Origin of the sequence: Chitinophaga nivalis (assembly GCF_025989125.1) — a bacterium.
GTDB lineage: Bacteria > Bacteroidota > Bacteroidia > Chitinophagales > Chitinophagaceae > Chitinophaga > Chitinophaga nivalis.
Genome location: NZ_JAPDNR010000001.1, coordinates 1147315 through 1262657, shown reverse-complemented (window position 1 = coordinate 1262657; position 115343 = coordinate 1147315). Strand labels below are relative to the sequence as shown.

The following is a 115343-nucleotide window of genomic DNA, read 5'->3' as shown; positions in this document are numbered from 1 at the left end:
ACCTGCCCAACGCCATTATGATCCCTTCACAGGCAGTCATTCCCGGCACCCGCGACAAAAAAGTAATTGTGGCAGACAGCGGCCGGGCAAAATTTGTAGTGGTGGAAACAGGTATCCGCACCGAAAGCAACGTACAAATCACCAGTGGCATCCAGCCCGGCGATACCATTATTACAACCGGTATCCTCCAGCTGAAACCAGGAATGATATTAAAGTATAATAAGATCCAATAGTATTTGACCTTCCGTTACGGATGGCGTATCAGACAGCATAACAGGATACACACCATATATAATATAGTAACCGGTACCTCCTGCTGCCCGATACAAGGTGCGTAATGCTATAAACAGACAAGATGAGTTTACCTTCCATTTCACTTAAGCGGCCGGTTCTGGCAATTGTGATGAATATCATTATTGTGATATTCGGCCTTGTGGGCTTCACTTTTCTGGGGGTAAGAGATTTCCCTGCCATCGACCCGCCTATTGTAAACGTGCGTACGTCTTATGCCGGGGCCAACTCAGACATCATTGAAACACAGATCACCGAACCATTGGAGAAACAAATCAATGGTATTGCCGGTATCAAAAATATTTCTTCCAGCAGCAGTCAGGGGAGCAGCAACATCACAGTAGAGTTTGAACTGGGTCAGGACCTCGAAGGGGCTACCAACGATGTGCGGGATAAAGTATCACAAGCCCTCCGCAGCCTGCCACCCGATATTGATGCGCCCCCGGTGGTATCCAAACAGGACGCCAACTCTGACGCTATCATCTCCATGACGGTACAAAGCAATACCCGGAATCAGCTGGAAGTCACGGAATATGGCACCAACGTATTGCTGGAAAAACTGCAAACCATCCCAGGCGTAAGCTCCATTCAGATATGGGGCGAAAAACGCTACGCCATGCGTATCTGGATGGACCCGGCCCGGTTATCTTCCTATAGCCTCACCCCATCCGATGTACAGGCTGCATTGGTACGCGAAAACGTGGAACTGCCCTCCGGTAAAATTGCCGGTAATGCCACCGACTTCACCGTACGTACCTTCGGTAGGCTGGTATCAGAAGAAGACTTCAATAACCTGATCATCAAAAATGTCAACGGCAGCGAAATCCGTATCCGCGATATTGGTCAGGCAGTACTGGGTCCGGAAAATGAAGAAACCGTATTGAAAGAATCCGGTATTCCTATGATTGCGCTGGCACTGATTCCGCAACCCGGCTCCAATTACGTAGCTATTGCAGATGAATTCTATAAAAGATTTGAACAGCTGAAAAAAGATATTCCGGAAGATTATTCCGTGAATATTGCCATGGACAATACCCGCTTCATCAAACAATCTATTGATGAGGTGGAAGAAACCCTGATCGTAGCCCTGATACTGGTTATCTTAATTGTGTATCTCTTCTTCCGCGACTGGCTCATGGCTTTCCGCCCATTGATAGATATTCCGGTATCCCTCATCGGTGCATTCTTCATTATGTATGCCTGCGGCTTTACCATCAACATCCTTACCCTGCTGGCCATTGTACTGGCTACCGGACTGGTGGTGGATGACGGTATTGTGGTAACAGAAAACATTTATAAGAAGATAGAAGCCGGTATGCCGCGCATGCGCGCCGCCCGGGAAGGATCGGAAGAAATATTTTTCGCTGTTATTGCCACTTCCATTACCCTCGCATTCGTATTCCTGCCCATCATATTCCTCCAGGGATTTGTAGGACAGCTGTTCCGCGAATTTGGTATTGTGGTAGCCGGCGCCGTGATTATCTCTGCCTTCGTATCGCTGACACTCACCCCGGTACTGAACGTAAAACTGGGACGTAAAACACATACCCATTCCTGGTTCTATACCAAAACAGAACCTTTCTTCCGCTGGATGGAAGATGGCTATAAGAACTCATTACAAGCGTTTATGCGTTTCCGTTGGGTAGCAGGATTGATTATTGCCGGTTGTCTGGTGATGATTTATTTCCTGTTCAAAACCCTGCAGGCGGAACTGGCGCCACTGGAAGACCGTAGCACTTTCCGTTTATCCATTACCACACCGGAAGGTACCTCTTTCGATTACATGGATAACTATGTAGACAAGCTGACGAAGTTCATGGCAGACTCCATACCGGAAAAGAAAATTGTACTCAGCGTTACCTCTCCTGGATTCAGTGGGGCTGGTGCAGTAAACACCGCTTTTGCCAACGTAATGCTCACCGAGCCACACGATCGCCAACGTTCGCAGAAAGAAATTGTGGCCATGGTGAACCGTAACATGAGCAACTATCCACAGGGAAAAGTATTTGCCATCGAATCACAAACCATCCAGGTAGGACGCCGGAGCGGCTTGCCGGTTTCTTTTGTACTGGAACATATCAACTTCGATTCCCTCACGGCAGTATTGCCGAAATTCATGGAAGAAGTAGGCAACAGTCCGGTGTTCCAGGGTACCGACGTAGACCTGAAATTCAACAAACCGGAACTCCGGATACATATTAACCGCGATAAAGCAACGCAGCTGGGCGTATCTGTACAGGATATTTCCCAGACCTTACAGCTGGCACTCAGCAACCTGCGTTATGGCTATTTTATCCGGAATGGAAAACAATACCAGGTAATGGGACAGGTATTCCGTGCCGACCGCGATGATCCGATGGATCTGCAGAACCTTTATGTGCGCAATGCACGCGGAGAAGCGATTCAGCTGGATAACGTAGTATCGATAGAAGAAGAAACCAGTCCGCCTATCATCTATCACTTTAACCGGTATAAGTCCGCGACTATTTCTGCCGGCCTGGCACCTGGTAAAACCATTGGTGACGGGATTGGTGAAATGTACCGGATCTATAATAAGCTGCAACAGGAAAAAGTACTCGACGACTCCTTTAACACAGCGTTGTCCGGTTCTTCCCGCGACTATGCAGAAAGCGCTTCCAATACGATGTTTGCGTTGGGCCTTGCACTGGTACTGATATACCTGGTACTGGCTGCGCAGTTTGAAAGCTGGGTAGATCCGCTTATCATTATGCTCACCGTACCATTGGCATTTGCAGGTGCGTTGTTATCGTTATGGCTGTTTAACCAAACCTGGAATATCTTTTCCCAGATTGGTGTAATTATGCTGATTGGATTGGTGACCAAGAATGGTATCCTGATTGTGGAATTTGCCAACCATCACCGCGATGCCGGTACAGAAAAAGCAGCGGCAGTAATCAATGCTTCTTCCCAGCGTTTACGTCCTATTCTCATGACCAGTCTGGCCATGGCACTGGGCGCCTTGCCGATTGCCATGTCGCTGGGAGCAGCGGCTACCAGCCGTATTCCACTGGGTATCGTTATTGTGGGCGGTATTATCTTTTCACTCGTACTGACGTTGTTCGTTATTCCTGCCATGTATACGTTCCTTTCCAGAAGAAGTAGAAATACCGGAGAAGAGGAAGAAGAACGCATAGAAGGACAGGAAGAAGATGTGGCAGCTGCACATGCTTAGGATTACTGATTAAAAAGAACTGCCTCATAGCAGGCAGGCAATAACTGAGAATAATGTTTATGAAAAGATATCTGCTAAAATATTGTTTATACAGCCTCCTGCTGATGGGAAGCGCCACCGGCCTGCAGGCCCAGCAACAGGTGCTTACATTGGAACAGGCAATAGACCTTACGCTGAAAAACAATTTTGATATCCGCCTGGCGAGAAATACAGCAGAAGTATCTGCTAACGATTACGCCTATGCGAATTTTGCTTTTGCTCCGCGGCTTAATGCAACGGCTGGTACAACCTGGAATAACACAGCTACCAAACAGGAGTTTGCCAATGGCAGCAAACGCGACACCAGCGGCATCAAAGGCAACAACATCAGTGCCAACGTAACCCTTAGCTGGACGCTGTTTGATGGGTTAAAGATGTTTGCTACCCGCCACAAACTGGAGTCGATCCGTGGTCTGGGAGAGCTGGCCATCAAGAACCAGGTACAGAATTCCATCGCTACTGTTATTGGTGGTTATTACAACATCGTACAGCAGAAACAACAACTGAAAGCACTGGCAGAACAAATGTCGATTTCAGCAGAAAGGGTAAAATTATCCGACGGTAAATTCACCACCGGACTTGGCCCTAAAACAGATCTGCTGCAATCCAAAGTAGACCTGAATGCACAAAAGGCATTATACATCCGGCAGCTTACGTTAATTGAGCAAAGTAAATCCTTGCTGAATCAGCTGATGGCCGTTCCTGCCGGCGCTACCGGATATGAGGTAACCGATTCCATTCCGTTCAATGCAGGTTTATCTTTTGCGGCGCTGCAACAAACCATTGCCAATAACAATACGGCGATAAAAGTACAACAGCAGAATGTAGCGGTATCGGCACTCACCATCAAAGAGCGGCAGGCTGATTATTTCCCGGTCATCTCTTTTAACTCGGGCTACAATTACAACCGGAATACATCCAATGCAGCTTCCAATAATTTTAGTCCGCGTTTCAACCGGAATGGTGTATTCAATTACGGATTAACAGCTAATATTCCCCTGTTCAATGGCTTCAATGTAAAAAGACAAGTACAGAATGCGCGGCTCGATTTTGATTACCAGAACATAGCACTTGATAACATCCGGTCTCAGGTAGATCTTTCGCTGAACAATGCTTTTAAGGATTACGAATACTATAAAAAAGCCCTGGAACTGGAAGAAGAAACCAACGAACTGGCGAAAGAAAATATGATGGTAGCACTCGAACGTTTCAAGCAGGGCGTATCTACAACACTGGAGGTGAAAGAAGCCCAGCAAAGCCTGGAACAGTCCTACTACCGCCTGATACAGGCCCGGTATAATACCAAACTGGCGGAAACAGAACTGGGCCGGCTAAACGGCTCATTGGTACAATAGTTTTATCCAGAAAAAAAGGAAGCCCGGTTGCTGCAAAGCCCGGGCTTTTTTTTATGCTTCATTATCATATACTTATCGTATATCCCATTATATTTCACGTCGCCTTAACATTCCTGTAACATAGGTTCTCTATATTTATATTCGGAAAATGCTATAACTGCGAACTATGTCAGATTGCTCTCCAAAAGCACTTTTTGAAAAATTATTCGAGGCCAACAATGCAAAGATTTACCGGTTTGCGTTCAAGCTCACGGAAGATGCCGCGAGAGCACAGGAAATCACACAGCAATGTTTTATACGCCTTTGGGAGAACATGCACCTGGTAAAAGAAGGGCAGGATGTTTTTCCATTGTTGTTTGTATATGTAAAGCACCTCGTCATAGACGAAAGCAGAAAACTGTACCGGGAAAAAAAAGCACTGTCCAAAGCGGCCGCGCAGCAAAACACAACAGACAGCAGTAGTGAGCGGATGTTTATCCATAAAGAATTTCAGACTCACCTGCACAAGGTTGTAGAAAAGATGCCGGAACAACGCCGCAATGTATATACCCTAAGCCGCGATCATGGCTTCACCCATAAAGAAATTGGTCAGCAGCTTTCTATCTCCCCCGCTACCGTAAAGAATCATCTGACAGCAGCCCTGCAGTATATTCGCAGAGAACTGCTCACCCACTACGATACTGATACTCAATAATCCCGTTATAACTCATGCGAAATTATCTTCTGGGCGTAACCCTTTTATTATGCGCCTGCAGCAAAAAAGATCAGCCGGCGCCACCCCCTCCAAGACCCAGTGGGCCCGCTACACAGCAAGACATCAATAAATGGATCCTGGACAGCATGCGTCATTACTATTTATGGAATGATCAATTGCCCACCACCGTCGACGCTACTTTGTCTGCACCAGATTATTTTCAAAGCATCAAAAATGCCAACGATCCTTTTTCACTCCTCTATAATCCTGGCAACTGGAATACCTATCCACGGTACATGTTCTATAACTATGGCATGAATTACAATGTCATTCCCTGGCCGTCCGCACCCGGTGGCGCCATCGGCGTAATAGAACTGGTGATTCCCGGTTCCAACGCTGCCGCCGCAGGTTTCAGCAGGGGGCACTACTTTACCCGGATCAACGGTACGCCGCTCACTGCTGCCAATGCACCGGCATTAACCGCCCAGGTATTAAAAACAGGAGAGGGGGCCTTTACACCTGCCACCATTAACAACGGCATGGTAACAGAAGGGCAACCCCGCACAGTATTATTGGGTATCGCAACAGAAAATCCCCTGTATGCCAACAGCGTCATGACAGTGGAGAATAAAAAGATTGCCTATCTCTTTTACAATGCTTTTAATGATATTTATAACCAGGAGCTGATTACTGCCTTCCGTAACTTTAAAAGTCAGGGAGCCACAGAACTGATTTTGGATATGCGTTACAATACCGGTGGTAGCCTGGCTGCTGCTGCTACGCTGTCTACCCTCATTGCACCTGGCATTGCGGCCAATACTCCTTTTGTACAATACACCGGCAACAGCCGGCTGCCATTCCGGCAACTGGATTTCAGCACAACAATGTCTTATCCGGAATCCGGCAATGCCATTCCGTTTAATCAGGTACAACCTGCCAGCTTATCCTTACAACGGGTTTATATTCTTACTGGTCATGAAACCATTTCAGCGGCGGAATTAACGATTAATAACCTTAAGCCCTATACGAAAGTAATCCAGATAGGACAAACCACTTTCGGTAAGGATAAAGGCGCTATTACCATTAAAGAAAATAGTGGCTGGATTACCTGGATATTACAGCCCATTACCTACCGGCTTGCCAATGCCCGCGGAGAGGGTAACTATACAAAAGGTATCGCACCGGATCATACAATTGATGAGATGAATACGCAGCCATTGCTGGCCCTCGGCGACTCCAAAGATCCGCTCATTGCCAAAGCACTGGCGTTAATCACAGGTCATAGCCGGAAAGCGGCGGTACCGGAGAGCATCACATCGGTACCTTCTTATTTCCATACACAGCAAAAAGTGCAAGAAGTCATCCTGCCACGATAAAATATACTTTTAAAAACGCATCCGGCGGAGAAGATGTCAGCGAAAAAATTCACTGGTATCTTTCCGCCGGATGTCTTTTTTAAAGGAGTGGTATCCTGTCTGTAGGGGTTAACAAATCAATGGATGAAATATCATATTAAGTCTCTAAAAACGCACGTTGTAAGAAACAACACGCAAGGTATATACTCTTTAATAGGGCTTTCAATATAATAATGTTCTAAGGCAAGTGTGCATGCTGTAACTCACTATTAGTCCTGTGTTGAATAACATGTTGAATCCTGGTACGGGTACCGGTGCCCAGCAATAGTAAAGGAGGTACTGTTTGTTTTCCCGGATAATCAATCTGCACATGTTTCATCATACCCGAGCTGTCTTCCTTTACGGTTCCTCCATAGGAGAGGCCGCTGAGTAACCCGTTCTCCGGATTATCCAGTACGGCCATTTTCCTGGCAGCTGGCGCCTTTCCCAAAACCACCACATTCCCGGCTTCTTTTACAATAAAACGGATCGGTAATTTCTCTGTTCCTGCAGCATGAATATAAGCGCCGCGGGTAACCACCAGGCCACCGTTTTTATACCGCTCGCCTGGTAAAATATGTATAATCGCGCCCGGTTCAATACGCAATGACGCTTCATTGCCTACATACACCCACCCCTTGATATACCAGGGATGTGTGGCAGTAAGCAGGGTATTGGAAGTAACCATGCTGGTCAGCGTATCAGAAACGGGAATTGTTTCCATGTTGATAGCTGCTCCGTAGAGCCGCTGGTCCTCTTTTTTACAGGCATGAAAAATAAACAGCAACAGTACACCACTGCGGGTGAAAGCTGTTCTCCATATTTTCCAGGCTGTTTTCATAGAATGAATGAATGGGGCTGTTAGAAAGTAGTTAACTCTGCACTTATATAATTCTCATCCAAGGTCTCTCCTTCTCTGTCCGTGATTGATACAATACTATAATGTCCACGAAACTGCTCTGTACCAGTATTGAGGAAAGGATAGGCTCCATTCCGTATTTTATTGGTAGGTAATACAACAAACTCTCCTGTTTTCAGGTCTTTTATTTTAAAATAATAAGAGATGTTAGATCCATCTTCCGTAAAACAAGGAAGCATTAATGTTTGAGCATCCAACACTCCATTCTTTACGTTTTTAAGAATAGTTACATCCGTTAAGGTCAATGGTCTTCCCTTGCCTGTATAAATGTGAAGATCTACTACCGGATAATCATTGAATGTTTTTTTCAAATTCAACATAAACTGCACCTTACTGGAATCAGGAGCTACCTTCGCACCGGAAATAAAACCATGTAACCCCAACGACTCAGTACTGATTACCCTAAAACTCTTTGTGTTATTTTTTTCTATTTTAACAAGCGTATCTGCCACCAACACAGTTGTATTGGCTTTAAAAACACTTAATTTAGCTGAATTGGTCGCGGCTGGAAGTGTAAAAACAAAATCCTGATCACTCACTATTTTACCTAGTTTTTTACCATCATAAAAAACATCCAGCTCTGGAGCGTCGGAAAATGGTAATTGAAAAATAGCAATTTTACCATAATACAATTCAGTAGGTAAATCTCCTTTTTTGCAGGCATTCAGCAACATTACCAGGGCAGCTAAAAAAAGTAAAGCTCGTTTTTGCATGTTCATTTCTGATTGAAAAATTAATTAGTGATGATAACAACGTGCAGGATAATCCTGCACGTTGTTATTGAAGAAAAAGGATTATTTAAATCTGGTCCAGGAAGAACTTCCACCTACGATAGTCCAGTCAAGACCACCTGGGAAAGCACCAGCATTAGCTACATCAGCAGTAGTACCTACTCCAGTGATATAGTTAGCAGCAGCAGAAGTATTATTACGTGCGAACGGATTAGTCAGGCCAATCGCAGCAACGTTTGCTGTAGCACCACTGTAACCGAAGTTACCGGTAGGAGTAGTAATAGCAGTAGCAGTACCACTCACTTCTGTAGCCCATGGAGTAGCATAAGCGTGTACAAATACGTTGTTGGCAGTAGAAGTACCTGCAGTGAATTTAGCATAGGTAGTACCAGCAGTATTGTCGAAGATAACACCTTTGTTGAAACCAATGAAGATAGCATTTTTGATTTCGAATTCAGTATTTCTTCTCAGGTGAGCAGCACGGCCATAAGTACCACCGGTTACAGTTGCAGTAGCTTTAGCAGCGTTAGGCAGACCAACGATAGTGATATAGTTGTACTTAGCGTGAGTGAGAGGAGAAGTAGAAGAACCACTTGCATCGTTATCACTTTCAAAACCGTTAGATTGGCTGATATCCGCACGGGTAGTATCAGACAGACCTAAAGCGTAAGAGATAGTACCACTGTAGCCATTGTCGGTATCAAAAATATCATCCAATGCATCTACAGCGATCAGGTGAGAAGCATTTACAGTACCACCGAAAAATTCAAAAGCATCATCATTAGCTTTGTAAACTTCTACGTAGTCGATAGTTGTACCGCTACCAACACCAGCTAAAGTCAGACCATTCAGCTCGTTGTTAGGTGTTAAGGCAAAACCAGCATACTCAATACGTACAAATTTCAGGCTACCGGAGTTGTCATTGGAAACAGTACCACCGTAAGTAGCATCAGCAGGAGATACGTCAGGAACACCTTCTACTCTTTTGGTAGTAGGCGTGTTGGTTGGTGCTTTACCTAATAAAACCACACCAGCCCAGTCACCTGAAACTGGGTTTGAATCCCAACGCTCAGAAGTGAAGATGATAGGATTGCTGGCAGTACCATTAGCAATGATCTGTGCACCTTTGGTGATGATCAGACCACCACCGGCAACACCTGTAGTAGGGCTAACATTACCTTCGATGCGGGTACCTGCCTGGATGATTAATACGTCAGCGGAGTCAACATAAACAAGACCGCTCAGGTGCCATTCGATACCGCTGGTTAACAGGATGGTATCTTTAGTAGTGTGGTTAGTACCCAGTACGCCAGATAAAACCGGAGAAGCTGGAACTACCTGTGTGGCAGAAACGGCACGGCCGTCGTTGATTTGGTTTTCCTTTTTGCAGGAAGACATGAGTGCGGCACCAACAATAGCTGTTGATAAAAGGGCTACTCCAAAGGATTTGTTTTTCATGTTTTGTTTTTTTGCGGTTTAAAACGGGATTTCCTGATCAGGGTTTATAATTATAAAAGCGCGCGCTCATTAGAACCGGTAACTTGCCGTGATGCTCACTGTCCGACCTGGGGTTGCCTTGTAATCAATAGCGTCTTTACCGGATTGATATAACAATTGTTTGATGGTAGGAGCTTTCTCTCCTTTATTGATATCTTCTTCATTCGCATCCCAACGGTTGGCATATACCAGACTGAAACTATTCAACAGGTTAGAGACATTTACTCTCAGTTCTGCTTTATTTTTCAGGAGGTGTAAAGCCAGCTGGGCATCCAGTGATTCCAGGGGTCTTTCAAAATATCCCTGGGAATATATTTCGTGTGCCCGGTACATTCTGTTGGAAACATAATTGTAAACCAGGTTGAGGGAAAACAATTTATTGTCATAGTACGCACCTGCATTCACCATATAGTTGCTGGCGCCTGCCTGCGGACGTTTTTCTTCCGGAGATAAGTTTTCGGTTACTACAATTTTATATGGATTCGTAGGGTCTACACCGTTATATCCCAAACGCATCGGCGTTACACGGGAATCGAGATAAGTAAAGTTACCGGATAAGGTAATGTCGCGGATAACAGGTACTTTGGTAAAGGCGAGTGATTTCCGTACTTCCAGTTCTACACCAAAATTCTTGGCAGCTTTATTATTCTTTAACCGAAACTCGTTATTAGCCTCTTTGTATATTTCCATGGGCCGGTCCATGTTCTTGTAAAAGAGGGAGAATGATAACAGTTCACCAGGAGCAGGATACCACTCATACCTGAAATCATAATGTTTGATCGTGGTAGAAGTCACATAACTACCAAAGTATACGCCACCCAGTTCAAAATCGTATTCTTTAAATCCGCTCAGCTCTCTCAGATCAGGACGGATAATACTTTCTGAATAAGCTACCCGGAGATTCATCGTAGGGGTAAGGCTATAAGTCAGGTTAGCAGAAGGGAACAACCGGAAATTAGGCTCCCTGTTTTTCAGGTCAGAATAATCATATTTATCCTGTTCTCCACGGCCGCCATTAATCAGGCTAAAAAGAGAATCCAACGCCACATTGATGTTGTTCAGGTTATAATACTCCCCACGTAATCCCCATACAAATCTGAATTTATCTCCAATCTTATGATCCAGCATACCATAAAAAGCATGTAAGGTGGCGCCTTTCTTATAGTCATCTCCAAACGGGTCGAGTTTAGTTGTCAGACCGTTTTCAGGTGTAAAGATGTTGGATACCGGCAGGTAATCTCCTTTAGACTGATCTATATCATGAAAGGTATTCAACACAAAAAAACTACGGTCTTTGCTCCAGCCGGCATATCCTGCCTTTGCCGTATTTTCAATAGGCAGGTTACCGATATTAAACTTAAAAGGAGCGGAAAGAGAAACATCCCAGCTGTAGTTATTTTCCAGTGCACGATTCCAGTTACGCAATGATCCGGAAGTGGTAGCAATGGCATACAACCGGTTAATGTTGTAGTTATTCAGTGAGCCTTCTTCCGGCTGCATGTATTGTCCGGCAAATATGTGGTTGTCTGGTCGTTGACGATCCAGCTTCAAATAGCTCCCGAGCCATTTCAGTTTAAGGCCACGGTTGCCAAGTGCATGTTCTCCCTTTAATTGATTCTGCCAAAGCGACGTCACGGAAGTAATATCAAAGTAGGCATAGGTATTGGGGCTATAGGTACTGGAAACGGCTGTACCGGAAATCAGGTGCTGATCCAGTGTCCGCTGATAAATAGTTTGGAAACCAATACGGTGACGCTCATTCCGGTATCCTGCACCCAGCATACCACCCAGATTGGTGGTAAAACCATAACGCTGACCCTTAAACGAAGCGTAGTCATTGGACGGATCGCCTTCAAATCCTGACCGCGACATAATAACATCCTGTGTAGCCAGGGTATTGCGATAGTTAGCAGAAGCCACCACACCAAACTGGCTCTTATTGGTTAAAGGTAATACCCGTCCCAATGCAAACTGATAGTTCTGTGATGGCTGTGCCTTGAAGCTGGTCACACCCCAATTATTATTAAAAGATTTACCATTTTTTGCATTTTCCGCAAAGGCATGTCCCATATCGCTTTTATTCTTCCAGTCAAACGAACCCAGAAACTTACGATGGTTGGAAGCTTTTGCCCAGTACTCCTTTCCTTCCAGGGGCATCGACAAAAAAGTTTTCCCCGTAGTTTTATCATTGTATCCAACACCGGCATTTACAGTCAGAAAGTTGGCCGTAGGAATTTCCAGGGTATTTACTTCTACCAGGCCACCACCAAATTCCGCACTGCGATCTGCCGTTAATGTTTTAATCACCGTCACATTTTCAATAATGTTGGAAGGGATAATATCAAAGCTGAAATTCTTTCTGTTCAGCTCTGTACTAGGCATGATCTGTCCATTCAACACTGCTGCGTTATAACGTTCACTCAAGCCGCGTACGACTACGTATTTATTATCCAGTGTAGACAAGCCTGTTACTCTTTTCAATACTTCTCCCACATTCTTATCCGGCGTGCGGGCAATCAGATCGGCGCTGATACCGTCTGTAATAGCTGCATTGTTTTTCTGCAACGCATACAGTCCTTCTATAGAAGCTTTTCTGTAGTTACCGGTGATGGTTACTTCTTTCAGGCTGCTACCACTGCTTTTCATGATGATATTGAGCGGCGTAATATTGGTAGAAGCCACTTCCACATCGGTTACCTTCCGGCTCTCAAAAGAGATATAGGAAAAAGTAAGGGTATATTTTCCGGGCTCCAGTTGTAATTCATAAGTACCGTCTACATTCGTCACTACACCTTGTCCTCCTTGTACCTGAATGGTCACACCAGGTAATGGTTCATTCTTATTATTCACCACTTTACCGGTTACTTTTCCATTTGTTCTGGCAGCAGGTTTTTCTGCGTTTCCTTTCCGTACAGCAATGGTATTTTTATTGGTCAGCTCTACATCCAAAGGCGCATTATTATCCAGGTATTGCAGCACGGTACCCAGTGGTACACTTTCAAATTTCACGGTTGTGAAAGCGCATTGCTGTAAATATTCCGGATCATAGATAAAGGTATAAGACGTTTGTTGTTGTAATGCTTTTACAACGGCAGCGGCATTGGTTTTACCAGCCTGTAACTGGATTTTGTCGGCAAGCGTTTTATAAGACTGCGCCTGCAGTATGAAAGGCGAAGTCCCCATCATAAAAACAAACAGGGCGATTATTCGACATGACACACGTATCCCTGTACAAAATCTTTGTGTAGATTTTTGCATACTTCTTTTGCTTAATTAAGTTGATAGTTTAGTTAATGAGTTAGTTATGCTTTGTGCTTACCCGATAAGTATATTCATTTACACGAACGCTTTTCAGGTTGTGTACATACTCCAGGGTTGATAATATTTTATCAATGGATAAATCTGTTCTGAACTCTCCGGAAATCTTTTTATCAGCTAATGAAGCGTCGTCCAGTATGATACTACAGCCGTATCTTTGTTGCAACTTTGTTAGCGCATCTGCTAAAGTAGTACGATCGAAATATATTTTTCCCTGTTTCCAGTCCAGCACTTCTTCGTTGGAAAACTGCTGTAATACAGGCATTTCACCATTTTTATACTGTAACATCTGACCCGGTAATAATACTTTGGTAAAAGTATCCCGCATACTTACTGATACCTTTCCCTGAATCAGACTTACTTGTATACTGCCATCTGCCTTGTTGGCGGTAGCAATGTTAAACTCTGTTCCCAGTACCGTAGTCACCAGCTGACCGGTATGTACCCGGAAGGGGCGCTGGTCATCTTTTACTACTTTAAAATATCCTTCTCCGCTCAACCACAGCTCCCGGTTGGTTTGGTTGTAATTATAATTGTAAGACACCGCAGCATGTGCATTGAGCCATACCTCAGAGCCGTCAGGCATCGTAAACAGCTGCACTTTATTACTATGGTTGGTGAGTGTATCCCACTTAACGGCAATCTGCTGTTGTACCTGTTGTTTCGCCTGCCACAGGAAAGACAATAAACCAATAGCGCCTAATATGGCGGCAGCTACCCGGTACCATAAACGATGTATTTTAGGTTTAGGTGTTGCTTCTTCGCCGTTGGCGGCTTCCCACGTTTCCATCATCCACTCGTCCATTGCAGGGGTTTCCGGCAGGGAGAGATAGGCTTCCACCTCTGCTACTTCCTGTTCGGAACAATGACCTTTGAAATATTTATCGAGTAACTGTTTATTCATATCCCTGCTTTGGGTATTTACACAAGAAGTACGTTTCAAAGTAAAGGGATTCCTAGTCCGTTTTTGGAGTTAACAATTTGGTAATAATGCAGGGGAGATACTTTTTATGGTCCGGAGAGCAGGGGCAAAAGCAAAACGCCTGATGCCCCTTTCCGGACATCAGGCGTTTTGCTTTATCTGTCAGCACTGCAACAGTAGTGGGTAATTCCTTTACTCCTGTCTGGTAGCTTTCTTTTTCTTGTATTCGTTAAATGATTCCTTGATATACAACATCAGATCGTACTCACTGGCGTTGTTGAGGAACTGATAACCGGGCCGGTATTTATACATGAATGAATCCAGCTCCGGACTTTGCAGCTGTGTCATTTTCTGCACCAGCTCCGGTGAATAACGATAGTCTATGAATTTTTCTTTTTCCCAATACAATAGCTGTTCATGAAATTGTTCTTTCCGCTTCCGCGCTTTGCTGGGAACCAGATAAGACAATGCCGTAATAGGATTGGCAGGCAGTGTTTTCAACACGTCCATCGCACCAGGTTTTTTGTAATTAAAATAACGGCCGTATTCATCCCGCAAGGCCAGTGAATCTTTCTTGTAGTTTTTACCTTTGATGTTGACCCCTTGTAGTTCAAAAAGGCGCTTCTGCAGATAAATATCCTGGGAAGTAGACATCCCGGGAGCAATTAACTGCCTGGTAGAATAACTCAACATAGAAAAATCCAGGGTATCACCGGGCATCGCTTCAATAAAGTAGCGTCCGTTCTCATTACTGAGGGAACCGGTCAATGTCCTTCTGTTAACGATAGAAACAAAAGGTAACCCCGTTTTAGTTTCCTGATCCACGACCATACCTGATACACGTACCTGTGCAACAGTGTTCTGCAGGTTTAAGAAAAAGAACAAAAAAAGTACTCCGATATATGCTATAAAACGAATCATGAATGTAGTAATCCTTCAAATTTAATCTTCCACCCGCAAATAAAACGTTAAAAAAGGGTGTCAGTGACAGTGCTCTGCAGCAAATTTATTAATTCTCAAGCTTATAAATATCCTTTCAATCACTTATTTTTACTATTATCAAGCATATCTGAAAAAAACATGCCACATAAAATTATTTTCGCCACACAACACTACCAATACCTCAAAGACCGTATCATATCCGCTGGCGGCGCGGGTTGGCAGGATGGCGAACTGGAGATCCGTGACTTCCCCGATGGGGAACATTATCACCGCATCCGTACCGATGTAAGCCACAAAGATGTGGTGCTGATTGGCGGTACCATCGATGATAAGGAAACGCTGGAGTTGTACGATCTGGCCAGTGGCTGTATTCAGCTGGGCGCCCTGTCGCTCACCATTATCATTCCATTCTTTGGTTATTCTACCATGGAACGTGCCGTGAAATACGGAGAAATTGTGAAAGCAAAAACCCGGGCCGTATTATTTTCCTCTTTACCTGATACTTCCCGTGGTAACCGCATTGTAATGATAGACTTGCACGTGGACGGCATTACCTGGTATTTTGAAAGTGGTATCCGGCCGGTTCATTTATATGCAAAAGATTTCGTAAAAGAAGCGGCCCTGGAACTGGCTGCAGGCAAGCCTTTTGTATTGGCCAGCACCGATGCCGGCCGTGCTAAATGGGTAGAGTCGCTCGCCAATGACCTGCATGTGCCGGCTGCTTTCGTTTTCAAACGCCGGCTTTCCGGTGAAGAAACTGCCATCACTGCCATCAGCGCCGATGTGAAAGATAAAACCGTTATCATTTACGATGATATGATCCGCACCGGCGGCTCGCTGATACATGCCGCAGCAGCCTATAAAGATGCGGGCGCAGCAGCGATAGATGTTATCACCACGCATGGTATCTTTGCGGGTAACGGATTTGAGAAAATCAAACAAAGTGGCATCATCAGAAAAGTAGTGTGTACAGATACCCACCCCAATGCACTGGAAATTAACGACGACATGCTGGAAGTAAAATCCGTTGCACCGCTGCTCCTGCAATACTTTGAAGAACCTTACCGTTAATCCGCCGGTAGCTGCTATAAAAAATAACCACCTGCAATATTGTACATTCGTATTGCATAAAATCAATCATACTTATGCTCGATTTTCGTATAATCGAATACGGTAGTTGCGACTATCATACCATGCTGGAGCTGCGCAATGAAGTATTGCGGAAACCATTGGGATTAACCTTCTCTGAAGCCTATCTGCAACAGGAAATGAATGATGTGTTCATCGGTGGCTTCCTGGCTGTCACCGACCAACCACCAGTGCTGGCAGGTTGCTGTATACTCACGCCGGTTGATGAAAATACCGTGCAGCTAAGGCAAATGGCAGTATCCCCACTGCTGCAGGGCAAAGGCGCCGGCCGGGAAATTATTGCGTTTGCAGAACAATATGCTATCCGTAATGGTTTTAACATACTTACCATGCATGCCCGGAACGAAGCCATAGGATTCTATCAGAAGCTCGGATATGAAACTTTCGGAGAAGCATTTACAGAAGTAGGCATCCTTCATATGGAAATGAAAAAACAACTGCTGTAAACAAACCTCCACATGCGGTCTAAATGCGCCAGACGGACGACTGGCGGCCTTCTTCCGGTCCGCCCCCGCCTCTTTTATCCACTACCGGTAATGCATATTTTTTTTCGTACGGAACCCATTGTAAACGGGCTCCCGATTGTATTGTAGATGATATGAGACAACTATACAATCATCGACTAGATAAGATTACTGTCAAAAGTTTTTGTAACCAAATCATTTGCCATACAATGAGAAGCCAAGTACTAGCCTGGTCGGGACTATGCTGCGCCTTGTTCTGCTATTCCGCCGGCAGTGCGTACGCCAACCCCGGGAAGCAACTGTCGCCAACAGCTGATACCACTGTTCCGGTAGTGATTAAGCCCGCTGCTGCCGATACCAGCAACAAGCCTAAACAGGATACTGTAAAACCATTGCAGGATACGACTACCAGACCGAAAGCCGATACCACTGCCAAAACAAAAGCGGATACCGCTGCCAGACCCAAAGAAGATACTGCCCTGATTCTGCCGCCGGATGAAACAAAAGCCAAAAGCGAAGTAGGAAAGTTTACCATCAACGGGCTGGTGAAAGATGACAAAGGCAACCCGATCCCCGGCGCCATCATCAGAAACAAAACAGCAAAACTCAATGCCCAATCCGGTCCGGATGGTAAGTTTACCATCAAAGCCGGCTTAAAAGATACCCTCCTCATTACTTCTGTCACCTTCGCCGACCAGACCATTCCCATCGAAAAAAGGGAGCCGCTGGCCGTTACCCTCACACCTGCCAATGCCAACAAAAAAGTATTGGGAGAAGTGGTAGTAACCGCACTCGGTATCAAAAAGAATCCCCGTTCCGTAGGATATGCCCTGAGTGAAGTAAGTGGCAACGCCGTGCAGGAAGCCAAAGAAGTAAACTTTGTCAATGCATTGACAGGTAAAATACCCGGTGTACAAATCAGTACCAATACCGGCTCCATGGGAGGATCTTCCAAAATCACCATCCGTGGGGTAAAATCCATCCTGGGCGATAACAACGCCTTCTTCGTACTCGACGGTGTTCCCATGATGAACAGCAACAGCAACCAGGGCGGACAACTGAACGGCGGTGGCGGTTACGACTACGGTAGCCCCCTGCAGGACATCAACCCGGAAGATATTGAGAACATCTCCGTACTGAAAGGAGCTGCTGCTACAGCCTTATACGGTAGCCGCGGTGCCGGCGGGGTACTCCTCATCACTACCAAAAAGCGCCCGGACAGCGAAAAAGGCATCGGGGTAACCTATAGCCTCAACGCACAGGTAGACCAGGTAGCGATACTCCCTAAATACCAGAACCTGTACGGTGGCGGTAGCAATGGCAAATTCGATACCCTCTACTACAAAAAAAATCCACAAGGGTTCCTGAATGAACAAAGTGCTACCTACGACGACAATGATGGTAAAGGCCGCTATGACCTCATGCCGCAGTATTCTTCCGATGAATCCTGGGGGCCCCGGCTGGATGGCCGCATGGTGCGTCATTACTGGTCCTGGGACAAAAACAAGAATAACCCTTACTTTGGACAGACCGCTCCCTGGGAAGCAAATCCCAACAACGTAAAGGACTTCTACAGAACCGGCTTTACCCTTACCAATAACATTTCCATGGCCGGCAACAACGAGAAAGGTGGTTTCCGCCTATCATACGGCAATATGAACCAAACCTTCGTACTGCCGAATGCTTCCATGAACCGCAATAATCTGTCCTTCAACGGCAACTACGAACTGACGAAAGGAGTGAGGGGAGTAGCCTCTGTTAACTACAGCGCCATAAAAGCCAAAGCACGTCCCGGTACTGGTTTCACCGGACCTAATCCCACCCTGCAGTTCACCATGTTTGGTCAACGGCAGCTGGACCTGGACATGCAAAAACGCTACCAGTACGACGACGGCTCCCAGATCACCTGGAACCGTAAATCATGGGACAATCCAACGGTATCGTCCAGCAATGGCCCTTATTATAACCGTTACCGCGATTACGAAACCGACAGCCGCAACCGCCTGTTTGGTTACGCCGGTGTAGATGTTGATGCCACCAAATGGCTGTCCTTCACAGGTCGTGTATTCATGGACGACTACAATTCCCTGGAGGAAGAAAGAACCGCCAAAGGATATACCCAAAGCGGGTACATCAAACGGGTGCGTACTTCCCGTGAAATGAACTACCAGATTACCGCAGATATCAAAAAAGACCTCAGCAACGAGTTGCAGCTGAATGCTACCCTGGGTGGTAATCTCATGCACCGTCAGTGGACCGTTACCGGCGGCAGCACGCAAGGAGGTCTGATTACCGACAATGTGTACAACCTGAACAACTCTATTTCTCCGGCATCTGTCATCGATGAACTTTATGAGAAACAGATCAACTCCGTTTTTGCCACTGCCAATCTGGGCTACAAAAACATGCTGTTCCTGGATCTGACTGCCCGCAGCGACTGGAGTTCTGCCCTGTCAAAAGGATACAACCAGTATTTCTATCCTTCTGCCTCTGCCTCCTTTGTGTTTTCCGATCTGCTGAAAGACTGGAAATGGCTGTCATTCGGTAAATTAAGAGGTAGTATGGCTGCTGTAGGCAATGATACAGATCCTTACCACACCTACCGGGTATACGACTTCGTACAACCGTTCAACAACAATCCGATTTCCCAGTACCCGGTTACCAAAAATATCCCGGACCTGAAACCGGAACGTACCACCGAATTTGAAACAGGGGTAGAGCTGAAATTCCTCGACAACAGGGTCGGAGTGGATTTCACCTATTATAACCGTACCAGTAAAAACCAGATCATTACGCTGCCTATCCCGGGAGCCACCGGTTACCTGAGCACCTATGCCAATGCTGGTTCAGTAAGCAATAAAGGTTTTGAAATCGGCTTAAACCTCAATCCCATCCGCCTGAAAAACGGCTTCCGCTGGGATATCAATGCCAACATCTCCCGCAACCGCAATAAGCTGCTGGACATGGACGTACTACAATACAATACCTCCCTGCCACTACTCACCATCGGTTCCGACCGCCGCACCCAGAAAGTATCTGTCGTAGCGAAAGTAGGAGAACCACTGGGTACCATCATGGGAACAGACTACCGGTACGATGCCAACGGTAATAAACTGGTAGGCGCCAATGGTTATTATCTTGCAAGCGCGATTAAACCTATCGGGAACGCCTATCCGGATTATGTAGGCGGTATTACCAATACCTTCTCTTTCAAAGGCATTTATGTATCGGCATTAATCGATTTCCAGCATGGTGGTAACTTCTTCTCCTATACGAATCTGTACGGAGAAAAATCCGGATTACTGGAAAGTACGGTAGAAAACAATATCCGTGAAAATGGTATTGTGGTACCTGGTGTGACAGAAGACGGACGGCCTAATACAAAAGTCATTTCTGCCAAAGAACATTTTAACGTCAACGGGGGTAACGTCATCAGTAAAGCGAATCTCTATGATGCCAGCTACATCTACCTGAGAGAAGCTAAAATTGGTTACAACCTCCCATATGCCTGGTACAAAAAGGTAGGTGCACAAAGTGCCCGTATCTCCCTGTATGGCCGTAACCTGTGGCTCATTAAATCCAATGCCCCCAATGTGGATCCTTCCAACATCCTCAACTCCGCGTCCAACATACAAGGAATTGAAGGTGGTGCATTGCCGTCACTGCGGTCTTTTGGTATAAACCTGAATGTATCATTCTAAATCTGTTACAATGACTAAAAACATCTTGAAATATAGCGGGGCATTATTGCTGGCGGGCACACTGGCGTTCACCGGTTGTAAGAAACTGGAGGATATCAACCATGATCCCAACAAACCAACTACCGCCCAGCCACCATACCTCCTGACCGGTGCCCAGAAAGGCGCTATGGATATTCTGTACAGCGGCCTGCAGAATGGCTACATGGGAATGCATTTTTCCCAGTACTGGTCCGGCAACGCGCGCACCAACGATAGCCGTTACCTGCTGGACGAAGGTAATAACAGTAACCTGTGGAATAACCTGTATCGGATATCCCTGCACAACCTGGATGACCTGATTAAACAAAATACGCCCCGGCTCAGCGAACCGGGTGTCGCTAACCAGAATGCCATCGCAAAAATTACGCAGGCCTGGATTTATCAGATCCTCGCAGATGCCTACGGCAATATTCCATATACAGAAACCTTCCAGGAGGCAAATATTACCCCTAAATACGACGATGCCCGCACCGTTTATAATGCCATGCTGGATAACCTCCAACAGCAGATAAACGTGCTGAATCCAAATGAAGTGAGTTTTCTCAGCGGAGATATCATTTATAGCGGGAACGTGTTAAAATGGAAAAAACTGGCCCATTCCCTGATGCTACGTTATGCCATCCGCATGATAGATGCAGATAAAGACAAGGCGGGTAAAATCATCGAAGCCCATTATCAGGATGCTTTCAGCAGCAACGATGATGATGCTCAGTTCAACTATATAGCTTCCGCACCCAATAAATTCCCGTTCAATAATTCAGAACGGGAGATCTCTGACTTCTTTGTAAGCACCACGATGGTAGACTACATGAAAAGTGTCAGCGATCCGCGGTTAAATATCTATGCACAGCCAGCAAAAGGGGATACCATTAAAGGAATGCCCTATGGCCTGGTAGATGGCGATAAAAGCCGGCTCCCGGCAGTTAATTACTCCTATCCCGGCAAACAGATTTACAGCGCTACCATGCCCGGTATTCTGATGAACTATGCCGAAGTGGAATTCATCCTGGCAGAAGCAGCAGCCCGGGGCCTTAACGTAGGAGATGCTGCCACCCATTACCGGAATGGTATCACCGCTTCCATCAACTACTGGTACAAACTCACCACCGGACAACCCGCTCCGCAGGATATTATCAATACTTACCTGAGCAAAGTACCGTACAATGCTGCCGACTGGAAAAACGTAATCGGTACCCAGAAATGGCTGGCATTATACCCGCAGGGCTTCCAGAGCTGGTTTGAAAGAACCCGGCTGAAATTCAGGCAACCAGGCGGTCAGCCACTGTTTAATACACTGGCATATCCATCGCTGGACCCGACGGTAACAGATGTACCTTATCGCTTAACCTATCTGCTGAGTGAGCAAACACAGAATATTGCCAACTATCAGCAGGCCGCAGCCGCGATCGGAGGGGATACCAAAGGCACGAAACTCTGGTACAATAAATTCTAACATAACAATCAACTATAACTAAACAATCAAACATCGGCGCCTGCTTCTGCAGGCGCTTTCTTTTTTTCAGCCGGATCGTTTTTTTCGTTTGCTTATCTTTATCGTCACCTATATGTAGCGATTTATGAGGAAAGTACTATTATTAGCGGCCTTTCTGGCCATTTCGTGCTGTGTATCAGCGCAGGACATGACCCACGGTTACCAGCATTGGTACACGTATTTCGGCAATATGAAAATCGATAGCAAGTGGTCGGTACCTTTTGACATACAGTTACGCCTGAGGGATGGTATCAGCAATAAAGGACAGTTGCTGATGCGGGGCGGACTGCAATACAGCATCAACAAGCAGCATCATGTGTTGCTGGGCTATGCCTTTGTGCCAACCTATAACAATGCATCCAACACCTGGCTGCCGGAGCAACGTATCTTTGAACAGTACATCTACAAAGCGTCTAAGCTGGATATGACACACAGATTCCGGCTGGAGCAACGCTGGGTGGCACAACCAGGTAAACCCACTGAAACCCGCGATATCGGCGATTGGAAATATGGTAACCGGCTGCGTTACTTCAACCGTACCCAGTTGCCTGTTTTCCATCAAAAATCCGTCACCCCATTTTATGTGGCATTACAGGAAGAAATATTTCTGAATCTGTGGGGAAATGAGATCAGTAGTCTGTTCTTTGATCAGAACCGCTTTCTGGTTGCTTTCGGGTACCAGTTTTTACCTGGTTTAAAGGCGGATATCGGGTATATGAACCAGGTAGTGCAAACCGGTTCCGGTGCTAAAACCATGAACCATATTCTTCACTTTACGGTATTCCACAATTTCAAATTATAAAAGTAGCAGGAAGCGCTGTTAGCGGAAGTTTTCAAACTTTTTCTTCAGCATGCCGATAAAACTATCGTAAGCGGCCGCTGTTTTAAAAGCACTGACAGGGATAAGGAAAAAGGTTTTCTTATCCCTGTACAGGAAAAAGAATTTTTTTGTTTCGATGATGCGGGAGAAATTATTCCAGCTGACAGCACGGGGATGGTTACTGTTGCGGGTAGAGATCTGCAGCCCTTCTTCTGAATATTTCAGCAGGATGTCGTCCTTGAAAGTGGCTGCTTTATGATAGATGGAAACAGGTAGCAGGTACCAGAATACCCAGCCTATCAGTAAGGCCATAATAGCAATACCGGTAAGGGCGCTGGTAGTAACTACGTTAAAGAAATAACCTGTGAAGGTGGAGAGTAGCAGAATGATCAGCGTGTTGCGAAAAACCTTTATTTCACCCCGCTGCATAAAATGGTAACGCAATGCATGCAAAACATCTCCTTTATTATAACTAAACTCTAATTGCATTATCGTCAGCCAAAACGAATTTATCTGTTAACGGAAATTGACATAGGATTATCCATTTCATCCCGGATCGTTACAGGTGCATCCTTCTTCCTGTTACGTTTGATGGTAGTGAGATCTTCCTCGCTAAAGCCAGGAAAGTTTTTCTTGATGAAAAGAAAATATTGCTGCAAGGTTTTAGGATCTACCTTAAAAGGAAAAGCCAGCTCCTTACCACTTCCTTTCAGGAAGTCGTTTTTATTTATTTTAGTTTCGTTTTGTAAATACCATTTGTACAGATCCACAATAGCTTTTTCCAACTCTGCTTCATCCACTTTCTCTGTTCTTTCTACCCGGGGAAATAATAAGACAAACTCTTCGACCCGTACAGGCTTAGGACTGTTATTATTCTTGGCATTACGGTTATCGTTGTTATCACCGTTCTTATCTCCTCCGTTAGGCTCTCCTCCACCAAATCCAGTGTTGGCATTCGCTGATGCGGCTGAGGCTCCAATCACCAGCAGCAAAAACAACAGCTTCTTCATAAGGTGCAAAATTTTCGAGTCTAAAAATACAATTATATTTTGAGATTTCAGATAGCACAGAAAAAATGCGTATAAACCCGCATAAAAAAACAAAAGCAATGGGCGAACCATTGCTTTCGAGAGTCATTTACAGTGCATGAAGATTCATGCGGTGTAGGAATATTTGGTTTTTCATAGGACAGTAACCATAATAAAAATTAATACAATAACAAATATAATAAAATTATATGGTGATAGGCATCTGTTCTTAAATATTAGAAAAAATGAAATATTTAAGCCTTAAAATAAAGAAAATGAAATATAACCCCTGTTTACAGAAGAATATCAAATTATAATATTAGTGATTTGTAATCTTGGTCTGAAAAACGACCACGAAAGAGAAGAGAAAGGGATCACTTTTTTGTAAAAGAAAAGGGCGCCTAGAAAAGCGCCCTCAATTTGTTACTATCCTATGAAAACCCTATTTGAATACAAAGGTAAGGGCATGTTATTTTTCTTTGAAATTTTAAAGGCACAATAACATATCATTAACAAGAGTTGCAACATTCAATCAGCTACAACCCATGCTGGTACCGCAGTTCAGACATTTGTAACAAGTCCCTGAACGCACAGTAATGTGTCCGCATGTACTACACGCAGGCGCATCACGCTGCATACTTCGCATATAATCCTGTGTACTGCTCTGTTCTCCCTGTTGCGCCGATACCGGCTGCGCCTTGACTGTGCGGGGCGGAGCAGGTTCATACTCATTCACACGCAGCTGTGATAAAGATGCTGCAGCGATATCTGTATCTGCTTCATCACCTGTATTTTCAGGCGCATCCAGTATATGCACCAGATCTGTACGTCCCAGGTATTCGTAACCCAGCACACGGAAAATATAATCAATGAGAGAAGTCGCTGATTTAATGTTAGGATGATCTACCATTCCTGCCGGCTCAAAACGGGTGAATACAAACTTGTCTACAAATTCTTCCAGCGGAACGCCGTATTGTAATCCCACAGAAACCGCTATGGCAAAGCAGTTCATCAGACTTCGGAGTGTAGATCCTTCTTTCGCCAGATCAATAAATATTTCACCGAGTGTACCATCATTGTATTCGCCGGTACGCAGAAATATAGCCTGGCCGCCTACTTTCGCTTTCTGTGTAAACCCGCCGCGTTTGGAGGGTAACGATTTACGTTCCACAATCCGCGATAACAAACGCTTTAAAGTAGTGTCTTTACTGGCTTCCATCCGCTTATTCATCTCTTCCAATAATTCCTCTGTAGGCAGTTGCTGCAAATCCAAAGAAGGTACCGCCGTAACAACCGTATCTACCTTTTTCTTTTTATCGCTTTTATTACTGAGTGGCTGACTTAATTTACTACCATCACGATATAGAGCACATGCCTTTAATCCCAGCTGCCAGCTCATCAGGTAAGCATCTGCTACATCTTCCACCGTAGCCTCATGCGGCAGATTAATCGTTTTGGAAATTGCACCGGAAATAAAAGGTTGTGCCGCTGCCATCATCCGGATATGTCCATGCGGATGTATATATCTTTCACCGGTTTTACCACACTTATTCGCACAATCAAATACTGGCAGATGGCTATCTTTCAGATAGGGCGCACCTTCCACCGTCATTGTACCACACACATAATCATTGGCAGCACTGATCTGATCATCTGAAAATCCCAGTTCATGCAGCAGGCTAAACTCCAGATTATAATATTGCTCCGGCGTGAAACCCAGTCGTTGCAAGCATTCTTCTCCCAACGTATATACATTGAACACAAAAGAAATATCGAAAGAAGAAACAACAGCAGTATCCAGCTTTTTTAATTCATCTCCGATAAAACCTTTTTCACTCAACGATGGATAGTTGATGTAAGGCGCGCCGGCGAAACTGCCGGTACCTTTTGCATAATCCACGATAGCTTTTATTTCATGCGGCTGGTATCCCAGGTTTTGTAATGCTGCAGGAATCGACTGATTGATAATTTTAAAGTATCCTCCACCAGATAATTTCTTGAATTTCACCAGGGCAAAATCCGGCTCTACACCAGTCGTATCACAATCCATCACCAGGCCGATGGTACCGGTAGGCGCAATCACGGTAGCCTGCGCATTACGATAACCAAATTGCTCTCCTAACTGTACAGCTTCATCCCAGGCTTTCGTAGCCGCTTTTAGCAGGTAATCGGCACAAAAACGCGCATCAATTCCCTGAGGCCGTATCTCCAGTCCTTCATAGGCATCAGCAGCATCATAGGCCGCAGCCCGGTGATTCCGCATCACCCGCAACATGGCCGTCCGGTTTTCTTCAAAGCGGGGAAAAGGCCCTGCAAAGGCAGCTATTTCAGCCGATGTTTTATAGGCTACTCCAGTCATAATAGCCGTAATAGCGCCGGCAATGCCCCGCGCTTCGTCGCTGTCGTAGGCAATCCCGCTTACCATCAGCATAGACCCCAGATTGGCATATCCCAGCCCCAGCGTACGGTATTCATAACTCAGCTGCGCTACTTCCTTTGAGGGGAACTGCGCCATCAGTACAGACAATTCCAGCACCACCGTCCACAGCCGTACCGTGTATTCAAAACCACCTACATCAAACAGGTTGGTATTGGTATCAAAAAAGCGCCGCAGGTTCACCGATGCCAGGTTACAGGCGGTATTGTCCAGAAACATGTATTCGGAGCAGGGATTGGAGGCATTGATACGGCCTCCCTGCGGGCAGGTATGCCATTCGTTGATAGTGGTATCATATTGGGTACCCGGGTCTGCACAGCGCCAGGCAGCATAATTGATCTGGTCCCACAGTTCTTTGGCCGGTACACTTTTAAGTGGTTTGCCATGGGTGCGTGATTGCAGATCCCAGTCGCTGTTTGTTTCCAGTGCCCGAAAAAAGCTGTTTGGAATACGTACAGAGTTGTTGGAATTCTGTCCGGAAACAGTTTTATAGGCTTCCCCTTCGTAATCGGCGGCATAACCGGCTGCAATCAGGGCAGCTACTTTTTTCTCTTCCTCCACTTTCCAGTTAATGAAATCCAGGATTTCCGGATGATCCAGGTCCAGGCACACCATTTTGGCAGCTCTACGGGTAGTACCCCCGGATTTAATAGCGCCGGCTGCCCGGTCGCCTATTTTCAGGAAACTCATCAGGCCGCTGGAGGTACCACCCCCGCTTAGTTTTTCACCTTCACCCCGGATGGCGGAAAAGTTGGTACCTACGCCTGATCCATATTTAAAGATGCGGGCTTCCCGCACCCACAGATCCATGATACCGCCTTCATTTACCAGATCGTCACTGACGCTCAGGATAAAGCAGGCATGTGGTTGAGGCCGCTCGTAGGCAGAAGTAGACTTTTCCAGCTGACCGGTATGTTGTTCTACGTAATAGTGCCCCTGGGGCTTGCCTTTTATACCATAGCTTTCAAACAGGCCGGTATTGAACCACTGCGGAGAATTCGGTACACAAGCCTGATTCAACATGGCGTACGACAACTCTTCATAAAAAATCCGGGCATCCTCCGGTGTGGCAAAATAGCCATACCGTTCTCCCCATGCACGCCAGCAATTGGCCATACGGTGTACCACCTGTTTCACGGAGGTTTCCCTTCCCAGGCTGCCGTCTTCCTGAGGCACGCCTGCCTTACGAAAGTATTTCTGTGCCAGGATATCCGTAGCGATCTGCGACCACCCGACCGGCACTTCTACATTGTTCATTTCAAAAACGATGTCACCGTTTGGATTACGGATAACAGAGGAGCGTAAATCATACTCGAACTGATCATAAGGACTCATGCCTTCTCGGGTAAAATAACGGGTGAATGCGAGGCCACGGTTATTATTCACTGATTTTTTCATGCCCATAAATTTTTCTTAGAATGATAGAAATGAATGCTCAAGCGGGATATGTTAAAATTAATTTTTAAATACCGGGCTACCGTCATTTATTCTGCACAGCTTGTGGATAATTGGGCAAACAGTTTGCCACCTCATTTGTTATACTCGAAAACTGATATCTGTAAATCCGGCTCAAAATTTGTCGTTAACATTTTTTCACCTACATATGCTATTGATAACACAATAAGTATCATGAAGTTCATGAATAGAAAATGTCTTGCATGCATATTTATTTAGCATTGTGGGTTATTAACAAAAAAATTATACATTTGCGACAACCGGAACAATGCGCTATTGATGTACAATAAAATATACACTTCGTTCATCGACAGAAAGGCTAGGAAGGAAAAGGCATTCGCGGTTTTAATAGATCCGGATAAGGTAACACCTGCCGGTATTATTGAGCTTGCGGCTAAATGCACTGCCGCCAAAGTCGACTATATCTTCCTTGGAGGCAGCCTGGTAATCACCAATCATCTAGATGAATGTGTGCAACAGCTGAAAGCCAGTTGTGATATACCTGTCGTATTATTTCCCGGGAGCCCTTCTCAGGTGTCTAAATATGCTGATGCTTTACTTTATCTTTCCATGATCTCGGGCCGAAATCCGGAATTATTGATCGGCCAGCACGTAGTATCTGCTGCAGCTGTAAAGAAAAGCGGGCTGGAAGTAATTTCCACCGGCTATATGGTCATCGATGGAGGAGCACCTACTACGGTATCCTATATCAGTAATGCTACCCCTATTCCATCAGATAAAGCAGATATTGCTATGTGTACTGCCATGGCAGGCGAAATGCTGGGTATGAAGGTGATTTATATGGATGCCGGCAGCGGCGCCCGTAATCCGATCACTGAAACCATGATCAGCAGGGTAGCCAGTCAGGTGGATGTACCTATTATCGTGGGTGGTGGTATTCGTGATGCAGAAAAAGCATACCTCAATTGTAAGGCAGGAGCCGATATTATCGTGGTTGGTAACGCTATAGAAAACGACCTCTCCCTCATTAAGGAACTGGCAGACGCCGTGCACTCTGTGCCTGTAAAAGCCTGATACTAACAAGCATTACACATTATCATATTAAGAATTACGCATTTTCTGGTAGCCAGGTATGCAGCGTAGCTGTTTGGATCTATCAGAAAATACGTAATTGCTAATCGCGGCAGGATATGCCGCTTTTGCCCGTTACAGGCTCATCATTTCTTTGAACTTCACTGCCTGCCGGCGGCTCACTTCAATTTTTTCGCCTCCGCGCATCTCCAGCAGCAGTCCGCCGTTAAAGTAGGTGTCGATCTTTTCGATCATCCGCAGGTTCACAATGTGTTTCCGGTTTGCCCGGAAAAACACCCGCTCATCCAGCCGCTCTTCCAAAGCATTCAGCGACTTCAGGATTAAAGGCTTGTTGGTTTCAAAATACACCCGGGCATAGTTACCTACACTCTCAAACAGGCGTATTTCCTGCAGCTTCACGAACCAGCAACGGTCCCCGTCTTTTACAAATACCTGGTCATTCTCCGACAGCAGTGTCCGGATACCACCGGCAGCAGCCAGGCGGTCCTTCTCTTCCTGCTGATGCAGTTTATGAATGGCATCTGCCAGACGTTTAGGTTCTACCGGTTTTAACAGGTAGTCGAGCGCGTTGTACTCAAATGCCTTTAATGCATATTCATCATATGCTGTCGTAAAGATGACCTGTGGCGTTTTTTCCAGCTCAGCCAGGAGATCAAAGCCCGTTTTATCCGGCATTTGAATGTCCAGGAACAACAGATCAGGATGTAACGTTTCAATCTTCTCTATACCATCCTTCGCGTTCACTGCTTCTCCCACCACCACTATCTCCGGGTGATCTGCCAGTAATTTTTTCAGTTCACTTCTGGCAAGGCGTTCATCATCTATTATCAATGCTTTTTTCATTGGCAATTGAAGTTTGGTTGATGATTAAATTTATCAACAAATAATAATTGCCGTAGCCGGCTTTTCCCCCAGCTACAGCGGTTTACTTTATAACACGTGATCAAAGCAGCGGCATCACAACCTTTGCTACTACCGTTTGCTCATCTTTATTCCGGATTTCAAAAGAGGCCTTGTTGCCAAATAAGAGACTTAACCGTTGACGCGTACTTTGTAGTCCCAATCCATGACTATTCAGATCATTTTCTACCAGTTGTCCTGTATTCTCAATGGTAATTACATGCTGCATTCCCATCAGCGAAGAAGTTATATACACGGAACCTCCCCGTATTACCCGGGAAATACCGTGTTTAATCGCATTCTCCACCAATGTCTGTAACATCATGGGAGGAACCTGCAACTCCAATGTATCCGGATCAATCTCATATACAACACTCAGCCGCTCTTCAAAACGGATGTGTTCCAATGCAAGATAATCCTTTACAATATTTAATTCATTTTCCAGGCTGACCGTTTCTGACTTTTCGGTTTGCATGGAACTGCGTAGTATGTTGGAAAGCTCTGTAATAGCGGTTCGTGCGCGCTGTGGATTTTCATCTACCAATGCCCGGATACTGTTCAGCGCATTAAAAATGAAGTGCGGATTCATCTGAGCCTTAATGGTTTTGAGTTCCAGCTCCTTTACCGTTGTTTCCAGCTTCAGCTGATTCACCTGGGAGGACCTGTTCCGCTCTATATAGTGCCACGCAAAATAAATCAGCCACCAAAGCGTGGTAATGAGAAAAGATCCCAGGATACCCAATACTACAGGAGAGATCTCCCGCCGCAACAATACCTTGATCACAGCATAATACCCCAGGTACAATACAACTCCCGTTCCCGCCATCATAGTGAAAAACAGCAATACCTGCTTTTCAACACTGCTGTTAACCCAGTTAAACCGGTTAATCAGGCTGCGGAACAGGTGCGTGGACAATACACCAAAGGCAATTAAAATCAGCATGCTCACATAGTGAAATGCATTGGGGAATTTATTGCTGAATGTATACGTAAAAAACACATTTATCACAAAATAAGCCGTCCAACCCAGCATCTGACACCACCAATATTTGGATATTCGTCTAAACATCAATTCAAATTAATAAACTTACCCTATATTCCAAAAATACCGTATGAGTCCCCCCATGGGAACCTAATTGTTATAAATGGTGAATCATAATTGGTAAATGGTGATGCCTCCGGCTGAATGGCAGTGAATCAGGATAACAGCTGATTTTCCCCGGATCAGATCTCTGTTTACCGCATATTTTTATGTATTTTTGTCTTTAAATATAAACCCTGAGCCATATTATGACTATTACTGCCGGTCAACTGTTGAGCCAGATAGACAACCCTGCTGATTTGCGCAAATTGAGCAAAGAGCAACTGCACCAGGTGTGCGAAGAATTACGTCAATACATCATTGATGTAGTAAGTGTGCATGGAGGCCATTTTGCGGCCAGCCTTGGGGTAGTGGAGCTGTCGGTGGCCCTCCATTACGTTTTTAATACTCCTTACGACCAGCTGGTATGGGATGTAGGCCATCAGGCCTATGGCCACAAAATACTGACCGGTCGCCGGGACAGTTTTCCGTCTAACCGGAAATACAAAGGCTTAAGCGGCTTTCCTAAAAGAGACGAAAGCGAATATGATACTTTTGGGGTAGGACACTCTTCCACCTCCATATCCGCTGCACTGGGAATGGCCATGGCTTCTCACTACAAAGGAGAGTTGGACAAACAACATATTGCAGTAATAGGAGATGGCGCCATGACCGCAGGGATGGCATTTGAAGCCCTGAACCACGCCGGCGTAGCCAATGCCAACGTGCTGATTATCCTCAACGATAACTGCATGTCCATTGACCCCAACGTAGGCGCACTCAAGGAATACCTGACAGACATCACCACCTCACCGACCTATAATAAGCTCAGGGACGATGTATGGCATATGCTCGGGAAACTGCCGGTAGGCAAAAGGTTTACCCGCGACATGGCCTCCAAACTGGAAGCCAGCCTCAAAGGCGTGATTTCCAAATCCAGCAACCTGTTCGAATCCCTGCAATTACGGTACTTTGGCCCGATAGATGGACATAACATCACCAAACTGACCGATACCCTGCAGGACCTGAAAGATATTCCCGGTCCGAAACTGCTGCACATCGTTACCACCAAAGGGAAAGGATATGCACTGGCTGAAAAAGACCAGACTACCTGGCACGCACCAGGCCTGTTCGATAAAATCACAGGAGAAATCTTCAAAAAAGCAGTGGAGAAACCACAGCCGCCCAAATACCAGGATGTATTCGGACATACCATCATTGAACTGGCAGAACAAAACGATAAAATACTCGGTATTACCCCTGCCATGCCTTCCGGCTCTTCCCTCAAATTTATGATGGAAAAAATGCCGCAACGCGCATTCGATGTAGGTATCTGCGAACAACATGCGGTAACCCTGTCTGCCGGTATGGCTACCCAGGGCATGCGGGTGTTCTGTACGATCTATTCTTCCTTCTTCCAACGCGCTTTTGACCAGGCAGTACATGATGTAGCCATTCAAAAACTGCCGGTAATTTTCTGCCTCGACAGGGCAGGACTGGTAGGAGAAGACGGCCCAACCCATCATGGCGCCTACGATATCGCCTACATGCGCAGCATTCCGAATGTGATCATCAGTGCTCCCATGAACGAAGAAGAACTGCGTAACCTGATGTATAGCGCCCAGCTGCCGGATAACCAGTCACCTTATGTGATCCGTTATCCACGCGGACAAGGTGTAATGCCGGAATGGCGTACGCCGTTCCGCGCCATCAAGCCGGGTACCGGTCGCAAGATCCGCGACGGAAAAGAAATCGCGATTCTTTCCATCGGACATACCGGTAACTTTGTGACAGAAGCCTGCAAAGAACTGATCAGCGATGGCCTGCAACCCGCTCATTACGATATGCGTTTTGTAAAACCACTCGATGAAGCCCTGTTGCATGAAGTCTTCCAGTCATTTGATAAAGTGATTACCGTGGAAGATGGCACTGTAGTAGGAGGTTTCGGTAGTGCTATCCTGGAATTTATGGCCGCCCACCAATACAAGGCAGCCATCAAAATCATGGGTATTCCTGATCACATCATAGAACACGGTAAACCGGAAGAACTGTACCGGGAATGTGGCTACGATGCTGCCGGTATTGCACGCGCTACCCGCGAAATGCTGAAAGACAAGATTACTGTTACGATATAATATTACTGTAACCACTTAGTTTAATTACGCATTTCTGCTTCCTTACAGCCGGAATGCGTAATTTCTTTTTTATGTACATTTCATTACGGATCACCGACGTTATTCCGGAAACACCCGGCACCCGTACCTACAGATTAGCACCTGTTGACGGCACGCCCGTTACCTATCTGGCAGGGCAATTTCTTACGTTTATTATTGACCTGCATGGCAAAGAATACCGTCGGTCCTATTCTTTCAGTTCTACCCCAGGTGTAGATCCCTACCTGTCTGTTACGATCCGTGAAAAAGAAAACGGAGAAATCTCCCGGCACATCCTGCGTACCTGGCAAAAGGGCGATATCGTCACCTCGCTGGAACCGTCCGGCCGGTTTGTCTTTGAAGCAGCTTCCGAAGGCCCCCGCGACCTTTTCCTACTGGCTGCCGGCAGTGGCATTACCCCGGTGTTTTCCCTGCTGAAACATATCCTGCAAACGGAACCTGGCGCCCGGGTTACGCTTATCTACAGCAACACATCACCGGAACGCACCATCTTTTACCAACAGCTGCAGCACCTGCAGCAAAACCATCCGCAGCTACATTGTATCTACCTGTTCAGCAACGATCCGGATAGCCACCATGTATACAGACGCCTCAACAACATATTGCTGGAAATGCTGGTCAATGAGCACCTGCATCATAGCAAGGCTGCGGCGCAGTTTTTCCTTTGCGGCCCGCCGGATTACATGCGCACGATCCTGCTCACGCTGACCTTTATGGGCTTCACCGCCGAACAGCTGCACAAAGAAAACTTTGTGGTAAACACGGAAGTAAAGATCGCCAAAACAACCCTGCCACAGGATACCAGTATCAAACAGGTACTGATTCGTTACCGCCAGGAAGAAATACGCCTCCAGGTGCCCGGTAACCAGTCTATTCTGAGCTATGCCCTGGAACACGATGTATTGCTGCCTTACAGCTGTAAGGGTGGCGTATGCGGCTCCTGTACGGCCCAATGTACCAGCGGCAAAATCTGGATGCCCGTCAATGAGGTATTAACAGACCGGGAACTGGCAGAAGGCCTCATCCTCACCTGCGTAGGCTACCCCGTGAGCGATGAAGTCACAATAGAGCTATAAATGATTATAATAATGTAAATATTCTTATCAATCATATTCCTCTGATATTATTTTCCCATTACCTGTATTTTCCTTAATTTCTCATGAAATTCAGGTAATGCAGCGCGCCCCCATCAAGATTGCTTGTTTATGTTTATTGTTTGTTGCGATTGTCTTCAACGGTCTGTTCATCATACATAGTGCAGCTAGCGGCAATTGGCTCCTGCCTGTCATCAACCAGCTGGTATTGGTCGCCGTTTTCCTCTTGCTGCTATGGTTACTCTTACGTCATCACCAACAGGCTATACACACCGAAAAAATATTCAACGATCATCCTGTTCCCATGTGGATTTACGATAAGGAAACATTACGTTTCCTCAGTGTCAATCAGGCGGCTGTTGACAAATACGGTTATACAAAAAATGAATTCAGGCAGCTAACGTTGAAGGACATACGCGAATCGGCAGAAGTGCCTTATCTCATGGAAAACATCACCGAACGGTGCAATGGTAAGGCTTACCGGGGCATCTGGAAACACCGGAAGAAAGATAAGACCGATTTTTTTGTAGAGATATATGCTCATTCCACCACGTATTATGGCAAAAAGGCCCGTTTTATTATGGCCAGAGATGTAGACGCTCAGATACGAACCAGCCGGGAAGCCAGAGAGCTGGGCATGCGTTACGAGTTGCTTTCGCAGGTAATAGACGATGCCATCTATGATAAAAACTTTCTCACCGGCCAGGTTACCTGGAATCATGGCTTATCCAGCCTGTTTGCCCATGTAGCGGATGCTGGTACCGATGCGGTGCAATGGTGGGAAGACAACCTTCATCCGTCCGACCGGGCGCGGGTATGTTGTTCACTTCATGAATGTATCAGCAACAACGGGCAGTACTGGTCGGAAGAATACCGTTTCCTTTGTGCCGGCGGCAACTACAAATATGTTACAGACAGGGCCTTTATCATCTATGAAAATGAAGGCACCCACCCGCAACCATTGCGGATGATTGGTATCATGCAGGATATAGACAAACATGTAAACCAGGCCCGCCAGCTGGAAGACCAGCATCAACGGCTGCGGGAGATTGCCTGGATCAATTCACACGAAATACGCCGGCCGGTCGTATCTATTTTAAGCATCGCCGGTCTGTTTGACAAAAGCAATCAGGACATCCATCTGAACGCACGCCTGATGGAATGGCTACATGAATCCACCCAACAGCTGGATGAAATCATTCATAAAATAGAACATACCGTCAAAGATATCCGCTAATACGGTTATGCTTCTCTGGTGATAAAATGATTGAAATCACTTTTCAGTTCTTCGTATAATTTCTGGAAGATTTCCATGCGGTTTTGCATGGTATCGTAGTCATCTACCGGGCGATCGTCATGAATAACCAATACGGGCGTGGCGGTGACTTTTTTAGCGCATTGTTTGATGTCGTGGAATATTTCGTCGGCTACTTCCCGTTGGCGGAGAAAACGGTTCTCAAAATGTTCGACTCTGGTCATGACTTCTCTGGGGGCATCACTGAGTGCAATTTGTTCCAGTCTGTCGCGCATCATTTTCACTTCATCTCTTACATCGTTCACGTTACTTTTCCAGGTATTGATCTGCTGGTGCAGATCTTCAGGTTGAGTTGTCATTTGCATGGTGTATTGATTTATCAATTTAAATGATGATTAATAAGTGTTTCATCATACCAAACGCTATGTCAATATCCATTTACTATCCTAGCATAGACCTGATTCTAAGGTACGACCTTTTTTAATGCGATTTATTTTTTTCGAGGTAATTTCCGAAGGCCGGAAAAAATGCCATGGCCTCCAGAATACCACCGGCTCCTGCCCGCTGCGCCTGCAATACATGCGGCATCGTGGCAGTCTGTTTTACCAGTTCAGCTTCTGCTTCTCCGACCACCACACCGCTATAACCCTTCTCATACATCGTATAATCATTCATGGAATCGCCTGCCACCAGTACCTGCTGATGCGGTTGGGCGAGCACCTCCAGCAACTGTTGCAGGGTATATCCTTTGTTTACTCCTTTCGGCAATACGTCCAGGTATTTACCGGCAGACAATACCAGGTCGCATTGCCATGCATCAGCGACCGTACGGGCGCTTTCAATATCTGTAGCCTCGTTGTAGTAGTAGGAACAACGATATTGTTGTATCGCATCCTGGTGCAGCAATCCCTTTACCTCTTTCAGGGCTTCACGAACCTGATCGCCCGGCCAGCGCTGTGCAATACCGGACTGCAAAGGTTCTACAGCAGTCAGGGTAGGGAGGTGTGTGACGGTAGCGCCTACATCACAGATAATATATTCCGGTCTTGGCAATGCCGCATCTTCCAGTAAGGAAAGTACACTTCGTATACCCCTTCCCGTTACAAATACAAGTTTAATATCTGTACGTTGCTGCAATAAAGTGTATAGTGTTTGTTTATCGTTGTCGGTACCTCCTAAAAAAGTACCATCCAGGTCAGTTGCCAGTAACATTATATTTTTTCAGTTGTTGTGTTATTGTTAAGATAAACCGTTGTTGTAGGAAAGGCAAATGAAATCCCTTCTTTTGCAAATGCGGCAAAGAGTTGCAGGTTAATCGCCTGTTGCCGGTCCATATACAGGTTATAATCGCCTCCCAGTACATTGTATACATTCTCATATACCAGACTTGAATCGCCAAAGTTCAGCAAATGGGACCGGTCAAAAGCCACATCCGGTAAATCCGTAATAATTTTTTTTACCAGTTCCGGAATCAGTGCCAGTTTATCTTTCGGTGTGTTAAAGGTAACACCAAATTTAAAAACAATCCGGCGTTTCTCCATCCTTTTATAGTTATGTACCCTGGAGTTGGTCAGATCTGTATTGGAAAATACCAGCTGTTCACCACTGATACTACGCAAACGGGTTGTTTTAATGCCAATATACTCCACAGTTCCGCTTTTATCCTGCACTACAATAAAATCACCTATTTCAAAGGGTCGGTCAAAGAAGATAACGAAATAGCTGAAAAGGTCGCCCAGTATGGTTTGCGCAGCCAGGGCGATGGCAATACCACCAATCCCTAATCCCGCTACAAATGTTGTTACGTTCACACCCCAGTTATCGAGCAGGAATAACAAACCAATAATCCAGATAAAGGCAGATACCAGTATCATAATCCCTTTTACCTGTTTTGTTTTCTCTTCGCCTCTTTCCTGTCCGGATAAATAACTTACAAAAAGAAACTGCAACAAAGCAGTGACTACTCTTACAGCAAACAGGGTTAAACAGACAGACAAAAATATATGCACCCACTTCGCCAGTACAGGTATCAGTGTTAGTTGCTGTATCGCAATATAAAAAGCGCCTACATATAATAAGGGTACGAGGGAACGTTCTATTCCTCTGATCAGGAAATCATCAATCCTGCTGGTTGTTTTCGCCGCCCATTTTTTTAACCGTATTAACAGTATTCTTTTAAAAACAAGGATCAGCAAAACAGCCACTATAAAAATACCCAACGCGATACCATAGTCCTGCACAGTGTTGCCCCAATACTTTTGTTCTAAAAATGATTGCATGTTTAAAACGATTTTATGCCGTTGTGAAATAAAAAAGAGATCAACTTTTTACGGCTGATCTCTTTAAATAAAATGGGTTAATATATATTATAATTGAAGTGTGATTAGTTCAGCATTGGAACATCTATTAACAAAAACTCTGCCGGTTTGACCACTTCTATATTAACTTTATCATAATCAGATAACCCAATAGCATCGCGGCTCTGCAAGGTATCGCCTGCTATATTTATTTCTCCGCTGATTAAAAACAGGTAACTACCTACACCGTTTGCTTTAGCATTCAATTCAAAATTTTTTCCTGCATCAAATTTCCCTAATGAAAACCAGGCGTTCTGATGCAACCATAATTTCCCTTCGGTTCTCTCTGGTGAAACAACTACCTGTAGCGCATTTTCACGCAATGCAGGATCAAATGTCTGTTGATCATACCGCGGAGTTACGTTCCGTTCATTGGGGAATACCCATATCTGTAACAGGTTGGCATCTTCCGTTTTGGAAGCATTGAATTCCGAATGTACAATGCCTGTACCTGCGCTCATAATCTGTACATCATGCTGCTGTATTACTTTCTGGTGGCCGGCATTATCCTGGTGCGCCATACTGCCATCCAGCATGATGGTTACTATTTCCATATTATCGTGCGGATGCGCACCAAATCCCATTCCTCCTTTAATAAAGTCATCATTCAATACACGCAATGCGCCAAAATGAATTCTCTCCGGCTCATAGTAATTAGCAAAACTGAAAGTATGAAAGCTTTTCAGCCAACCATGATTTGCATACCCTCTGGTATCTGCCCGATGTATTATCTTTTCCATAATTCAATCTCCTTATTATTTACTTACAAATTTCGGTATAAACACAGTGGTAAGGAATGGATGATCTGTTGAAAAACGTGGACAAAAAGTGGCAGAAACACCAAGGGCTTCCTTTGCAGGAAGCCCTTGTGTAATGTAATTTTTTCAGCAACTTATACCAACTCCGCCACCATAGTGATGTTAGTGTTCAGCAGTTTGCTGATAGGGCAATTGGCTTTTGCGTCGGCAGCGAATTCAGCGAATTTCGCAGCATCCAGTCCGGGTACGCTGGCTTTTACTTCCAGGTGGCTTTCTGTAATAGCGCCATTTTCCAGAGTAATGGTGCATTTGGTATCGATATTACCTGGGGTAAGACCGGCACCGGAAATTACGAAGCTCAGTTTCATGGTAAAGCAGCCGGCATGGGCAGCAGCAATCAGCTCTTCTGGGTTAGTACCTACACCATCCTCAAAACGGCTCAGGTAAGAATACTGGGTATTGTTCAGTACGGTGGATTGAGAGCTTACAGCGCCTTTACCTTCTTTACCTGTACCTTGCCAATTGGCAGTTGCAAATCTTTTCATGCTTATAATTTTTTACTTTTTTCGAGATGAACACTTTGAGTGGAGCTCCAAATTACAAAAGAATTACGAATTAGACATTAAGAATTACGCATCGTATAACCGGTAAAAACAGTATTTATCTGCTTATACCAGCCATACGATGCGTATCGTTTAATTCCAATCCGTACTATTACTTTCCTTGCTGTTAGATTACTTCTACCAGTTCTGCTATCGGCTTACGTACTTTTTTAGCGTGTTGCATTTCATCATCTGCTGCTCTGAAACCAATGGCAGCAATAACAGCAGTAGCCAGGCCTTTCTCTTTCAGTCCCAGGATCTCATCATATTGTGCTGCATTGAAACCTTCCATCGGACAAGCATCAATACCTTCTGCTGCCGCTGCAGTGAGCAGTGTACCCAGGGCGATGTAAGCCTGTTTGGCTGTCCAGGTAGCTTTTCCCTGCTCATCCAGGTTATTTACCGTGCCTTTCATCATACCGGCAAATCCTGCCAGGTCTTCCGGATTGATGTTACGGGTAGCAGCAATATTATTCGTGTAGTCATCTACGTGAGACTCATTCAGGTCATTATAACGGGCAAATACGATCAGCTGTGAAGCATCTGTAATCTGCGGCTGGCCCCAGGAAGCTGCTTTCAGTTGTTCACGTACAGCAGGATTTTCGATAACCAGTATTTTATAGGGTTGCAAACCATAGGAAGAAGCAGACAGTCTTGTTGCCGCTATAACGCGGTCCAGTTGCGCTGCACTCAGTTTCTTCGTTGAATCAAATTTCTTAACAGCATAACGCCATTCGAGTTTTTCCAGAATATCCATTGAATCAGTAATTTAAAATTTCAGTTATTAAAACAGCAGGCGGACAATCACCATTGGTATATTGTCCGCCCTTTTATATTTATTATTGTTTAATCATTTGTACGCTCGCCAGCAGTTTCACGTCATCACTCAGCAGAATACCGCCGGTTTCTGTAGTGGCGTTAAAAGTAAGACCAAAATCTTTCCGGTTGATTTTACCGCTCAGCTCAAATCCTGCTTTCGTTTGGCCCCATGGGTCTACTACTTCACCGCCAAATTCAACGGCCAGTTCTACGGTGCGGGTATTATCGCGGATGGTTAAATCACCTACCAGTTTGTAGTTTTCGCTATCTACTTTCTTTATTTCTTTAGATACGAATGTCAGTTTAGGGTATTTCTCTGCTTCAAAGAAATCTCCTGTCAGCAAATGCTGATCACGCTGCGCATTTTGCGTGGTGATGCTGTTGATATCTGCTTCAAAGGAAACGGTAGCATCACTAAAATCAGTACCAGTGGTTTCCATGGTTCCATCGAAGCTCGCAAACTGACCGGTTACCGTGGTAATCATCAGGTGCTTTACTTTAAATTGTACGTCGCTATGTGAAGGATCTATTTTCCAGATTGACATATATATTAGTTTTAGTAGTTAGTCAATGATAATTTATTATGATAAAAAGCCCATTTTACCGGCATTGTAATCATGAATAGCCGCTTCAATTTCTTCCGCGCTGTTCATCACAAACGGACCGTAGGCGAAGATGGGTTCGTCGATGGGTTCTCCGCTCAACACCAGTATAGTAGCATCTTCCACCGCAGTAATAGTAATGTCCGTACCTTTCTTTTCAAACAAGACGGTTTCTACACCTTTGGCCGTGTTACCATTAAAATCTGCTTCTCCGTTTAATACAACTGCTGCGGTATTATAATTTTCCGGATACGCCACTGTGATCTGATCGCCTTTTTTCAGATGCACATCCAATACATGCACCGGTGAAAAGGTAGTAGCAGCGCCTTTTATATCATTAAACGCCCCCGCAATCACTCTTACGTAACTTTCTGCAGTTACCTGTACTACAGGTATCTCTGCTTTAGTCAGGTTCTGATATCCGGGTGTTGTATTTTTATATGCTTTCGGAAGATTTACCCAAAGCTGCGCCATCTCTACTTTACCACCCCGTTTGCTGAATGCAGTTTCATGTTTCTCTTCATGCACAATACCTGCACCGGCAGTCATCCATTGTACATCACCGGGCGCCAGTTTACCATAGCTGCCGGTAGAATCACGGTGTTCCAGTTCTCCCTGATATACCACGGTTACGGTTTCAAACCCTTTATGCGGGTGTTGATCCACGCCACGTGGCTTATTGGTAGGGGGGAAGTAGGCAGGAGCGCCATAATCCATGAGAATAAAAGGACTGATCAGGTTATTCTGAGAGCGGGTACCACCGGGTAATACGCTCTGTACCCTGAATCCATCGCCTACCATATGCGGGGCGGGTGCTATTAAGATCTGACTGACATGTTTTGTGTTCATAATTTTTTGCCTCCTAAGACAACACAAAACTACTTGTTATAACATCTATCAGGAATGGATAAATCACCGCTAGTGATGGACTTTTTTCAAAAACCGGTCAAATTAAGCCTGGTGGCTCACTGGGCGGGAGGCTTCCTTAAATTCGGAAGGACTTTGATTCGTATACTTCTTGAAAAAGCGGCTAAAATAGTGGGGGTCATCAAAACCTAAACGGTAGGCGATCTCTTTGGCTGTGAGGTCCGTATTATATAAATACCGCTGCGCTTCCAGGATAACGCGATTACGGATATGTTCACCGGCTGTAATACCAGACAACTGCTTACTGATTTCATTGAGCAATACGGGCTTTATATGTAATAATGCCGCGTAATCGGATACGGTTTTTAATTCGTGGTATTTTTCTTCTATCAGGTTTTTAAATTTCAGGAAAACAGAACTATTGTGCATGGCATGATGCTCCGGGGAGATGCCTACCTTTTGTCCTTTCACGCGGGAGGCCAGCACCAGGAAGTAGCGCAGCAGTCCATGCAAAGCCATTTCGTATTCCGGTTCCCGCATGGTCAGTTCCTTCATCATCAGGTGTACGACTGATTCAAAATCGCGTTCCTGTTCCACATCCACAGCGATCACACTGCTGAACTGACTATTAAAGAATAAACCGGAATTGATACCAGATACCTGGGTCTGATCTTTCAGACACATAAAGGCATCCTGGAAAGCAATCATATAGCCTTCTACTTTCTCCGATGTCTGAATGTTATGCACCTGACCGGGCGCCACAAAGAAAAGCGTATTCTTCTTCACCTCGTGGGTAGTGGTGTCGATGGTTAACAACAGCTCTCCCTGTTTGATCCAGTAAATAGTATAAAAATCGTGGCGATGGGGTACACCAATGTGGTTGAAAAAACCATTTCCCAGCTCACAAAGCCCCGACACAATAAAAGTGGGGTCTGCATGGGCATATTCCGGTAAGGAAACAATGCCTATATTTTCACGTTTCTCAGCCATCTATTAAAGTTCCTGCGGGTTCTTCCTCCCTCTCAGAAGGATCAATGTATTCAATGATAAAATTGTTTCTGCCTTCTCCCACCATAATACCCAGGTGTTTCATCTGTACCAGTTCCAGCATACTGAGGAACAGGAAAATAGCATGTACCCGGTCTTTACAGTGATCGAATATTTTTTCAAATGCCAGGGTTCTTTCCGCCCTCGCCAGTTCTTCCATGTACATCCTGGAGCCTTCCATGGTGTAATCATATTTATACACCACGTGCTGGGGTTTATTATCCCGCTCTTTCATCCGTTGAATCACCTTCTCGAAGGTCTTCGCCAGCTTGAAGAGCGTAAGCGTCTGCACCTCTGTACCTTCACTGGTTGCTTCGCCTATTTCCGCCAGTTCTTTGGCAATATTTCCTCTCTTGATCTGGAGCATGCGGTCGGCCTCCATTTCGGCCAGTTCTGCGGCTGCCAGCTTATAGCGTTTATATTCCAGGATTTTGTCGATCAGCTCCATCCGCGGGTCTATTTCATTCCCTTGTTCATCCAGTTCCTTACGGGGCAGCAGCATTTTAGCCTTGATCCGCATCAGGGTAGATACAAAGAGAATGAATTCACTGGCCAGTTCTATATTCAGCGTTTCTATATGATGTATATAGTCCAGGAATTCCTGCGTGATGGTATTAATGGGAATGTTATAAATATCCAACTCATCGCGTTCTATAAAGAACAGCAACAGGTCGAACGGGCCTTCAAACTGCGGTAACTTGATTTTATAAACAGGTGCTTGCTCGCTCACTTTGTATTTTTTAAAATTCCCGGTACGGTGCTGCTGCATCGGGCAGCAGCACCAGCTATCAAAAATAACAAAATTCCGGCTAATCAGAACTTCGCCGCAAAACCAACTCCGATCACCTGTTTCACCTGTAAACGAGGGCCTAAGATGCCAGTTTCTTTATTTTCAAACACTTTTACATCATCATCATAGATCATATCTACAGTTAGCAGGGCAGAGATCCATTTATTTACCTTGAGTTCCAGGGCATTGGTAAAGAATACATCTATATTCTGTGGATTATGCCTGTAATCTGAAAAAAGGTCCAGCCGGCCTTTGTAGGTCATATTTTTTGCGAATGTTTTCACATAATTAGCAGATACATAAGCACCCATTTCGTATTTCATACGTTTACCGGGCTCCACACCATAGGCGCCTTGTTTGGACAGGAAATCGTCCATTACAAATACAAAACGCGCTGTGATCGGAGACATAAACAAAGAAAAGCTGGGGGCTGGTTTATAATCAAAACCCGGAGACAGCAAAACATAGCCCGGCGCAAAGAAACGGGATGCCAGCTGCGGGGTAGTATCAGCAGGATACAGGAAACCGTCTGTAAACTGGGTACGCAGGTTCACCAAACCGCTTAAATACCAGTATTTGCCGATTTCATATCCATATTTGGTGGTAAGATCTATCCGGTCGTCACTTTTACGGCCTCCCAGACTGGTCGTATTAATGTAGCCATATGCCAGGTCGGCCACGTTATCCCAGGAGTGCCGGCCTTTTTTGTAGTAAGCCCAGGCAAATACATTGGATCCGAGTGAAAAGGAGAAGTTGTCGCCACCCGCAGCCCAGTTGCTCAAAGAGCCCTGGTTGATATTTACATTCAGATTAAGCCCTTTCCGCCATAGTTTGGGAATGGTGTCATTCGCATCTTTCTTAAACTTCTTGGCCGCTTCATCACGGGAGGTCTTCATCCAATCATTTTGCGCATGTGCTGCTACAAAGCAAAACAGACAGCATGCAATGGATAAAGTAAATTTTTTCATCAATTTGTTTTTTTAAGGATTAGAATATACAACACTCAGATCCCTTCTTGTGGAAGAGATCTGAGCAGGGGCATTTATAAAGAGAGATTATTTTGATTTGATAGCGTCACGGATTTCCATCAGGAGTTTTTCCTGCGCAGTAGGCTCTGCAGCTGCAGGATCTGCTTTCTTGTTGATCTTATTCATAAACTTCACCAGCAGGAAAATACAGAAAGCAATAATGATGAAATCTATGATGCTTTGGATAAAAGCACCATAGGCAAAAACCGGTGCACCCGCCGCCTTTGCAGCCGCCAGGGAAGCAAAATGCTCTCCTTTGGAAGTATTCAGCAACACAAAGGAATCATTAAAGTTTTGGCCATTGGTAACAACTCCGATCAGCGGCATCAGGATATTATCTACCAGTGATGTAACGATCTTTCCAAATGCACCACCAATGATCACACCCACTGCCAGGTCCATTACATTGCCTTTCATGGCAAACTCTTTAAACTCTTTGAAAAACGACATAATGCAAGGTTTTATTTGTTAAAAGAATGTGAACGAAATTAGTATATAATCACCGAACTACTTCATTACTAGTGTATTATTTCTTCAAGCGGGGATATTTCATCTTCAATGATTTTAGTGTATCCCTTAACGTTAACGCCACTACGTATTCTTTATACCAGTTATTATCTGCCGGTACAATCAGCCAGGGCACATCGTTACAATAGCGGAATGCATCTTCATAGGCATCCATATACTGATCCCATAACTTTGCTTCTATCAGGTCATTTTCATTGTATTTCCACATCTTACGGGGATCTTCTGTACGCTCTGTCAACCGCTGCTGTTGCGCTTCCTGGGATACGTGCAGATAACATTTGATGATATGTGTGTTATTATGCTGCACCAGTAGTTTTTCAAAATCATTGATGGCCTGCATCCGCCGGGAAGCTACCTTATCATCAATCCACTTATGTACCCGCTGTATCAAAATATCTTCATAGTGCGAACGGTTAAATACCTGGATCATTCCTTTTGCCGGTGCATGCATGTGTACACGCCATAAAAAATCATGATCCGACTCTTCCTGTGTGGGCGCTTTGAATGAATGTACGGTACATCCCTGCGGGTTCAAAGTACCGGTTACATTTTTTATCACGCCATCTTTGCCGCTGGCGTCCATCCCTTGTACTACCAATAAAACGCTATGCTTATGTTCGGCATACAACAGGTTTTGTAATTCATCCAGCTCTGTCAGGATATCGCGGGTTAATGCCTTGACTTTCTCTTTTTCCAGTTTTTTGGGAGCTGTTGTGCTAATGGCTGACAACTTAATTTTACTCATGGATTTGCATTCTTATTAATGAATTTAACAAAATCAACTCATAACTGTTTTATAACTCCGGATATATTTTGCTGAAGTACAGTTATATCTGCACCTTTGTAATCATAAAAAATGCCACTTTGAACCAACGTTTTGCCCATTGGGGAATTTTCCTGTTACTGTCGCTTACCTGGGGCAGTTCGTTTATTCTCATGAAAATAGGATTGGAATCCTTCACCGCTTACCAGGTAGCCAGTTTACGACTTGTTGCAGCAGGACTGGCATTATCACCTTTTTTATTTAAAGCCCTGCGGCAAACACCCATCAATAAGATTCCGGTGATCATCCTGTCTGGTATACTGGGTAATGGCATTCCTGCCTTCCTGTTTTGCCTGGCAGAAACTGAAATTGACAGTTCACTGGCGGGTATTTTAAATGCCCTCACACCTTTGATGGCGCTGCTTTCCGGCCTGGTCTTCTTTAAAGTTCCTATTAAGAAAGCACAGTTATTCGGCGTATTTGTAGGCTTATTGGGCGTGGTATTTTTATTTGCGTCCAAAGGCATCAATACCAATGCACACTGGTACTATGGCTTGCTGGTAGTAGCGGCTACCGCCTGTTACGGCATCAACATCAGCCTGGTGCATCATTACCTGAAAGGTTTTGGTTCTTTGCAACTGGGTTCTATTGCCATGTTTTTCTGTGCATTGTTCACCTTCCCGATTCTGTGGTACAGTCATTTCTTTCCGCAGTTCTTTACAGACCACGCGCCGTGGCGCGCTTTTTCTGCCGGTATTGTACTGGGAGTAATGGGTACTGGTGTAGCGGCAGTATTGTTTTATCTGCTGATTAAAAAAGCAGGTTCCATGTTTGCTTCTATGGTCACATATGCGTTACCGGTAGTGGCGATTGGCTGGGGCTTACTGGCTAAAGAATCTATTACCTGGGTACAGATATTATGCATGGGTATTATTCTGCTGGGGGTATACCTGGTGAATAAGGCAAAGAATGCATAAAACACCGAAGCGAAACAGGGAGGGAGAATGCTCCGCTACCTGTTTCGCTTCGATAGTTATTTGCTACGGCTGTTAGATGGCCATAATTTCTTTTTCTTTCGTCACGCAGTGTTTATCTACCAGTACGATGTATTTATCGGTCAATTGCTGGATATCTGCTTCTGCATCCTTTGCAGTATCTTCACTCAATCCGTCTTTCTGCAATTTCTTGATACCTTCCAGTGCATCCCGACGGATATTCCGGATGGCTACTTTCGCCTGTTCGCCTTCGTTGTTCACCTTTTTCACATATTCCTTCCTTCTTTCTTCTGTCAGCGGCGGGAGGAATAAGCGGATGATAACACCATCGTTCTGTGGGTTGATACCAATGTTTGCTGCAATGATAGCCCTTTCGATAGGCTGCAGCATATTTTTTTCCCAGGGTTGTATAGTCAGCGTACGTGCATCTGCAATGCTCACGTTAGCTACCTGGCTCAGTGGTGTAGGTGCACCGTAATAGTCAACAGTAATACCATCAAGTATTTGCGGATTGGCTTTACCAGCTCTCACCCTGGTCAATTCCAGTTCCAGGTGCCCGATAGCTTTTTGCATCGTATCTGATGCATCATCCAGGATAAGCGTTAGATCATCTTGCATAACATAAATAGTTAAGTGCGTGCAAACCTACATGTTTTCTTTTAATCATCAAAGTAACCATACCAATAATGGCAGGAGAATCACAGGTAACAGCAAACAGGTAGGGTGGATTTTGAGTGGAAATTACTTATCCTGTAAAACACCTTCTGTTGTAACACGCAAAATTTTGGCAGTTTCGGTGGTAGCTACTACTGCCGGCTGTACAACCGGTGCAACAACCGGGGTAAGGACAGCCAGTTTTTTCTTACGGGCCAGGTATAACATGCCGGTAAAGAAAGTGGCAGAACCAACCACCAGCATCAATAACCAGGTAGCACCCATTCCCTGCAGCATAAATGCTCCCAGGATATAAGCCGCGTTAATGGCAACAGATACCAGCGTAGTTTGTTTATGATTCAGTTTAAGATCCAGGAAATAGTGATGGATGTGGTTTCTGTCTGCAGAAAAAGGTGACTTTCCCTGCAGCATACGTACCGCAAATACCCGGAGGGTATCAAATAAAGGTACGATCAGGATAGCAAAAGCTACTGCCGGAGTGGCGCCAACAGGCATTTTACCGGCAGGGTTACCTGCTACATCAATGAACTTCAATACCAGTACGGCATTGACCAATCCTATCAGTAAGGATCCCGTATCACCCATGAATATGCGGGCAGGGGAGATGTTATAAATCAGGAAGCTGGCCAATCCTCCGGCCAGGGCAAATCCGATAACAGCATAGGTGATTTCACCCACATGCAGGAAATAGGCGCCCAATACGGCACTTACCAGTAAACCAATACTGCCCGCATGGCCATCTACGCCATCTATCAGGTTGAATGCATTGATCACTACAATAAAAGTGAAGTAAGTCAGCATCAGGCTGATATTTGGCGGCAGTGAATAAATCCCCATAAAGCCATACATGCTGTTAATCTGCAGGTTCCCCAGATAGATAACAGCAAAAGATGCAGCTAATTGCCCAATCAGTTTCTTTAACGGTGACAGCCCTACGATATCATCCTTCATCCCCACCATGAAAATGATAAAAAAGGCAGCCATCATGTATTGAAAAGGCGAGTTGGCTGTTGCCGGAACGCAAATGGCAGCAGCAATAATAAAGCCTGAGAAGAAACCGATTCCTCCCAGTGTTGGTATTAGCTGTTTGTGTGTTTTTCTTTCGTCCGGTTCGTCGTACAAATGTTTTAATTCCGCCACTTTGATCAGTATTGGAATGGAAAAATAGGTCACAACAAAGCTTAGGACGGTAGCAATTAATACATTCTCCATTTGTGGGGCTTATTTTGCAAAGATATAAATTCCAATGAAATATGATTAGAAACGTTAAAAAACTAAGGATTTTTCGATAATTTGAGCTCGCAAAAAAAACTTTCAAAGCCACAAAATCTACGTTTCTATTGTTAGTTTTGCGGCACAAAAACAACAACTATCATGCCACAGCTCAAAGATATTGCTACTCAAATCAGAAGAGACATCGTACGGATGGTACATGGTGTTCAAAGCGGGCACCCCGGAGGTTCTTTAGGTTGCGCAGACTTCTTTACTGCCCTGTATTTTAAAGTACTGGATCATCAGCCCAGCCCTTTTGATATGGACGGTAAAAACCAGGACCTCTTTTTCTTGTCCAACGGCCATATATCACCTGTTTTTTATAGCGCACTGGCTCGTTCCGGTTACTTCCCGGTACAGGAACTGAGCACTTTCCGTAAGCTCAACTCCCGCTTACAGGGCCACCCGACTACACATGAACACCTGCCAGGTGTTCGGGTAGCTTCCGGCTCCCTGGGACAGGGTCTGAGCGTAGCCATTGGTGCTGCACTGGCCAAAAAACTGAACAACGATACCAAACTGGTATATAGCTTACATGGAGATGGAGAACTGGAAGAAGGACAAAACTGGGAAGCTATCATGTTCGCCCCACATCATAAAGTAGATAACCTCATCGCTACCATCGATCTCAATGGCCAGCAGATAGATGGTACTACCGATGACGTAGCTGGTTTAGGCGATGTAGCGGCAAAATTTGAAGTATTCGGCTGGCATGTAATCCACATGAACGGCAACGATATGGATGATGTAGTAGCTACCCTCGAAAAAGCGAAAAGCCTGACAGGTAAGGGTAAACCCATTGCCATTATCATGAAAACCGTAATGGGCCAGGGGGTTGACTTCATGGAAGGCCACCACGAATGGCATGGTATTGCTCCTAGCGACGAACAACTGGCCAAAGCACTGGCACAGTTACCAGAAACACTGGGAGATTATTAATATATCCGAAGCTTTTTAAAAAAAATACGCATACCTGGTCAGGTATGCGTATTTTTTTTAAAAAGCTTTTATTTATCATGTAGCCTTCAGGGCGATCTCTTCTACAGCAGCCCTTCTGGCCGGATACCAACTGGCTGCCAGGCCTATTATAATAATAGTAATAAATACCAGCACAAAATCTCCCGGCTGCATACTTACCGGATACGCCTCTACGAGAAAAGAAGTACCCTCCAGTTTAATAATACCAAAATGTTGCTGTAATAAACAGAAACCGGTACCTATCGCAAATCCCAGTAACGCGCCAATCCCGGCAATAATCAGTCCTTCGGCCAGGAAAATACGCATAATCAGTGACTTACGTGCCCCCATGGCTTTCAGAATGGTAATATCTTTCTGCTTCTCTATCACCAGCATGTACAGCGAACCTATCATGTTAAAAGCCGCAATGACCATAATAAAACTAAGGATCACATATACGGCCCATTTCTCCGTTTGCATAATTGCATACAGCGACTGGTTTTGCTCATATCGGGTTTGTACCTTATAACCAGCTCCCAGTAAACGTTGCAGACGTTGGCGGAGTGTTGCTTCATCCGTACCCGGGCGCACCGCTATTTCCAGGGCCGACATCTCATCTTTCCGTAAATCCAGCAGGTTACGCAGGAAATCAATATGGGTGATGACGTATTTACTGTTAAACTCCTGCTGAATGGCAAAAGTACCTGCCGGATAAAGCACTCCATTGTTCAGGGCATCTTCCGGTGTCACAAAAGCATTCACTTTCCGGCGGGGCACATATACCGTCACCGGCGCAATACCATGTACCACGTCCACTCCCAATGCCCCCTCCAGCTCCAAACCCAGTACTGCACGGTAAGTGGTAGTATCTCCGATATCAAAACGCCCCCTGACAACCTTGTTTTTCACATCGGTCACTTCATTATAATGACTATCTACCCCTTTTAAGACGGCAATCGTAGGTTCGTCACCGTAGCGAAGTACGGCTTTCTCTTCCACCACCTGGGAATAATGTATTACACCGGGAACCTCCGCTATCTGCGCCAGCTGTGCGGGCGTCAGCAGGATGGTCTTACCCGTGGCGGGAGCCACTTTAATAGCCGGATAAAAAGAAGAATACAGGGATTTTACCAGTCCTTCAAAACCATTAAATACACTCAGAATCACAATCAGCGCCCCTGTTCCTACCGCAATGGCTACTACACTTACCCACGCAATAATATTAATGGCGTTGGTAGATTTTTTTGCCCTGAAGTACCGGGAAGCAAATTGCCAGATCATAAAACGGGAGATTAAACATTACGGGTGGCAGCTTACAAATTACGCATCGGATAGCAGCCTATGCGAACTAAATCCGCTGAAACCTGCTACACAATGCGTAGTGTGTAATCTGAAAAAAGGAACCTATTTATTATTGTTGTTACCTTTTATATTTTCATCATCTTCCTTAATTTTTTTAAACAGCTCTTCCATCTTAAACACATAATCCAGTGTATCATCCAGGAAAAAGCTCAGTTCAGGCATACGGCGTAACTGCTTTCCCACACGTAACCCCAGTGCTTTCTTAATTTCACCCATTCTTTCCTTGATACGTTCCAGCATCTCATTGGGAGAGGCAATCTTAAACATGCTCAGGTACACCTTAGCTTCCAGCAGATCCGGCGTCATTTTTACAGCCGCTATGGATATCATTCCACCCTCGATCACATTGTATCCCATCCGCTGAAAAACACTGCTCAATTCTTCCTGCACCAGTTGTGCTATTTGCTTTTGCCTTTTAGATTCCTGCATCTCATTCAATTTTAATCATTAGTAAAGCGGCCTATACACGATAATAACATATTTGCCGCATAGCACCAAACAGGCCAGTGCCTCCGGTTGCCCTATCAGATGCGAAATTAACCTTTTCCCGGAAAGAATCCGGGGAATTGATACTCCCTGCTGTAATTATGCTATTTTTGCCAGCTACTTAAAGCTCTCAGCATGAAAACATTCAGGCGATTACTCAGATATGCTGCTCCTTTACATCATTATATTCCGGAATATGTTATCTACACGGTCATAGGTATTGTGTTTGGCATGGTCAATTTTGCCATGTTGATCCCCTTGCTCAACGTGATCTTTAACCAGGTGGAAGATGTACCTAAAATGCTGGTGCATCCTACCTTTTCCTTTACCATCACCTACTTTGTAGACCTGTTCAATTATTATTTCTACCACTTTATTCAAACCACCGGCACCAAACAAAGCGCTTTATACTTTGTCTGCGCCGTTATTGGCGTTTGTATCACCATTGCCAATCTGGGCCGGTATATGAGCACCCGGGTGATTGTGCGACTCAAAATGACTATGCTGTCCAGACTGCGCACCTCCCTGTATGAAAAATTCACGCAACAGTCGCTCTCCTTTTACAGTCAGCGGCAGAAGGGCGACCTCCTTTCCACCATGACCAACGACGTACAGGAAATAGAAGGTTCAGTAGTCAACTCTATGCAGATCCTCCTGCGCGATCCTTTTATTATCATCGGTTATTTTGCGGCCCTGTTTTACCTGTCTGTAAAACTCACCTTATTCACTATCGTCTTCTTTCCGGTATCCGGTATTATCATCTCTTATATCTCCAAAAAACTAAAACAAAAAGGATGGTACAGCCAGGAGCTGCTGGGTAAAATCCTGAATGTAACGGAAGAAACATTAGGCGGGATAAGGATTATACAGTCGTTTACCGCCGAGAAATTTATGCAGAAAAAATTCGGAGAAGTAAATCATCGTTTTGTAACTGTGAGTAAATCCATGTTTAACCAGCGGGAGCTGGCTTCTCCGACATCAGAAATATTGGGTGTAATTGTAGTAGTAGTGCTGGTAATTTATGGAGGTACGTTGGTATTAAATGGCAGCGATCTGCTGACCGGCGCCACCTTCATGACTTATCTTGTATTTTACTCACAGATCATGCAACCGGCTAAAAATATTTCTACGGCTATTACCACCATGCAAAGAGGTATTGTTGCCAGCGAACGTATTTTCACCATCCTGGATACACAGGAAACTATTCCTGAAAAGCCCGGTGCACAAGCATTAGAAGCATTCAACACCAGTATACAATATGAAAATGTATCCTTCAAATATGAACAGCAATATGTACTGAAACATATTGACCTGACTATTGGAAAAGGACGCATGGTAGCACTGGTAGGCCGCAGCGGGGCCGGTAAATCCACGATTGCGGATCTGCTGCCACGTTTCTACGATGTCAATGAAGGCCATATTCGTATAGACGGTACCGATATACGCGATATCAAAACAACACATCTCCGCAATCTGATCGGAATTGTATCGCAGGAAGCCATTCTGTTTAATGATACTGTGTTTAACAATATTGCCTTCGGGCATCCGGAAGCTGATCGGGAAGCGGTGATACAGGCCGCCAGGATCGCGAATGCACATGAATTCATCACACAACTGGAAAACGGTTACGACACGCCGATAGGAGACAGAGGCATGAAACTCAGTGGTGGCCAGCGTCAGCGCCTCACGATTGCACGGGCGATTTTCAAAAATCCACCGATCCTGATATTGGATGAAGCCACCTCCGCACTGGATACTGAATCAGAAAAGTTGGTACAGGGTGCGCTGGACAAACTGATGCAAAACCGCACCACCATTGTCATTGCACATCGTCTCAGCACCATACAACATGCCAGCGAAATTATTGTGATGGACCAGGGCGAAATAAAAGAACGGGGGACCCATGAGCTTTTACTGGCGCAGAAAGGCATCTATCACAAACTGGTAGAAATGCAGGAATTCAAGTAGACTAACGGTAAAGAATAAACGAATAATAGTAGTCAGGTGCGACAGATAATAGCGGTCCTATCCACGAAAATCTGCCGCACTGCGCATTTTGGTTAAGACCTGTTGCTGGTTTCATCAGGTACGGTTTTTGTTTCAAAGCGCCAGGATAATATGCCAACCAGCTCTTTGCAACAATTTATTTTTAACCTTTTAACATAGCGAACTCCTATGATTTCTATCGTAATTCCTGTATTAAATGAAGGCGCGACCATACGCCAGGTTATAAAAACCGTGAAAAAAACCGCGCGCAAGATTGAGATCATTGTAGTGGATGACAACTCTACCGACAATACGGTGGAAGAAGCGATGAAAGAAAATGTGCGGGTTATTACCAGTAGCCAGCGCGGCAAGGGAATCTCCATGCGGGAAGGCATGATGGCCGCCAAACATGATATTATTGCTTATGTTGATGGTGATATACTCACTTATCCTGATAATATTGTAGACCTCTTAACTGGTCCTATTGAAAATGACGAAGCCGACTTTGTCAAATCCTACTTTGAAAGGCAGGCAGGCAGGGTCACGCAATTAGTGGCCAAGCCGCTGCTGAGTATCCTCTATCCGGATCTCGCTCATTTCCAGCAGCCACTCAGCGGCATGATTGCAGCACGTAAATCCATGCTGGCATCCGTGCAGTTTGAAAACGATTATGGTGTGGATATCGGGCTCCTCATTGATATGCATCACCTGGGTGCACGCATCACAGAAGCCAATATCGGCAAGGTGGAAAATGCCATGCAAACATGGGAGCAGCTGAGTAAAATGTCGCGGGAAGTATCCCGCACCATCCTTAAAAAAGCAGAGAATATACCGCAGGAAAATCTGGAAACACTGGGTAACATCAATCTTATCCGGGAACAAATGGAGTATTCCATTCTGGAATCCATAGATAAGCTGCAGAAGATGGTGATCTTCAATCTTGATCACGCCGTATTTACACAACCTTACCTGGAATGCGCCGCCATTGCCTTCGATAAGGAAGAGGAACTACACCGCATTCTCGGCGCACATACGGATCCGGTAACGCTGAACACCCGCATTGCCGCGTTGTTTGAAGGACGCAATATCGCAGAGTTACTGGAAGTAGCAGATGCTATTCCACTGGTACCCGACATCCGGGAAGTGGTACGGGAGCTGAAGAAAAGAGGTTATGCGTGTGGCCTGGTTACCGATGGATTTGGGATGGTGGCCCGTCATATAAAAAATAAGCTCGGGATGGATTTTGTTTTTGCCAATAAACTACATCTGGTCAACAGTGTAGCCACCGGCGAACTTACCATTGGTGAGTATTTCCTGAAAGAAGGGCAGTACTGCAAGAGTCATTTGCTTCCCTATATTTCCAGAGAGTATAAAATGAATACACAGAATATTATTTATGTGGGAGATGGTAAACAGGACGGCAGGCTACTGATCGAAGCGGGTATAGGTGTGGCTTTTTGTCCACAGTATCAGCGTGCTCATGTAGAAAAGGTTGCCGACAAAATCATCAGTGGTTTATCGCTCGCACCTTTATTGGACATTGCACAGGCAAGTCCTGCAAAATTTGGTATTAAATTACCGGTTATCACGAAGAAGCAGGCGAGAAATATTGGTGTAGGCAGTCTGGTAGGACTGGCAGGCGCCGGGTTATTATACCTGGCGATTAAACAGATCAGGAAAAAACATACCGCTTCCTGCTAAAAATATCAGATAAAAGAAAACGGCGTGAAAGCAATTGCTTTCACGCCGTTTTCTTTTATCTGATAGGGGCACTATTTACTTTTCGCCAGTTTCGCTTCAATGCTTAATGTAGCATGCGGAACTGCTCTGAGTCGTGCTTTATCTATGAGTTTACCAGTAACGCGGCAAATACCATAAGTCTTGTTTTCAATACGCATCATGGCTTTTTCCAGATGGTCTATGAACTGGATCTGACGGCTGGCCATCTGATTGAGTTGCTCTCTTTCCTGGGAGCCACTGCCATCTTCCATGCTCATATATTTATTCTCTGTATCATCGGTACCTGCTTCATCTTTACGGGTAATAAGCCCCTGCAGATAAATGAGTTCTTTTTTCGCTGATTCCAGTTTTTTCTGAATCAGTTCCCGGAACTCCTGTAAATCAGCATCACTATATCTGTATACAGGCCCGCTGGAGGGTTCAGGCTGATCCAGCACGGACTTGGTGAATTCAGGCTGGTAAGTTACCAATGAACCTTTAGCACCTTTCTTCTCAGTTTTCTCGGATTTTTCAGCTTTTTCAGTTTTCTCGGACTTATCCGCTGCTTTTACTGATTTTTCAGGCTTTACAACAGGCTTCTCGGCTGCTTTTTTAGCGGATTCTTTCTCCTTAGCAACTTGATCCTTAGTATCTGCTTTCTTTACTGCCATCGTTTTAAGTTCTTTTTCTTCTGACTTAGAAATTAATGGTTTCTCTTTTTCAGCGGCAACACTATTCGTAACCACTTGCTGCTTTCCAGCAGGCTCTTTTTTTACGGTCGATTTTGCAGGTACAGCAATGTTCTTGACGGGTGATGTTTTACTTTTTTGAACAACTGAAGCTTTTTTCTCTACTGCTTTGGGAGCGGGGGCCGCTTTTTTAGCAGGAGTTTTCACTACCACGGCTTTGGAGGCTGCTGGCTTTACCACCTTAGCGGCTGCTTTTTTCGCAGCTGCTTTTTTAGGTGTGGGTTCGGCTTTCCTGGCAGGGGCGGGTTTTGTAGCCACCTTTCTGACAGCCGAAGCCTTTTTCGCCACAGTTTTTTTTGCCTGAGCTACCTTTTGGGTCGATTTACTAGCAACCTTCTTTTTTGTTGCCATGGGGAATCAGCTTTTTTTGTTAACTAATACATTAAATTTAAGGTCATTCACCTCTATTTCTGTACCATTTTGTAATTGTTCCACTAATTCCAGGCTATCAGCCAAAATTTCCGTGCAAATATAGTCATTATAGTTAATAATCGCCGACCTCAGGGAGTCTACCGTCTCTACCACCACACTGATTCTGTCTGTTAATGCAAAATCGCTATCCTTACGGATTTTTTGAATCCGGTTCACCAGCTCTCTGGCATTTCCTTCATCCTGTAACTGATCCGTAATGGTAATATCAAGCGCTACTGTTAAGGCGCCTTTATTAGCAACAGTCCATCCGGGAATATCTTCGGAAATGATCTCTACATCTGAAAGATGAATTTGCAACTGTTCTCCATCCACAACCAGGTTGATTTGGCCGTCACGCTCAATGGAAGCAATATCTGCAGCAGTAAATTCACTGATAGCGGAGGCCACTGCTTTCATTTTCGCGCCCATTTTGCTTCCGAGCGATTTAAAGTTAGGTTTAATTTTTTTCTTGATAAAACCCTCCGTTTCCGTAAGATAATCAATCCCTTTCACATTGACCTCACTTTTTATCAGGTCAGCTACCTTTTCCAATTGCTCCTGTAAATGAGCAGAAGCGACCGGAATGAGGATCTTCTGCAGTGGCTGGCGTACCTTGATATTCACCTTTTTACGCAGGGATAATACCAGAGAAGAGATGTCCTGTGCCAGCTGCATTCTTTCTTCCAGGTCCGGATCAACAGCCTGTTCATTTACCACCGGGAAATCTGTATGGTGAATAGAGGCTGCCTGGTTGCGACCGCTCACTTTGTTCAGGTTATTGAATAACCAGTCAGTAAAGAAAGGAGATACCGGCGCCATCAGTTGAATCACTTTTTCCAGGCACTCGTATAAAGTCTGATAAGCACTAATCTTATCATGTTCATATTCTCCTTTCCAGAAACGACGCCGGCATAAACGTACATACCAGTTACTGAGGTGTTCGTCTACAAATCGTTCGATGGCTCTACCTGCCTGAGTAGGCTCATAGTCATCAAAACTGGCAGTTACATCCTTCACTAAGGTATTCAGTACGGAAATAATCCAGCGGTCTATTTCCGGGCGTTCTTCCAGCGGAATGTAGGCTTCCCGGAACGTGAAATTGTCCAGGTTGGCATACATCGCAAAGAAGTTATAGGTATTGTACAGGGTACCAAACAGTTTTCGCTGCGCTTCCCCGATACCTTTGATATCAAATTTCAGGCTGTCCCATGGAGAGGCGTTGGTGATCAGGTACCAACGGGTAGCATCCGCTCCGAATTTCTCAATGGTTTCAAACGGATTCACCACATTTCCGAGGCGCTTACTCATTTTATTACCATTGCTATCCAACACTAAGCCATTGGATACTACAGTTTTATAAGCCACCTTATCAAACAGCATTACACCCAGTACGTGCAAGGTATAAAACCATCCACGGGTCTGGTCTACTCCTTCCGCGATGAAATCGGCCGGGAATGCTTCTCCTTTTTCAATCATTTCCCGGTTTTCGAACGGATAGTGCCATTGTGCATAGGGCATGGCGCCGCTGTCGAACCAAACATCCACCAGATCCGGCTCACGACGCATCGGTTTACCGGAATCACTCACCAGGATGATATCATCTACATAAGGTTTATGCAGATCCAGGATACCTTCATGGAGGTAAGATTTATTTACATCGCCACCCAGTATTTCACTGGCTTTGCGGATCTCTGCATTCAATTCTTCAATACCACCGATACATTTCTCTTCGCTGCCATCTTCCGTACGCCATATTGGCAAAGGTGTACCCCAATAGCGGCTGCGGCTGAGATTCCAGTCTACCATGTTTTCCAGCCAGTTACCAAAACGACCGGTTCCGGTAAAGGCAGGTTTCCAGTTGATGGTTTTATTCAGTTCCACCATCCGGTCTTTCATGGCTGTGGTCTTAATAAACCAGGCATCCAGCGGATAGTACAATACCGGCTTATCAGTACGCCAGCAGTGCGGGTAGGTATGTTCGTATTTCTCTACTTTGAAGGCACGGTTTTCTTTTTTCAGTTTCACCGCAATATCCACATCCACGTCCTTGTATTCCGGATCATCTTTGTAGTTCTTCACAAATCTGCCGGCAAATTCGCCTGCATTATCTGTGAATTTCCCTTCCCGGTCTACCAGGGTCAGGATACCTATGCCGTATTTTTTTCCGACCTTATTATCGTCCGCACCAAAAGCAGGAGCCGTGTGTACGATACCGGTACCATCTTCTGTAGTCACAAAGTCACCCAGGATCACTCTGAACGGATCCCCTTCTTCCGGCTGTGCAAAAGGCAGTAATTGTTCATAGCGGATATTCTCCAGCTGGCTGCCTTTAAAGCTGGTCAGAACTTTCCATGGAATGATCTTGTCTCCTTCTTTATAGGCAGAGAAGTCAGCATTTTCACCTTCTGCTTTAAAATATTTATGCAGCAGCACCTTTGCCATCACCACTTTGACAGGCAGGTGGGTATATTGGTTAAAGGTATCTACCAGTACATATTCGATATTAGCGCCTACTGTCAGACCGAGGTTGGAAGGCAGTGTCCACGGGGTAGTGGTCCAGGCCAGGAAAAACACCTCATCTGTACCCGCTGCATCAAAAAGGAAAGCAGATTTATCAGACTGCAGGGCTTTGAACATAGCCACTACGGTAGTGTCTTTCACATTTTTATAGGTACCTGGCTGGTTCAGCTCCGCAGAGCTTAAGCCGGTTCCGGCAGCAGGGGAGTAGGGTTGTATACTTACGCTTTTATAAAGCAGGCCTTTTTTGTAAAGGGTTTGCAGGGCCCACCATAACGTTTCGATATAATCGTTTTCAAATGTGATGTATGGGTTCTTCAAATCTACCCAATAGCCCATTTTAAGGGTCAGCTCATCCCATTTGTCTTTGTATTTTAATACTTCCTTCCGGCAGGTATCGTTGTAATCCGCAATAGATATTTTAGTACCAATGTCTTTCTTAGTAATGCCCAGTGTTTTTTCCACACCCAACTCTACTGGCAAGCCATGTGTATCCCATCCGCCTTTCCGTTTTACCTGGAAGCCGCGCATGGTTTTATACCGGCATACCAGATCTTTTAACGTACGTGAAATAACGTGGTGAATACCCGGTAACCCATTGGCGCTTGGAGGTCCTTCATAAAACACAAAAGGAGTGGCGCCTTCGCGCACTTCCACGCTCTTCTGAAAAGCCTGGTGCTGCTCCCATTGTTGCAGTATATCTTTCTCTATCTGAGGTAAATTCAGTTGGTTATATTCCTGATATTTGCTGGACATAAAACAATTCCCCGCCCTTTGATGTTATTTAGACAATAATTGATTAAAATTGTGCGAAGTTAATAAAATAGGCTGGCACCAAAAGGGCCAACTTAATTAAAAATGGGGCTTTTTGAATTTTTATTGTAGATTTTTTAGTAATTTACAATAAAGAGTATTTATTTTACGTTTTTGGCATTGTTTTAGTTTAATTGCCAGGAGGATTAGAAAAACCTAGTATTTTAACCCAACGGATAAACCATATCGAATATGAAAAAGTTGACGTTAATATTTTGCGCGGTTCTATTTACTTCCGGCATAACTTTTGCACAGCAAAAAAAATCAGTTAAAAAAACAAAGATCGTTGCAGCGAAGGTACAAGCCCCCGCAGCAGTGAAGAGTACTTTTGAACAACGTTTTACTGATGTTACAAACGAGAAGTGGACAAAGACAAGCGCAGGACATTGGACTGTAAGTTTCCAGAAAGAAAATATCAAGACATTAGCAGAGTATGATGAAAGTGGCAACTGGGTTGCAACAAGAAGTGCCTACGATGCTCAGACTTTGCCGGAATCAGTGGCTGGAACACTGAAAACTAAATACCCGGCAGCTACCATAAAAGATGGCTGGAAAATTGAAAGAGCAGATGTAGCCGCTTACTACAAAATCAATATTCAGGATAATGGTGCAGAAAAGGCAGTGTTGTTGAACGAAGCTGGCACAATTACTGAATAACACAAATTAGTATTTCATAGGTATAGGGATAAATAGGACAGACCCTGCTCTTTTGGGCGGGGTTTTTCTTTGCCTGTTACTGCCGTTCCCCTTACCGGTTATCCAATACTTCATTTACAACTTGCCATAAAAAAAGTCGTCCGCCAAAAGGCGGACGACTTTATAAATTAGGTTAGAAAGCTCATCTGGCAAATATTGCACTTTTAATTCAATGGTGTTTGATTAGTATGCAAGTATGATTTATGGCTTTACTTACTTTTTTTGCCAGCTAAGCTTCTTTCCCATGGTCAAATCTGATAAGGAAGCTTATAGGAAGTGCGGATAGATATCTGCTCATCGTGTTACAAAGAAACGCCTATCTTTTTTCTTGGGCTTACGAAATCGGGAAAAGAAATGATCGAAAAAGGAAAATAGCCCGCAGTCTACTTAAAACACCTCAAATCTATCTCCCCCAAATACCTATCCACAAAGGGTTTCATCAAAAAACACTGTATGCAAACAAAGGTGTGGAATAATACACCCATCAGCACGCTTTGGGGAATTTCCGCTATAATCATCCTCCATGCTTCCTGTAAAAATCCTGCGACGATCCGCCCATATCATTCAGAACATTATAACCTGCTGAAAAACAGGTGTTATCATAACAACCGTTATGCCCGCGCAGCAGGATTCTACCTGTCAGATACCTTACCCTATCCAAAGTGGTGGTAAGTGGTTGATCCCATCCATATATCTCCCTGTAAAAAATAAAATAAGACGCCATAAAAAGCCAAATCGACATGTGCCCTACATTTACATCAGCCGGATAAATAATTGCCCGAAAATGCCTGTTATTGATTGCTATCGCCATCTCTCCAACCAACATGCCCGCCATTGACCTGAATAACAATCTGGTTCATTTTCAGGCAGACAGGATTGCGCTGCACTGCTGTCAAAGTTGCGTGTAGCACCATAATGGCAGACAAAAAAAACAGGCATATCGCCTGGATATGCCTGTTTTTTCTATTTAAATAAATGTAGTTAAATCAGCGCAGTAACAATTCACACGGCTTAAGCCCGGTATGCTTCTTAAAAGCAGTAGAGAAGTGTGAAATGCAGGAATATCCCATCAGCATAGCTACTTCAGAAACAGACATGCCCTTTTCATACAGCAAGCCTTTCGCTTTCTCCATTCTTTCTTTCTGGAAGTAATCGTAGATGGTAGTGCCGTACATCGCCTTAAAGCCTTTTTTCAGGTAACATTCGTTCATGGCTACACGGCGTGCCAGATCGCGGATGGTAATAGGCGCATCCAGCTGTTCCAGCAAAATACTGCGGGCTTTTTCTATTTTACTGCGATCTTCCATATGTGTCAGGAAGCGGCAGCCATAGCGTTCGTCCGTATCATTTTGCATAAACTGGTCGGAGCTGTACAGGAGCAGGTCCAATGCGCGGCTTTGCAGGAATATATTTTTCAGCATGCCTTCATAATCATGATGCACCATCGTTTCCAGCACAGATTTAGATTTTGTGCAGGGTTGGATGGTTTTCACAAAAGGCTTGCGGGATTGATTCTCAAATAAGGAGAAAGAAGAAGTTCCTTTATGGAGTGACTGAATAAATGCAGGCTGGAATCTAACAGTAATCAGATCTACAGACGGTACTTTGTCTCTGCAGGCCTCTTTATTACCTTCTGAACACAGCTGATCTGTACAGTCCGGATTTTTACAATATTTACTACCGGCAACACAATAGCGGAGCTCAATAGCAGCCGTTTGCCCTCTCCGGGCTGGCTGATAAATGACCATAGCCACATCTTCTACCGGCAACGGCTTATCATAAGTAAAACGCTGCAGTGTAAAGTCAAGGCAATCTGGTACTGACACACTATCCTGTTCCGCCAGGCTTAACTGGTCGCTCATCGCAGGCTGCGGAATGGCTAAAGACAATATTTCCTGGATTTCTTTCACTTTATCTGGTGTTATTTCACTTATCTAATGTTAAAAACCTCACAAATTTAGTGATTCGAAATTAAATGAAACTGGTTTTGACAATACACTTACAAAGTACTCCTAACATAAGAACTTTCCCTTACTTATATCTGCAGTTATGTTGGTACGGATTTCGTATATGCCTTCCTGATGGAGAAAAAGCTGTTTAATCCCCGCAAATTCTTTAAAATCGTCCTTACTATAATAGGTATTGCCGCCCTTATACTGCTATGTACCGGCTGGTACCTGAACCGGCACTGGAACACCCTGCTCCGGCAGGAACTCCCCGGCTATGTAGCAGATCTTTCAGATAGTCTTTATACGCTGCATTTCCGGGAGGCCCGCCTGGACGTATTCTCCGGCAGTGTTACCATCGACAGTCTGGATATGGAGATGGACACGGTAAAGTACCAGCAGCTGCTCAACAAACGCCAGGCGCCCGAAGCCACCTACCGGATTGCCATTGCCCGGCTGGAACTGAAATATTTCAAACCCTGGCGCTATTTCATTCAAAAAGAGCTGCATGCTGGTTTCCTTAAAGTAAGCGGCGCCCGTATCATGATGGAGCAGGATGCCCGCACCCGCGATACCAGCCAGCCGCAAACCGCCTATCAGCATATCTCTTCCAAAATGAAATCCATCCTTATCGGAAAACTGATACTGGACAGCACAGATTTCAAATACCGGTTTACCCGAAAAGATTCCTCCCGGGTGATGCATCAGTTTCATCACTTACGGGTACGGGTAAACGATTTTCTGATAGATTCCCTGTCGCTGGATGATCCTACCCGCTTTTTATATGCCCGGAATTACGAAATAGGCATGAAGGACTACTCCGGCAGAACCGCCGACAGCCTTTACTGGTTGCATGTACGCGGTATCAACTACAATGCCGCCCAAAGCGACCTACATATCGATCAGTTTGAAGTAGCTCCCCGCTACGACAAAGTGGCCTTTCAGCAAAAAACCGGTGTACAGACTGATCGTTTTGAAGTAGTGCTGAACAACATCCGCGTGGGCGCCCTGCATCCCCGGCTGCTGTTACAGGAACAACAGATATGGGCGCAGCATGTAAACATACAGAGTGGCAAAATAAATATCTACCGGAACCGGATGCTGCCGCTGCCGCCGGGCAATAAACTGGGACAATTTCCCCAGCAGCAGCTGGCCAGGTTATCATTACCCCTTTATATTGATACGCTTACCGGCAACAACATTGATATCCGGTATACCGAGCTGAATCCGGAGTCGCAGCAAACAGGACTGGTACAATTTGGCCATATCCACGGCACCCTCCGGAATATTACCAATATAGATACCATGGTCGCCAAAAACAACCACCTGGTGGCGGATGTAGATGCCATTTTTATGCAAAGCGGTAAACTGAAGGCCCGCTTTGACTTCCTCCTGCATGACCCCTCAGGCCGTTTCTCGGTTTCCGGGCAACTGAATAATATGAACGGGAAAGATCTCAACGTAGCCACGCAGCCGCTGGCCAAAGTTGAAATCCGCTCCTGTGATCTCCAGGAATTAAAGTTCCATATTAAAGGAGATGAGTACAAAGCTGCCGCAAAAGTGCAGCTGCTGTACCAGCACCTGAAAATAGCCATCTTAAAACAAGACCGGGAACACCGCGGATTTCAGCGGAAAGGACTGGTCAGTCTGGTAGCTAATACATTGGTTATCAAAGCCAGTAATCCTTTGGAAGGGGAGCAGGTACGGGTAGCGAATGTGACCTATACCCGGGATATCCGGAAGTCTTTTTTCAACCTGGTGTGGAAAACTTTATTTACCGGGGTAAAGGAAATTGCCGGAGCCGGCAAACTGTAGCTAAAAAAAACCACATCCTCCCTACTTAAAAACAGGGGTTCTTTTGTGGGAATAAGGCTTATTTTTCGTATTTTTGCATGATTGTCTACCGATTTTATTTCTAATAGATTTTACACCAACATATGAGCGAAGAATTAGTGCAAGCACCTAGCCCCAGCAACGGATATGATGCGGGGAGTATTCAGATATTGGAAGGTCTGGAAGCTGTACGTAAGCGTCCGGCTATGTATATCGGCGATATCGGCATTAAAGGCCTTCACCACCTCGTTTATGAGGTAGTGGATAACTCTATCGATGAGGCCCTGGCTGGTTATTGCAAGAACATAGATGTTACCATTCTCACAGATAATTCCATCCGGGTAAAGGATGACGGTCGTGGTATCCCTACCGGAATCATCCCGAAAGAAGGACGTTCTGCACTGGAGGTGGTAATGACTGTACTCCATGCCGGTGGTAAATTCGATAAAAACACCTATAAAGTATCCGGTGGTTTGCACGGGGTAGGTGTGAGTTGCGTAAACGCACTGAGTGAAAGACTGTACGTAACGGTAGAACGGGATGGCAAACTGTTTGAACAGGAATACCAGCGGGGTGCTCCACAATACCCGGTACGGGAAACAGGCGTGAGCGATATTACCGGTACCACCGTTCATTTCAAACCCGATGGTGAAATCTTCAAGGAAACCACCTACAACCGTGAAATCCTGGCTGGCCGTCTGCGTGAGTTGTCTTACCTGAACCGTAAAATCAAAATCACCCTCACCGACGAACGTGAAAAGGATGAAGAAGGCAACATCTTCAGCGAAACGTTTTACAGTGAAGGCGGTATCCGTGAATTCATCCAGATGCTGGATAAAAACGGTCGCCGTAACCCGCTGCTGCCGGCTCCTATCTACGTAGAAACGCACGATGCGGCTTCTAATGTGGCTGTGGAAGTAGCACTGGTATATAATGATGCTTTCAGTGAAAACATCTTCTCCTACGTTAATAATATCAACACCATTGAAGGAGGTACCCACGTGGCAGGTTTCCGCCGTGCGATTACCCGTGTGTTCAAATCCTATGGTGATAAAAATAAAATGTTCGAGAAATCGAAGGTAGAAGTTACCGGAGATGACTTCCGCGAAGGTCTGAGCGCTATTATCAGCGTAAAGGTACCGGAGCCGCAATTTGAAGGGCAGACCAAAACCAAACTCGGTAACTCCGATGTAATGGGTGTGGTAGACAGCTCTGTAGCTGCTGTACTGGATGCCTTCCTGGAAGAAAATCCACGTGAAGCTAAAACCGTTATCAATAAAGTAGTGCTGGCAGCCCAGGCGCGGGAAGCCGCCCGGAAAGCCCGTCAGCTGGTACAACGTAAAAGCGTAATGACCGGTAGTGGCTTACCTGGTAAGCTGGCCGATTGCTCCGACAACGATCCTACCAAATGTGAACTGTACCTGGTGGAAGGTGACTCGGCGGGTGGTACTGCCAAACAAGGCCGTAACCGTAACTTCCAGGCTATCCTGCCACTGCGTGGTAAGATCCTGAACGTAGAGAAAGCCATGGAGCACAAGATCTACGAAGACAATGAGATCAAAAATATCTTCACCGCATTGGGTGTAACCATTGGTACCGAAGAAGATGACAAAGCACTGAACCTTTCCAAACTGCGTTATCATAAACTGATCATCATGACGGATGCCGATGTGGATGGAAGCCACATTGCCACCCTGATTCTGACTTTCATTTTCCGTTATATGAAAGCGATGGTAGAACAAGGCTATGTATACATTGCCCAGCCGCCATTGTACCTCGTGAAAAAAGGGAAAGAACAGATCTACGCCTGGACGGAAGAGCAGCGTAAAGCAGCTACTTCTAAACTGGCAGGCGCCGGCAGAGAAGACAGCGTAACCCTACAGCGTTATAAAGGTTTGGGAGAGATGAACGCCGAGCAGCTGTGGGATACTACCATGAATCCGGAACAACGTACCCTGAAACAGGTAACAATTGAAAGCGCTGCAGAAGCTGACCGCGTATTCAGTATGCTGATGGGTGATGAAGTACCTCCACGCAGAGCCTTCATCGAATCGCATGCAAAATATGCGAAGATCGACGCTTAATATTCCGCATTAAAAATAAATAATAAGGCATGCTATTACTGAATAGCATGCCTTATTGTTTTATGGCTTTCCTATCTGCCCCCTTATACCTGACAGCACGCTCCAACACCTGCATTTCAGCGGATCTACATAAAAAAATTACGCATGGTATTACCGCTGATGCGGTACCCCATGCGTAACATTTATATATTGGTATATTATGCTTCTCTTGAGATAATATAATTCGCCAGGAACTGATACAGGAATACCCCTATCAGCATAACGGTCACGAATATATTAAAAGGATCAGCTGTAATGAAGGTGAATCCTACTCCCAGCAAACCACATACTGCCAGTGCCAGGGTATACCAGCGGAAAATACGGCGGCTCTTAGGAGCGTTAGCCGCATACATACTGGATACCGGCAGCAGCAATACGCCTGCACCTATAGCCAGTGATAATAAAGCCGGTATAGCGGTTACCCAATAGGCTATTGCCGCCAGCAATCCTGTTCCCAACAGGATACCTACCCAATTGGATACGTTGGTTTGTTCCGGTGTGAGCGCATATCTGCCGTAAGGGTTCAGCCGGAGAAACAGATTACTTACCGGTACGATCAACCAGGTGGAAACCGCCAGTAACGCCAGTAAAACGTATACCGGGAAAAACACCCTGCTGGCAATCTGTGTCAGGATGAAAATACCAATGATAATAATCCATTGTGTACCGGCTTTCTGACGACCCATAAAAAATGCATAGTTCAGGAATTGCCGGTATAACCAATACCGCGCCTTCATCGCCTGGACCATCCCATTTTTTGCCCAGGTCTGGGTAGGATCCAGTTTCAGGGATTCCCTGAAATGCTCCAGCGACTTCCGATGATCGCCGGCTTCCAGCCACTTCCAGCCGAGGTTGGCGTGTGTATAGGCATTCTCCGGGTTATGTTCCAGTGCTTCATGCAGATCAGAAAACGCTTCTTCTTTTTTGCCCAGGTTAAACAGGGCATGCGACCGCAGGTTCAGGCAGGATTCATCTTCCGGATTGATGGCCAATCCTTCTTCTGCTTTCTGCAACGCACCCTGGTAATCTTTTTTAAACAGTAATATCTGGCTCCACATGCCAAAATAATCAGCCCGGTAAGGGTTGATGGCTACTGCATTGCCGATGGCCCTGATGGCCTCATTAAACTGATTTTTATTGAGGAACAAACGGGCCTGCAAATACAGAAAACGGTCGTCGTCCGGTGCAAAACTCAGGGTATTGCTGACAATCCCGGCAGCTTCCTCCTCGTTATTCATCTCCATATAACAAACCGCCAGCAAAAACAGGGCATCTGTATCATGGGCGCTGGTACTCAGGTGTTGCCGCAAAGTAGTCAGTGCATCCTGATAGCGGCCTTGTTCCAAAAGGAACTGGGCCCGCTGAATTAATACAGCCATAAGTGTTATTTCTTAATATCCAGGTACTTCAATACTTCATCATAGAGACCTGTTTCATTTGAATAAAGTGCATAATTACGGGCCGTATTAAACCATTCCCTGGTAGTAGGCTTATGTGTTTTGGCGGCTTTCAGTAATGTTTTCTGGGAAATAGGCTGCGGGGCGCCTTTTTGCAGGGCTTCCAGCAGTTTTTCTTCTATGGCCAGGTCCACAATGGCGTTCAGATCGGCGCCGGAATACCCGGAGGTAGCTTTTGCCAGTGCCGTATAATCCAGGTCTTCCACCGGTTTGTTGCGTAGCTGGAGTTTCAGTATTTCCTCCCGGCCATCCTGTTCCGGTGGCGCCACAAAAATGATCCGGTCGAAGCGGCCGGGGCGACGGAACGCGGGGTCCAGGCTCCAGGGAGCGTTGGTAGCGCCGATTATCAGTACATTTTCGTTGTTGGCCGCAATGCCGTCCATTTCAGCCAGGAACTGATTAATCAGGTGACTGGTACCGCTGTTGCGCATAGCAGAACGGTTTGCACCCAGGGCGTCTACTTCATCAAAAAAGAGTACACAGGGTTTGCTCTGGCGGGCCAGCTCAAAGAGGCTATGCAGGTTTTTCTCACTGTTGCCCATCCACATATCCAATACGTCGTGGATACCCACATTGATAAATTCGGCCTGTATTTGTCCGGCGGTAGCGCGGGCCAGGTAGGTTTTACCACATCCCGGCGGGCCATACAGCAGGATACCACCGCCTGCTTTTTTCCCGTAGGCTTTATACAGATCCGGGAACTGCAGTGGCTTGATGATTTTAAGATCGATTTCCTGCTTCTCTCTTTCCATTCCACCTACATCAGAAAAATTGATATCCGGTTTTTCCAGGGTAAACAGTTTCTCTTCATCTTCCTCTTCGTCCTCATCATTGCTAAAGGAAACCGGTTGCTGCTGTGAAACGCGGAAATAACCGTCCAGCGCTTCGTCGCGAAATCCGGGATTCAGTTGCAACAGGTGCTGATATATTTCGCGGGCCTGTGCCATGGATTTTTCCTTTACCAGGATACGGCAGTGCAGCAGGAGCGCATCAAAATGATCAGGCTCCCGGTGCTCCAGCTGTTCCAGTACAACTATAGCGGCGGAGTATTTCTGTTGGTGATAAAAAGTGCGGGCCAGTCCGAGCTGCGCGTCTGTATTGGAGGCAGAGAGTTCCAGTACTTTCCGGTACTGTTCTTCCGCGGCGATGTATTCGTAGTCCTGTAGCAGCACCTGGGCCAGGTGCATTCTTAAAGGCACATTTTCCGGCGAAAACTGTACCGCCTCCTGTAATTGCTTTATAACTTCCGATGACATAAATGTGCGTTTATATAAACTTTTGGTAACCCCGTAATAATACGTAATAAAGACACAAAAATATTGTTAAATATGCTATTTTATGCAGGCGGTTATGCGACAGCAACAGTCGGACATATCTGCTATGAGAACCAATTAGTTAAGCTTTTACTTATAAATAAAAATAATAATTTATTTTTTTCTTTATATATTGCAGCGTATTTATCCCTATGCCAGTATACATAACCGGTATCCTATACTTATCTAAATTGTTGCCGGCTGCTGCTCTTTTGTAGCCGGTAACGGTTTCCCGTTATCAAAAATGGCATCTGACCAATACATCTTTATACCTCATACTATACACTATGCGTATTACTACATTATTAATGGCAGCCATGGTTGCCATAGCAGGAGTAGGCCTGGTTGGCTGTAATAATAAAAAGGACGAGCCCAAACCAGACACCTATATCTCCTTTAAACTGGGTAACGACAAGTATATCTCCAATGAAACCCAGGCCTATATGAGCGATACTGTAATTGCCCGTAAAAAGACGCTTGTCATTGATGGGGTAACCAACAACTTCAAACATCACATGGAATTGATGGTGACATTTCCGGAAGCACCGGCAGCAGGTACTTTCGACAAAAACATTGAAATGTCGCTGATGCATATAGAAAAGCTGGAACCAGGTTACACCGGCAGTAACATACAAGTGAAAATAACGAGTATTAATAGTAAATACGCGGAGGGAACATTCTCCGGAAAATTAACCAGTGGTGAAACTGAAAAACCATTAACGGACGGGACTTTCAAAGTCAATATTTATTAAGATTTTTTAAACTTTTCCGAAGCGGCCCTGTTTATTTAAACAGGGCCTTTTTATTTTCGTATATACATTAAGGTTACTTTAATTCTTTTATTGTTCACATTCAGATAACAATTAATTTCTATCCCTTTTTTCTTGATTTCTTAACTTTCAATTCATACTGAAAGCAAAAACTGATACTATCTAAACCTATAGATACGCCAACCTATCTAATTTAAGCCTGTTTTAAGGGGTCCTTAACAATTCCATAATGATCTGTTAACATTCTGTTTGTTTTAGACAACGTCCTTTGCTGCGTAATAACACTCACACTCAGCTTTATGAAATCATTCGTTACGTTATTAGCTAGCTTTATTGTATTAGTTTTTTCAACCACGTCACACGCACAAATCACTACCTCCCTTGTATCAGGTAAAGTATCTGATCCCGGTGGACAAGCCATTCCAGGCGTTACAGTGGTAGTGGTAAACAAAAGCACCGGCGCAAAGTCAGGTGTACAAACCAATGCAGACGGCCGTTATTTATTGCCGAATCTGAATCCCGGCGGACCGTATACCATTACGGTATCCTTTATCGGGTATAAAAAAGAAGTAAAAGAAGATGTAAACCTTGCACTGGGTACTACCAGCTTTAACTTCAAACTGCAGGAAGAATCTACCGCATTAAGTGAGGTAGTTATCACCGGCAGCACCGGCGGCGGCAAAGCCGGCGGCACCCGCGTAGGACAGGACCAGATCAAAAGCCTGCCTACACTCAGCCGCAGCCTGCAGGACCTCACCCGCGTGACGCCGCAAAGCAACAACAACTCTTTCCTGGGTACCAACTACCGTTACAACAACGTAACGCTGGATGGTGCGATCAATAATGATGCGATTGGCTTCAGTCCTTCTCTCGGCGGACAAAGCAATACCAGCGGTCAACCAGGTAGCAGCACCCGCTCCAACCCGGTATCGCTGGATGCGATCCAGGATATTCAGGTATTACTGGCTCCCTTCGATGTGAAAGTGGGTAACTTCCTCGGTGGTAGCATCAACGCGGTAACCCGCAGCGGTACCAACGAATTCCATGGTTCCATCTACGGTTATGGCCGTAATGCCGGCATGATCGGTAAAAATAAAATCGGTGACGGTTCCAAACTGCCCAGCGATTTTCACGACTACCAGACCGGTGTTCGTTTAGGTTTTCCGATCATCAAAGACAAACTGTTTTTCTTTACCAATGAAGAAATCACCCGTCGCGTAGACCCGGTAATTCTGGCCGCAGGTTCTGCTGATGGTGGTGGTATCCTCACACAGGAAGATGCGGATAAAATCACTGCCAAAATGAAAGAATATGGTGTGGATGCCGGCACTGCAGGTAATACCAGCATCTATTCCAACTCTACTAAATTCTTCAATAGAATAGACTGGCACATCAACGACAAACACCAGTTGTCTGTACGTAACAACACCATTCTGTCTGAAGCCACCAACCTGGAACGCGACCAGCAAAACTTCCGTTTTAAAGGTATCGACTTCAAACAGGTAAACAACCAGACATCTACGGTAGCAGAATTGAAAAGTAATTTCTCCAATACACTTTCCAATACCCTGATACTGGGCTACTCCAGTGTACATGACTATCGTGATCCGCTGTCTGATCCTTCGGTTCCACAGATCCAGATCAAAGGAAAAACTCCTGGTTCTACCATCTTCCTGGGTACAGACCGTGAAGCCAGTATCTTCAACATGAAACAGAAAACCTTTGAAATAACCGATAACGTTACCTTATTCAAAGGCAACCATACCATCACCTTAGGTACACACAACGAGTTCTATAACATCACTTATGGTTTTGTGAATTCCTGGAACGGACGTCTGGACTATAACAGTGTTGAAGCCTTCCTGAAAAACGAACCACTGCGCGTACGCGGTAACTTTAACTATGCCAACAACTCCCGTGATAATATCATGGCGAATCCTCCGGCACAGTTTAAAGCTAACCTGTTGAGCGTATACGCACAGGATGAAATTCAACTCACCGACCGTTTCAAAATCACCCCAGGTATCCGTATTGATTATACCGGCCTGCCTAACAGACAGCCTTTGAGTGATAAAACCACCAATGCGCCGGTAGATAAAAACTACGGTAACACCTATACGTATACTTTACCGAAAGATATCACCAACAACTACCTGAATAACGTACAGATCTCTCCGCGCTTAGGATTTAACTACGATATCAAAGGCGACAACAGCCTGGTATTACGTGGTGGTACCGGCCTGTTTACCGGCCGTATTCCTTTCGCCTGGTTAGGTTATGCTTATTATAACAATGGTGTTACCTATGGTGCATACGATCAGAAAGCAGGTGATAAACCATTTGTAAACGGACCTAATCCGGCTGCTAAACCATCACCGAATGGTATCGCTGATTTCGCCAAACAAAACGGTGTGGATGTAAACAATCCACAGGCGCCTACACAGGTAGATCTGATCGACAACAACTTCAAAATGCCGCAGGTATGGAGAAGTAGCCTGGCAGTGGATTACACCACCCGCGACCAGTGGAAATTCACCCTGGAAGGTATTTATACCAAAGTAATCAAGGACCTGAAATTCCAACAGGTGAACCTGGTAGATAATCCTACTTACTATGCTTATGATGTACATCAGCAACAACCTATTTACTCCGGTAAAAAAATCAACTCGGCTTATACCAACGCTTACCTGTTGTCTAACACCGACCAGGGTTACCGCTACAGCATCACTGCACAGGTGAATAAAACTTTCAAATTCGGACTGAACTTCATGGTAGCTTATACCTATGGCCAGTCTAAAGACCTGACCAACGGTATCCGTAACTCTATGGAGTCTAACTGGCAGCTGAATCAGGCACTGAATCCCAACAGCCCAACCCTGGCCTATTCCAACTTTGACATTCGTAACCGTATCGTTTCCACGGTTAACTACAAACAAGACTGGGGTACCAAAGGAAAATGGATCACTAACTTCGCGCTGTTCTTCAATGCGTCTTCCGGTACACCATTTACCTATGGCTTCGTAAATGCTACGGTACAGGGTACACCACAGCAGGTGAGCCTGGCTTACATCCCGAAAGATGTAACAGAAGCAGCTAAGTTCTTTGCAGCTACCGCTACGCAGACAGCAGAACAACAAGCTGCTGCTTTCATGAGCTATGTAGAAGACGATAAATACCTGCGTGGCCGTAAAGGTGACTTCACGGAACGTAATGGTGGCCGTACGCCATGGAATGTGCAGGCAGACTTCCGTTTCAGCCAGGATTTCAACTTCAAGGCAGGTAAGCAGATACATACCCTCACCCTGACGTACGATATCATTAACCTGACGAATCTGCTGAATAAAGAGTGGGGTGTTCAATACTTCTCACCAAACACTTTCAACTCTACTGCCAGCGTTGGTTTAACAGCTGCAGGAAAACCAGTAAACGGTTATCCTACCTATACTTTCACCAACCCGGGCACGCCTTATTCCAAAGACTTTTTTGCATCCCGTTCACAGATGCAGCTGGGTCTGAGATACAGCTTCTAGTCTGAAAATACACAACATAAAAAAGGGCATTACGAGTGATCGTAATGCCCTTTTTTATGTTGTGTATTTTTATTATCTGATACCGAAAACAGTTCTTACTTCTGCACGGATCTTGATGGTTTTAAATTCGATGCTGGATACTTCTCCACCATTGTCAGCAGCCACACCCGCTTTATACATCATTACGTTGCTGTATTCAGGACGTACATCGCTGTAGTTATCGGTGCTGATTTCCTGGATTTCGATCACATCACCGATTTTGCTGCCGATAGCATTCAGCATATAATCAGCTTTGTTTTTCGCTGCCTGTAACGCTTTTATTTTTACTTCTTTGCGGTACTCTTCCATTTTGCTGGAAGTATAGGAAGACACACGGGTGTTTTCGATACCTTCTGCATCTACCGCACCCAGGATATCATTTATTTTGTCGAGCTTATTCAGCTTCAGGCGGTATTGTTTACGCGCCATAAATTCCAGCGGATTTTTCTTCTTCACCCAGTAGTCGTAGTTATTGCCGTATACATTTTCGATTGTCAGGTTTTCTTTGGCAATACCTGCGTCCTGTACTGCTTTCTGCAGTTGTTTTTCCAGGGTACTGATCTCTGTTTTGGTTTTCCCTTTCAGGTACTCTTTCAGGGAGATGCTGATGTAGATTTCGTCCGGTGTAATTTCCATTTCGGCGGTTCCGTTTACTTCAATCTTTTTTACCGGTTGTTTATTGTCTGCCTGTTGTGCAAAAGAACTGAAGGCAAAAAATAATCCTGCTGCCAATAACATTACCTTTTTCATGTGTCGTTGTTTTCTATTGTTTAAAAATTTGTTTTCGTTGTTGTTTACGCCTTCATGATGTAGGCATCGCTGCTGATTCCATAAAAGCAATCAAAAAAATTTATCTTTTTTTCATCTGCACAAACAGAACCATTCATTTCACATTGATAATGAAACGATTACATGCAAATTATGTTACAGCGATTTTTATTTACGGCTATCCGTCATTGCCTTGAGGAAGTCATACAGGTCGTTCATATGGCGGATACGACTGGCTACCAGCATAAAGTTTTTACCCACCTGTTTCAGTTTGGCGTTGTTGGTACGGGTTTGTATATACGTTAAGATATGATTGAACGTAGGTGATTCGAAATAAGGAGAGTCCGGATTATTAATAAAGTAACAACGCAGGTTTTCTTCTTTCAGCATCATTTTTTCGAAGCCCAGCTGAATCGCCATCCAACGGCAGCGGATGGTGGTAAGCAGGTCTTTTACCGCTTCCGGCATCGGGCCAAAACGGTCGGTGAGGTCTGCACCAAAAGCCTGCAGTTTACCTTCTTCTGTGATATTATCCAGTTCCTGATAGAGGTTCAGACGTTCCTGGATGCTTTCAATATAAGTATCGGGAATCAGGATTTCAAGGTCTGTATCAATGGTACAGTCGCTCACGAAATCTTTTTTCTCTTCCAGCTGATCTTTAAAGAGATCACGGAATTCGTTTTGTTTCAGTTCGCGGATGGCTTCGTCGAGGATTTTCTGATACATGTCAAATCCTATTTCCGCCATAAATCCGCTTTGTTCGCCACCCAGCAGGTTACCGGCGCCACGTATATCGAGGTCGCGCATGGCAATCTGGAAGCCGCTCCCCAGCTCACTATGCTGTTCCAATGTTTGCAGCCTTTTACGGCTGTCGGAAGGCAAAGTACTCATCGGAGGTGCCAGCAGGTAACAGAAAGCTTTTTTATTGCTTCGTCCTACACGGCCGCGCAGCTGGTGCAAATCACTCAGTCCGAAGTGGTGCGCATTATTGATGATAATGGTATTGGCATTCGGTATATCCACGCCGCTTTCCACGATGTTGGTACATACCAGTACATCATATTTGCGGTCTATGAAGTCCAGGATTACTTCTTCCAGCTGATGGCCTTCCAGTTGCCCGTGGGCAGTGGCGATAGACAGGTCCGGACACAGGCCCTGTATCAGGCCGGCCATCTCTTTCAATCCTTTTACGCGGTTGTGGATGAAGTATACCTGTCCGCCTCTTTCGGCTTCAAAGTAGATCGCATCGCGGATCAGGTCCTGATCAAATACATGCACTTCCGTTTCAATCGCCTGGCGGTTAGGCGGCGGCGTATTGATAATGGAAAGGTCACGGGCACCCATCAACGAAAACTGCAGGGTACGCGGTATAGGCGTTGCCGTTAGGGTGAGGGTATCTACGTTATGTTTTATCTGTTTCAGCTTTTCTTTGGCTGATACTCCAAATTTCTGTTCTTCATCTACCACCAGCACACCCAGGTCTTTAAACTTCACATCTTTGCTCAGCAGGGCATGGGTACCTACGATGATATCAATTTTGCCTTCTTCCAGGCGTTTCAATGTTTCTTTTTTCTCTTTGGCAGATTTAAAACGGTTGAGATAATCTACCGTACAGGGGAAATCACGTAAACGTTCGGAGAAAGTTTTGAAATGCTGGAAGGCAAGAATGGTAGTAGGTACCAATACGGCAGCCTGTTTCCCATCTACAATAGATTTAAAGGCGGCCCGGATAGCTACTTCCGTTTTACCGAAGCCTACATCACCGCATACGAGGCGATCCATTGGCGACGGCGATTCCATATCCCGTTTCACATCAGCCGTAGCCTTGCTTTGGTCGGGGGTATCTTCGTAGATAAAGGAAGCTTCCAGTTCTGTTTGCAGGTAAGTATCCGGTGTATGTGCAAATCCTTGCTGGGCTTTGCGCACCGCATATAACTGTATCAGGTCTTTGGCAATATCCTTCACCTGCGTTTTCGCCTTCTCTTTCAGCTTATCCCAGGCATCGCTGCCCAGCTTATTCACACGGGGTTCTACGCCTTCTTTGCCGGTGTATTTGCTGATTTTATGCAGGGAGTTGATATTTACATACAACAGGTCGTTGTTTTTGTAAATAATACGGATGGCTTCCTGCATTTTACCGCCTACTTCTATTTTCTGTAACCCGCTGTACATGCCCACGCCATGGTCAATGTGCGTCACAAAGTCGCCGGACTGCAACTCCCGCAAGGTTTTCATGGTGATCGCCTTGTTCTTGTTGTACGCCTGTTTCAGTTTGTATTTGTGGAAACGCTGAAAAATCTGGTGGTCTGTATAACAAACCAGTTTCAGGGAGTGGTCGATAAACCCGTAGCTGATAGCTACCGGAATCGGGAAGAAAACAAAGTCTGCTTTCAGGTCTTCGAAGATACTCCGCAGCCGTTCGAGCTGGCGGGGGTTATCTGCGAATATAAAAAGGGAGTATTTATTACTGTTATGTTTCGCCAGGTCTTTGAGCAGCAGGTCGAATTGCCGGTTAAATACAGGCTGTTCCTGCGTATCAAAGACGATAGACTGTGCCGGGAAACCATTTTCGTTGAGCCATTCCTTATTACCGAAAACCACAGTATGCCTTTCCAGCAACTGTTTCATCAGGATAGCCGCTTTAACGAAATCATCTTCCTGCAATAACATTTCCTCATCTTCATCTACCCGTACTTTCTGACCGGTTTGCATCCAGTCGTCCAGGCGCTGCTCCATTTGTTCGATGACGCCCTGCACATACGCCGGGTCTTTCATCCACACGACGGTATTGGCCGGGAGGAATTCGGTGAGGGATGTTTTGGTATGATCTGCCGCATGGGTATCCATGTTGGCGATGAGGGTTACCTGGGTCAGCTTACGTTCACTCAGCTGGGATTCCGGATCAAACAGGCGGATAGAATCAATATCTTCTCCGAATAATTCAATACGGTAAGGTTTCTCATTACCAAAAGAGTAGATATCCAGGATACCACCTCTTACAGCATATTGTCCGGGTTCATAAACAAAGTCGGTGGCACTGAAGCCCCATCCTACCAGCTTCTCCAGCAGGTCGTCTACCTTGAGTACGTCGCCCACTTTCAGCTGTACCATGTTGGCGCTGAAAGCCATGCTACCGGCTACTTTTTCCCATAGTGCTTCCGGATAGGTAACCATGATCTTTTTACGGACCTGATCGCCGGAAAACTTCATGAGCGCCTCTGTGCGCAACATGCTATGGCTGTTGTTGATTTCATGAAACTGCCCGGTCTTTTTGAAAGAGTCCGGGAAATAGAAAATATCCAGCGCCTGGCTGAGTTGTTCCAGATCGTTATGGAAATAGGCCGCCTCCTCTTTATCATTCAGGATAAAGAGATGGTTCGCATCTGCATGTGCCCAGGTACTAACAGCCACAAAATTTATTGCACTCCCGGCAAGGGAAGACAGTTGAAAATATTGTGGAGTGGGTGATTGCATCCCCTTCACCAGCGCCTGCAGGCGAGCATCACGTTGAAAAAGTTGTAATACGGCCTGTAAATTCATGAGGAATGCAAAGGTAAAGAAGATTTCTTGATTTTGCGGGAGACAACTGCCGGAATTTCGATCACGCGATTAATCCTCCTCTTGGTTTTATGCAGGCTATCCCCATCCGGGCGGTGGTGATACGACCACCCTTGCGCAAGATACCGGCAGTGGTCACTTCTTTAAGGCGGAAACCACAAATCCCCGTTTTTTTTTACTATATTCAATACGACCAAACTCAATTTCCATGCAGGAGATATGGCACACCGGCATTGTAACCAAACTGGTTGATGAAACGTACAACACCCGCCGCTTCTGGATACGGATACCTGATATGGAGCGCTTCGACTTTAAACCCGGCCAGTTTGTGACACTGGACCTTCCTATCCACGAAAAGAAAAACAAACGCTGGCGCAGTTATTCCATTGCCTCCCATCCGAATGGCACCAATGAAATAGAGCTGGTAATTGTATTGCTGGAAGGGGGTGTCGGCAGCACCTACCTTTTTACTGAAATCAAGGAGGGGAGCGAATTACAGGTACGCGGTCCGCTGGGCGTTTTCGTATTGCCGGAAACGTTGGACCGGGAGCTGTTCCTGATATGCACGGGTACAGGCATTGCCCCTTTCCGTTCCATGGCACATTACATCCGTTTGCACAACGTACCGCACCAGCAGATTTACCTGATCTTTGGGTGCCGTTATGAAAAAGACCTGTTATATGCGCCGGAAATGCGGCAGCTGCAGGAAGAGCTACCCAATTTCCATTATATCCCTACCTTATCCAGGGATGAAAGCTGGACCGGCAAAAAAGGTTATGTGCACAGTATTTACGAAGAGATGCTGCAGGCAGACAAACGTCCGGCCAACTTCTTTCTGTGTGGGTGGAAAGCGATGATTGATGAGGCAAAGCAGCGTATTGTGGCCATGGGGTACGACCGACATGATATACACCTGGAGCTGTACGGGTAAGAAAAAGGGCCACGGCAACCAGGAATATACTTCCTGTGGCTGCCGTAGCCCGGGTAATCTCTTAGCTGATTTTATCTAATACCAGTTGTTTGATTGTTGACATCGGCACACGTTCCTGTTCCATGCTGTCGCGGTGACGAATGGTAACAGTACCGTCTTCTTTCGTCTGATGATCGATGGTTACGCAGAAAGGCGTACCAATAGCATCCTGACGGCGATAACGTCTTCCGATCGCATCTTTTTCTTCATAGAAACAATAGAAAGCAGATTTACAGCTGTCCATCAGTTCACGGGCAATTTCCGGCAGGCCATCTTTTTTGGTCAGCGGGAAAATAGCCAGTTTAATCGGCGCCAGTTTAGCAGGCAGTTTCAGTACCACACGGCTGTCTGCTTTTTCCGGTGTGCTCAGGTCTTCCTCTGCATAAGCATTGCAGATCGTGAGCAGGAACATACGATCCAGACCGATAGAGGTTTCTATCACGTAAGGCACGTAGTTCTGGTTGATTTCCGTATCGAAATACTGTATTTTCTTTCTGCTGTGTTCCTGGTGTTGTTTCAGATCGAAGTCGGTACGGGAGTGAATACCCTCTACTTCCTTGAAACCAAACGGGAATTCAAATTCAATATCTACGGCAGCATCTGCATAGTGCGCCAGCTTCACGTGGTCTTTGAAGTGATATTTTGCCGGGTCTACACCGAGGCTCAGGTGCCACTGCATACGCTCTTCTTTCCATTTCTCATACCACTCTTTCTGGGTGCCAGGGCGGATGAAGAACTGCATTTCCATCTGTTCAAATTCGCGCATGCGGAAAATAAACTGACGGGCTACGATTTCATTCCGGAATGCTTTACCGATTTGCGCAATACCAAACGGCACTTTCATACGGCCGGTTTTCTGCACATTCAGGAAGTTCACAAAAATCCCCTGGGCTGTTTCCGGACGCAGGTATATTTCGCTGGCTTCATCTGTAACACTACCCAGCTGGGTGGAGAACATCAGGTTGAACTGACGTACATCTGTCCAGTTGACAGTACCACTCACACCGCATTTTATCTTTTTTTCTTCGATCAGTGTTTTTAATCCCGGCAGGTCATTTTCTTTCAGGAGTAACTCCATCTGGTCCAGCAGGGCTGTTTTGTCTGCTGCTTCCAGCGTATCTGCATACCCTTCAATGAGGTGATCTACCCGGTAGCGTTTATTGCTATCCTTGTTATCGATCATCGGATCGCTGAAATTATCCACGTGGCCGGATGCTTTCCAGGTAGTTGGATGCATAAAGATAGCCGCGTCGATCCCCACGATATTTTCGTGCAGTTGGGTCATGCTTTTCCACCAGTAATCCTTGATGTTCTTTTTCAATTCAGCCCCGTACTGACCATAGTCGTATACGGCACTGAGTCCATCATAGATTTCACTGGACTGAAAAACAAAACCATATTCTTTACAATGCGATATAATCGCCTGGAATGTATTCTGATCTGTAGACATAGTGGCGCAAAGATAAAGGCCTAATTTGAAAATATGGATGTAATTATTTTATAATCTATAGGGAACTGATAGACAAATGTACTATCCTTCTTCCACCCGTTCTTCGGCTTCATGTGGCACTTCCACCTGCTTAATCCATACCGCATAATCATTCGGATAGATTTGCTTGCCGAAGTGTTGTACATATACCCGGGTAAATACGGCCCCGAAATACAGGATGGCTGCTGAATAATATACCCAGAGCAGGATAATCACAATAGAGCCTGCCGCACCATAAGTAGAACTGACCTTGCTGGCGCCCAGGTAATATCCGATAGCGAACTTACCGATCATAAAGAGAATAGCCGTAGCGAAAGCTCCCACCCGTACATCTTTCCACTTGATACGCGCATCCGGCAGTACTTTAAAGATAATGGCAAAAAGTGTGGCGATTACAATAAAAGGCACCACAAAATCGGCCACATAGAACAGGAGGGTAGAGGTAACTTTCTCCGGAATCATTTTAGTGAGTAATACTTTGAAAAGCTCCACCAGCCCATTGATAGCCAGCGATACCAACAAAATAAAGCCCATGCTCACCACCAGGGAAAAAGAAAGCAGCCGGTTCAGCAACATCCGGAGCAAACTATTTTTCTTGGGCTTGGATTTCAGGCGCCAGATGTAATTAATGGAATCCTGTATTTCCGCAAACACCCCGGTAGCACCAATGATCAGGGTAATAAACCCTACTGCAGTAGCCCAGGTCATATCATTGGAGAGGGTTGCGTTTTTAATCATGGCCTGAATCTGCAGCGCGGCAGCATCTCCTACCAGACCGCTGATCTGCCCATAGATACTGCCTTCCACCGCCTCTTTTCCCAGGAAAAGATCACACAGGAAAATGATGATGATCAGCATGGGCGCCACCGAAAAAATAGTATAATAGGCCAGTGCTGCACTTAGTTTCAGCACCTTATCTTCAAAAAAATCACTGACAGATTGTTTTAATACCTGCCAGAGCATTTTAATCGTTCCGGTTTTTTGCATAACAGTTGTTTTTATAAAGCCGCAACGCCGTTTCCTGCGGCAGGGGCTATTTTAATTTGGGGTTCTGTTGGTGGCGATGTGCATCCCGAATATTCTTCTTGTCGAAATTCTTCTCCAGCGCTACCGTCATATCAATGCCGGTTTGATTGGCAATACACAAAAGCACCCACATGACATCCGCCAGCTCATCTGCCAGCTGTTTGTTGGTATCACTTTCCTTTGAAGACTGATCTCCGTATTTGCGGGCCATCACGCGTGCTACTTCTCCTACTTCTTCCGTCAGGATCGCCATATTTGTCAGCTCACTGAAATAGCGGACACCGGTGGTATTGATCCAGTTGTCAATTTTTTCCTGCGCTTCTTTGATTGTCATGGATATTTTTTTAAGATACTAAAGATAACAGATTGGAAGATAACCGTTTCCACTATTCCCGGTGCTGGGTATCAATCAGGATGGTAACCGGACCGTCGTTGAGCAACGCCACTTTCATATCTGCGCCAAAGATCCCTCTTTGAATAGGGGTCCCCAAATCCTGTTCCAATTGTGCAGTCATTTTTTCATAGAGCGGAATGGCCACCTCCGGTTTACTCGCACGGATATACGAAGGCCGGTTGCCTTTTTTCACGGCTGCATGCAGGGTAAACTGGCTTACCAGCAGGATATCCCCATGTATTTCTTTCACCGATACATTCATCACACCTGCATCATCGTTGAAGATGCGCAGGTTAACAATTTTACTGCTAAGCCAGGTAATGTCTTCCTGGGTGTCGGCATCCTCGATGCCCAGCAATATCAACAATCCCTGTTGAATAGCTCCCGTAACAGCACCATCTACTGTAACAGATGCGTGTGTAACACGTTGTATAACCGCCCTCATATAGTATAAATCATTTTTGCCGGCGAAAATTAAGGAAATCAGCCGATTCGGCGGGCTTCCTTTTTACCGGAGAGCGGGAGAGGGGTTACAAAGGTTTCACGGGTAATATCCGACCGGCAGAATATAGGATAAGGGTTTTAACGGCAGTTTTAATAAATTGCTTCCCGAACCAACTCACAAATATTAACAAAATAAATATACGATGAATATTGACATCACCACCGAACTCACTTTTCGTACCGCCCGCAGCGGAGGCAGCGGCGGACAGAATGTGAACAAAGTGGAGACTATGGTAGAGGGGTATTTTAACATCATGGCATCCGGCCTGCTCACTGCGGCGCAAAAAACCATATTGACAGAAAAACTGGCCAACCGCATCAATGCCGACGGCATGCTGCTGGTGAAATCACAAACCGCCCGCACCCAGCTGGGCAACAAGCAGGAAGTGATCTATAAAATGAATGACCTGATCAACAAAGCGCTCATTCCCCGTAAAAAACGCGTACCCACCAAACCTTCCAAGGCCGTGGTGGAAAAACGCATTCAGTTTAAAAAGCGGTTATCTGATAAGAAACAGCAACGGAGAAACGGATTTTTTGAATAGCGCACGGCCATCATCCGGAAACACTTCCTGTATGGGATATGTTTTTCGCTGTTGTACCGATGTATATCCGACCTTCGTCATTTATCATTGCATTAAAACATACAATATTGAGTATCAAACAACTGGCAGGACAAACAGTATATTACGGCCTGAGTAATATTGTGAGTAAGTTGCTCAATTATTTTCTGACCCCATTTTATCTGGGTATCCTTACGCGGGCATCTTTTGGTGAGATGTCTAACGTATATGCCTATATTCCGTTTGCCAACATTGTACTCACCTATGGTATGGAAACCGCTTTTTTCCGTTTTGCGAAAAAAGAAAACAAGGCACATGTGCTGGGTACTTCCACCATTTCCCTGCTGATATCCACCATCAGTATCACGATACTGTTGTTACTACTGCGGGAACCTGTCATTGACTCCTATGCCGGCAAGCTGGCCGGGCTCAACGGACATCCGGCCTTTTATACGTATGTGGTGTTCCTGATGGCTTTTGATGCCCTCACAGCGATTCCTTTTGCACAACTGCGGCTGGAAGGACGGCCGGTCCGGTATGCGGTAATTCGTATAGCCGGTATCGTAACCACTATCTTTTTTAATGTCTTCTTTCTGGTAATATGTCCGAAGTTATATGCCTCAGGCCATCATTGGGTACCTGATCTGCAAAGCGGCAGCGATCAGACGGGCTACATCTACCTCAGTAATATGCTGGGCAGCGCCGTTACACTCTTACTGTTCCTGCCGCAAATCCGCAACATCGAATGGCGGTTTGACGCCGCTCTCTGGAAAAAAATGGTGCACTATGCCTTGCCGCTGATTGTAGTGGGAATGGCCGGTATGGTCAATGAAACCTTCGACAGGGCCTGGTTTCTGCCGCAGTTTCTGCCTGGCAACAACATGGAAGCCAAAAAAGAAGTCATTGCCCTGTACAGTGCCAACTACAAACTGGCGATCCTCATCACCATGTTCATACAGGCGTTCCGGTTAGGCGCCGAACCTTTCTTCTTTAAACAGGCAGAAAGCGGCAATCCGCAAAAAATGTATGCCCGGATCATGAAGTTATTCGTGATCATGCTTTGTTTCATGTTCCTTTTCGTAAGCCTGTATCTAAGTATCTGGAAAATATTCCTGCGGGTGCCTTTTTACTATGAAGGGATGCGGATCGTACCCGTATTGCTGCTGGCCAATATGTTCCTGGGGATCTATTACAACCTCACTATCTGGTTCAAACTCACAGACCGCACCCGCACAGGTGCCATCATTACCATCATTACTGCATTCCTGGCTTTTCTGCTGAACTGGTGGTGGATTCCGGTAATGGGGTATTATGGTGCCGCACTGGCCACCATGGTATGCTACTTTATTCAGATGGTGATTTGTTATGTACTGGGACAAAAATACTACCCGGTACCCTACCATCTGCCTAAACTGATTACCTATATAGGCCTGGCCGTTATTATTTACTATGTATTCAACTGGCTCAATGCCAACCTATTGTCGCCGAAGGATATCTATGCATTGAAACCCCTTCCGTTTGCAGTGGCCACGTTGCTGTTTGCGGCCTATGGCTGGTTTATATTCCGTATGGAGAAGAAAGAATTTGCCCGGCTGCCCGTGATTGGGAAGTTTATCCGATAGGTTTGTTTTTCCGGTATGCCGCAGCGGCATACCGGAAAAACGTTATTAGTCCTCCAGAAAAGGATTGTGCTGTTTTTCAAAGCCGATAGTAGTGGAAGGACCATGGCCCGGGTATACCCTTACCTCATCCGGCAGCACAAACAGCTGTTCCCGGATACTACGTAGCAGCGTATCCGTGTCTCCTCCCGGCAAATCGGTTCTGCCTACGCTCTTAAAGAACAACACGTCGCCGCCAATCACAAACTGCTGGCTGGCGCAATAAAAAGACACACTCCCCGGAGAGTGGCCAGGTGTAAACAACACCACCAGCTCATCTTCACCGAAAAGGATCTTTTCCCCCGGCACCAGGTGACGGCCTGCTACCGGCGAAGGATCAAATGGCAGATTATACATCACCCCCACCTGCTGCGAACGGTCCAGCACCACCTGCTCTGCTTCGTGGTATTCCGGACGCACCTTATAAGTATCGGATACCAGCTTGTTGCCAAATATGTGATCGAAATGGCAATGCGTATTCAATAATCTTATAACATTTAACCCGCCGGTTTGTATATATTGCAATAATTCATTTCTTTCGTTCTGAAAATAACATCCCGGGTCTATAATTATACAATCCTTTTTTCCGTTAATAAGAAGAAAAGTGTTTTCCTGTAGGGGCCCGAAAGTGAATTGTTGTATTTCAATCATTGCTACCCGATTTTTTTACGGTAATTTTAAAAGATCACAATATTATCAATACTTTCTGTATGAACAGATTTATTACCCGGTTATTATTCCACGGTACCCTATTACTTGGAGCGATAGTATCCCAGGCTCAAACCAATACAGTAGAATTCGGACAAAATCGAGTGCAGTTTAAGAATTTTAAATGGAGATACTATCAAAGCCGCCACTTTAATACCTATTTTAGCCAAAACGGGCTTGAATTAGGTAAATATGTGGCCCAGGTAGCCGAAAAGGAATTACCGCAGCTGGAGCAGTTCATGGAAACCAATCCCCGCCAGCGTATTAATATTGTGGTATATAACAGCTTCGGAGAAATGAAGCAATCCAACATCGGTATTGGTATCGACTGGCAGAATACCGGCGGTGTTACCAAACTGGTGGGTAATAAAATGATCGTATATTTTGATGGCAACCACGAAAACCTACACCGTCAGATACGCCAGGGCATCGCCCGGATTATGCTGGAAACACAGTTGTTTGGGGAAGATATCGGCGAATTTGCCGGTAATGCCGTATTGATAGATTTTCCCAAATGGTTTACAGATGGCTTTATCGCCTATGCAGCAGAGCCCTGGAATGCCCGCCTGGATGAAGAGTTAAAGTCGGCCCTGTTATCCGGAAAATATAACAGCTTTAATCACCTGGCTTATGAAAAGCCATTGCTGGCCGGCCAGGCATTCTGGTACTATGTGGAAACCAAATATGGTAAAGACGCCGTGCCTTACCTGATGTACATCTCCCGCATCAACCGCGGACTGAAAAAAGGTTTTGAACAGGTACTCAATCTCACTCCGAAAAAAACGACCCAGGACTTCTTTGTATTTTATCAAAGAAGATTCTCAGAAGATAACCGCAGAAGAAAAACTTCTGCTAAAGGCCGCACCATTGTGGCCCAGGAAATCGGCAAAGCAGATTATTTCCGTTTCAATCCCAATCCTAAAAATAATTCCTACGCAGTCGTAGAATTCAAGAAAGGCGTATACCGCGTACAGATTCAACTGGGCTGGAACAAGCCGAAAGTACTGCTCCGCAGCGGCGTCATGCAGCTGGCTAACCAACTGGATCCTAACTACCCGATGATGGCCTGGAATCCTAAAGGCAACCGGCTGGCAGTGATCTACGAACACGAAGGCAAAACCAAACTGCTGGTATACGACCTCATAACCCGTACCACCCTACGTCAGGACCTGAAACAATTCGACCGGGTGGTAGACTTCAAGTTCATGCCCATACAGGAAAATAATCTTCTCCTGTCTGCTATCAAAAACGGACATACCGACATTTTCACCTATAGCATCAGCAACTCCAAAACAGACCAGATCACCAACGATGTGTATGATGACCTGGACCCAAGTTTTGCTGCATTCCCCGGCAAAAGCGGTATCATTTACTCTTCCAACAGGCCATCGCCTAAAGGAAGGGGCAGCGATACCTCCCTGCCCAACCGTCCTTTCAATATTTTCATGGTAGACAACTGGAACAGAAGCTCCGAAAAACAGATCACGCAGTTAACGGATCTGAAATACGGAGACGCCCGGTTGCCCATGCAATATAATACCACCCACTTCACCTTTGTTTCTGATGCCAACGGTATCCGTAACCGTTATGCCGGCTTCTTCAAATCACAAAGTGCCGGTGTAGACTCTCTCTTTTATGTAGGCGCCGACATCCTGCATAATCCGGAGAAAGAAGAGCTGGATTCTGCACTGGCAGCCTATGGTGCGGCTGCACCTGATTCCGTGGAAGCCATCGCCATCACCAGCGACTCTACCTATTCTTTCCCGATCTCCAACTATCCATATGGTATCCTGGAATCCAGGATTACCGGCGAAAAAGGAGAGGTATCTGAAGTGGTAGGATATGCCGATATCAAACGACTGATGAAGTTAAAGGTAGATACCACTGTGCTGAAGAAAAGAAATATCAACGCACGGCCTACCAATTTCAGAAAAGCAGAAATACATGCAGACAGCCTGCGATTAGGATTACCAACGTTTGCGGCGCCGGTGAAAGACACCACGTCTCATCCGAATTTCTTCCAGAACGAATTTGGTAATGATCCGGTAGATACTACCGAGACTGTGATAACATTGCAGGATAATAATAATTCCTTCTTTGAGAAAAAGAAAGAAGAACCGGTATTGAAAAAGTCTAAACTGTTTCCATATAAATTCAAATTTGCATCCGACTACCTGACGGTGCAATTGGATAACTCTGTACTCATTAACCGGTACCAGCCTTACACGGGTCCCCCTTCTGGTCCGATCCGGCTTTCAGATCCCATCAACGGTTTAATCCGCATTGGGGTAAGCGACCTGTTTGAAGACCTGAAATTCAGTGGCGGCTTCCGTATTCCTTCCAACCTGCAGGGAACAGAATACTTTTTCACCACCTCTTACCTGAAAAAACGGTTTGACTATAAATTCACCTACTACCGGAAAGTGGATAAAAGCCAGGGATTCAGTGTAATCGGCTCGCCTGAAGTACTGCCAGTGAAATTTATCACCAACCTCTATCAGCTGGAAGCCCGTTATCCGTTTGACCAGGTGAGAAGCCTGCGTTTACAGGTAGGCTACCGTACAGACAGACTGGTGATGCAGGCTACCAGAATAGAAACGCTGAAACAGCCGGACTTCAAGGAAAGCTACGCGTTAGCGCGCCTGGAATATGTATATGATAATACCATCAATCCGGCTATTAATATCTGGAATGGTACCCGTTATAAAATCTATGGCGATGTGAATTCCCAGCTGACCAACGGTGGATTGAATGAATTATTCAATCCCAATTCAGCGGCGGCCAATGGCAGATTCACCTATAGCATGGGTGTTGACATACGTCACTACAAAAAAATCTACCGCAACTTTATCTGGGCTACCCGTTTCTCCCTGGATATGTCCTGGGGTACGCGCAAACTGTTGTACTACCTGGGTGGTATAGACAACTGGTTAAACCCGCAGATCAATGCCAACAATCCGGTTGACAGAACTGTCAACTACGCCTTCCAGACCTTGTCTGAAAACCTGCGCGGATACAAGCAGAATGCGAGAAACGGTAATAATGTAATGTTGCTGAATACCGAATTACGTTTACCGGTATTCGCCACCTTTATCGACCGGCCTATTAACTCCGCTTTACTGCGTAATTTCCAGGCAGTTTCCTTCATGGATATCGGTACCGCGTGGACCGGAAAACTGAGCTTTAAAGATGCCAATTACGGCGAGTATACAGATCCCGGATCCGGAGTGGTTACCCGTATTAAAGAAGGCTTCCTCGGACCTTTCATCGGTGGTTATGGTTTTGGTGCCCGCACTACTATTGCAGGCTATTTCCTGCGGGTAGATGCCGGCTGGCCTGCCATGGGCTTCTTCAAGGGCAGTCCGATCTGGTACTTCGGTATGGGAGTCGATTTCTAAGCCACTACCACACTCCGGTACCTGTTGCCGGATGTGATCAATTTATAAAAGCAAAACGCGCAGCTCCGTAGGAGTTGCGCGTTTTGCTTTTATAACATACTACGCAGTAACGAATCGGGGCTTAACGTGCCTGTGGTTTTTTGGCAAAAAACGGATACATCAGATACAGAAAGATACCCATACAGATCGTAAAGGCCCACGCACTCCTGTTTTCCCAGGGATGCAATACGATATCGCGCATATCGCCCAACAACGTAAGCGGATCTTTTACTACATCCCAGCTATTATAGCGCAGGTACCGGCCGATATATACCCCCATGGCGCACAGGAACATCACCGGAAACGAAAACAGCCAGGCCGGCCAGCGGGTATGCCGTACCCGCCACATATGCTCCATGGTGCGGATGGAAAAATATCCCAGCACCATCCCATTCCAGGCAAAGGAAAAAATCATGAATAAATCGAACCACAGCGGTACACCGCCGTCGAATAAATGAAACAGATCTGTGAGAATATAGGGCGCGTTGGGCACAAACAGCAGCCACACCACAAAACAACTGTACCAGGTATACCGGTTGCTGACCTGTTCCGGATGCCGGTGCATCCAGCCGGTAATGGCAAAAGGAATATAGGCCAGAAAAAGATTCCAGATCAGTGATACCCGCAGATAACTACCGGTATGGGCTATACGGCAAGCCAGCAAAGCCAGGCTGAATAATACAGAAGCATACAGGGTATATTCCTGTCGTGACCGGTGTACCTGCCTTTGCAGTAACCGCATCCTACTTTTTAGTTTCATACGCCAGTTTTATATGGTTAAAACGATACAGGGATAAAAGGGAAACACTAAAAGAGATAAGGATAAAAGATCAATATGCCAATGACCAGCGCAGCGATGGCTGCGACCAATACTGCGCCGGCGGCTACATCTTTGATCCACTTTACTTTGGGATGTTGTTGCGGAGAAAGATGATCCATGATTTTTTCCACCACGGTATTCAGCATTTCCGTTACCCATACCAGAGCTATGCATAATATAAGCCAGATCCATTCGGAAGTGGCAATATGATACCAGCAACCGGCAGCCACTACCACTATGGTAGCAAGGGCGTGTATACGTGCATGTGGTTCGCTGCGTAAAAAAGCGATGATACCGTTAAAAGCGTATCCGAAACTGGCTATCCGTTTGCTGATATAAGAATTGCGCATGTTAGTTTATTGATTTACGGGTGTGACGTCTTTCTGCCCCAGTTTGTCCCATTTGATACGGCTGCTGAAATACATCACCAGCGCCAGGATGATAAATAAGCCCAGACTACCCATCAGCAGCGCCTGGTCTTCTGCACTGATGACTACATAAATAAAGCCATACAATAATACCAGCACACTGCCGATACTGATGGCGATACGGGCGTTTTTATAGGCAGCTGCAATATACAGGACAATCAATCCGATCGTCAGCACGCTGGAGATGATGTAGGCCATAATAAAGTTAAGTTGTTCTGAAATAGATATTAACAGGGTATAGAAAATACAAAGGGCTAATCCCACGAGGGCATATTGCAATGGATGTAAGGTCCGGCGCTGCGACAGCTCAATAAAATACAGGATAAAAAAGGTAAGTCCGATGATGAGCAGCGCATATTTTACAGCGCGCATAGACTGCTGGTAGCTTTGTGCCGGCATAAACAGGCGGATACCAAAATCAGCCGACTGGATATCGTATTTATTGCCTGTCCAGCTTTGCGGATAGTTGCGGCTCAGGTGCTGGATCTGCCAGGTAGCCACAAAACCTTTATCACTTACCTGCCGGGTTTTAGGCGGGAAGGCGTCATCGAAACTAGGATCCGGCCAGGTAGAACGAATATTGGCCACAGTGGTTTGACCTATCGGAGAGAAACGGATATGCCCGGAACCTTTTACGCCCAGATCCAACGTAAAGCTACCCGCAGTACCGCCCGCTGCTGTCATATCAATGGCTACCGGCGTTTGAATACCGCTGCTGAAAAGATCCTTATTGACGATTCCCGGATTAAAAAAATACGGTTTGCCGTTCCACATTAATTGCACTTGGTTATCGATGCCCCGCAGATCACTGATACCTACCAGTACCATGGCTTCATTCAGCTTCAGGGCGGAGAAGGGGATGTCCAGTTTTTCCAGGGCTGTTTTGGTAAAAGTTCCGCTGAGTTGCAGCCTTGCTGTATATACGGCCACATCAAAAATACCCCGCTTGAGTTTTTCCGGTAACAGCTCACCGTTTATTTTCAGGTTTTCCGGCAGCAGGTATACGTATGACTGGAATTCCCCGGCGTTATGCTGGCCGGCAAGGGTATAGGGGATGGCCAGTACCGGTCCGGTGATATGTTGTTCTTCTCCCCAGCGGCTGCTGACTTCTTTGGTGGCTTCCTGCTGTCTGTCGCGCCGTTCCCAGATGATGCCCTGTATCATATTGGCAGGGATCAGTAACATGATGGTCATAACGATGATGATGAAAGCCTTGATAGCGTAGGCATAACGATCAAAAAAGGAGAGGGGCGTATGTGTTGAAGGTTCCATATACAAGTTTTTTATTTTAGAAAGCACTTTGTATTTCAAAGTAAAAAGACAAAAAAAATTTATTTCGTGAATTTGATCATGTATTCCAGGGCCACCAGGTGCCCTTTAAAGGCTTTTTCCCCGGCGCTGGTAATAGCGTAGGTAGTATTGGTTTTACGCCCAATAAAGCCTTTATGTACTTTCAGATAGCCGTTTTCTTCCAGTGTATTGAGGTGGGAGGCCAGGTTACCATCTGTTACCTCCAGCATCTGTTTAAGGTCGTTAAAATTTACCTCATCGTTTACCATCAATATACTCATCACGCCGAGGCGTATACGGCTTTCGAATATTTTGTTTAAGTTACCTATCGGGTTCATGATATTGATTGAAGGCTTCCTTTTCTTTCATATTTCCACCACATCAATGCTCCGTAAATGATGTGCAGTAATCCAAAGCCAATGGCCCAAAAATACAGGCCTTTACGCAAAAAGAAAAGATTAACTATTCCCAGTATGGTTTCCAGGATACCCAGGTAACGTACATCCGGCAACGTATACTTGCTGGTATTAATCAGTGCCAGTCCGTAGAACACCAGGCAGGTAGGTGCTACCAGCGTTTCCAGGTGATTAAACAATAACCCGCCTATAAAAGCGCCACCTGCTGCCAGTGGTAACGCAACATTTATCAGCACATTCCTTGCTGTACGATCCCATATCGGCAATCCATTCCGCCGGGCTTTCCGCCACGTAAAAAATGCACCACCGCATAATGCTACTATCATCACACAAAATCCCAATACAATCAGACGGAATTTCAACAACTCAAAATCGTCATGATTATGTACACCACTGGTATTCCAGCGATAGTAATAATCCACCAGCCATTTACGGGCAATGGCCGCTCCTGCCAGCGCACTGATACCGGCAGAAATGCCACTCAATCCACTCAGCGATAAAAAGCGGCTGCTGCGCTCCATCATGCGCCGGATATCACTTAAAGTCTGCAGATGTTGCTGATCTGTCATATTCGAAAAGTACTTTGCAATACAAAGTTAGAATAATATTTGCAATTCCAAAATATAATTTTTTGTTATAACGCCCTTACCTACGGGAAAGCGGTACGTACGATAAGCGCAAAAAAGTATAATATTGTTGTAGATATGATAGGCTGGAAAAGAATATTAGCTGCAATAATTGGTGTAAGCATTTGTTGTTCAGGCTTGATGGCGCAGACTTTTAAAGTGAGCGGAATTGTAAAAGATGCGCACTCACAGGAAATCATTCCCTTCGCGACCCTCCAGTTTGTGGGTACACAAATCGGCATGGTGAGTAATACGGATGGGAAATATGTGTTTGAACTCGGTGCGATCCCCGCTGATTCATTACTCGTAAGGGTAATGGGATATAATTTGCTTAAATTGCCCGTTGACCGCAGTCAGAAAGAACAAATAATCAACTTCGAAGTAACCCGTTCCGACCTTTCTTTAAAGGTATATGAAATAAAAGCGAACGTTAACTTCGCACTCATCCTCCTGAAACAAATTGTAAGACATAAACCAGAGAATAATTATAACCGGCTCGATAATTATAAATACCAGATTTATAATAAACTGGAGCTGGATATGAAAAATCTGAACAAGGTAAAATTGAGTAAAAACCGTTTTACCAAACCCTTCTCTTTCATCCTGGATAACATCGACAGTACCTCAGAGGAAAAGCCTTTCCTGCCTATCTTTCTGACGGAATCCCTGTCTGACTATTACTATCAGTCCAAACCCCATAAAACCAAGGAAATCATTAAGGCTGCCCGCACTTCCGGTATTGATAACGAAAGCGTTACCAAATTCCTGGGGGGCATGTATCAGAATATCAACATCTACGAAAACTTTATACCGGTATTTGATAAGCAATTTGTCAGTCCCACGCACCATAACGGCGCTTTCTATTACGACTACAAAATCGCAGATACCCAGTATGTAAATTCACAGCGGTTCATCAAACTCAACTTCACTCCTAAACGAAAAGGGGAGAATACGTTTATTGGTGATCTCTGGGTGCATGATACCACTTATGCGATCCAGAAAACCACACTGTCAGTACCCCGCGATGCGAATATCAACTTCATTCATAAAGTAAGCCTGGTACAGGAATTCAAACAGCTGCCCGACAGCACCTGGTTTCTGTATAAAGATAAATTCATCGCGGATTTCTGGGCGCCCAGTCCGCGACCGGGTAAACAAATTGAATTCATTGGCCGCAAAACTACCAGTTACGATGAAGTCGTGATCGGCGATACCGCCGTTACCAACATCTTCAACAATAAAAAATACCCGCAGAACATCGTCATTCTCGATAGTGCGCGTAAACGGCAGGATGCTTTCTGGACATACAACCGACCGGATAGTCTCAGTAAAAACGAACAAAGTATTTACCGCATGGTAGACACCCTGCAGAAAATGCCGCTGTTCCAGAAGTACTCCAATACCATCCGCTTCCTGGCCACAGGCTATAAACCTTTCGGACCACTGGAGTGGGGGCCTTACTACTATGCCTTCTCTCAGAACCGGCTGGAAGGATTCCGCCTCCGGCTCGACCTGGGTACCACGCCTAAATTCAACAAAGACCTGTACCTCTATGGTTACCTCGCCTATGGTTTCAAAGACGAGGCCTATAAAGGCAAGATCTCCGCATTATGGCTGCTGAAAAGACATCCCCGCACGTATGTGTATGGCGCCTACACCCGCGACCTGGATAACGGCACCCATTACTACGATGAAGTAGGTACCGATAATATCTTTACACTGGCTATCCGTAAAGGCGGAATACCGCAGAAGTTCTTAATGGTAGATGAAAAAAGAGTAGAATTTTTCAAGGAATACTACAGTGGTTTTTCTCATCAGCTATCTTTCATACACAAACAGGTAAGACCATTTGAACCTTTGCCTACAGCAGATTTTTATCCCAAAGGTGTCAATGGCCGTGATCCGCTGACTTCTGCAGAAATAGAACTGAAAGTCCGGTATGCTTTTCATGAAGAATTCCTGGAGGGCAATTATTACCGCGTTAGCTTAGGCAGTAAATTCCCCATTGCTGAATTTAAATTTGCACTGGGCATCCCAGGTATAGGACGCAGCGGACAGCAGTACGAGCGCGCTTCCCTGAGCATCTCAGACTATGTGAAGCTGCCACCGTTTGGCTCTTTCTACTACAATGTTTTCGGTGGAAAAATTTTCGGCACCCTGCCGTATACCGGACTGGAAGTACATCCGGGCAACGAAATTTACTACTATAACAAATATGCCTTTAACATGATGAACCGTTTTGAGTTCATCAGTGATCAATACGCCGGTTTCAATATAGAACACACGATCGGCAATGGTATCTTTGGTTATATTCCGCTCATCAAAAAGCTGAAATGGCGGCAGTTCTGGACAGCCAAAGGGGTTATTGGTTCACTCTCTGAATCCAATAAACAACTGAACATGAACAACGGTTATACCTTTAAAACCCTGCAGGGAAATCCTTATCTGGAATTAGGTACCGGTATTGAAAATATTTTCAAATTCCTGCGGGTAGATTTCATCTGGCGGGTAACCCCGGCGGTATCTCCGGAAGAACCGATCAACAAACGTTTTGGTGTATTCGGCAGTTTCAAGTTACAGTTCTAAAATATAGTTATCATGGTGAAAGATATTACGCATGCTACCCTTTTCGAAACCCTGATGAGTGGCGATATAGATGGCAGTCCCTATCATCTTCATCATGATTACCAGTGCATCAAAATTGCATACGACACCACAGAAAAAAGGCTGGAGCTTCGCTTCATCAATGATGACGACCGGATCGTACTGGAGTTCAAACAGGCCACCATTGCTTCCTTCCGGTTTAATCCACTCAAACTGAGAACCTGCGACACCTTGATAAGTTTTCACCGGGGCGAATTTCTGCGGAACAACAACCTACATGAAGTAACAGAACAAGGCGAATTTTATTTTCTGCTGGAACTGCTGGAAGATGATGCCATCACCGTTTTCGCCAAACAAGTGTTGCTGAGAAAAAGCAACCTGAATTCCTGATCCTCATCATTCACTGCTTCCGGTATAGCACTACGTGAAATGAGAAAAAGACATTAACTTTAAACCGGAACCAGTCCGCTTATTCCTTTGTGAAAAGCGATCATTGCGTTAACCACCAGCAGACCAATATCTATATCCCCAACAAACGGAGCAACATGCCATAGCTGTTTGTGGATGGATGCAACATACTGATAACAATATTTTTTGTCAACCTTTTCCCGGATACGTATGAAATATTTTCCCCCGGCTATTTTACAGCTTTTTGTATGGGTGTTACTGCTGCCGCCATTGGTGCAGGCGCAGGTAAATACGCCCCAGTTTACCAACTATATGATCCCCCCGCCACCCAATGCCGCAGCACTGGGCCGGTATGGCGAAATACCGGTAAATTTAAACACGGGAATTCCCAATATTGATGTTCCGTTACTGGAAATCAAGAGTGGCCGATTCACGCTACCGGTTTCATTAAGTTATCATGCCAGTGGTATCAAGGTAGGCCAACTGGCTTCTCAAACAGGGCTGGGGTGGGCTTTAAATACAGGCGGGTGTATTACCCGCAGTATAGTAGGACTACCGGATGAAGGTGTGTTTGGCTTTAACAGTATCAAATCGCGGGGCGGGCTGCCTATGGGCTATGAAATGCAGAGCCTGGGAGATGCCTTTCTGTTAAGATATGTAACCGGCAAATTTGATACGGAATCTGATTACTATTATTACAACATACCCGGCAGATCAGGCAGGTTCATGTTTTTTGATACGGTCTATAGGACCATCCCTTACTCTAAATTAGACATCAGGGATACCCGAGGCGCGGAATTCAAGAAAAAAATTACCGATGAAAATGGCTATATCTATGAGTTCAATGATGTGGAAGAAGTGCAAACGCAGGGTAGCAATGCAGAAAACCCTCAGTTATCTCCACAGGCCTGGTATATCAGTAAAATAACCTCTCCGGAAGGAACAGACTCCATCCTGTATGAGTATGAAAACCATAATTATTTCGTGCCCGTACTGGAAATACAGGAAACGAAAAAAGTACCTTACCTTACTAACGCGGTACTGCCGATTATTGATGAAAAGGTAACGCTCACACAATATGTAAAAGGAGTACTACTAAAGGCGATCAAAACTAATTCCTCCAGTACACGCTTTTTCTATTCCGGCCGAACGGATAGCGAGGATAAAAAACTGGATTCTATTTTACATACGGATGCCCGGAATAACAGGATTCGGAAATATACGTTCAGCTATAGTTATTTTTCCCGCAATGGTCCCCTCAAATTGGACTCCGTAATAGAAACAGGAAGCACTACAGCGAGTAAACCAGCTTATACATTTGAATATGATCAACCTGATAACATACCCGCTGGTTGGTCTGCTTCACAGGATCATTGGGGTTATTATAACGGTGCCGATAACCGTACCCTGATTCCGGCCATCATGACCAATCAGGGAGAAGAGATCTTAGCAGATCGGGAGAGCAATCGGGCATATATCACTGCCGGGGCGCTGAAAAAAATCACCTATCCCACTGGCGGATATACTGCATTTGTTTTTGAATCCAATGACCACAGTAATATACTCGGCAGGCCACTACCAGATGCACCCATTACGGAAACCTCTTCCATAGATATGGAACTGTATTATAAAATTAATGGTCCGAAAAGCACTTCCGACACACTGACGATCAATATGGCGCAGCGAGCACAGCTCTCTTATTCCTTTTCTAACTGTGTACCAACATCACCAGGATGCACCTCATATGCAGGTGAGGCACCAGGAGTAAGCGTAGAAGTCAATAGGCTTTCTGATGGGATAAATATATATTTCGCCTATGCTACTGAACCCAATAAGTTTAACAGTAAATCAGCAGATATACTCCTACCTCCTGGCAAGTATCAAGTAAAATTAATGGTAAGCAGTCCTTATGATGCAGGCATTGTTTCTCTTATCAGTAAACGCCTGGTACGCATGGAACCCGTCCGGTTTAAACCTTGCGGGGGCATCCGGATTGCTACAATCACCAACTATGATGGTATCAGTCATACGAATGATGTCATAAAGACCTATCGCTACACCCTGCCCGACTCCGCCTGCAGCAGCGGCACATTAGGGGCAACACCCAGCTACGCTTATTCATACACCCAATATACCAACACCGAACAGCCAGGTCCCATTCCTTCTTTTTGCGGACAGCCCATTACCTACCATTGCTATACCTCCTTTTCTCAGTCCGTATTAGGCAGTGCACAGGGTGGTCACGTTGGCTACAGTTGTGTGACGGAACATTTATCTTCGAAAGACACTACCAATAAGACAGTTAGTTTCTTTACCACCGCAATTGACTATGGCGATTTCCGGATAAATGATGCACCCTTCCCCAATCCGGTAAGCTTTGATTGGAAGCGGGGATTATTAAAGGAAAAACAGGTATATGGGCCCGGTAATAAATTAGTGATGAGAGAGAAAAAAGTCTATGCCACTTCACCTAAGTTTCAATATGAACTACCCAACTTCAAAGCCAGCCAGGTGAGCTTTTGCGAAACACCTTCGCAGAATGCACAAGGCCAATACAATGAAATAAGATTTAAAACACACTATTCTACCCATGTAACGGAATGGCAGTATCTACTGGCGGATACCATCGTTTATTATAGTCCGAACAGTAATGACTCCCTTCGTACCATTAGCACCTATGCCTATGATACCAGTTCCTTAAATCCGGCCATCATTACGAAAACCAGTAGTGATAAAATCATTGCGGATTATTTCAAATATCCATTCAACTATACGATTACCGGCACTGGTAACAACAATATCACAAAGGGTATCCGGAACCTGCAAAACAAGTATATCATCAACCCGGTGATAGAAAAATATACGACTGTCAACCGTGGTGCCGATACGAGCGTCATCAGCGGCCAGTTTATTTCCTACAAAGCAGCACAACCGTTTCCTGACACCATTTTCCGGTTGGAGACCAGTACTGCGCTCAAAAACTTCACACCGGCTGCCGTGAGTAATAATATACTGAACAAAGACAGCCGTTATCAACCGGAATTAATATTTGACCTGTATGATACGAAAGGCAATGTATTACAGCAACACAAAGCCAACAGTTTCCCGGAATCATTCATCTGGGCATATGACAATCAATATCCGGTGCTGAGTGCATCCGGTGTGGATTACAGCACCCTGCAATCCAATACTAACATCAGTCTGTTAAACAGTACTTTTGATGATCAGCAGATCAGCAGTCAGACGACTGCATTGCGCAATAATTTCTTATCCCAACCAATACTGATAAATACCTATACATTCAGGCCATTAATCGGTATGACCCGCGCTACTGATCCCATGGGTAAAACTGTTTATTATGAATATGATACTTTCGGCAGGTTGAAACTGATCAGAGATCAGGATGGTAAAATCCTGAAACAATTCAGCTATCAATATCAGCAATCTGTTACGCAATAAGTGAGGTAACAGTATCCTGCTTTTTATATAAATGAAAGCCGCCACGCAGATATATTACTTGCGTGGCGGCTTCGTTTATTTATAATTTATATCATGCCATTATTCCGCGGTTACGGCATCCAGCGCTTCACAGATAATCATACAGGCATGTCTGATTTCCGTTTCCGTAATAATCAATGGTGGTGCAATACGCAGACACTCCGGTGCAAACAGGAACCAATCTGTAAGCACACCTTTTTCGATACAATAGTCGATTACTTTTTTATTAACAGCAAAGCTTTCCATTTCTATCGCCATCATCAGTCCCAGTGACCGCACTGATTTAATAGCCGGATGTTGCAGTCGTTCGTGGAAGAGCTGTCCTTTCGCCTTTACATCTTTGATCACATCCATTTCCAGCAGGGCGTTGAAGCCAGCCAGGCCCGCGGCACAATTCACCGGATGCCCGCCAAACGTAGTGATATGGCCCAATACAGGGCTATTGGTGAGCGACCACATGATGTCGCGGGAAGCAATGAATGCGCCCAGTGGCATACCGCCGCCCAGTGCCTTACCCAGTACCAAAATATCCGGTGTAATACCATGTTGTTCAAATGCCCACAAAGTACCATTCCGTCCCAGGCCGCACTGTACCTCATCCAGTATCAGCAGGGCGCCGGTAGCGGCGCATTTATCACGCAAAGCGTGTATCCATTCCCGTTGTGGAACAATCACACCGCCTTCCGCCTGCACACTTTCTGCAATCACGGCAGCGGTTTTATCTGTAATCTGTTCCAGGGATTCGTAGTTGTTATATTCCAGGTGCCGGATACCGGGCAACAATGGCCGGTAGGCATTCCGCCAGTATTCATCGCCCAGGATGCTGAGGGCGCCCTGGGTAGAGCCGTGATAGCTGCGGTTAAAGGCAGCAATCTCTGTTTTGCCGGTATAACGTTTCGCCAGCTTCATGGCGCCTTCTATCGCTTCCGCACCGGAATTGGTAAAGAATACGGAATTCAGGTCAGCGGGTAGCTGCCGGGTAAGTGCCGTGGCAAATGCCACCTGCGGCGACTGTACAAATTCTCCGTATACCAGCAGGTGCATATATTGTTCTGCCTGATCCTGTATGGCTTTTACGACTGCAGGATGACAATGTCCGATATTACATACGCTGATACCGGCAATCAGATCCAGATACTGTTTGCCCTTTGCATCCCACATGTACATGCCTGCTGCTTTTACTATTTCCAATGCGAGTGGTGCATCAGATGTTTGCGCTACGTGCTGCAAAAAAAGTTGCCTGTTATTCATAAATCACTTGCTGCTGTTCCCGGCGAAGTTAGAAAACAACTGCTAATTGTTAATTGTTATATTTGTAACCTAAGCATTAAAACATATCATTATGGCATTTATTATTCCATTAAAAGGTATTACCCCTCAAATAGGAGAAGACAGCTTTATAGCCCCCAATGCCACTATTGTAGGCGATGTGGTAGCAGGTAAGGGTTGTACATTCTGGTTCAATGCCGTGGTAAGGGGAGATGTAAACAGTATCCGCCTGGGCGACAATGTGAATGTGCAGGATGGCGCAGTTATTCACTGTACCTATCAGAAATCAAAAACCATTGTTGGCAATAATGTTTCCATTGGTCACAATGCCATTTTACATGGTTGTACGGTAGAAGATAATGTACTGATTGGTATGGGCGCTATTGTAATGGATCATGTACACGTGAGCAGCAACAGCATCATTGCGGCTGGCGCCGTAGTACTGAGCAATACCCATATTGAACCAGGTACCATCTATGCCGGCGTGCCAGCCAAAAAAGTGAAAGACATCGACATGACCCTGATTAACGGAGAAATCAACCGGATCTCCAAAAACTACAGTATGTATGCCTCCTGGTATCAGGAAGACGAAGTGAACGAAACCCGGTAATTCACGTTACAAAAAAAGATTATATTGCAGGTAAAATATCCCTATGAAAACAATATTATGCCTGCTTTTATTAGGCTGCATCCTGTTACCCGGCTGCTCTTCGCAGAAAACAGGATGCCCGGCCACCAATTACTATACAAAAGAAACTAAGAAACAAAACCGCAAAGCGGGCAAACAAATGCGTTTATTCTAAAAAAGAAAGTATATGCGCAAACCTGCCCTCTTTGTATTGCTGTTATTGTCAGGCATGATATTACTGACTTCCTGCCGCACCCGGAAAAAAGGCTGTCCGCAGCCCAAACGTAACTGGGGCGCAGAAAAGGTGTTGGACGAACTGAATAAACCTGGGAAGCACTGATTAATATAGCTCTTCCTGTATGGTTTCCAGTATGGTAGCATAACTAACATAGCGATCTACCTCTATCTCGCCGGCTTCCACCGCTGCTTTTACAGCGCAGCCGGGTTCATTGAGGTGCAGGCAGTTATTGAACTGACACTGCTGAATATAAGGCTGCATTTCCAGGAAATAGTGCGATAATTCTGTTTTAGGGATATCTACAATCCCGAACTCCCGTACGCCCGGTGTATCTATTAAACGGCCGCCAAAAGGCAGGTCATACATTTCAGCAGAAGTGGTGGTGTGTAATCCTTTGCCGCTCCATCCGCTCACCGCTTTGGTACGCAGTGCCAGTCCCGGCATCAGTCCATTGATCAACGAAGACTTTCCCACACCGGAATGTCCGGAAATAAGGGTGGTTTTATCTTTCAGCAGCTCCTGTACATCATCCACGCCATCACCGGTGGCGGCAGCAATGAGCAGTACCTCATAACCGATGTTACCATATAAAGCCGCTATCTCTTCAAATTTCTCCAGCTCTTTATCCCGGTATATATCTTTCTTGTTGAATACCAATATCACGGGAATGTGATAAGCCGCGGCGGTTACCAGGAAACGATCTATAAAACCCAGGGAGGTCCGGGGATCTTTGACAGTACATACCAGCACGGCCTGATCCAGGTTGGCGGCTACAATATGTTTTTTATTGCGGCCATGCGGCGAACTGCGGACAATATAATTCTTACGGGCGCCAATATCCGTGATCATGGCATTTTTGGCATTGGCATCGCTGTCATCCGGTGCAATCTCCACCAGGTCCCCTACTGCAACAGGATTGGTGGAAGTAATGTTTTCATCAATTTTAAAAACACCTTTCATGCGTGCCTGGAACATTTCACCTGCAGCTGTTTTTACGGTATACCAGCTCCCCGTTGATTTATATACTGTTGCTTGCAATAGATCTGATTTATTATGCCCTCAAAGTTAAGCATTACCCCCTTATGAAATAAAAATTACGCATGGTACAGCGGTTACAGGGGTAAATGCCCCTTATCTGGCTGCTGCGCCATGCGTAAGATATCTTCAACCGGGCCATCCTTTAAGGAAGGCTCTTGAATAAAGTATAGCGTAATACCACCTCCAGGAAAATACAACCCAGGGCAATCATCGCCAGTAAAAAGAAATGTTCTGCAAAACGTTTGTAGGAAGTGATTTCCACCTTTGTTTTTTCCAGCTGATCAATTTCAGCATAGATATTTTTAAGGTCATTGTTATTGGTAGCGCGGAAGTATTTACCACCGGTTTCTTTAGAAATCTTGTTCATGAGCGGCTCATCAATCTGTACATCCTGCATGACCATCTGCACGCTGCCATCAGCCATGGGCATAGGGAAGGGGGCCTTCCCGGTAGTGCCTACCCCAATGGTATATACCCTTATTTTAAACGCTTTGGCTATTTCCAGTGCTGTCAGCGGATCTACCAGCCCGGTATTGTTCACCCCGTCGGTCAGCAGGATAATCACCTTGCTTTTAGCGTGACTGTTACGTAGCCGGTCTACCGCGGTAGCCAGTCCCATCCCAATAGCCGTACCATCCTGCAACATGCCGCTTTTCACCTGCATGATCTGGTTCTTTAATACGGTATGGTCTGTGGTAATGGGGCATTGGGTAAAGCTTTCGCCGGAAAATACCACCAGGCCTATACGGTCGCTGATACGTCCGTCCACGAAGTTCATGGCTACTTTTTTGGCCGCTTCCATCCGGTTGGGCTGCAGATCTTCCGCCAGCATACTACCGGAAATATCTATAGACATCACAATGTCGATCCCTTCACTATCAATATTCTCGGAGGTATTGGAGGTCTGCGGTCTTGCCAGGGCTACCACCAGCGCGGTGTAAGCCAGCAGGCGCAATACCAGCAGCAATGGTCTGAAACGTACCTTCCAGGACACCGGCAGGCCTTTCAGCCCATCGATGGAGGATACCATCATCACTCCCTGCTGTTTTTTGCGGCGGGCATAGTACCAGTATATCATTACCGGAACCAGCAACAGCAGCCAGAAAAAGGCCGGGTGAGCAAATTCAATATTTTTCCACGTTGAGAAATTCATTACTTCTGATTAAGATCCGTTTCAAAAGCGGCGCTGGCAATATCCTGTTGTAGCAGGATGTGTACGAAGCCGCTTTAATATTAGTTCCAGTGATTACGCTTTTTTCCCTGCTACCTCCTCAGGCGTGCTTACCGGTTCCTCTTTAGGCCGTGTCCATTCCAGGATTTCTTCCGCCTTCACCATACAGTCTTCATGCTCATCTGCAGTAGGCTGTAACTTGGCGAATTTGGCCAGATCCGCAATAGCCAGGATACTACGAAGTTTATCGCGTTGCTGGTTTAACTTGGTTACCGGTTTGATATGTTGCAGCAGCTCTTCACTGGTTTGTTCCAGCGCAGCGATGCCAAACTGGTGTTCAAAATAAACACGCAGAATATCTGTCAACCGGGTATAGTATTGTTTTATATTTCCCTGCTGCCACAACTTTTCTTCTTTCAGCATTTTCAGTGCCTGCTGCGCCACCTCGTAAGGCGTCACCGTAGGCGTATGCACCACAGGTACTTTTTTAGGCCGGCGACGGAAATACCATATCAGGCCCACGATCAGCAGGGCTGCTGCCGCACCGATAACGATATACAACCAGTAATCCCAGATATTCCAGGGCACTGTTTGTATGGCTTTAATAGGTTTGAAGGCTTTGGTGGTATCTACAGCCACTGTTGTTACATCAATACCTACAGGGGCTGTCACCAGGGAATCCGTTACACCGTTGCCGGTAATGACTTCAAATTTCACGGGTGGTATCTCCCAATGACCGGAGTCGAAACTGGTCAGCGTATAGGTTTGCCGGATTACTTTAAGATCCTGTTGGGAAACGGTATCCGGCGTTGCACGGGATACTACTTCGAAATGGTCGAGGGAATCCGGCAGTACCGGGAATAATATTTTAAAACCGGCGTCTTTGAATTGTGCAGCAGACAGGGTAGCGGTAAGATGCAGTTTGATCTGCTCTCCAATCCGGATACTGTTGGTATCAGTATGGGCCGCCACTTCCGGTGACTGTGCCAGCAGACTGAAAGGATACAACAGCCCCAGTAAGCAACATAAAACGATACGCCTTATAACTTGTTGTTTATACATGTTTAATATGCTCTCCTTTATAACTTATGCCCTGTTCAGGAAAAATGTTTGCAACGCCTTCACATAATCCTCATCGGTACGTATGCTCAATAACTCTGCTCCACTTTTCAGAAACGCATTTTTACAATACTGTCCGTGCCGCATGAACTGTTGTTCATAAAAGTGTCGTACCCTTTTGTCGGAGGTATCTACCCACTGCGTAGCGCCGGTTTCAGCATCCGCCACCTGTATCAATCCTACCGGCGGCAGTTCTTTATCGCGCTGGTCATACACCTGTACGCCTACCACATCGTGCCTTTTGGCGGCGATGTTGAGGGCATCCTGGTAGTTGCCAGACAGGAAGTCGCTCAGCATGAATACGATACTGCGTTTTTTAGTGGCATTATTAAAAAAGCGCAGGGTTTCTTTTATGTTGGTTCCTTTTCGTTTAGGCGTGAACGATAGTAGTTCACGGATAATAAACAGGATGTGGGATTTACCTTTTTTAGGCGGTATATATTTTTCCATACCGTCGCTGAAAAAGATGACCCCTACTTTATCATTATTTTTGATGGCAGAAAAAGCCAGTACCGCACAAAGTTCCGTGATCAGGGCACGTTTGTCCTGTTTTTTGGTACCAAAGGAAGAACTTTCACTTACATCTACCAGCAGCATCACGGTCAGTTCCCTTTCTTCTTCAAACACCTTTACAAACGGGTGATTGAAGCGTGCGGTTACATTCCAGTCGATCGATCTGACATCATCCCCGAAATGATAATCCCTTACCTCACTGAACGACATACCCCGGCCTTTGAAGGCGCTATGGTATTCGCCTGCAAAGATATGATTGGTCAATCCTTTCGTCTTGATCTCTATCTGTCTTACCTTTTTTAATATCTCGGCTGTATCCACCATGTGAAAATATAAATTACGTATCAGGAATAACGGGTCTTATAAAGATACCCGTTGATGATTACCATACCGGCCTGTTGCTGTTATGGTACTTCCACCGCATTCAGTATTTCGCTCAGGATGTTTTCGCTGGTAACGTTTTCCGCTTCTGCTTCGTAGGTTAAACCCACACGATGACGCATTACGTCGAAGCATATACTGCGTACATCTTCCGGAATCACGTATCCGCGGCGTTTCATGAAAGCATAGGCTTTAGCTGCCCAGGCCAGGTTGATGCTGGCTCTTGGTGATCCGCCGTAGGAAATCAATGGTTTCAGTTTACCCAGTTTGTATTCTTCCGGATTACGGGTAGCAAAAACGATATCGATAATATATTTTTCAATTTTCTCATCCATATACACTTCGCGTACCAGTTTGCGGGCTTCCACGATATCGGAAGGCTGGATAATGGGACGGATAGGTGCGGATATTTCCGGATTGAGGTTCTGCCGGATGATGTGTCTTTCTTCTTCTTTGGTAGGATAACCGATCACTACTTTCAGCATGAAACGGTCTACCTGTGCTTCCGGCAGGGTATAGGTACCTTCCTGTTCAATCGGGTTCTGGGTAGCCAGTACCAGGAAAGGTTCATCCAGCTTGAATGTAGTATCACCGATGGTGATTTGTCTTTCCTGCATGGCTTCCAGCAGGGCGCTTTGCACCTTTGCCGGGGCACGGTTGATTTCATCCGCCAGGATAAAGTTGGCGAAGATGGGCCCTCTTCTTACAACAAATTCATTTTTCTGCTGGTTGTAGATCATGGTACCCACCACATCCGCAGGCAACAGGTCAGGTGTAAACTGAATACGGCTGAATTTAGCGTTGATAGCGGATGCCAGCGATTTGATAGAGAGGGTTTTGGCCAGACCGGGTACGCCTTCCAGCAGTACGTGGCCCTGCGCCAGTAAACCGATAAGCAGCCTTTCTACCATGTAACGCTGACCCACAATTACTTTACCCAGTTCCATACTGAGCAGATCCACAAATGCACTGGCCTGGTGGATCTTTTCATTCAGTTGCCGGATGTCGGACGATGTATTTTCCATGCTATTAATTTTTCAGGTGTGCTAAAATAAACATTCTCTGGTCAAATAAAACTTATTACTATGTGAAGATGCCGTTAAAATGCTGTTAAACTTGCTACCGTGGCTCATCTTCACTATAGCTACTGCCCGGAAGGTACCCAAATTAATAAAGCGGCCGGTATTTATATAATATTTTTCTGCATAACGTACATTTGCGGAAACACGCGGATAACCTGCTGTTATCCGTTAAAAGTGAAAATATGATGGAAGATTTTGCGCAGCGCTGGCAACCAGTGGAAGATATGCTCACGGAGCGGTTTGGTAAAAAACCAAATATGGAAGCTATTCTTTTCCTGATAGGCGTCAATGAACTCAACAACCTGAAGAAAAAATATACCAAAGAACAGAAACAGGACCTCATGCACGTAGCCGTATGTACGTTGTTAAGCCAAAGCGGCTACTTCGAACGGGACGGCTTCGACCAGGATGGATGGCCGCATTTCAGGGAATTACAACCGGTGCCTAAAATGGAGCTGACCGAACAGGAACAGTTTCTTAAAGAACATGTAATTGCTTATTTTACAAGTGAACACGAAGCATAAGCAATATACCCTTTATGAAAAAACTTTTACTCCTGAGTACCCTGCTGCTGGCTTTCACCCTGCTGACAACTGCCAAAAACAGGAAAGTTAAAGTGATCACGCCCTACGGCACAATGGTGATCCGGCTTTATGACCAGACTCCCAAACACCGGAACAACTTTGTAAAGCTGTCCAGGCGGCACTTTTTCGATAGTACCCTGTTTCACCGCGTCATCAAAGACTTTATGATCCAGGGCGGCGATCCCGATTCCAAACGCGCCAAACCAGGCGATACACTGGGCAACGGTGACGTGGGATATACCATTCCGGCCGAATTCCAACTGGACCTGTTTCACCGCAAAGGTGCGCTGGGTGCAGCCCGCGAAGACAATCCGGACAAAGCCTCTTCCGGTTGCCAGTTTTACATTGTACAAGGAAAGGTGTTTACAGACGAACAACTGGACAAACTGGAGAAAACCCGCCTTGGTGGCCGCAAAATCCCTGTTGATCAGCGGGAGGTATACAAAACGGCAGGCGGCAGCCCGCACCTGGATCAGAACTACACGGTATTCGGCCAGGTGATTAAAGGCATGGAGGTAATCGATAAAATAGCGGCACTGAAAACAGATGGTAATAACAGACCACTGCAGGATGTACCCATGAAAATAAGGGTGATAAAGAAGTGGCTGTTTTTTTAAACTGCCGGAAATGATCAATTACCTTTCATTTTACGACAAAATTGGTAATCGTTATTTCCATCATTCTATGTATTTTTACGGCTCAAAATCAAAAAAATATGAATTTTCCGTCAAATCTGCGTTACACCAAAGATCACGAGTGGGTTTTATTAGAAGGTAACACAGCTACCATCGGTATTACTGAATTTGCACAACGCGAATTAGGCGATATAGTTTTCGTTGATATTCCTACTGTAGGTAAAACCCTGGGAGCAGAAGAAGTATTCGGTACCGTAGAAGCTGTAAAAACAGTATCTGACCTGTTCCTGCCTGTTGCTGGTACTATTGCTGAAGTAAATCCGGAACTGGATGGTTCTCCGGAGTTGGTAAACCAGGAGCCATATGGCGAAGGCTGGATGGTTAAAATAACCGTTTCCAACCCTGCTGACGTGGAAGCCCTGCTGGATGCAGCTGCATACCAGGCACTGGTTGGCGAATAATAACGTCACAACGCGATTATCATTAAAGATTATATACAAAAAGACAATGGTCTACGTTATCAATTACGGGTCCATTGTCTTTTTTATTGAACGTGCTTTCAGGAAACCATATTAACATGACTCTAATACTGCGAAAATGCTAAGAACCTGGAAGTTTTATATTCCGGCCATACTTTGGACGATTGTCATTCTTGTTTTATGTACCATGCCCGGCAACGATATTCCTACCAACTCTTTTTTTCAAAAAATTCATTTTGATAAAATTGTGCACTTTGGTTTGTTTGGTGGTATTGTGCTGTTTTTCAGCCTCGCCATTTACTGGCAGAAAAAACATATCAAGGGGATTACTTTATTTTTCTTTGTACTGATGGCAGCCATCTACGGCCTGGCCATTGAGTTTATCCAGAAATACTGGGCCATCAACCGCAGCTTTGATATCATAGATGTAGTAGCCGATACGCTTGGCGCCATCGCAGGGGTATGGGTATTCAAACTGGTAGTGCGGTTATTCTTCCGCAAAAAAGAGCAATAAAAAAATCCCCCCTGAAACCAGGGGGGAATATATATCTGCTTATGAGAAATAAATATTTTCAGTATTAGTACTGACCCGCTTCTTTCTTCGCGTCAGTTTTCATCTTGTCATTGGCAAAGATAGAGAACTCGCAACGACGGTTAGTAGCCCGGTTAGCGTCTGAATCGTTCGGTACTTTAGGCTGGGATTTACCATACCAGAAGCCCTGGATACGATTACCCGCCACACCCTGAGATTTCAGATAAGCTACTACACTGTTGGTTCTTCTTTCAGATAAACCCATGTTGTAGGCGTCTGTACCTTTATCATCGGTATGACCTTCCACACGTACATAAGTATCAGGATACTTGTTCAGTACTGCAGCCAGCTGACGGATGTTTTCCTTCGCTACCGCAGACAGATCTGATTTATCAAATCCAAATAATACACCCGCATCAAAAGTTACGTTGATACCTTCTCCTACACGTTCAACGGTAGCATTAGGCACTTCATTTTTAATTTCCTGTGCCTGCTTATCCATTTTCTTACCAATCAAAGCACCACCTGCACCACCTAAAGCAGCACCAATGATAGCACCTAATGCAGTATTACCGGCAGCTTTACCAATAATAGCACCTGCAGCAGCTCCACCAGTTACGCCAATGGCAGCTCCTTTCTTAGTATTGTCCATGCTCTGCCAGGTTTTACAGCTGAACAACATGGTTACAGATAAGACCACGGCTACCAGAACATTGATTTTTTTCATCATAATAAGTTTAAACATGAAGGTTTTTTAGAATTAATCCCGTTTTACAGTTGAATCGAAAACTTTGGTAACAAATATATTGCCAATTCCATTTTCTTTATATAACACATTGATTAATAAAATCAAATAGGAATAAAAAAAATAACAATTGAAATAATGAATATTTATTTATTTTAATATGTGAGTAACCAGACAACAGCCGTACAGGCGATTGCCTCACCTATCCGGACAACCGATTATCCCAACAGGCCTTTCAATAATCCACCGATACCACCACCATCATTATTGGTGTTGTTACCTTGTTGCTGGCGGGCGCCATTGGATAACAATCCTTTCAGGTCATTAAAATCCACATCTCCGTCTCCATCCTGATCCAGACCACCTTTTAATTTACCCAGTATCCCCTGGAGGTTGATCCCCTGGGTAGAACTACCCGTCAGGGAGCCCAGAATACCATCCAGACTGAAACTGCTGTTGGCAGGGTCGTTGGTTTTGTTGATGAGAGATCCCAATACGCCGGGAATCAGGGAAGCCGCCAATTGCTGCGCCACGCCTTTATCCAGGTTGAATTTTTCCAGCAGGGTACCTACAAAATTGTTGGAAATATTACTCACCAATGGATTAGTTGCCACGTTGTCTCCGCTATGTCCCCCCAATAAAGAGAGTACACCAGCTGCATTACCATTGGCCAGCTCCTGCTGTAAACCGCTGGTGATGGATTCAGTCGCAGCACCAATTACCGCGTCATTGTTTTCATTAGGTACAGCAGGGTTATTCACCACCGTGTCCTGTGCCTGTTCCCGTACGAGTTGCATTAATTGCTCTAACATATGTCTGATATGGATTTAATAAAGAGGAGAAATAGGATCTAATGTTTTGGAGAGACTCTAAATTACGAATTACGGATTAAAAACAACGCATTGGTAAGAAGATTTAACGGATCATAATCACCGTATATCGGCTCACCAATGCGTGACAATTAGGGCGTAATTTATATCTTTTTAGCTTCCCTGCTTCAGCTTTTCTGCGTTTTCGGCAAACTGCAGGGCATCTATCATATCTTTTATTTCACCGTTCATAAAGGCATCCATATTATATACGGTCATGCCTATGCGGTGATCGGTTACACGCCCCTGTGGGTAGTTGTAGGTACGGATCTTCGCAGAACGGTCACCGGTAGATACCAGACTTTTACGTTTGGAAGCAATCGCGTCTTCATGCTTACGTACCGCTGCTTCGTAGATACGGGTACGTAACATCTTCATCGCTATTTCCCGGTTGGAGTGCTGGCTACGTCCTTCCTGACACTCTACTACCACACCGGTAGGAATGTGTGTCAGCCGGACAGCTGATTCGGTTTTGTTTACGTGCTGACCACCTGCACCAGACGACCGGAAAGTATCCATTTTGATATCCGCCTCACGTACATCCACGTCTACTTCTTCGGCTTCCGGTAATACGGCCACCGTAGCGGCGGAGGTATGTACCCTGCCGGAGGCCTCGGTAGCCGGCACACGTTGTACCCGGTGTACGCCTGACTCAAATTTCAGGGTACCGTATACATCGTCGCCATTTACTTCCATCACAATTTCCTTGTAACCACCAGCAGAACCGGGGTTTTCACTCAACAAACTGGTAGTCCAGCCTTTCAGCTCGCAGTAACGCAGGTACATGCGGAACAGGTCACCCGCAAACAGGCTGGCTTCATCACCACCGGTACCGGCCCGGATTTCCAGAATCGCATTTTTCTCATCCTGCGGATCTTTTGGTATCAGCAGGTTACGGATCGTTTCTTCCTGGGCGGTTTTCTGCTCCTGCAGTTCTTCTGTTTCCGCCTTGGCCAGTTCACGCATTTCTTCATCACCACTGTCCAGTACTTCTTTATTAAAAGCAATATTGTCCAGCAATGCGCGATAGGCGTCATACGCCTTTACGATCTTTTCCAACTGACGGTATTCCTTGCTGAGCTGACCAAATTTTTTATTGTCACTCACCACGGCCGGATTGGTAAGGGCCAGCGATACCTGTTCGAAACGACCTTTTATAGCTTCCAGTTTGTCTATCATAATTATATTTGACTTTTGAGTATCATTCCCAATCAGGTAATGATACTGCTAATCGGGTTGCAAAATTAACACCATTAACTTAATTAAACAGCAGGTAATTGAAACAGATCAAATTAAAAGGAAAAGATATATTTGACGGGCAGCAGCTGTTGGGTCCGGACAAAGTACTCCTGTTGGACGAAAACGGTGTAGTAGCGGGCATTGTAGCCGAAGCGGCCGCCGGAGATAACGTGACGGAACTGGATGGAATCCTCTGTCCGGGATTTGTCAATACCCACTGTCACCTGGAATTATCTCATATGAAAGGGGTTATTCCGGAAAAAACCGGCTTACCGGCTTTCCTGACAGGTGTCATGCAATCGCGCAACAACGCTGTTCAGGACGTATCCGACCTCATAGCCCGGGCCGAACAGGAGATGTGGCAGGCCGGTATTGCAGCAGTAGGAGATATCTGTAATACCACGGCCACTTTACCGCAAAAGCAGCTGGGACGGCTCTATTACCATTCTTTTGTAGAGTCCATGGGGTTTGTACCTGCCGGCGCCGACAGCCGCTACACCCACAGCCTGGTTACGCTGGAGGCTTTCCGCACCATCAACGGACCTTTCCATCAGTGTTCGATTGTGCCACACGCGCCTTATTCCGTGAGTCAGCCCCTGTTCACCCAGCTGGCCGCCACCCCGCACAATACCCCTGTTTGCATCCACAACCAGGAATGTGCGGCAGAAAATGAACTGTATCAGCAGAAGACAGGCGACTTCCTGACGTTTTATCAAAACTTCGGCATCGACATCAGCGACTTCCGGCCCACCGGTAGCAACAGCCTGGAAGCTTATCTGCCTTACTTCTCCCAGCAAAAAATATTACTGGTACATAATACCTACACCACCCTGACGGATATACGGCTTGCACAGCAGCAACCAGTGGAAACGTGGTGGTGCCTTTGTCCGCAGGCCAACTTATACATCGAAAACCGCCTGCCCGACATTCCGCTGCTCCGGGAGCAGCAATGCCGCATCACCCTGGGCACCGATAGCCTGGCCTCCAACCATCAGTTATCTATCTGGGAAGAAATAAAAACCATCCGGACTCATTTTCCGGATATACCTTTGGCGGAAATATTGCAGTGGGCCACTTCCAACGGGGCACAGGCACTGGGCATCAGTAACCGGTATGGCAGCTTCCAAACCGGTAGCCAGCCAGGTGTAGTACTGATTAATAAAGACAGCAAGCGAATTTTATAGTGATTAGATATGAATGATTTTTTAAACCACATCTTTTTAGATAACCCGGTACAGGACTACCTGATCCTGCTAGGCGTTTTACTATTTGTCTTTTTTGTAAAAAGATTTATTTCCAAGGGACTGGCCACTATTTTATTCCGGCTCGTCAAACACTGGTCTCCTCAGATAGAGGAAAAGGATTTCATTGCGCTGCTGTTGCGGCCCCTGGAATACTTTCTGCTGCTGGTGACCTTCATGCTCACCATTGACCGGTTTACCTTCCCGCAGGTGTTGAATGTACATGTGTACAACAAAATCACCCTGCAAAACGTCACCGATACGTTGCTCAGCCTTGCGTTCAGCATGAGCATTATCTGGATCCTGTTACGGCTGATTGATTTCATTGCCCTCGTACTGGAAAAGAAAGCAGATCTCACGGAGGATAAAACCGATAACCAGTTTATTGTTTTCTTCCGGGACTTCTTTAAGGCTATTATTTTTATCATGGGGGCCATTGCCTTTATCCGGATACTGTTTGGTCCGGGGCTGGTAGAAAAGATCGTTGCGGGGCTTGGTATTGGTGCGGCAGCACTCGCCCTCGCTGCCAAGGAGAGCATTGAAAACCTGATCGGGTCATTTATTATCTTCTTCGACAAACCGTTTCGTGTAGGCGACAGCGTTAAAGTGGATTCTTTTCAGGGAACCGTGGAAAAGATCGGTCTGCGCAGCACCCGTATCCGTACACTGGAAAAAACCTTCGTAACGGTGCCCAATAAAAAAATGGTCGACAGTATTCTGGATAACCTGTCGCTCCGCACCCAGCAACGGGTAGCCTTAAAGCTCGAACTGGGCAGCGAAGCCCCTGCAGAAAGCTTACTGAACCTGTTAAAGGACACCCGTATGCTGCTGAAAGAAAATCCGAATGTACTCGCCGGCTTCACAGTGAACCTGAACGATTTTACCCGGGACACTTATAGCATACAGATTATTTTCAATACGTATATCATCGATGGGAACCAATATGCAGCCCTGCGCGAAACCGTCACACTGGGCATTATCCGCCTGCTGGGCGAGCATGGCCTGAAACTGCCTAATAATACCACGATCGTTAATATTTCCGGCCGGCCGGAGCTATCATAGCACTATTGATCGCACAAAAAAAGATCAGCGGAGATTAGGTGATTATCTCCGCTGATCCTATATCGCAGCAAATCTGCCGGAGCAGATTTTATATCAGCTTAGTGTTTTTCCTGTTCTTTTTTGGAGCTGTTCAGCAGAATGCGGGACAGATCGGCTTCAATAGACTCCTTAGGAGCCCCAACGATGCGGCCTTCTTCTTTACCTTCCTTAAACACAATGATGGTAGGTACTTTCTTGATTTTATAATCGGTAGGTGCTTCTGTTTGTAACCGTTGATCGGCGCCAAACAAGATCACTTGTTCTTCCGGACTACCGGCAGTAATCATTACTTTATACAACTGCGGAATTACCTGTTGGCTGGTTTCATCCCAGGTACCCATAACAGCCACCAGATTAAATCCGGAGCGGTTAGCCTTGATGTAGTTCAGCATATTGTCATTGGGCTGATAGTTGTTTACACCTTTGTAAAACCAGGTGGTATTACTATCATTCATCAGTGTTTTCATATCGATCTTGCCTTTCAGCACTTTGCCATTGCTGCCATTTTGCGCCCAGGCGAAGGAGGAGAACAGGAGGCCACCGCCCAATAGTAATGTTTTCAATCGCATAATCATTTTTTTATAATTGATCTTTCAGTTCTGTTAAAAATCCCCGTACTTTTAGCAAAGCCTGTACCATTTCAAAGTTACGGGCTGCGAGTTTATGATCTTCTTTTAATTTCTGCTTGGCGCCTTCGATGGTATACTTCCTTTCGCGCAGTAAATGATAGATCAGTTTCAGGTGATGAATGTCTTCCTGGCGGAACAGGCGGTCGCCCTTGCGGTTCTTTTTGGGTTGCAGTATATCAAATTCATTCTCCCAATAGCGTATCAGCGAAGTATTTACCTTAAACATGGCAGCCACTTCACTGATAGAATAATATTGTTTATCCAGTGGTAATTTATCCAACTCCATAATCAGGTCCGGATCTTCCGATAATTCTTTCAATGATTTACGTCCCCGCTTTTTACCAGGCAGCGGAATGATGGCAGGTACCTTTTTTTTTGCTTTTGCTTTTGCCTTAGCGGGCACCGATGCCACGTCCTTTGCCGGAGAAGGTGGCGTTCCAGGTGTCGAAAAGAGGTCTAGCTGTTGCATCTTGGTAAAAAAGAGGTGACTAATATCTTTTACAAAGATGAAGTTAAGCTTTTAGCTGGTAGTTTTTGTTTTCGCGCAGCATAAATTAACTGCAAACAGCCGGCATAGCCAGCTGCAAGTGAATAGATTATCCCGAAAAATTAGTCAAATGACTGGTTACCGGACCGGGCCATTTTAAGCATACGGTCAAATTGTTCCGGTGTAAGATCATTGAAGAAGAAGTAAACCGGATCTACCTTATCGCCGTTTTTAATCACTTCATAGTGGCAGTGAGGACCGGTGGATTTACCGGTACTACCTACCCAACCCAGTACTTCGCCGCGTTTTACCGCCTGGCCGGCTCTTACTTTCATGCGCAACATGTGCCCATAAAGGGTTTTGTAGCCATAGCCATGTCTGATGATCACGTGATTACCATATCCCACGTCGCTTAAGCTGGCTTCTTCCACCGTACCATCGCCGGTGGCATAGATAGGCGTACCGCTGGGTGCTGCAAAGTCAAGCCCCGCGTGGTATTTCATGGTTTTATAAATGGGGTCTATACGGTATCCGAAACCGGAGGCAATATGTTTCAGGTCTTTATTGGCTACAGGCTGAATAGCCGGAATAGAGGCCAGCATCTCCTGTTTATTTTTCACCATTTTATCAATCTCCTCATAGGATTTCTCCTGAGCGCCGATACGGTTGGTCAGTTCTTTCAGCAATACAGAAGTGGAGGCGATGATTTCACTGCTGGCAAAGGATTGCAGCTGAGCAGCTTCTTCTTCCCGGTTGATTTTACCCAGGCGGGTACTGTCCGGAATAGGAGAGGCCTCGAAGATAACCCGGTAAATTTCATTATCGCGGTCTTCCAGCTCTGTTAGTTTTCCTTTCATTTCTTTCATACGGCCCTGCAAGGCATCGTATTTTTCTTTCATCCCTTCCAGATCACGCCGCAGCGATTTTTCTTTGGGGGAATCCAGCACCCGG

Annotated in this window: 97 protein-coding genes (2 of these 97 only partly in view); 40 read left to right on the top strand and 57 right to left on the bottom strand. The window is 45.4% G+C overall.

The window, feature by feature from the left end; genetic code table 11:
- From OL444_RS05180 to OL444_RS05160, 5 genes are all read left to right on the top strand, one after another.
- Positions 1-233, top strand: the end of a protein-coding gene (locus OL444_RS05180; protein ID WP_264734292.1) for an efflux RND transporter periplasmic adaptor subunit. The gene continues 856 nt to the left of window position 1, outside the view; the window shows 233 of its 1089 coding nt (coding positions 857-1089); the start codon falls outside the window, past its left edge; its stop codon occupies positions 231-233.
- Positions 234-355: 122 nt separating this feature from the next.
- A complete protein-coding gene (locus OL444_RS05175) occupies positions 356-3484 on the top strand; it encodes an efflux RND transporter permease subunit (protein WP_264734293.1) in 3129 nt (1042 codons plus the stop codon).
- Between the two features lie 59 nt (positions 3485-3543).
- Entirely contained in the window at positions 3544-4878 is a 1335-nt protein-coding gene (locus tag OL444_RS05170; protein ID WP_264734294.1) for a TolC family protein, read from the top strand.
- Between the two features lie 166 nt (positions 4879-5044).
- Positions 5045-5572 carry an RNA polymerase sigma-70 factor gene (locus tag OL444_RS05165; RefSeq protein WP_264734295.1) on the top strand — a complete coding sequence of 176 codons (528 nt, stop codon included), beginning with the start codon at positions 5045-5047 and terminating at the stop codon, positions 5570-5572.
- Between the two features lie 14 nt (positions 5573-5586).
- Positions 5587-6948 carry a S41 family peptidase gene (locus OL444_RS05160; protein ID WP_264734296.1) on the top strand — a complete coding sequence of 454 codons (1362 nt, stop codon included), beginning with the start codon at positions 5587-5589 and terminating at the stop codon, positions 6946-6948.
- Between the two features lie 217 nt (positions 6949-7165).
- Here OL444_RS05160 and OL444_RS05155 read toward each other — a convergent pair whose 3' ends face one another.
- From OL444_RS05155 to OL444_RS05130, 6 genes are all read right to left on the bottom strand, one after another.
- Complete coding sequence (locus tag OL444_RS05155; protein WP_264734297.1) at positions 7166-7807, bottom strand: beta-helix domain-containing protein; 642 nt, start codon at positions 7805-7807, stop codon at positions 7166-7168.
- 20 nt (positions 7808-7827) lie between these two features.
- Positions 7828-8598, bottom strand: coding sequence for a DUF4397 domain-containing protein (locus OL444_RS05150; protein ID WP_264734298.1), 771 nt, complete (start codon positions 8596-8598; stop codon positions 7828-7830).
- An 81-nt stretch (positions 8599-8679) separates the two neighbouring features.
- On the bottom strand, positions 8680-10074 hold the full coding sequence (locus OL444_RS05145; protein ID WP_264734299.1) for a beta-helix domain-containing protein: 1395 nt from the start codon (positions 10072-10074) through the stop codon (positions 8680-8682).
- 69 nt (positions 10075-10143) lie between these two features.
- A complete protein-coding gene (locus OL444_RS05140; protein WP_264752007.1) occupies positions 10144-13332 on the bottom strand; it encodes a TonB-dependent receptor domain-containing protein in 3189 nt (1062 codons plus the stop codon).
- A gap of 79 nt (positions 13333-13411) precedes the next feature.
- Positions 13412-14335: a FecR family protein gene (locus tag OL444_RS05135; RefSeq protein ID WP_264734301.1), complete on the bottom strand. Its 924-nt coding sequence runs from the start codon at positions 14333-14335 to the stop codon at positions 13412-13414.
- Positions 14336-14545: 210 nt separating this feature from the next.
- Positions 14546-15238 (bottom strand): carboxypeptidase-like regulatory domain-containing protein, encoded by a 693-nt coding sequence (locus tag OL444_RS05130; protein WP_264734302.1) that lies wholly within the window; start codon positions 15236-15238, stop codon positions 14546-14548.
- 195 nt (positions 15239-15433) lie between these two features.
- On the opposite strand from OL444_RS05130, the gene prs reads away from it, so the two are divergent.
- The 5 genes from prs (at position 15434) to OL444_RS05105 (ending at position 22942) form a co-directional block, all read left to right on the top strand.
- Positions 15434-16366, top strand: coding sequence for a ribose-phosphate diphosphokinase (prs, locus tag OL444_RS05125; protein WP_264734303.1), 933 nt, complete (start codon positions 15434-15436; stop codon positions 16364-16366).
- A 74-nt stretch (positions 16367-16440) separates the two neighbouring features.
- A complete protein-coding gene (locus tag OL444_RS05120) occupies positions 16441-16890 on the top strand; it encodes a GNAT family N-acetyltransferase (protein ID WP_264734304.1) in 450 nt (149 codons plus the stop codon).
- A gap of 227 nt (positions 16891-17117) precedes the next feature.
- The gene (locus OL444_RS05115; RefSeq protein ID WP_264734305.1) at positions 17118-20609 is read left to right on the top strand and encodes a SusC/RagA family TonB-linked outer membrane protein; all 3492 of its coding nucleotides are present in this window, start codon (positions 17118-17120) and stop codon (positions 20607-20609) included.
- Between the two features lie 10 nt (positions 20610-20619).
- Positions 20620-22101: a SusD/RagB family nutrient-binding outer membrane lipoprotein gene (locus tag OL444_RS05110; RefSeq protein ID WP_264734306.1), complete on the top strand. Its 1482-nt coding sequence runs from the start codon at positions 20620-20622 to the stop codon at positions 22099-22101.
- A 124-nt stretch (positions 22102-22225) separates the two neighbouring features.
- Positions 22226-22942: a DUF2490 domain-containing protein gene (locus OL444_RS05105; protein WP_264734307.1), complete on the top strand. Its 717-nt coding sequence runs from the start codon at positions 22226-22228 to the stop codon at positions 22940-22942.
- Between the two features lie 18 nt (positions 22943-22960).
- Here OL444_RS05105 and OL444_RS05100 read toward each other — a convergent pair whose 3' ends face one another.
- The 3 genes from OL444_RS05100 to OL444_RS05090 all read right to left on the bottom strand — a co-directional run bounded on the left by OL444_RS05100 (position 22961) and on the right by OL444_RS05090 (position 27829).
- Positions 22961-23413 (bottom strand): YcxB family protein, encoded by a 453-nt coding sequence (locus OL444_RS05100; RefSeq protein ID WP_264734308.1) that lies wholly within the window; start codon positions 23411-23413, stop codon positions 22961-22963.
- A gap of 56 nt (positions 23414-23469) precedes the next feature.
- The gene (locus OL444_RS05095; RefSeq protein WP_264734309.1) at positions 23470-23970 is read right to left on the bottom strand and encodes a hypothetical protein; all 501 of its coding nucleotides are present in this window, start codon (positions 23968-23970) and stop codon (positions 23470-23472) included.
- 550 nt (positions 23971-24520) lie between these two features.
- A complete protein-coding gene (locus tag OL444_RS05090; protein WP_371878165.1) occupies positions 24521-27829 on the bottom strand; it encodes a vitamin B12-dependent ribonucleotide reductase in 3309 nt (1102 codons plus the stop codon).
- A 330-nt stretch (positions 27830-28159) separates the two neighbouring features.
- Between OL444_RS05090 and OL444_RS05085 the strand changes: the two genes are divergently transcribed.
- Entirely contained in the window at positions 28160-28915 is a 756-nt protein-coding gene (locus OL444_RS05085; protein WP_264734311.1) for a phosphoglycerol geranylgeranyltransferase, read from the top strand.
- A 132-nt stretch (positions 28916-29047) separates the two neighbouring features.
- Here the strand turns inward: OL444_RS05085 and OL444_RS05080 are convergent, their stop codons facing one another.
- Together OL444_RS05080 and OL444_RS05075 are read right to left on the bottom strand one after the other, a co-directional pair.
- On the bottom strand, positions 29048-29776 hold the full coding sequence (locus tag OL444_RS05080) for a LytR/AlgR family response regulator transcription factor (RefSeq protein WP_264734312.1): 729 nt from the start codon (positions 29774-29776) through the stop codon (positions 29048-29050).
- Positions 29777-29876: 100 nt separating this feature from the next.
- On the bottom strand, positions 29877-30902 hold the full coding sequence (locus tag OL444_RS05075; RefSeq protein ID WP_264734313.1) for a sensor histidine kinase: 1026 nt from the start codon (positions 30900-30902) through the stop codon (positions 29877-29879).
- Positions 30903-31123: 221 nt separating this feature from the next.
- Between OL444_RS05075 and dxs the strand changes: the two genes are divergently transcribed.
- From dxs to OL444_RS05060, 3 genes are all read left to right on the top strand, one after another.
- The gene (dxs, locus tag OL444_RS05070; RefSeq protein ID WP_264734314.1) at positions 31124-33049 is read left to right on the top strand and encodes a 1-deoxy-D-xylulose-5-phosphate synthase; all 1926 of its coding nucleotides are present in this window, start codon (positions 31124-31126) and stop codon (positions 33047-33049) included.
- A 71-nt stretch (positions 33050-33120) separates the two neighbouring features.
- Entirely contained in the window at positions 33121-34164 is a 1044-nt protein-coding gene (locus tag OL444_RS05065; protein WP_264734315.1) for an iron-sulfur cluster-binding domain-containing protein, read from the top strand.
- Positions 34165-34261: 97 nt separating this feature from the next.
- Positions 34262-35419: a PAS domain-containing protein gene (locus OL444_RS05060; protein ID WP_264734316.1), complete on the top strand. Its 1158-nt coding sequence runs from the start codon at positions 34262-34264 to the stop codon at positions 35417-35419.
- Positions 35420-35424: 5 nt separating this feature from the next.
- Here OL444_RS05060 and OL444_RS05055 read toward each other — a convergent pair whose 3' ends face one another.
- From OL444_RS05055 to OL444_RS04995, 13 genes are all read right to left on the bottom strand, one after another.
- Positions 35425-35796: a hypothetical protein gene (locus OL444_RS05055; protein WP_264734317.1), complete on the bottom strand. Its 372-nt coding sequence runs from the start codon at positions 35794-35796 to the stop codon at positions 35425-35427.
- 121 nt (positions 35797-35917) lie between these two features.
- Positions 35918-36649, bottom strand: a complete 732-nt coding sequence (locus tag OL444_RS05050) for an HAD-IIB family hydrolase (protein ID WP_264734318.1) — start codon at positions 36647-36649, stop codon at positions 35918-35920.
- On the bottom strand, positions 36649-37716 hold the full coding sequence (locus tag OL444_RS05045; protein ID WP_264734320.1) for a mechanosensitive ion channel family protein: 1068 nt from the start codon (positions 37714-37716) through the stop codon (positions 36649-36651). Before OL444_RS05045 ends, OL444_RS05050 begins: the two co-directional genes overlap by 1 nt.
- Positions 37717-37820: 104 nt before the next feature.
- The gene (locus tag OL444_RS05040) at positions 37821-38534 is read right to left on the bottom strand and encodes a pirin family protein (protein ID WP_264734321.1); all 714 of its coding nucleotides are present in this window, start codon (positions 38532-38534) and stop codon (positions 37821-37823) included.
- Between the two features lie 152 nt (positions 38535-38686).
- A complete protein-coding gene (locus tag OL444_RS05035) occupies positions 38687-39097 on the bottom strand; it encodes an OsmC family protein (protein WP_264734322.1) in 411 nt (136 codons plus the stop codon).
- Positions 39098-39281: 184 nt separating this feature from the next.
- Positions 39282-39911, bottom strand: coding sequence for an NAD(P)H-dependent oxidoreductase (locus OL444_RS05030; RefSeq protein ID WP_264734323.1), 630 nt, complete (start codon positions 39909-39911; stop codon positions 39282-39284).
- A gap of 82 nt (positions 39912-39993) precedes the next feature.
- Positions 39994-40518, bottom strand: coding sequence for a YceI family protein (locus tag OL444_RS05025; RefSeq protein ID WP_264734324.1), 525 nt, complete (start codon positions 40516-40518; stop codon positions 39994-39996).
- Between the two features lie 36 nt (positions 40519-40554).
- Complete coding sequence (locus OL444_RS05020; RefSeq protein ID WP_264734325.1) at positions 40555-41424, bottom strand: pirin family protein; 870 nt, start codon at positions 41422-41424, stop codon at positions 40555-40557.
- A gap of 102 nt (positions 41425-41526) precedes the next feature.
- Positions 41527-42432: a helix-turn-helix domain-containing protein gene (locus tag OL444_RS05015; RefSeq protein ID WP_264734326.1), complete on the bottom strand. Its 906-nt coding sequence runs from the start codon at positions 42430-42432 to the stop codon at positions 41527-41529.
- Positions 42425-43219 carry a segregation and condensation protein A gene (locus tag OL444_RS05010; RefSeq protein WP_264734327.1) on the bottom strand — a complete coding sequence of 265 codons (795 nt, stop codon included), beginning with the start codon at positions 43217-43219 and terminating at the stop codon, positions 42425-42427. The genes OL444_RS05015 and OL444_RS05010 overlap by 8 nt, the downstream gene beginning before the upstream one ends.
- 83 nt (positions 43220-43302) lie before the next feature.
- Positions 43303-44247 carry a DUF3078 domain-containing protein gene (locus tag OL444_RS05005; protein ID WP_264734328.1) on the bottom strand — a complete coding sequence of 315 codons (945 nt, stop codon included), beginning with the start codon at positions 44245-44247 and terminating at the stop codon, positions 43303-43305.
- 87 nt (positions 44248-44334) lie between these two features.
- On the bottom strand, positions 44335-44757 hold the full coding sequence (gene mscL, locus OL444_RS05000) for a large conductance mechanosensitive channel protein MscL (RefSeq protein WP_264734329.1): 423 nt from the start codon (positions 44755-44757) through the stop codon (positions 44335-44337).
- Between the two features lie 76 nt (positions 44758-44833).
- Positions 44834-45580, bottom strand: a complete 747-nt coding sequence (locus tag OL444_RS04995) for a PPK2 family polyphosphate kinase (protein WP_264734330.1) — start codon at positions 45578-45580, stop codon at positions 44834-44836.
- Positions 45581-45699: 119 nt separating this feature from the next.
- Here OL444_RS04995 and OL444_RS04990 point away from each other — a divergent pair, with 119 nt between their 5' ends.
- Positions 45700-46575 carry a DMT family transporter gene (locus tag OL444_RS04990; protein WP_264734331.1) on the top strand — a complete coding sequence of 292 codons (876 nt, stop codon included), beginning with the start codon at positions 45700-45702 and terminating at the stop codon, positions 46573-46575.
- Positions 46576-46647: 72 nt separating this feature from the next.
- Here OL444_RS04990 and frr read toward each other — a convergent pair whose 3' ends face one another.
- Positions 46648-47211: a ribosome recycling factor gene (gene frr / locus OL444_RS04985; protein WP_264734332.1), complete on the bottom strand. Its 564-nt coding sequence runs from the start codon at positions 47209-47211 to the stop codon at positions 46648-46650.
- Positions 47212-47334: 123 nt separating this feature from the next.
- Entirely contained in the window at positions 47335-48480 is a 1146-nt protein-coding gene (locus OL444_RS04980; protein ID WP_264734333.1) for a glycosyltransferase family 4 protein, read from the bottom strand.
- A gap of 162 nt (positions 48481-48642) precedes the next feature.
- On the opposite strand from OL444_RS04980, the gene OL444_RS04975 reads away from it, so the two are divergent.
- On the top strand, positions 48643-49479 hold the full coding sequence (locus tag OL444_RS04975; RefSeq protein WP_264734334.1) for a transketolase: 837 nt from the start codon (positions 48643-48645) through the stop codon (positions 49477-49479).
- Between the two features lie 75 nt (positions 49480-49554).
- On the opposite strand, the gene OL444_RS04970 is transcribed toward OL444_RS04975, so the two are convergent.
- Together OL444_RS04970 and rbfA are read right to left on the bottom strand one after the other, a co-directional pair.
- Complete coding sequence (locus OL444_RS04970; RefSeq protein WP_264734335.1) at positions 49555-50778, bottom strand: FtsX-like permease family protein; 1224 nt, start codon at positions 50776-50778, stop codon at positions 49555-49557.
- A 123-nt stretch (positions 50779-50901) separates the two neighbouring features.
- Positions 50902-51288 carry a 30S ribosome-binding factor RbfA gene (gene rbfA / locus OL444_RS04965; RefSeq protein ID WP_264734336.1) on the bottom strand — a complete coding sequence of 129 codons (387 nt, stop codon included), beginning with the start codon at positions 51286-51288 and terminating at the stop codon, positions 50902-50904.
- 192 nt (positions 51289-51480) lie between these two features.
- On the opposite strand from rbfA, the gene OL444_RS04960 reads away from it, so the two are divergent.
- Together OL444_RS04960 and OL444_RS04955 are read left to right on the top strand one after the other, a co-directional pair.
- A complete protein-coding gene (locus tag OL444_RS04960; RefSeq protein ID WP_264734337.1) occupies positions 51481-53313 on the top strand; it encodes an ABC transporter ATP-binding protein in 1833 nt (610 codons plus the stop codon).
- Positions 53314-53520: 207 nt separating this feature from the next.
- Entirely contained in the window at positions 53521-55032 is a 1512-nt protein-coding gene (locus OL444_RS04955; protein ID WP_264734338.1) for a glycosyltransferase, read from the top strand.
- A gap of 71 nt (positions 55033-55103) precedes the next feature.
- Here OL444_RS04955 and OL444_RS04950 read toward each other — a convergent pair whose 3' ends face one another.
- Both OL444_RS04950 and ileS read right to left on the bottom strand, forming a co-directional pair.
- Positions 55104-56150 carry a TraR/DksA family transcriptional regulator gene (locus OL444_RS04950; protein ID WP_264734339.1) on the bottom strand — a complete coding sequence of 349 codons (1047 nt, stop codon included), beginning with the start codon at positions 56148-56150 and terminating at the stop codon, positions 55104-55106.
- Between the two features lie 6 nt (positions 56151-56156).
- Positions 56157-59483 carry an isoleucine--tRNA ligase gene (ileS, locus tag OL444_RS04945; protein WP_264734340.1) on the bottom strand — a complete coding sequence of 1109 codons (3327 nt, stop codon included), beginning with the start codon at positions 59481-59483 and terminating at the stop codon, positions 56157-56159.
- A 249-nt stretch (positions 59484-59732) separates the two neighbouring features.
- Here ileS and OL444_RS04940 point away from each other — a divergent pair, with 249 nt between their 5' ends.
- Positions 59733-60197, top strand: coding sequence for a PepSY-like domain-containing protein (locus tag OL444_RS04940; RefSeq protein WP_264734341.1), 465 nt, complete (start codon positions 59733-59735; stop codon positions 60195-60197).
- Between the two features lie 492 nt (positions 60198-60689).
- Positions 60690-60908 (top strand): hypothetical protein, encoded by a 219-nt coding sequence (locus OL444_RS04935; RefSeq protein WP_264734342.1) that lies wholly within the window; start codon positions 60690-60692, stop codon positions 60906-60908.
- A gap of 314 nt (positions 60909-61222) precedes the next feature.
- Here the strand turns inward: OL444_RS04935 and OL444_RS31900 are convergent, their stop codons facing one another.
- A complete protein-coding gene (locus OL444_RS31900) occupies positions 61223-62146 on the bottom strand; it encodes a helix-turn-helix domain-containing protein (RefSeq protein WP_264734343.1) in 924 nt (307 codons plus the stop codon).
- Positions 62147-62317: 171 nt separating this feature from the next.
- On the opposite strand from OL444_RS31900, the gene OL444_RS04925 reads away from it, so the two are divergent.
- Together OL444_RS04925 and gyrB are read left to right on the top strand one after the other, a co-directional pair.
- Positions 62318-63997: a hypothetical protein gene (locus OL444_RS04925; RefSeq protein WP_264734344.1), complete on the top strand. Its 1680-nt coding sequence runs from the start codon at positions 62318-62320 to the stop codon at positions 63995-63997.
- Positions 63998-64119: 122 nt separating this feature from the next.
- Positions 64120-66099 (top strand): DNA topoisomerase (ATP-hydrolyzing) subunit B, encoded by a 1980-nt coding sequence (gene gyrB, locus OL444_RS04920; RefSeq protein WP_264734345.1) that lies wholly within the window; start codon positions 64120-64122, stop codon positions 66097-66099.
- A gap of 197 nt (positions 66100-66296) precedes the next feature.
- On the opposite strand, the gene OL444_RS04915 is transcribed toward gyrB, so the two are convergent.
- Both OL444_RS04915 and OL444_RS04910 read right to left on the bottom strand, forming a co-directional pair.
- Positions 66297-67517, bottom strand: a complete 1221-nt coding sequence (locus OL444_RS04915) for a tetratricopeptide repeat protein (RefSeq protein WP_264734346.1) — start codon at positions 67515-67517, stop codon at positions 66297-66299.
- Positions 67518-67522: 5 nt separating this feature from the next.
- Positions 67523-68851: an AAA family ATPase gene (locus OL444_RS04910; protein ID WP_264734347.1), complete on the bottom strand. Its 1329-nt coding sequence runs from the start codon at positions 68849-68851 to the stop codon at positions 67523-67525.
- A gap of 344 nt (positions 68852-69195) precedes the next feature.
- Between OL444_RS04910 and OL444_RS04905 the strand changes: the two genes are divergently transcribed.
- Positions 69196-69660 carry a hypothetical protein gene (locus OL444_RS04905; protein WP_264734348.1) on the top strand — a complete coding sequence of 155 codons (465 nt, stop codon included), beginning with the start codon at positions 69196-69198 and terminating at the stop codon, positions 69658-69660.
- Between the two features lie 317 nt (positions 69661-69977).
- A complete protein-coding gene (locus OL444_RS04900; RefSeq protein ID WP_264734349.1) occupies positions 69978-73208 on the top strand; it encodes a TonB-dependent receptor in 3231 nt (1076 codons plus the stop codon).
- A gap of 72 nt (positions 73209-73280) precedes the next feature.
- On the opposite strand, the gene OL444_RS04895 is transcribed toward OL444_RS04900, so the two are convergent.
- Together OL444_RS04895 and mfd are read right to left on the bottom strand one after the other, a co-directional pair.
- Entirely contained in the window at positions 73281-73997 is a 717-nt protein-coding gene (locus OL444_RS04895; protein ID WP_264734350.1) for an SIMPL domain-containing protein, read from the bottom strand.
- Positions 73998-74183: 186 nt separating this feature from the next.
- On the bottom strand, positions 74184-77555 hold the full coding sequence (gene mfd / locus OL444_RS04890; protein WP_264734351.1) for a transcription-repair coupling factor: 3372 nt from the start codon (positions 77553-77555) through the stop codon (positions 74184-74186).
- 226 nt (positions 77556-77781) lie between these two features.
- Between mfd and OL444_RS04885 the strand changes: the two genes are divergently transcribed.
- Complete coding sequence (locus OL444_RS04885) at positions 77782-78504, top strand: ferredoxin--NADP reductase (protein ID WP_264734352.1); 723 nt, start codon at positions 77782-77784, stop codon at positions 78502-78504.
- A 61-nt stretch (positions 78505-78565) separates the two neighbouring features.
- Here OL444_RS04885 and OL444_RS04880 read toward each other — a convergent pair whose 3' ends face one another.
- From OL444_RS04880 to dtd, 4 genes are all read right to left on the bottom strand, one after another.
- A complete protein-coding gene (locus tag OL444_RS04880) occupies positions 78566-79993 on the bottom strand; it encodes a glycine--tRNA ligase (RefSeq protein WP_264734353.1) in 1428 nt (475 codons plus the stop codon).
- A gap of 81 nt (positions 79994-80074) precedes the next feature.
- A complete protein-coding gene (locus tag OL444_RS04875; RefSeq protein ID WP_264734354.1) occupies positions 80075-81019 on the bottom strand; it encodes a YihY/virulence factor BrkB family protein in 945 nt (314 codons plus the stop codon).
- A 46-nt stretch (positions 81020-81065) separates the two neighbouring features.
- Positions 81066-81392 (bottom strand): nucleotide pyrophosphohydrolase, encoded by a 327-nt coding sequence (locus OL444_RS04870; RefSeq protein ID WP_264734355.1) that lies wholly within the window; start codon positions 81390-81392, stop codon positions 81066-81068.
- 52 nt (positions 81393-81444) lie between these two features.
- Complete coding sequence (dtd, locus tag OL444_RS04865; protein WP_264734356.1) at positions 81445-81897, bottom strand: D-aminoacyl-tRNA deacylase; 453 nt, start codon at positions 81895-81897, stop codon at positions 81445-81447.
- A gap of 202 nt (positions 81898-82099) precedes the next feature.
- Here dtd and arfB point away from each other — a divergent pair, with 202 nt between their 5' ends.
- Positions 82100-82501 (top strand): alternative ribosome rescue aminoacyl-tRNA hydrolase ArfB, encoded by a 402-nt coding sequence (arfB, locus tag OL444_RS04860; RefSeq protein ID WP_264734357.1) that lies wholly within the window; start codon positions 82100-82102, stop codon positions 82499-82501.
- A gap of 107 nt (positions 82502-82608) precedes the next feature.
- Positions 82609-84141 carry an oligosaccharide flippase family protein gene (locus tag OL444_RS04855; protein ID WP_264734358.1) on the top strand — a complete coding sequence of 511 codons (1533 nt, stop codon included), beginning with the start codon at positions 82609-82611 and terminating at the stop codon, positions 84139-84141.
- Between the two features lie 45 nt (positions 84142-84186).
- Here the strand turns inward: OL444_RS04855 and OL444_RS04850 are convergent, their stop codons facing one another.
- Positions 84187-84828, bottom strand: a complete 642-nt coding sequence (locus tag OL444_RS04850) for an MBL fold metallo-hydrolase (protein ID WP_264734359.1) — start codon at positions 84826-84828, stop codon at positions 84187-84189.
- A gap of 59 nt (positions 84829-84887) precedes the next feature.
- On the opposite strand from OL444_RS04850, the gene OL444_RS04845 reads away from it, so the two are divergent.
- Positions 84888-88283 (top strand): TolB-like translocation protein, encoded by a 3396-nt coding sequence (locus tag OL444_RS04845; RefSeq protein WP_264734360.1) that lies wholly within the window; start codon positions 84888-84890, stop codon positions 88281-88283.
- Between the two features lie 121 nt (positions 88284-88404).
- On the opposite strand, the gene OL444_RS04840 is transcribed toward OL444_RS04845, so the two are convergent.
- From OL444_RS04840 to OL444_RS04820, 5 genes are read right to left on the bottom strand one after another with little or no spacing between them, the layout of a single operon-like run.
- Positions 88405-89082 carry a DUF1361 domain-containing protein gene (locus OL444_RS04840; protein WP_264734361.1) on the bottom strand — a complete coding sequence of 226 codons (678 nt, stop codon included), beginning with the start codon at positions 89080-89082 and terminating at the stop codon, positions 88405-88407.
- Positions 89083-89129: 47 nt separating this feature from the next.
- A complete protein-coding gene (locus OL444_RS04835) occupies positions 89130-89492 on the bottom strand; it encodes a diacylglycerol kinase family protein (protein ID WP_264734362.1) in 363 nt (120 codons plus the stop codon).
- Between the two features lie 6 nt (positions 89493-89498).
- The gene (gene creD, locus OL444_RS04830) at positions 89499-90842 is read right to left on the bottom strand and encodes a cell envelope integrity protein CreD (protein WP_264734363.1); all 1344 of its coding nucleotides are present in this window, start codon (positions 90840-90842) and stop codon (positions 89499-89501) included.
- Between the two features lie 59 nt (positions 90843-90901).
- Positions 90902-91198 carry a winged helix-turn-helix domain-containing protein gene (locus OL444_RS04825; RefSeq protein ID WP_264734364.1) on the bottom strand — a complete coding sequence of 99 codons (297 nt, stop codon included), beginning with the start codon at positions 91196-91198 and terminating at the stop codon, positions 90902-90904.
- Positions 91195-91845 (bottom strand): hypothetical protein, encoded by a 651-nt coding sequence (locus OL444_RS04820; protein WP_264734365.1) that lies wholly within the window; start codon positions 91843-91845, stop codon positions 91195-91197. Before OL444_RS04820 ends, OL444_RS04825 begins: the two co-directional genes overlap by 4 nt.
- Before the next feature lie 198 nt (positions 91846-92043).
- Between OL444_RS04820 and OL444_RS04815 the strand changes: the two genes are divergently transcribed.
- The 3 genes from OL444_RS04815 (at position 92044) to OL444_RS04805 (ending at position 98373) form a co-directional block, all read left to right on the top strand.
- Positions 92044-94488 (top strand): DUF5686 family protein, encoded by a 2445-nt coding sequence (locus OL444_RS04815; RefSeq protein ID WP_264734366.1) that lies wholly within the window; start codon positions 92044-92046, stop codon positions 94486-94488.
- A 12-nt stretch (positions 94489-94500) separates the two neighbouring features.
- Complete coding sequence (locus OL444_RS04810; protein ID WP_264734367.1) at positions 94501-94896, top strand: hypothetical protein; 396 nt, start codon at positions 94501-94503, stop codon at positions 94894-94896.
- Between the two features lie 228 nt (positions 94897-95124).
- Entirely contained in the window at positions 95125-98373 is a 3249-nt protein-coding gene (locus tag OL444_RS04805) for a hypothetical protein (protein WP_264734368.1), read from the top strand.
- 99 nt (positions 98374-98472) lie between these two features.
- Here the strand turns inward: OL444_RS04805 and OL444_RS04800 are convergent, their stop codons facing one another.
- Complete coding sequence (locus OL444_RS04800) at positions 98473-99642, bottom strand: aspartate aminotransferase family protein (protein WP_264752006.1); 1170 nt, start codon at positions 99640-99642, stop codon at positions 98473-98475.
- 112 nt (positions 99643-99754) lie between these two features.
- Between OL444_RS04800 and OL444_RS04795 the strand changes: the two genes are divergently transcribed.
- The 3 genes from OL444_RS04795 to OL444_RS04785 are packed head-to-tail and all read left to right on the top strand — an operon-like array spanning position 99755 to position 100649.
- Positions 99755-100291, top strand: coding sequence for a gamma carbonic anhydrase family protein (locus OL444_RS04795; protein ID WP_264734370.1), 537 nt, complete (start codon positions 99755-99757; stop codon positions 100289-100291).
- A gap of 43 nt (positions 100292-100334) precedes the next feature.
- Complete coding sequence (locus tag OL444_RS04790; protein WP_264752005.1) at positions 100335-100484, top strand: hypothetical protein; 150 nt, start codon at positions 100335-100337, stop codon at positions 100482-100484.
- 12 nt (positions 100485-100496) lie between these two features.
- Complete coding sequence (locus OL444_RS04785; protein WP_264734371.1) at positions 100497-100649, top strand: hypothetical protein; 153 nt, start codon at positions 100497-100499, stop codon at positions 100647-100649.
- Here the strand turns inward: OL444_RS04785 and rsgA are convergent, their stop codons facing one another.
- From rsgA to OL444_RS04760, 5 genes are all read right to left on the bottom strand, one after another.
- Entirely contained in the window at positions 100650-101585 is a 936-nt protein-coding gene (gene rsgA, locus OL444_RS04780; RefSeq protein WP_264734372.1) for a ribosome small subunit-dependent GTPase A, read from the bottom strand.
- Between the two features lie 142 nt (positions 101586-101727).
- A complete protein-coding gene (locus OL444_RS04775; protein ID WP_264734373.1) occupies positions 101728-102738 on the bottom strand; it encodes a vWA domain-containing protein in 1011 nt (336 codons plus the stop codon).
- 93 nt (positions 102739-102831) lie between these two features.
- Positions 102832-103818 carry a DUF3290 domain-containing protein gene (locus OL444_RS04770; RefSeq protein WP_264734374.1) on the bottom strand — a complete coding sequence of 329 codons (987 nt, stop codon included), beginning with the start codon at positions 103816-103818 and terminating at the stop codon, positions 102832-102834.
- Positions 103819-103842: 24 nt separating this feature from the next.
- Entirely contained in the window at positions 103843-104712 is an 870-nt protein-coding gene (locus OL444_RS04765) for a DUF58 domain-containing protein (RefSeq protein ID WP_264734375.1), read from the bottom strand.
- Between the two features lie 80 nt (positions 104713-104792).
- Positions 104793-105794, bottom strand: coding sequence for an AAA family ATPase (locus OL444_RS04760; protein WP_264734376.1), 1002 nt, complete (start codon positions 105792-105794; stop codon positions 104793-104795).
- 239 nt (positions 105795-106033) lie between these two features.
- Between OL444_RS04760 and OL444_RS04755 the strand changes: the two genes are divergently transcribed.
- The 4 genes from OL444_RS04755 to OL444_RS04740 all read left to right on the top strand — a co-directional run bounded on the left by OL444_RS04755 (position 106034) and on the right by OL444_RS04740 (position 108063).
- Positions 106034-106375, top strand: a complete 342-nt coding sequence (locus OL444_RS04755; RefSeq protein WP_264734377.1) for a hypothetical protein — start codon at positions 106034-106036, stop codon at positions 106373-106375.
- 14 nt (positions 106376-106389) lie between these two features.
- The gene (locus tag OL444_RS04750) at positions 106390-107052 is read left to right on the top strand and encodes a peptidylprolyl isomerase (protein ID WP_264734378.1); all 663 of its coding nucleotides are present in this window, start codon (positions 106390-106392) and stop codon (positions 107050-107052) included.
- Positions 107053-107150: 98 nt separating this feature from the next.
- Positions 107151-107531, top strand: coding sequence for a glycine cleavage system protein GcvH (gcvH, locus tag OL444_RS04745; RefSeq protein WP_264734379.1), 381 nt, complete (start codon positions 107151-107153; stop codon positions 107529-107531).
- Positions 107532-107667: 136 nt separating this feature from the next.
- A complete protein-coding gene (locus OL444_RS04740) occupies positions 107668-108063 on the top strand; it encodes a VanZ family protein (protein WP_264734380.1) in 396 nt (131 codons plus the stop codon).
- A 64-nt stretch (positions 108064-108127) separates the two neighbouring features.
- Here the strand turns inward: OL444_RS04740 and OL444_RS04735 are convergent, their stop codons facing one another.
- The 3 genes from OL444_RS04735 to prfA form a co-directional block, all read right to left on the bottom strand.
- Complete coding sequence (locus OL444_RS04735) at positions 108128-108808, bottom strand: YiaD family glycine zipper/OmpA-like lipoprotein (protein WP_503827219.1); 681 nt, start codon at positions 108806-108808, stop codon at positions 108128-108130.
- Positions 108809-109044: 236 nt separating this feature from the next.
- The gene (locus tag OL444_RS04730) at positions 109045-109638 is read right to left on the bottom strand and encodes a hypothetical protein (protein WP_264734382.1); all 594 of its coding nucleotides are present in this window, start codon (positions 109636-109638) and stop codon (positions 109045-109047) included.
- Between the two features lie 171 nt (positions 109639-109809).
- Positions 109810-110874: a peptide chain release factor 1 gene (prfA, locus tag OL444_RS04725; RefSeq protein ID WP_264734383.1), complete on the bottom strand. Its 1065-nt coding sequence runs from the start codon at positions 110872-110874 to the stop codon at positions 109810-109812.
- A gap of 98 nt (positions 110875-110972) precedes the next feature.
- Here prfA and OL444_RS04720 point away from each other — a divergent pair, with 98 nt between their 5' ends.
- Together OL444_RS04720 and OL444_RS04715 are read left to right on the top strand one after the other, a co-directional pair.
- Positions 110973-112118: an amidohydrolase family protein gene (locus OL444_RS04720; protein WP_264734384.1), complete on the top strand. Its 1146-nt coding sequence runs from the start codon at positions 110973-110975 to the stop codon at positions 112116-112118.
- Positions 112119-112127: 9 nt separating this feature from the next.
- Positions 112128-113237 (top strand): mechanosensitive ion channel family protein, encoded by a 1110-nt coding sequence (locus tag OL444_RS04715; RefSeq protein WP_264734385.1) that lies wholly within the window; start codon positions 112128-112130, stop codon positions 113235-113237.
- 98 nt (positions 113238-113335) lie between these two features.
- Here OL444_RS04715 and OL444_RS04710 read toward each other — a convergent pair whose 3' ends face one another.
- From OL444_RS04710 to OL444_RS04700, 3 genes are all read right to left on the bottom strand, one after another.
- Positions 113336-113845 carry a thioredoxin domain-containing protein gene (locus tag OL444_RS04710; RefSeq protein WP_264734386.1) on the bottom strand — a complete coding sequence of 170 codons (510 nt, stop codon included), beginning with the start codon at positions 113843-113845 and terminating at the stop codon, positions 113336-113338.
- 10 nt (positions 113846-113855) lie between these two features.
- Positions 113856-114374: a MerR family transcriptional regulator gene (locus tag OL444_RS04705; RefSeq protein WP_264734387.1), complete on the bottom strand. Its 519-nt coding sequence runs from the start codon at positions 114372-114374 to the stop codon at positions 113856-113858.
- Positions 114375-114514: 140 nt separating this feature from the next.
- Positions 114515-115343: the 3' portion of a peptidoglycan DD-metalloendopeptidase family protein gene (locus OL444_RS04700; protein WP_264734388.1), read on the bottom strand. It continues 143 nt past the right edge of the window; 829 of the gene's 972 nt are visible here — the last part of the coding sequence; its start codon lies beyond the right edge, outside the window — the gene reads right to left on this strand; its stop codon occupies positions 114515-114517.

Coding starts and splice junctions, on each gene's coding strand:
- OL444_RS05175 (WP_264734293.1), top strand. CDS start 356: ATGAGTTTACCTTCCATTTCACTTAAGCGGCCGGTTCTGGCAATTGTG.
- OL444_RS05170 (WP_264734294.1), top strand. CDS start 3,544: ATGAAAAGATATCTGCTAAAATATTGTTTATACAGCCTCCTGCTGATG.
- OL444_RS05165 (WP_264734295.1), top strand. CDS start 5,045: ATGTCAGATTGCTCTCCAAAAGCACTTTTTGAAAAATTATTCGAGGCC.
- OL444_RS05160 (WP_264734296.1), top strand. CDS start 5,587: ATGCGAAATTATCTTCTGGGCGTAACCCTTTTATTATGCGCCTGCAGC.
- OL444_RS05155 (WP_264734297.1), bottom strand. CDS start 7,807: ATGAAAACAGCCTGGAAAATATGGAGAACAGCTTTCACCCGCAGTGGT.
- OL444_RS05150 (WP_264734298.1), bottom strand. CDS start 8,598: ATGCAAAAACGAGCTTTACTTTTTTTAGCTGCCCTGGTAATGTTGCTG.
- OL444_RS05145 (WP_264734299.1), bottom strand. CDS start 10,074: ATGAAAAACAAATCCTTTGGAGTAGCCCTTTTATCAACAGCTATTGTT.
- OL444_RS05135 (WP_264734301.1), bottom strand. CDS start 14,335: ATGAATAAACAGTTACTCGATAAATATTTCAAAGGTCATTGTTCCGAA.
- prs (WP_264734303.1), top strand. CDS start 15,434: ATGCCACATAAAATTATTTTCGCCACACAACACTACCAATACCTCAAA.
- OL444_RS05120 (WP_264734304.1), top strand. CDS start 16,441: ATGCTCGATTTTCGTATAATCGAATACGGTAGTTGCGACTATCATACC.
- OL444_RS05115 (WP_264734305.1), top strand. CDS start 17,118: ATGAGAAGCCAAGTACTAGCCTGGTCGGGACTATGCTGCGCCTTGTTC.
- OL444_RS05110 (WP_264734306.1), top strand. CDS start 20,620: ATGACTAAAAACATCTTGAAATATAGCGGGGCATTATTGCTGGCGGGC.
- OL444_RS05105 (WP_264734307.1), top strand. CDS start 22,226: ATGAGGAAAGTACTATTATTAGCGGCCTTTCTGGCCATTTCGTGCTGT.
- OL444_RS05095 (WP_264734309.1), bottom strand. CDS start 23,970: ATGAAGAAGCTGTTGTTTTTGCTGCTGGTGATTGGAGCCTCAGCCGCA.
- OL444_RS05090 (WP_371878165.1), bottom strand. CDS start 27,829: ATGGGCATGAAAAAATCAGTGAATAATAACCGTGGCCTCGCATTCACC.
- OL444_RS05085 (WP_264734311.1), top strand. CDS start 28,160: ATGTACAATAAAATATACACTTCGTTCATCGACAGAAAGGCTAGGAAG.
- OL444_RS05080 (WP_264734312.1), bottom strand. CDS start 29,776: ATGAAAAAAGCATTGATAATAGATGATGAACGCCTTGCCAGAAGTGAA.
- OL444_RS05075 (WP_264734313.1), bottom strand. CDS start 30,902: ATGTTTAGACGAATATCCAAATATTGGTGGTGTCAGATGCTGGGTTGG.
- dxs (WP_264734314.1), top strand. CDS start 31,124: ATGACTATTACTGCCGGTCAACTGTTGAGCCAGATAGACAACCCTGCT.
- OL444_RS05065 (WP_264734315.1), top strand. CDS start 33,121: ATGTACATTTCATTACGGATCACCGACGTTATTCCGGAAACACCCGGC.
- OL444_RS05060 (WP_264734316.1), top strand. CDS start 34,262: ATGCAGCGCGCCCCCATCAAGATTGCTTGTTTATGTTTATTGTTTGTT.
- OL444_RS05055 (WP_264734317.1), bottom strand. CDS start 35,796: ATGACAACTCAACCTGAAGATCTGCACCAGCAGATCAATACCTGGAAA.
- OL444_RS05050 (WP_264734318.1), bottom strand. CDS start 36,649: ATGTTACTGGCAACTGACCTGGATGGTACTTTTTTAGGAGGTACCGAC.
- OL444_RS05045 (WP_264734320.1), bottom strand. CDS start 37,716: ATGCAATCATTTTTAGAACAAAAGTATTGGGGCAACACTGTGCAGGAC.
- OL444_RS05040 (WP_264734321.1), bottom strand. CDS start 38,534: ATGGAAAAGATAATACATCGGGCAGATACCAGAGGGTATGCAAATCAT.
- OL444_RS05035 (WP_264734322.1), bottom strand. CDS start 39,097: ATGAAAAGATTTGCAACTGCCAATTGGCAAGGTACAGGTAAAGAAGGT.
- OL444_RS05030 (WP_264734323.1), bottom strand. CDS start 39,911: ATGGATATTCTGGAAAAACTCGAATGGCGTTATGCTGTTAAGAAATTT.
- OL444_RS05025 (WP_264734324.1), bottom strand. CDS start 40,518: ATGTCAATCTGGAAAATAGATCCTTCACATAGCGACGTACAATTTAAA.
- OL444_RS05020 (WP_264734325.1), bottom strand. CDS start 41,424: ATGAACACAAAACATGTCAGTCAGATCTTAATAGCACCCGCCCCGCAT.
- OL444_RS05015 (WP_264734326.1), bottom strand. CDS start 42,432: ATGGCTGAGAAACGTGAAAATATAGGCATTGTTTCCTTACCGGAATAT.
- OL444_RS05005 (WP_264734328.1), bottom strand. CDS start 44,247: ATGAAAAAATTTACTTTATCCATTGCATGCTGTCTGTTTTGCTTTGTA.
- mscL (WP_264734329.1), bottom strand. CDS start 44,757: ATGTCGTTTTTCAAAGAGTTTAAAGAGTTTGCCATGAAAGGCAATGTA.
- OL444_RS04995 (WP_264734330.1), bottom strand. CDS start 45,580: ATGAGTAAAATTAAGTTGTCAGCCATTAGCACAACAGCTCCCAAAAAA.
- frr (WP_264734332.1), bottom strand. CDS start 47,211: ATGCAAGATGATCTAACGCTTATCCTGGATGATGCATCAGATACGATG.
- OL444_RS04980 (WP_264734333.1), bottom strand. CDS start 48,480: ATGGAGAATGTATTAATTGCTACCGTCCTAAGCTTTGTTGTGACCTAT.
- OL444_RS04975 (WP_264734334.1), top strand. CDS start 48,643: ATGCCACAGCTCAAAGATATTGCTACTCAAATCAGAAGAGACATCGTA.
- OL444_RS04970 (WP_264734335.1), bottom strand. CDS start 50,778: ATGATCTGGCAATTTGCTTCCCGGTACTTCAGGGCAAAAAAATCTACC.
- rbfA (WP_264734336.1), bottom strand. CDS start 51,288: ATGCAGGAATCTAAAAGGCAAAAGCAAATAGCACAACTGGTGCAGGAA.
- OL444_RS04960 (WP_264734337.1), top strand. CDS start 51,481: ATGAAAACATTCAGGCGATTACTCAGATATGCTGCTCCTTTACATCAT.
- OL444_RS04955 (WP_264734338.1), top strand. CDS start 53,521: ATGATTTCTATCGTAATTCCTGTATTAAATGAAGGCGCGACCATACGC.
- OL444_RS04950 (WP_264734339.1), bottom strand. CDS start 56,150: ATGGCAACAAAAAAGAAGGTTGCTAGTAAATCGACCCAAAAGGTAGCT.
- ileS (WP_264734340.1), bottom strand. CDS start 59,483: ATGTCCAGCAAATATCAGGAATATAACCAACTGAATTTACCTCAGATA.
- OL444_RS04940 (WP_264734341.1), top strand. CDS start 59,733: ATGAAAAAGTTGACGTTAATATTTTGCGCGGTTCTATTTACTTCCGGC.
- OL444_RS04935 (WP_264734342.1), top strand. CDS start 60,690: ATGCAAACAAAGGTGTGGAATAATACACCCATCAGCACGCTTTGGGGA.
- OL444_RS04925 (WP_264734344.1), top strand. CDS start 62,318: ATGGAGAAAAAGCTGTTTAATCCCCGCAAATTCTTTAAAATCGTCCTT.
- gyrB (WP_264734345.1), top strand. CDS start 64,120: ATGAGCGAAGAATTAGTGCAAGCACCTAGCCCCAGCAACGGATATGAT.
- OL444_RS04915 (WP_264734346.1), bottom strand. CDS start 67,517: ATGGCTGTATTAATTCAGCGGGCCCAGTTCCTTTTGGAACAAGGCCGC.
- OL444_RS04910 (WP_264734347.1), bottom strand. CDS start 68,851: ATGTCATCGGAAGTTATAAAGCAATTACAGGAGGCGGTACAGTTTTCG.
- OL444_RS04905 (WP_264734348.1), top strand. CDS start 69,196: ATGCGTATTACTACATTATTAATGGCAGCCATGGTTGCCATAGCAGGA.
- OL444_RS04900 (WP_264734349.1), top strand. CDS start 69,978: ATGAAATCATTCGTTACGTTATTAGCTAGCTTTATTGTATTAGTTTTT.
- OL444_RS04895 (WP_264734350.1), bottom strand. CDS start 73,997: ATGAAAAAGGTAATGTTATTGGCAGCAGGATTATTTTTTGCCTTCAGT.
- mfd (WP_264734351.1), bottom strand. CDS start 77,555: ATGAATTTACAGGCCGTATTACAACTTTTTCAACGTGATGCTCGCCTG.
- OL444_RS04885 (WP_264734352.1), top strand. CDS start 77,782: ATGCAGGAGATATGGCACACCGGCATTGTAACCAAACTGGTTGATGAA.
- OL444_RS04880 (WP_264734353.1), bottom strand. CDS start 79,993: ATGTCTACAGATCAGAATACATTCCAGGCGATTATATCGCATTGTAAA.
- OL444_RS04875 (WP_264734354.1), bottom strand. CDS start 81,019: ATGCAAAAAACCGGAACGATTAAAATGCTCTGGCAGGTATTAAAACAA.
- OL444_RS04870 (WP_264734355.1), bottom strand. CDS start 81,392: ATGACAATCAAAGAAGCGCAGGAAAAAATTGACAACTGGATCAATACC.
- dtd (WP_264734356.1), bottom strand. CDS start 81,897: ATGAGGGCGGTTATACAACGTGTTACACACGCATCTGTTACAGTAGAT.
- arfB (WP_264734357.1), top strand. CDS start 82,100: ATGAATATTGACATCACCACCGAACTCACTTTTCGTACCGCCCGCAGC.
- OL444_RS04850 (WP_264734359.1), bottom strand. CDS start 84,828: ATGATTGAAATACAACAATTCACTTTCGGGCCCCTACAGGAAAACACT.
- OL444_RS04845 (WP_264734360.1), top strand. CDS start 84,888: ATGAACAGATTTATTACCCGGTTATTATTCCACGGTACCCTATTACTT.
- OL444_RS04840 (WP_264734361.1), bottom strand. CDS start 89,082: ATGAAACTAAAAAGTAGGATGCGGTTACTGCAAAGGCAGGTACACCGG.
- OL444_RS04835 (WP_264734362.1), bottom strand. CDS start 89,492: ATGCGCAATTCTTATATCAGCAAACGGATAGCCAGTTTCGGATACGCT.
- creD (WP_264734363.1), bottom strand. CDS start 90,842: ATGGAACCTTCAACACATACGCCCCTCTCCTTTTTTGATCGTTATGCC.
- OL444_RS04825 (WP_264734364.1), bottom strand. CDS start 91,198: ATGAACCCGATAGGTAACTTAAACAAAATATTCGAAAGCCGTATACGC.
- OL444_RS04820 (WP_264734365.1), bottom strand. CDS start 91,845: ATGACAGATCAGCAACATCTGCAGACTTTAAGTGATATCCGGCGCATG.
- OL444_RS04815 (WP_264734366.1), top strand. CDS start 92,044: ATGGCGCAGACTTTTAAAGTGAGCGGAATTGTAAAAGATGCGCACTCA.
- OL444_RS04810 (WP_264734367.1), top strand. CDS start 94,501: ATGGTGAAAGATATTACGCATGCTACCCTTTTCGAAACCCTGATGAGT.
- OL444_RS04805 (WP_264734368.1), top strand. CDS start 95,125: ATGAAATATTTTCCCCCGGCTATTTTACAGCTTTTTGTATGGGTGTTA.
- OL444_RS04795 (WP_264734370.1), top strand. CDS start 99,755: ATGGCATTTATTATTCCATTAAAAGGTATTACCCCTCAAATAGGAGAA.
- OL444_RS04790 (WP_264752005.1), top strand. CDS start 100,335: ATGAAAACAATATTATGCCTGCTTTTATTAGGCTGCATCCTGTTACCC.
- OL444_RS04785 (WP_264734371.1), top strand. CDS start 100,497: ATGCGCAAACCTGCCCTCTTTGTATTGCTGTTATTGTCAGGCATGATA.
- OL444_RS04775 (WP_264734373.1), bottom strand. CDS start 102,738: ATGAATTTCTCAACGTGGAAAAATATTGAATTTGCTCACCCGGCCTTT.
- OL444_RS04770 (WP_264734374.1), bottom strand. CDS start 103,818: ATGTATAAACAACAAGTTATAAGGCGTATCGTTTTATGTTGCTTACTG.
- OL444_RS04765 (WP_264734375.1), bottom strand. CDS start 104,712: ATGGTGGATACAGCCGAGATATTAAAAAAGGTAAGACAGATAGAGATC.
- OL444_RS04760 (WP_264734376.1), bottom strand. CDS start 105,794: ATGGAAAATACATCGTCCGACATCCGGCAACTGAATGAAAAGATCCAC.
- OL444_RS04755 (WP_264734377.1), top strand. CDS start 106,034: ATGATGGAAGATTTTGCGCAGCGCTGGCAACCAGTGGAAGATATGCTC.
- OL444_RS04750 (WP_264734378.1), top strand. CDS start 106,390: ATGAAAAAACTTTTACTCCTGAGTACCCTGCTGCTGGCTTTCACCCTG.
- gcvH (WP_264734379.1), top strand. CDS start 107,151: ATGAATTTTCCGTCAAATCTGCGTTACACCAAAGATCACGAGTGGGTT.
- OL444_RS04740 (WP_264734380.1), top strand. CDS start 107,668: ATGCTAAGAACCTGGAAGTTTTATATTCCGGCCATACTTTGGACGATT.
- OL444_RS04735 (WP_503827219.1), bottom strand. CDS start 108,808: ATGAAAAAAATCAATGTTCTGGTAGCCGTGGTCTTATCTGTAACCATG.
- OL444_RS04730 (WP_264734382.1), bottom strand. CDS start 109,638: ATGTTAGAGCAATTAATGCAACTCGTACGGGAACAGGCACAGGACACG.
- prfA (WP_264734383.1), bottom strand. CDS start 110,874: ATGATAGACAAACTGGAAGCTATAAAAGGTCGTTTCGAACAGGTATCG.
- OL444_RS04715 (WP_264734385.1), top strand. CDS start 112,128: ATGAATGATTTTTTAAACCACATCTTTTTAGATAACCCGGTACAGGAC.
- OL444_RS04710 (WP_264734386.1), bottom strand. CDS start 113,845: ATGCGATTGAAAACATTACTATTGGGCGGTGGCCTCCTGTTCTCCTCC.
- OL444_RS04705 (WP_264734387.1), bottom strand. CDS start 114,374: ATGCAACAGCTAGACCTCTTTTCGACACCTGGAACGCCACCTTCTCCG.